This window comes from Neisseria sp. 27098_8_112, from assembly GCF_041433235.1.
Lineage (GTDB): Bacteria > Pseudomonadota > Gammaproteobacteria > Burkholderiales > Neisseriaceae > Neisseria.
This window is the reverse complement of the sequence record NZ_JAPWBB010000011.1, coordinates 1-88,952: the sequence shown is the minus strand read 5'-3', so window position 1 is coordinate 88,952 and position 88,952 is coordinate 1. Positions and strand designations below refer to the sequence as shown.

At 49.6% G+C, this 88,952-nt stretch carries 80 protein-coding genes, 2 tRNA genes and 1 riboswitch; of the genes, 48 read left to right on the top strand and 34 right to left on the bottom strand.

Annotated elements, in window-relative coordinates; genetic code table 11:
* Positions 1-43: 43 nt before the first annotated feature.
* From O3682_RS08515 to tal, 3 genes are all read right to left on the bottom strand, one after another.
* Positions 44-778 carry a LytR/AlgR family response regulator transcription factor gene (locus O3682_RS08515; RefSeq protein WP_003686784.1) on the bottom strand — a complete coding sequence of 245 codons (735 nt, stop codon included), beginning with the start codon at positions 776-778 and terminating at the stop codon, positions 44-46.
* Positions 779-1,016: 238 nt separating this feature from the next.
* Entirely contained in the window at positions 1,017-1,904 is an 888-nt protein-coding gene (gluQRS, locus tag O3682_RS08510; RefSeq protein ID WP_371509580.1) for a tRNA glutamyl-Q(34) synthetase GluQRS, read from the bottom strand.
* A 152-nt stretch (positions 1,905-2,056) separates the two neighbouring features.
* Positions 2,057-3,112: a transaldolase gene (gene tal, locus O3682_RS08505; RefSeq protein ID WP_371509578.1), complete on the bottom strand. Its 1,056-nt coding sequence runs from the start codon at positions 3,110-3,112 to the stop codon at positions 2,057-2,059.
* Positions 3,113-3,246: 134 nt separating this feature from the next.
* Between tal and O3682_RS08500 the strand changes: the two genes are divergently transcribed.
* The 7 genes from O3682_RS08500 to hpf all read left to right on the top strand — a co-directional run bounded on the left by O3682_RS08500 (position 3,247) and on the right by hpf (position 8,621).
* Positions 3,247-4,221 (top strand): KpsF/GutQ family sugar-phosphate isomerase, encoded by a 975-nt coding sequence (locus O3682_RS08500; RefSeq protein WP_107723725.1) that lies wholly within the window; start codon positions 3,247-3,249, stop codon positions 4,219-4,221.
* 66 nt (positions 4,222-4,287) lie between these two features.
* Entirely contained in the window at positions 4,288-4,824 is a 537-nt protein-coding gene (locus tag O3682_RS08495; protein ID WP_049335302.1) for a KdsC family phosphatase, read from the top strand.
* The gene (gene lptC / locus O3682_RS08490) at positions 4,821-5,402 is read left to right on the top strand and encodes an LPS export ABC transporter periplasmic protein LptC (RefSeq protein WP_004518853.1); all 582 of its coding nucleotides are present in this window, start codon (positions 4,821-4,823) and stop codon (positions 5,400-5,402) included. The genes O3682_RS08495 and lptC overlap by 4 nt, the downstream gene beginning before the upstream one ends.
* Positions 5,383-5,913, top strand: coding sequence for a lipopolysaccharide transport periplasmic protein LptA (gene lptA / locus O3682_RS08485; RefSeq protein WP_371509577.1), 531 nt, complete (start codon positions 5,383-5,385; stop codon positions 5,911-5,913). The genes lptC and lptA overlap by 20 nt, the downstream gene beginning before the upstream one ends.
* A 70-nt stretch (positions 5,914-5,983) precedes the next feature.
* Positions 5,984-6,718, top strand: a complete 735-nt coding sequence (gene lptB / locus O3682_RS08480; protein WP_003679854.1) for an LPS export ABC transporter ATP-binding protein — start codon at positions 5,984-5,986, stop codon at positions 6,716-6,718.
* A gap of 183 nt (positions 6,719-6,901) precedes the next feature.
* Complete coding sequence (rpoN, locus tag O3682_RS08475) at positions 6,902-8,257, top strand: RNA polymerase factor sigma-54 (protein ID WP_371509575.1); 1,356 nt, start codon at positions 6,902-6,904, stop codon at positions 8,255-8,257.
* A 49-nt stretch (positions 8,258-8,306) separates the two neighbouring features.
* Entirely contained in the window at positions 8,307-8,621 is a 315-nt protein-coding gene (gene hpf, locus O3682_RS08470) for a ribosome hibernation-promoting factor, HPF/YfiA family (protein ID WP_003679851.1), read from the top strand.
* 61 nt (positions 8,622-8,682) lie between these two features.
* On the opposite strand, the gene O3682_RS08465 is transcribed toward hpf, so the two are convergent.
* Positions 8,683-9,972: an AmpG family muropeptide MFS transporter gene (locus tag O3682_RS08465; protein ID WP_371509573.1), complete on the bottom strand. Its 1,290-nt coding sequence runs from the start codon at positions 9,970-9,972 to the stop codon at positions 8,683-8,685.
* A 261-nt stretch (positions 9,973-10,233) separates the two neighbouring features.
* The gene (locus O3682_RS08460; RefSeq protein ID WP_224783520.1) at positions 10,234-10,407 is read right to left on the bottom strand and encodes a hypothetical protein; all 174 of its coding nucleotides are present in this window, start codon (positions 10,405-10,407) and stop codon (positions 10,234-10,236) included.
* A 911-nt stretch (positions 10,408-11,318) separates the two neighbouring features.
* Between O3682_RS08460 and ftnA (O3682_RS08455) the strand changes: the two genes are divergently transcribed.
* A complete protein-coding gene (gene ftnA / locus O3682_RS08455) occupies positions 11,319-11,804 on the top strand; it encodes a non-heme ferritin (RefSeq protein WP_003686837.1) in 486 nt (161 codons plus the stop codon).
* Between the two features lie 16 nt (positions 11,805-11,820).
* On the top strand, positions 11,821-12,318 hold the full coding sequence (ftnA, locus tag O3682_RS08450; RefSeq protein ID WP_003686798.1) for a non-heme ferritin: 498 nt from the start codon (positions 11,821-11,823) through the stop codon (positions 12,316-12,318).
* Between the two features lie 171 nt (positions 12,319-12,489).
* On the opposite strand, the gene pgi is transcribed toward ftnA (O3682_RS08450), so the two are convergent.
* Positions 12,490-14,130 carry a glucose-6-phosphate isomerase gene (pgi, locus tag O3682_RS08445; RefSeq protein ID WP_371509572.1) on the bottom strand — a complete coding sequence of 547 codons (1,641 nt, stop codon included), beginning with the start codon at positions 14,128-14,130 and terminating at the stop codon, positions 12,490-12,492.
* Between the two features lie 257 nt (positions 14,131-14,387).
* On the opposite strand from pgi, the gene O3682_RS08440 reads away from it, so the two are divergent.
* From O3682_RS08440 to O3682_RS08410, 7 genes are all read left to right on the top strand, one after another.
* Entirely contained in the window at positions 14,388-15,431 is a 1,044-nt protein-coding gene (locus O3682_RS08440) for a LacI family DNA-binding transcriptional regulator (RefSeq protein WP_371509571.1), read from the top strand.
* A gap of 200 nt (positions 15,432-15,631) precedes the next feature.
* Positions 15,632-16,954 (top strand): MFS transporter, encoded by a 1,323-nt coding sequence (locus O3682_RS08435; RefSeq protein ID WP_371509570.1) that lies wholly within the window; start codon positions 15,632-15,634, stop codon positions 16,952-16,954.
* Between the two features lie 208 nt (positions 16,955-17,162).
* Positions 17,163-19,466 carry a DNA topoisomerase IV subunit A gene (gene parC / locus O3682_RS08430; protein WP_371509569.1) on the top strand — a complete coding sequence of 768 codons (2,304 nt, stop codon included), beginning with the start codon at positions 17,163-17,165 and terminating at the stop codon, positions 19,464-19,466.
* A gap of 70 nt (positions 19,467-19,536) precedes the next feature.
* Positions 19,537-21,123 (top strand): two-component system sensor histidine kinase NtrB, encoded by a 1,587-nt coding sequence (locus O3682_RS08425; protein WP_371509568.1) that lies wholly within the window; start codon positions 19,537-19,539, stop codon positions 21,121-21,123.
* Positions 21,116-22,744, top strand: coding sequence for a sigma-54-dependent transcriptional regulator (locus O3682_RS08420; protein WP_371509567.1), 1,629 nt, complete (start codon positions 21,116-21,118; stop codon positions 22,742-22,744). The genes O3682_RS08425 and O3682_RS08420 overlap by 8 nt, the downstream gene beginning before the upstream one ends.
* A gap of 48 nt (positions 22,745-22,792) precedes the next feature.
* Positions 22,793-23,545, top strand: a complete 753-nt coding sequence (locus O3682_RS08415; protein ID WP_371509565.1) for a class I SAM-dependent methyltransferase — start codon at positions 22,793-22,795, stop codon at positions 23,543-23,545.
* 102 nt (positions 23,546-23,647) lie between these two features.
* Positions 23,648-24,331: a 2,3-diphosphoglycerate-dependent phosphoglycerate mutase gene (locus O3682_RS08410; protein WP_049337039.1), complete on the top strand. Its 684-nt coding sequence runs from the start codon at positions 23,648-23,650 to the stop codon at positions 24,329-24,331.
* 140 nt (positions 24,332-24,471) lie between these two features.
* Here O3682_RS08410 and O3682_RS08405 read toward each other — a convergent pair whose 3' ends face one another.
* Positions 24,472-25,263 carry a DsbC family protein gene (locus O3682_RS08405; protein ID WP_070608512.1) on the bottom strand — a complete coding sequence of 264 codons (792 nt, stop codon included), beginning with the start codon at positions 25,261-25,263 and terminating at the stop codon, positions 24,472-24,474.
* A 135-nt stretch (positions 25,264-25,398) separates the two neighbouring features.
* On the opposite strand from O3682_RS08405, the gene O3682_RS08400 reads away from it, so the two are divergent.
* Entirely contained in the window at positions 25,399-27,567 is a 2,169-nt protein-coding gene (locus tag O3682_RS08400; protein ID WP_371509563.1) for a primosomal protein N', read from the top strand.
* Between the two features lie 80 nt (positions 27,568-27,647).
* Here O3682_RS08400 and O3682_RS08395 read toward each other — a convergent pair whose 3' ends face one another.
* From O3682_RS08395 to O3682_RS08385, 3 genes are all read right to left on the bottom strand, one after another.
* Complete coding sequence (locus O3682_RS08395) at positions 27,648-28,322, bottom strand: hypothetical protein (protein WP_004518836.1); 675 nt, start codon at positions 28,320-28,322, stop codon at positions 27,648-27,650.
* A 332-nt stretch (positions 28,323-28,654) separates the two neighbouring features.
* Positions 28,655-28,993: an iron-sulfur cluster insertion protein ErpA gene (erpA, locus tag O3682_RS08390; RefSeq protein WP_003680162.1), complete on the bottom strand. Its 339-nt coding sequence runs from the start codon at positions 28,991-28,993 to the stop codon at positions 28,655-28,657.
* A gap of 132 nt (positions 28,994-29,125) precedes the next feature.
* Positions 29,126-29,812, bottom strand: a complete 687-nt coding sequence (locus O3682_RS08385) for a S24 family peptidase (RefSeq protein ID WP_003680158.1) — start codon at positions 29,810-29,812, stop codon at positions 29,126-29,128.
* 261 nt (positions 29,813-30,073) lie between these two features.
* On the opposite strand from O3682_RS08385, the gene O3682_RS08380 reads away from it, so the two are divergent.
* Complete coding sequence (locus O3682_RS08380; RefSeq protein ID WP_003748371.1) at positions 30,074-30,349, top strand: hypothetical protein; 276 nt, start codon at positions 30,074-30,076, stop codon at positions 30,347-30,349.
* 80 nt (positions 30,350-30,429) lie between these two features.
* Here O3682_RS08380 and argC read toward each other — a convergent pair whose 3' ends face one another.
* The 4 genes from argC to O3682_RS08360 form a co-directional block, all read right to left on the bottom strand.
* Positions 30,430-31,476: an N-acetyl-gamma-glutamyl-phosphate reductase gene (argC, locus tag O3682_RS08375; RefSeq protein WP_371509560.1), complete on the bottom strand. Its 1,047-nt coding sequence runs from the start codon at positions 31,474-31,476 to the stop codon at positions 30,430-30,432.
* Positions 31,477-31,859: 383 nt separating this feature from the next.
* Positions 31,860-33,563, bottom strand: coding sequence for an ABC transporter ATP-binding protein/permease (locus O3682_RS08370; RefSeq protein WP_371509558.1), 1,704 nt, complete (start codon positions 33,561-33,563; stop codon positions 31,860-31,862).
* Between the two features lie 129 nt (positions 33,564-33,692).
* Complete coding sequence (locus tag O3682_RS08365; protein WP_371509583.1) at positions 33,693-35,900, bottom strand: TonB-dependent siderophore receptor; 2,208 nt, start codon at positions 35,898-35,900, stop codon at positions 33,693-33,695.
* A gap of 428 nt (positions 35,901-36,328) precedes the next feature.
* On the bottom strand, positions 36,329-38,542 hold the full coding sequence (locus O3682_RS08360; RefSeq protein WP_371509556.1) for a TonB-dependent siderophore receptor: 2,214 nt from the start codon (positions 38,540-38,542) through the stop codon (positions 36,329-36,331).
* A gap of 301 nt (positions 38,543-38,843) precedes the next feature.
* On the opposite strand from O3682_RS08360, the gene serB reads away from it, so the two are divergent.
* Positions 38,844-39,674: a phosphoserine phosphatase SerB gene (gene serB / locus O3682_RS08355; RefSeq protein WP_371509555.1), complete on the top strand. Its 831-nt coding sequence runs from the start codon at positions 38,844-38,846 to the stop codon at positions 39,672-39,674.
* 71 nt (positions 39,675-39,745) lie between these two features.
* Here the strand turns inward: serB and lpxH are convergent, their stop codons facing one another.
* The 6 genes from lpxH to rpsT all read right to left on the bottom strand — a co-directional run bounded on the left by lpxH (position 39,746) and on the right by rpsT (position 46,530).
* A complete protein-coding gene (lpxH, locus tag O3682_RS08350; protein WP_440360847.1) occupies positions 39,746-40,456 on the bottom strand; it encodes a UDP-2,3-diacylglucosamine diphosphatase in 711 nt (236 codons plus the stop codon).
* A gap of 153 nt (positions 40,457-40,609) precedes the next feature.
* Positions 40,610-41,995, bottom strand: coding sequence for a PIG-L deacetylase family protein (locus O3682_RS08345; protein ID WP_371509554.1), 1,386 nt, complete (start codon positions 41,993-41,995; stop codon positions 40,610-40,612).
* Positions 41,996-42,234: 239 nt separating this feature from the next.
* Positions 42,235-44,043 (bottom strand): aspartate--tRNA ligase, encoded by a 1,809-nt coding sequence (gene aspS / locus O3682_RS08340; RefSeq protein WP_070850753.1) that lies wholly within the window; start codon positions 44,041-44,043, stop codon positions 42,235-42,237.
* A 64-nt stretch (positions 44,044-44,107) separates the two neighbouring features.
* Positions 44,108-44,809, bottom strand: a complete 702-nt coding sequence (locus tag O3682_RS08335) for a DUF502 domain-containing protein (protein WP_371509553.1) — start codon at positions 44,807-44,809, stop codon at positions 44,108-44,110.
* A gap of 150 nt (positions 44,810-44,959) precedes the next feature.
* A complete protein-coding gene (locus O3682_RS08330) occupies positions 44,960-46,099 on the bottom strand; it encodes a phospholipase A (protein WP_371509552.1) in 1,140 nt (379 codons plus the stop codon).
* A 167-nt stretch (positions 46,100-46,266) separates the two neighbouring features.
* Positions 46,267-46,530: a 30S ribosomal protein S20 gene (rpsT, locus tag O3682_RS08325; protein WP_002212556.1), complete on the bottom strand. Its 264-nt coding sequence runs from the start codon at positions 46,528-46,530 to the stop codon at positions 46,267-46,269.
* A 308-nt stretch (positions 46,531-46,838) separates the two neighbouring features.
* Between rpsT and O3682_RS08320 the strand changes: the two genes are divergently transcribed.
* Complete coding sequence (locus O3682_RS08320) at positions 46,839-47,981, top strand: extracellular solute-binding protein (protein WP_371509550.1); 1,143 nt, start codon at positions 46,839-46,841, stop codon at positions 47,979-47,981.
* A 74-nt stretch (positions 47,982-48,055) separates the two neighbouring features.
* On the opposite strand, the gene O3682_RS08315 is transcribed toward O3682_RS08320, so the two are convergent.
* From O3682_RS08315 to O3682_RS08305, 3 genes are all read right to left on the bottom strand, one after another.
* Positions 48,056-48,649 carry a hypothetical protein gene (locus O3682_RS08315; RefSeq protein WP_371509549.1) on the bottom strand — a complete coding sequence of 198 codons (594 nt, stop codon included), beginning with the start codon at positions 48,647-48,649 and terminating at the stop codon, positions 48,056-48,058.
* 34 nt (positions 48,650-48,683) lie between these two features.
* Positions 48,684-49,487 (bottom strand): hypothetical protein, encoded by an 804-nt coding sequence (locus O3682_RS08310; RefSeq protein ID WP_371509547.1) that lies wholly within the window; start codon positions 49,485-49,487, stop codon positions 48,684-48,686.
* 130 nt (positions 49,488-49,617) lie between these two features.
* Positions 49,618-50,049, bottom strand: coding sequence for an EamA family transporter (locus O3682_RS08305; RefSeq protein WP_003680126.1), 432 nt, complete (start codon positions 50,047-50,049; stop codon positions 49,618-49,620).
* Positions 50,050-50,227: 178 nt separating this feature from the next.
* Here O3682_RS08305 and O3682_RS08300 point away from each other — a divergent pair, with 178 nt between their 5' ends.
* Positions 50,228-51,904, top strand: coding sequence for a formate--tetrahydrofolate ligase (locus O3682_RS08300; RefSeq protein WP_371509545.1), 1,677 nt, complete (start codon positions 50,228-50,230; stop codon positions 51,902-51,904).
* A gap of 64 nt (positions 51,905-51,968) precedes the next feature.
* On the opposite strand, the gene O3682_RS08295 is transcribed toward O3682_RS08300, so the two are convergent.
* Both O3682_RS08295 and fba read right to left on the bottom strand, forming a co-directional pair.
* Positions 51,969-52,898, bottom strand: a complete 930-nt coding sequence (locus tag O3682_RS08295) for a glycosyltransferase family 2 protein (protein ID WP_371509543.1) — start codon at positions 52,896-52,898, stop codon at positions 51,969-51,971.
* A 128-nt stretch (positions 52,899-53,026) separates the two neighbouring features.
* Positions 53,027-54,091 carry a class II fructose-bisphosphate aldolase gene (gene fba, locus O3682_RS08290; protein WP_371509541.1) on the bottom strand — a complete coding sequence of 355 codons (1,065 nt, stop codon included), beginning with the start codon at positions 54,089-54,091 and terminating at the stop codon, positions 53,027-53,029.
* Between the two features lie 150 nt (positions 54,092-54,241).
* On the opposite strand from fba, the gene O3682_RS08285 reads away from it, so the two are divergent.
* The 8 genes from O3682_RS08285 (at position 54,242) to O3682_RS08250 (ending at position 60,955) form a co-directional block, all read left to right on the top strand.
* Complete coding sequence (locus O3682_RS08285; RefSeq protein WP_371509539.1) at positions 54,242-54,670, top strand: acyl-CoA thioesterase; 429 nt, start codon at positions 54,242-54,244, stop codon at positions 54,668-54,670.
* A gap of 1 nt (position 54,671) precedes the next feature.
* Entirely contained in the window at positions 54,672-55,568 is an 897-nt protein-coding gene (locus O3682_RS08280) for a tyrosine recombinase XerC (RefSeq protein ID WP_371509538.1), read from the top strand.
* A gap of 352 nt (positions 55,569-55,920) precedes the next feature.
* Positions 55,921-56,853 carry an energy transducer TonB gene (locus tag O3682_RS08275; RefSeq protein ID WP_114926063.1) on the top strand — a complete coding sequence of 311 codons (933 nt, stop codon included), beginning with the start codon at positions 55,921-55,923 and terminating at the stop codon, positions 56,851-56,853.
* Between the two features lie 102 nt (positions 56,854-56,955).
* Positions 56,956-57,615: a MotA/TolQ/ExbB proton channel family protein gene (locus tag O3682_RS08270; protein ID WP_049332314.1), complete on the top strand. Its 660-nt coding sequence runs from the start codon at positions 56,956-56,958 to the stop codon at positions 57,613-57,615.
* A gap of 3 nt (positions 57,616-57,618) precedes the next feature.
* Positions 57,619-58,056 carry an ExbD/TolR family protein gene (locus tag O3682_RS08265; RefSeq protein WP_003686804.1) on the top strand — a complete coding sequence of 146 codons (438 nt, stop codon included), beginning with the start codon at positions 57,619-57,621 and terminating at the stop codon, positions 58,054-58,056.
* Positions 58,057-58,188: 132 nt separating this feature from the next.
* On the top strand, positions 58,189-59,850 hold the full coding sequence (locus O3682_RS08260) for an electron transfer flavoprotein-ubiquinone oxidoreductase (protein ID WP_371509536.1): 1,662 nt from the start codon (positions 58,189-58,191) through the stop codon (positions 59,848-59,850).
* Positions 59,851-59,934: 84 nt separating this feature from the next.
* Positions 59,935-60,786: a dihydropteroate synthase gene (folP, locus tag O3682_RS08255; RefSeq protein WP_371509534.1), complete on the top strand. Its 852-nt coding sequence runs from the start codon at positions 59,935-59,937 to the stop codon at positions 60,784-60,786.
* Between the two features lie 93 nt (positions 60,787-60,879).
* Positions 60,880-60,955, top strand: a tRNA-Ile gene (locus tag O3682_RS08250).
* A gap of 626 nt (positions 60,956-61,581) precedes the next feature.
* On the opposite strand, the gene O3682_RS08245 is transcribed toward O3682_RS08250, so the two are convergent.
* Positions 61,582-62,040, bottom strand: coding sequence for an RrF2 family transcriptional regulator (locus O3682_RS08245; protein WP_070585061.1), 459 nt, complete (start codon positions 62,038-62,040; stop codon positions 61,582-61,584).
* 147 nt (positions 62,041-62,187) lie between these two features.
* Here O3682_RS08245 and O3682_RS08240 point away from each other — a divergent pair, with 147 nt between their 5' ends.
* Positions 62,188-62,568, top strand: a complete 381-nt coding sequence (locus tag O3682_RS08240; protein ID WP_371509532.1) for a hemerythrin domain-containing protein — start codon at positions 62,188-62,190, stop codon at positions 62,566-62,568.
* An 86-nt stretch (positions 62,569-62,654) separates the two neighbouring features.
* On the top strand, positions 62,655-63,812 hold the full coding sequence (locus O3682_RS08235) for an NnrS family protein (RefSeq protein ID WP_371509530.1): 1,158 nt from the start codon (positions 62,655-62,657) through the stop codon (positions 63,810-63,812).
* Positions 63,813-63,915: 103 nt separating this feature from the next.
* Here O3682_RS08235 and O3682_RS08230 read toward each other — a convergent pair.
* The 3 genes from O3682_RS08230 to ispB form a co-directional block, all read right to left on the bottom strand.
* Positions 63,916-63,990: transfer RNA gene (locus O3682_RS08230), tRNA-Arg, on the bottom strand.
* An 18-nt stretch (positions 63,991-64,008) separates the two neighbouring features.
* A complete protein-coding gene (locus O3682_RS08225; protein WP_371509529.1) occupies positions 64,009-64,455 on the bottom strand; it encodes a DUF441 domain-containing protein in 447 nt (148 codons plus the stop codon).
* Positions 64,456-64,459: 4 nt separating this feature from the next.
* The gene (gene ispB, locus O3682_RS08220) at positions 64,460-65,434 is read right to left on the bottom strand and encodes an octaprenyl diphosphate synthase (RefSeq protein WP_070765665.1); all 975 of its coding nucleotides are present in this window, start codon (positions 65,432-65,434) and stop codon (positions 64,460-64,462) included.
* A gap of 263 nt (positions 65,435-65,697) precedes the next feature.
* Here ispB and rplU point away from each other — a divergent pair, with 263 nt between their 5' ends.
* From rplU to ubiM, 3 genes are all read left to right on the top strand, one after another.
* Positions 65,698-66,006, top strand: a complete 309-nt coding sequence (gene rplU / locus O3682_RS08215) for a 50S ribosomal protein L21 (protein WP_002216394.1) — start codon at positions 65,698-65,700, stop codon at positions 66,004-66,006.
* Between the two features lie 27 nt (positions 66,007-66,033).
* A complete protein-coding gene (gene rpmA, locus O3682_RS08210) occupies positions 66,034-66,306 on the top strand; it encodes a 50S ribosomal protein L27 (protein WP_002212328.1) in 273 nt (90 codons plus the stop codon).
* Positions 66,307-66,580: 274 nt separating this feature from the next.
* Positions 66,581-67,765, top strand: coding sequence for a 5-demethoxyubiquinol-8 5-hydroxylase UbiM (gene ubiM, locus O3682_RS08205; protein WP_371509527.1), 1,185 nt, complete (start codon positions 66,581-66,583; stop codon positions 67,763-67,765).
* A 68-nt stretch (positions 67,766-67,833) separates the two neighbouring features.
* Here ubiM and O3682_RS08200 read toward each other — a convergent pair whose 3' ends face one another.
* Positions 67,834-68,511: a 7-cyano-7-deazaguanine/7-aminomethyl-7-deazaguanine transporter gene (locus tag O3682_RS08200; RefSeq protein WP_371509525.1), complete on the bottom strand. Its 678-nt coding sequence runs from the start codon at positions 68,509-68,511 to the stop codon at positions 67,834-67,836.
* A gap of 102 nt (positions 68,512-68,613) precedes the next feature.
* Positions 68,614-69,087 (bottom strand): preQ(1) synthase, encoded by a 474-nt coding sequence (gene queF, locus O3682_RS08195; RefSeq protein ID WP_254322376.1) that lies wholly within the window; start codon positions 69,085-69,087, stop codon positions 68,614-68,616.
* A 3-nt stretch (positions 69,088-69,090) separates the two neighbouring features.
* Positions 69,091-69,135: riboswitch (PreQ1 riboswitch) on the bottom strand.
* A 147-nt stretch (positions 69,136-69,282) separates the two neighbouring features.
* Between queF and rfaQ the strand changes: the two genes are divergently transcribed.
* Positions 69,283-70,365 carry a putative lipopolysaccharide heptosyltransferase III gene (gene rfaQ, locus O3682_RS08190; RefSeq protein ID WP_371509523.1) on the top strand — a complete coding sequence of 361 codons (1,083 nt, stop codon included), beginning with the start codon at positions 69,283-69,285 and terminating at the stop codon, positions 70,363-70,365.
* Positions 70,366-70,371: 6 nt separating this feature from the next.
* Here the strand turns inward: rfaQ and O3682_RS08185 are convergent, their stop codons facing one another.
* Complete coding sequence (locus O3682_RS08185; protein WP_371509521.1) at positions 70,372-71,352, bottom strand: hypothetical protein; 981 nt, start codon at positions 71,350-71,352, stop codon at positions 70,372-70,374.
* Between the two features lie 363 nt (positions 71,353-71,715).
* Here O3682_RS08185 and O3682_RS08180 point away from each other — a divergent pair, with 363 nt between their 5' ends.
* Both O3682_RS08180 and pncB read left to right on the top strand, forming a co-directional pair.
* Positions 71,716-73,011 (top strand): M23 family metallopeptidase, encoded by a 1,296-nt coding sequence (locus O3682_RS08180; RefSeq protein ID WP_371509519.1) that lies wholly within the window; start codon positions 71,716-71,718, stop codon positions 73,009-73,011.
* A 92-nt stretch (positions 73,012-73,103) separates the two neighbouring features.
* A complete protein-coding gene (gene pncB, locus O3682_RS08175; protein WP_371509517.1) occupies positions 73,104-74,324 on the top strand; it encodes a nicotinate phosphoribosyltransferase in 1,221 nt (406 codons plus the stop codon).
* 39 nt (positions 74,325-74,363) lie between these two features.
* Here pncB and mtgA read toward each other — a convergent pair whose 3' ends face one another.
* On the bottom strand, positions 74,364-75,065 hold the full coding sequence (mtgA, locus tag O3682_RS08170) for a monofunctional biosynthetic peptidoglycan transglycosylase (protein ID WP_371509516.1): 702 nt from the start codon (positions 75,063-75,065) through the stop codon (positions 74,364-74,366).
* Between the two features lie 2 nt (positions 75,066-75,067).
* Entirely contained in the window at positions 75,068-75,877 is an 810-nt protein-coding gene (gene aroE / locus O3682_RS08165) for a shikimate dehydrogenase (RefSeq protein ID WP_371509515.1), read from the bottom strand.
* 197 nt (positions 75,878-76,074) lie between these two features.
* On the opposite strand from aroE, the gene glnA reads away from it, so the two are divergent.
* The 11 genes from glnA to O3682_RS08110 form a co-directional block, all read left to right on the top strand.
* Entirely contained in the window at positions 76,075-77,493 is a 1,419-nt protein-coding gene (glnA, locus tag O3682_RS08160; RefSeq protein WP_049328869.1) for a type I glutamate--ammonia ligase, read from the top strand.
* A 376-nt stretch (positions 77,494-77,869) separates the two neighbouring features.
* Positions 77,870-78,520: a site-2 protease family protein gene (locus tag O3682_RS08155; RefSeq protein WP_371509514.1), complete on the top strand. Its 651-nt coding sequence runs from the start codon at positions 77,870-77,872 to the stop codon at positions 78,518-78,520.
* A 131-nt stretch (positions 78,521-78,651) separates the two neighbouring features.
* Positions 78,652-79,656, top strand: a complete 1,005-nt coding sequence (gene dusB / locus O3682_RS08150; RefSeq protein ID WP_371509512.1) for a tRNA dihydrouridine synthase DusB — start codon at positions 78,652-78,654, stop codon at positions 79,654-79,656.
* Between the two features lie 69 nt (positions 79,657-79,725).
* Positions 79,726-79,965, top strand: a complete 240-nt coding sequence (locus tag O3682_RS08145) for a Fis family transcriptional regulator (RefSeq protein WP_003684241.1) — start codon at positions 79,726-79,728, stop codon at positions 79,963-79,965.
* Positions 79,966-80,008: 43 nt separating this feature from the next.
* Complete coding sequence (locus O3682_RS08140; RefSeq protein WP_371509510.1) at positions 80,009-80,743, top strand: glutamine amidotransferase-related protein; 735 nt, start codon at positions 80,009-80,011, stop codon at positions 80,741-80,743.
* A gap of 76 nt (positions 80,744-80,819) precedes the next feature.
* The gene (locus O3682_RS08135) at positions 80,820-81,695 is read left to right on the top strand and encodes a DMT family transporter (protein WP_049344471.1); all 876 of its coding nucleotides are present in this window, start codon (positions 80,820-80,822) and stop codon (positions 81,693-81,695) included.
* 66 nt (positions 81,696-81,761) lie between these two features.
* A complete protein-coding gene (locus O3682_RS08130; RefSeq protein ID WP_371509508.1) occupies positions 81,762-82,580 on the top strand; it encodes a hypothetical protein in 819 nt (272 codons plus the stop codon).
* Between the two features lie 108 nt (positions 82,581-82,688).
* Entirely contained in the window at positions 82,689-83,858 is a 1,170-nt protein-coding gene (locus O3682_RS08125; protein ID WP_371509582.1) for a chloride channel protein, read from the top strand.
* 162 nt (positions 83,859-84,020) lie between these two features.
* The gene (purH, locus tag O3682_RS08120; RefSeq protein WP_250615035.1) at positions 84,021-85,601 is read left to right on the top strand and encodes a bifunctional phosphoribosylaminoimidazolecarboxamide formyltransferase/IMP cyclohydrolase; all 1,581 of its coding nucleotides are present in this window, start codon (positions 84,021-84,023) and stop codon (positions 85,599-85,601) included.
* A 200-nt stretch (positions 85,602-85,801) separates the two neighbouring features.
* Entirely contained in the window at positions 85,802-85,930 is a 129-nt protein-coding gene (locus tag O3682_RS08115; protein WP_371509506.1) for a hypothetical protein, read from the top strand.
* Positions 85,931-86,694: 764 nt separating this feature from the next.
* On the top strand, positions 86,695-88,952 hold a 2,258-nt coding region (locus O3682_RS08110), incomplete at its 3' end, for an ESPR-type extended signal peptide-containing protein (RefSeq protein ID WP_371509504.1).

The following is an 88,952-nucleotide window of genomic DNA, read 5'->3' as shown; positions in this document are numbered from 1 at the left end:
TCTCGGCCTTTGATTTAAGGGGTATGAGCCAAGGAACGCATTGTTAGATGCTGTTTTTAATGATTTTCCGCAGGGTAGACAGTTGTCGGCGGCTGACGGGCAACGGGGTTGGAATATCGAGAATTTTAGCGCCCCATGTGGATGCGTATTCGTCGTTTTCGTCATCGTCCAGTCGAATCAGGCTGTCGAGGGTGTGGCGGAAGACGAGGGCATTGCGGTGGATGCGGATGACTTTGTCGCCCAGCAATTCTTCCCAGTAAACCAAGGTCTTCGGTAATTCGTAGCTGTGGCCGTCGCCGGTAAACAGATAGACGGTTTTGTGTTCCGCCATCAGGTAACGCGCCTGTTGCCATGGGATTTCAACCATGCGTTCTCGGTTGTACACTTTGAAATGGGTGAAACTGTCTGCTTTTTCGCGGTTTTTCTCGATGATGCGGTCAAGCGCGGTTTGCAGGCGGGTCATTTTGATCGGTTTGAGCAGATAATCTGCGGCAGCCAGCTCAAACGCGCGCAGGGCATGTTCTTCGTAGGCTGTGGTGAATACAATTTCCGGCTGGCGCTTGGCGGTACGCTTAATGCGTTCGACAAATTCGAGACCGTCGATTTCCGGCATGCCGATGTCGGCAAAGACGATGTCGACTTCATGGACGCTCAGCCACTCCAATGCTGGCATGGCATGGTGAAAGACGTTGAGCAGTACGACATTGCACTCTTCCAATAATACACGTAAGCGTTCTGCTGCTAATACTTCGTCTTCTACAATAATGGCACTTGGCATAGCGGTATTCTTTTTGTTGTATCGTGGGAGATCTGCCGCGCTTTGTCATCCTCAATAACGCGTCAGCCGTATGTTGTTACAACCTTGAAATTATCAGTTTGTGACAATTTTAGGAAATTTTTGAAATATACATGATTTTTCGCTTCTTGGGCATGGTTTGGAATGGATCGTAAGATTACTTACATAATTTTATGAAATATTGTAATACCTAGAGTAATTTTGTTGTAATCATGCTAATTCAGTCCGTGATAATGGACGATTTTGGGATTTTGTCCATTTGCCAGTGCGCTACCGTCCAATCGAGCAATTCTTGCGGACGGTTCACGGTAGGTGCATCGGGTAGGTTGAGGTAGGTTAGGACTTGGCGGAGAAGTTGTTCTTTTTGATTCAAATCCAAAGCCGGGGCAAGGGTTTGTTTCGACCATTTTTGCCCTTGGCTGTTGGTCAATAGGGGAAGGTGTGCGTAGGCCGGTGTGGGAACGCCGAGGCATTGTTGCAGATAGATTTGGCGTGGTGTGGAAACGAGCAAATCTTGACCGCGGACAATATGCGTTATTCCTTGGTCGGCATCGTCAGCAACCACGGCAAGCTGATATGCCCAATAGCCGTCGGCACGGAGCAGGACGAAATCGCTGATATCGTATGCCAGATTTTGTGCGTAATGTCCGACAATGCCGTCTGAAAAACCGATCACGCGATCGGGAACTTGAATGCGCCATGCCGGAGTTTTGTTTTGCGTATCGGGTCTTTGCTGAGGATTGCGGCAACGACCGTTATACACAAATCCGTCTGCACCATGTGTTGCCGCCGCCTGCCAGTCTTTGCGGCTGCAATAGCAGGGATACACCAGCCCGGCTGCTTTGAGGCGGGCGAGGGTGTCTTGATATAGGTCGTAACGGCGGCTTTGATAGGCAACTTCGCCGTCCCACTCAAAACCGAAAGCTTCAAGCGTGCGCAAAATGTCAGCAGCGGCGCCGGGCATTTCGCGCGGGGGGTCAAGGTCTTCAATGCGGACCAGCCATTTGCCTTGATGAGCGTGCGCGTCGGCATAGGAGGCGACGGCGGTCAGTAGGGAGCCGATATGAAGCAGGCCGGTAGGGCTGGGTGCGAAACGTCCTATATACATGGCAGGGTGGTTTTGTAGGGCAGGGGCAGTATGCCTGCACGGTATTCAAATCGTGATAGAAAAGGGCGTGCCGTACACGCCCGAATTTGGGTTTCAGACGGCCTGAGACTTTTCAAAATGATTTAAGTTTCTCAGCCGTCCTTTCAATCCGCTTAAGCCAATGGAGCAAGCAGTTTGGCGAAAGCGTCTTCAAATTGTTTCAAACCGTCTTCCTGCAAACGAGTTGCCAAAGTTTCGACATCAATGCCGAGTTTCGCGGTTTCGGCAAGCTGCGCTTGGGCTTCGTCCACACCTTCGGTCAAAGAGGCTTTGGCGGTGCCGTGGTCGATAAAGGCTTTGAGTGTGGCATCGGGAACGGTGTTGACGGTATGGGCGCCAATCAGGCTGTCAACGTACAACGTGTCAGGATAGGCAGGGTTTTTCACGCCGGTAGATGCCCACAAAAGTTGTACGCGGTTGGCACCTTTTTCGGCAAGCGCGGTAAATTCGCTGCTGCCGAAGTATTGTGCCCAATCTTGATAGGCGGCTTTGGCCAGCGCAATGGCGATTTTGCCTTTGAGGTGGTCGGGTAGGGTGGCATCCAATGCGGCATCGACACGGGAAATAAAGAAGCTGGTGACAACTTGGATATGGGAAACGTCGTGTCCTGCTTCCAAACGTTTGGCAATGCCGCGCGCGTAGGCCGCATAGGCTTTGAGGGTTTGGGTGCGGGAGAAGAGCAGGGTCAGGTTGATGCTGATGCCGTCTGAAACAAGGGTTTCGAGTGCTTCGATGCCTTCGTCGGTTGCCGGTACTTTAATCATGACATTTTTACGGCTGATGGCGGCGTGCAGGCGGCGCGCTTCTTCAACCGTGCCTTGCGCGTCTTTGGACAAATCAGGCGAAACCTCGAGGCTGACGAAGCCGGTTTTGCCACCAGTGGATTCATGTTCGGCAAGGCACACGTCGCAGGCGGCTTGCACATCGGCAACCGCCATGGTTTCGTAGCGTTGTTTCGGGGTTAGGTCTTGCTGTTTGAGCGCGGTTACTTCATCGGCGTACAGGGCATCTCCGGCAAAGGCTTTTTGGAAAATGGCAGGATTGGAAGTTACGCCACATACACCTTGCTTCAGCATTTCTGCCAATTCGCCGCTTTGTACCAGCGAACGGGAGAGATTGTCCAACCAGATTTGTTGTCCTAATGCTTTAACGTCCGATAAAATAGTCATCTCTGATTCCTTTTACATAATAGGTTTGTTTGTGAAGTGGCGGTAATGCTACGCCGATTCGATGAATTTGAACAGTTTACAGCCGATTAATTTGGGCAAAACAAACCTAAATTCAAGCACGAAAGGTGGCTTTGATGGCGGAAAACACACTTTATCTCGACTGGGCGCGCGATGTATTGGATACGGAAGCCGAAGGTTTGCGTGAAATTGCGGCGGCTTTGGATCATGATTTTGTCCGTGCGGCAGAAGCGTTGTTGCACTGCAAGGGCAGGGTCGTCATTACCGGCATGGGCAAGTCCGGACACATCGGCCGCAAAATGGCGGCGACCATGGCTTCGACAGGCACGCCTGCGTTTTTCGTCCATCCTGCCGAAGCGGCGCACGGCGATTTGGGCATGATTGTGGATCACGATGTCGTGGTTGCCATTTCTAATTCCGGCGAAAGCGATGAAATTGCGGCGATTATTCCGGCGTTGAAACGTAAAAACATCACGCTTATTTGTATCACTGCCCATCCGACTTCGACCATGGCGCGTCATGCCGATATCCATATTACCGCGGCGGTTTCTAAAGAAGCCTGTCCGCTCGGCCTTGCACCGACTTCCAGTACGACCGCCGTGATGGCGTTGGGCGATGCGCTGGCTGTGGTTTTATTGCAGGCGCGTGCGTTTACGCCGGATGATTTTGCTTTAAGCCATCCGGCCGGCAGCCTGGGCAAACGCCTGTTGCTGCGCGTGGCGGATATCATGCACAAAGAAGAAGCCCTGCCAGCCGTTTTGTTGGGTACGCCGTTGAAAGAAGCCATTGTCCGCATGAGTGAAAAAGGCTTGGGTATGTTGGCGGTAACCGATGCCGAAGGCCGTCTGAAAGGCGTATTTACCGATGGCGACTTGCGCCGTCTGTTTCAAGAACGCGACAGCTTTGCGGGTTTGAAAGTGGACGACATCATGCATGCTTCGCCGAAAACCATTTCCGCCGACCGCCTTGCCACTGAAGCTTTGAAAGCCATGCAAAGCGGCCATGTGAACGGTTTGCTGGTGGTCGAAGAAAACGGCGTATTGATTGGTGCGCTGAATATGCACGATTTATTGATGGCACGAATTGTCTGAATCGACGGCAAAAACGTTTTCAGACGGCCTTATGCTAGAATAGGCCGTCTGAAATAAGGAAACCTTATGCAAAACCTCTCTTCCGACCTGCAACAACGCGCTTTAGGTATCAAACTGCTGATACTGGATGTGGACGGCGTTTTGACCGACGGCCACATTTTTATCCGCGACAACGGCGAAGAAATCAAATCGTTCCACACTTTGGACGGACATGGTTTGAAAATGCTTCAGGCCAGCGGCGTGCAAACGGCGATTATTACCGGCCGCGATGCGCCTTCCGTCGGTATCCGCGTGAAGCAGCTCGGCATCAACTATTACTTCAAAGGCATTCACGACAAACGTGCCGCCTACGCCCAATTACGCGAACAGGCCGGTGTGGAGGAGCATGAGTGCGCCTTTGTCGGCGACGATGTTGTCGATTTGCCCGTGATGGTGCGTTGCGGATTGGCGGTCGCCGTCCCTGAAGCGCATTGGTTTACTTTGCAATACGCCCATTATGTAACCCGACGTTCCGGCGGCGCAGGCGCGGTGCGTGAAGTGTGCGATTTGATTATGCAGGCACAAGGTACGCTTGAACCTGCTTTGAAAGAGTATGTACGATGAAAATCAGATGGCGTTACGGAATCGCTTTTCCGCTGGTGTTGGCCGTTTCACTCGGCGCACTGGCGGCATGGCTCGGCCGCATCAGCGAAGTACAAGTCGAAGAAGTCGTCCTCAATCCGAATGAGCCGCAATATTCGATGAAAGGCATCAACGGCAAACGTTTTGACCAAGAAGGCCGTCTGAAAGAAAACCTGAGCGCGGTCGATGCCGTCCAATATCCGAATAGTGCGGACGTGCATTTGGACAAACCGCATCTTTCGTTTTACCGCGACGGCAGCCTGCTGTACGAAGTCGGCAGTGACAAAGCAGCGTACAATATTCAAAACAAGAAAGTCGTTTTTGAACAGAATGTTGTCTTAAACAAAGCGGCAGATGCCAAGCGTTTGGCCGGCATCGTCAAAACCGAACGCTTGAATGTCGATACCGAGGCGCAATACGCCCATACCGACAGCCCCGTTACTTTCCAATACGGACAGTCCAGCGGTCAGGCAAACGGCATGACTTATGATCACAAAACCGGTTTACTGAATTTCCCTTCCAAAGTGAAAGCCACAATTTATGATACAAAAAATTTGTAAAATCTTAGCCCTTGTTGCCGTTTTTGCCGCCAGCCCGGCCTTTGCACTGCAAAGCGACAGCAAGCAGCCGATTCAAATCGAAGCCGACCAAGGCTCGCTTGACCAAAACAACCAAAGCACCACCTTTTCCGGCAACGTCATCATCAAACAAGGCACGCTCAATATCCGTGCCGGCAGCGTAACCGTTTCACGCAACGACAAAAGCGAGCAGTTGATGAAAGCCACCGGCTCGCCCGTCAAATTCAGCCAAGAGTTGGACGGCGGCAAAGGCGTGGTCAACGGCCAAGCCAATACTGTAACGTATTCTTCCGCAGCCAGTCTGGTTACCCTGACCGACAATGCCAAAGTACAGCGCGGCGGCGATGTGGCCGAAGGTGCGGTCATCACTTACAACACCAAAACCGAGGTTTACACCATCAACGGCAGCGCCAAATCCGGTGTGAAATCCGCCGCCAAATCCGGTCGCGTCAGCGTTGTCATCCAGCCGTCCAGCACGCAGAAAAACAAATAAGAAAACACACAAAAAGGCCGTCTGAAAAAGGTTCAGACGGCCTGAGGTCAATATCGAAAGTCAACAGAATATGAGCGCAAACAACAGCCGTCTTGTGGTTCAAAACTTGCAAAAAAGTTTCAAAAAACGCCAAGTCGTCAAAAGCTTTTCCCTGGAAATCGAAAGCGGCGAAGTCATCGGCCTGCTCGGCCCTAACGGCGCGGGTAAGACCACCAGCTTTTACATGATTGTCGGCCTGATTGCCGCCGATGCAGGCAGCGTGATGCTGGACGGCCAAGAGTTGCGCCACCTGCCCATTCACGAACGCGCCCGCCTCGGCGTCGGCTATCTGCCGCAGGAAGCCTCGATTTTCCGCAAAATGACCGTGGAACAAAATATCCGCGCCATTTTGGAAATCAGCATGAAGGATAAAAGCCGCATCGATGCCGAACTTGAAAAACTGTTGGCCGATTTGAACATTGAACGCCTGCGCAACAACCCTGCGCCGTCTTTGTCCGGTGGCGAACGCCGCCGTGTCGAAATCGCGCGCGTGTTGGCCATGCAGCCGCGTTTCATTTTGTTGGATGAACCTTTTGCCGGCGTTGACCCGATTGCCGTCATCGATATTCAGAAAATCATCGAGTTCCTCAAATCACGCGGTATCGGCGTATTGATTACCGACCACAACGTGCGCGAAACCCTCAGCATCTGCGACCGTGCTTACATCATCAGCGACGGTACGGTATTGGCTTCAGGCAAGCCGGACGACTTGGTCAACAATGAACAAGTCCGTTCGGTTTACTTGGGTGAAAATTTCAAATATTGAATGCATATTTGACGGCAATCGTAAAACCGGTTTCACATGAGGCTCTCATTTCAATTGAGGGTATCTGTAAATATTGAAATAATTACTAAGAATACAAATATAATACCTATAACCTAGTTTTTCAGACGGCCCTCCGTATAAAGGCCGTCTGAAAAACTATCCATACATTTCGAATTAAACATTATGTCTTCACTCGTCCTTAAACTCAAACAGACCCAGCAGCTCAATCAGCGGCTGCAGCAGTCTTTGCGTATCTTGCAGATGTCGGGTCTTGAGCTTGAGCGCGAAGTGGAAGACTGGTTGTCAGACAATCCTCTGCTTGAGCGTCCGGAAACCGATGAGTTTGCCGATAGCGGGCTCAACCGTGCGGTAACCATGCCGCGCGCAGGTCAGCAGTTGAGTGGCGACGATGCCGAAGATATTTGGAGCAACATCGCCGAAGAAGAGAATTTCAAACACTATCTGCATGCCCAAGTGTGCGAGCATCCGCTTTCGCAAGTGGAAGCAGCCTATGTTCACGTCTTGATTGATTTTTTGGACGAACAAGGCTATCTCACCGACAGCCTCGAAGAAATCATCAACCACACGCCGTTAGAATGGATGCTGGACGAAGAGGCCCTGCAAAACGCGCTGGATGTATTGCAAACCTTTGATCCGCCCGGCGTGGCTGCGGCTGACTTGACCGAGTCGCTCATGCTGCAATTAATGCGTTTGCCGGCTTCTCCGGCTAGACAAATGGCCGCGCATTTGGTGCAAAGTTCGCTTCAAGAGTTAGGCAAAAACCGCAAACAAAACGTTCTGCGTTTCCGCAAACTCTATCCCCAGGCCGACAGCGAAACCATAGAAGCCGCGCTCGATATGATTGCCGGCTTGAATCCTTATCCGGCTTACGGCTTCGCTTCTGCCACGCCTACGCCTTATGTTCAGCCTGACGTTTGGGTGAGAGAGGGCAAGGACGGCTGGGAAGTCATCAGCAACGAAGCAGTCTGGCCGAAGCTACAGCTCAATCAGGAATATTGCAACCTGATGAAATCGGCGGAAGAGGGCGCGCCGGAGTGGAAGGAAAAAATCAGCGAGGCCAAACAGTGCATTGATTCTTTGGAATTGCGCAAAAGCACAGTCATCCGCCTTGCCGAGTATATCGTCAAAAATCAGGAAGATTTTTTCGTCTTCGGCGAAATCGGCCTGTCGCCCATGCTGATGAAAGATGCCGCCGCCGAATTGGGTTTGGCGGAAAGTACCATCTCGCGCGCCGCCAATCAGAAATATTTGTCTTGCCCGCGCGGCCTGTTTGCGTTACGCTATTTCTTCACACAGGCAGTGAATGCCGACGATGACGGCGAAGGGTTCAGCCAAGGCGCAATCAAAGCTGTATTGAGCCAGCTGATTGAAAGTGAAGACAGTAGCAAACCTTATTCGGACGAGACCCTCGTCAAATTATTAAAACAACGCGGCATTGAAATCGCCAGACGTACAGTTGCAAAATATAGAGAATCATTAGGCATACCACCGGCACACAAACGAAAATTTACCGAGTAGATATATTCCGATCCGTTTTGACGGACTAATCAACCGAAGGAGCTGTATCATGAATCTGAAAATCACCGGTCTGAATTTTGATGTTACCGAAGCCATCAAAAACTATGTTTCCGATAAGTTGGCACGAATCAATCGCCACGCTGACAACATCATCTCCGTGACCATTACGCTCTCGGTGGAAAAAGTCAATCAAAAAGCCGAAGCTGATGCGCATTTGGCAGGCAAAGATTTGCACGTTGAAGCGATTGAACAGGATATGTATGCCGCGATTGATGTTTTGATGGACAAACTCGACCGCGCTGTTTTGAAACATAAAGAAAAAAGCGGCGATGTCCGCAGCACTGTCAAACCTGCTGCCGAATAAAGTTTTTGTATGATAAAGGCCGTCTGAACTATTCAGACGGCCTTTTGTTTGTTAAGGAGATTTAGCCTTGCAAACGGGTATTCACTTTTTCGCCATTCCATGGTGCTACTTTAAACAGCAGCAACATGCCCGGTATGCCCAAAGCAAAACATAGCCAGTAGAAATTAAAGTAACCCATCGCTTCAATCAGATAACCTGCCGAAGCATTGATAAATGTACGTGGAACGGCTGACAGACTGGTAAAGAGGGCTAATTGTGTGGCTGTAAATGCAGGATTGGTTTCACGAGCCATATAGGCAACAAATGCTGCTGTACCCAGACCTACGCCCGCTGCTTCTGCACCAATTACAGCTGCAAGCATCATTTGTTCTGTCAGTGTGATGGTTTCAAACTTGCCAAAATTTGCCAACCAGGCGAAGCCTAGAATAGTAACCCATTGCGCCACGCCGAAAATCCACAAAGCTCTATTGATGCCGAGCTTTATCATCCAAATACCGCCTACAATACCGGCAATGACAGCAGGCCATAAACCGGCATTTTTGGCAATGAGGCCGATGTCGGTTTTGCTGAAGCCCATGTCCAGATAAAACGGTGTAGCCAAAGAAGTGGCCATGCTGTCGCCCAGTTTGTAGAGAAAGATAAACAGCAATACCAATATGGCCTGTTTGATTCCTTTGCGGGAGAAGAACTCACTGAAAGGGTCAGAGACTGTTTGGGCAAATGTACGCGACACAGATGGTGGAATGTCAGGCTCTTTGGCTAAAAACAGGGTCATCAGCAGACCGGGCAGCATAAATAGTGCAGTAATGATGAATACGTTGTGCCAAGGCATCAAGTCGGCCAAGATCAAGCTGAGCGAGCCGGGTACCAAAGCAGCGATACGGTAGGCATTGACGTGGATAGAGTTGCCCAAGCCTAATTCTTCATCTGACAAAATTTCGCGGCGAAATGCATCCAATACAATATCTTGGCTGGCAGAGAAAAAGGCGACCACCAACGATAAGCCCATAATTACATATAAATGCTGAGCAGGATTTAGGAAGGCGTAAATGAGCAAGGTCAGCAGCAAACCAATTTGCGTAACCAGCATCCAACCGCGTCGCCGTCCTAAAAAAGGTAATCTGACCAAATCAATGACGGGAGACCAGATAAATTTCCAAGTGAAAGGCAGACCGATAAGTGCCATCAGGCCGATGGTTTTCAAATCGACATGTTCGCTGCGCAACCATGCCGGAATCAGGTTGATCAGAAAATAAAGCGGCAACCCCGAAGTGAAGCCTGTAAAGATACAAATCAGCATTTTGCGCGAAAAAATCTTGCGCCAAGTGCTGGGTTGGGGTGCGGTTGTCATAGTGGAATCAATAAAAAAGAAAAGGGATATTGTAGCAAAGATGAATGATATGGCGAATGAACTTCTGTTATTTTTATAGAATAATAAAAGGCCGTCTGAAACTTTAACAAATTAAGTTTCAGACGGCCTTTTGTTGGAACAACTGGTTTGGCGGGCAACGGAGACTTCAGGACGGAAGAAGGGTTGCTTGGGTGTATTTATAAAATTGAAGTTAAGAAAGTTTCAGACGACCCCTAGAGATCGTTTGAACGATGAGAAATATCAGTGGTAATTTGTGCCGTCAGTGTAGCCGTTTCCTGATTTGTCCACAGCAAAAGCAGAAATCGGACCGACCGTTACTGTCCCTTTAGGCTGAGTTTCTTGGTAATACTCATATGCTGCAACACCCATACCAGTTGCAGCACCAACAGCAGCACCAATTGTGCCACCGACCATAATAGCTGGTCCGGCAGGAATACTGCCAAAAGCTATACCGACACCCAGACCAATACCTGCACCAATTGATCCTCCTATTTATGCACCATTTGCTCCTCCTTGAAGGATTCTCTCTCCTAAGCCTCCTCCATAAATTAGTTCCAGATCCTCAATGGATAGTTCAATCATGTTATTTTTCCTTTTCAAAAAAATTAGATGTAGAATATTGAGTCAATACACCCAATATGGAAAAAATAATAAAAGCATGAATATAAATCATAAAATCAACATTATCTCCTTGGTAGCTTTCATAAATAAAAACGATTGGTATTGATATACAAATTAAAATGTACAGGTACTTTGAAATTACCAGTAACTTATACACAAATTTTGATTTCATAGCCTAGTCTTTCATTTGAATAAAATCTACCCTAATCAACTTTCCAACCAACTTCCTAACTTCTTCATGCTTTCCCTGATTGAAGTTAACCAGTAGATTTTTCAACAATATGTATATTATGTTAAATAATAAATGGTAATTGTCACATTCAAATATTAAGGATAACCTACTTTGAAACTATATCGCTTTGATGCGTAATTCTATAAAAAACATTGAATTTTCATGTTTTCTATTTATCCAGTATTTTGGAGTTGATAAGTGAGAGCAAAAAACTTTGGAAATCTACGATTCTCCTTCCAACACCTCATCATTTCTCTAGAGAATTTAGGCAAAGACGATATTGATAACTCATTTCATTAAATGGAAATAAATGAGAATGATTTATTTATAAAATCCTTTTAAATTAATTGGTTACAATAAAAATTGATAAAATAAAATTGACTATTCTCAATAAAATGAGTAAAATTCATCCGCAAATACAAATTTTGTATTGTGATACATCTATTAACCGCATTAAGAAAAGGAGTTAGTTATGCTAAGTAAGTCAATTACAGCAAAATTAAACGAACAAATTAATCTCGAGTTGTATTCATCAAATGTCTATTTGCAAATGAGTGCATGGTGCCATAAACATGGTTATGAAGGCGCTGCAGCATTTTTACTTCGTCATGCCGATGAAGAATTGGAACATATGCAAAAGTTGTTTACTTATGTGAGCGAAACCAGTGGAATGCCTTTGTTAGGTAAAATTGACGCCCCTAAACACGATTACGCTTCATTAAAAGAAGTTTTTGAAACAACACTTGAACACGAAAAACTAGTGACATCTAAAATTAATGAGTTAGTTGAGAGTACTTTTGCAGAAAAGGATTACTCTACTTTTAACTTCTTACAATGGTATGTAGCTGAACAGCATGAAGAAGAAAAATTATTTAACAGTATTGTTGATAAATTCAAACTTCTTGGTGAAAGTGGTACAGCGCTCTACTACATTGATCGTGAATTAAAAACTTTATAAGAATAGGAGAAATAAAATGTTATCAAATAGCGTGATTAAACTATTAAATGATCAAATGAATTTAGAGTTTTATTCTTCTAACTTATATTTACAAATGAGCGCCTGGTGCGAACAACAAGGTTTCGAAGGAGCTGCAAAATTTTTATCAGAGCATGCGGCTGAGGAAATGCAGCATATGCGTAAACTCTTCACTTATTTAAATGAGACCGGCGCATTGGCTATCATCACACAAATTGATGAACCACCTCATCAATTTTCATCATTGAAACAAGTACTTGAATTAACTTATGAACATGAAAAGTTAATTACCTCTAAAATCAATGAATTAGTTGGTAGAACTTTTGAAGAGAAAGACTACTCTGCCTTTAACTTCTTACAATGGTATGTGGCTGAACAACATGAAGAAGAAAAATTATTCAGTGGAATTTTGGATAAATTAAATCTTCTTGGTGAAGATGGTAAAGGTTTGTTCTTAGTTGATAAAGATTTAGGCGCATTAACAACAAACAACTAATCAAGTCTGATGAAAAAGGCTAAGTCATTATCGATTTAGCCTTTTTTTATATCAAAATCTAGCTACTTTTGTCTAAAAGTGCGGTGCTTTAACGGTTCATTCTTACCGCCGATTAGGTTTTGAAATGCCCGTAAGACAGGCAGATATGCTTGTTTTACGGACATTTTATTTTCAGACGGTCTTCGATGCTGCGTTGCAGTTGCGGTAGAAGGCGATCAGACCGTTGGTGGAGCTGTCGTGTACTGGCGTGCCGCGTTCGAGCTCGGGTTCGATGGTTTTAGCCAGCTCTTTACCGTATTCCACGCCCCATTGGTCGAAGGGGTTGATACGCCAAATCACACCCTGAACGAAGGTGCGATGTTCGTAGGCCGCCATCAGCATGCCGAGGTTGAAAGGCGTCAGGCTGTCGATGAGCAAGCTGTTGCTCGGGCGGTTGCCTGGGAATTCTTTTTGCGGTGCAAGACGGTCGCGTTCGTCTTGGGGCAGGGTGGCCAATTCGATTTGTACTTCGTCTAAGGTCTTGCCTTTCATCAGCGCTTCGGCTTGGGCGAAGGCATTGGCAACGGTAAAGCGGTGTTGGCGGTGGTTGCCGTAGATTGTGGTCATGGGGACGATGAAATCGACGGGAATCAGACGCGTGCCTTGGTGCAGAAGCTGGAAGTAGGCGTGTTGGCAGTTGACGCCTTCGTCGCCGAAGACAATGCCGCCGGTGGTGCAGGAAACGGGTTGGCCGTCTGAAGTACGCTGTTTTCCGAGGCTTTCCATATCGAGCTGGTTGAGCCATGGTGTGAAGAGGCGCATGTTGTGGCTGTATGGGACAACGGTTTGGCCGTCTGAATGTTGGAAGTTGTTGTACCAAACGTTGATGAGCGCCATCAGGACGGGAATGTTGCGGCGGAATGGGGCCTCGAAGAAATGGGTGTCCATCGCGTGTGCGCCGGCCAGCATTTTGCGGAATGCTTTTTCGCCAACGGCAACCATCAGCGGCAGGCCGATAGGCGACCAGACGGAATAGCGGCCGCCGACCCAGTCGGACATAGCGAAGACTTTGTCGGGGGAGATGCCGAAGTTTTGGGCTGCGGCTACATCGGCGGAAATGGCGCAGAAGTGGCGGTAGATGCCAGAATCAGGCAAACCTGCATCGCGGTACCAAGTACGCGCCGCATAGGCATTGAGCAGGGTTTCCGGTGTGCGGAACGATTTGCTGGCAATGCTGAATACGGTGGTTTCGGGGTTGAGGCCGAGAAGGGTTTGGGTCAGGTCGGCATCATCGGAGTTGCTGACAAAGTGGACGCGGATGTTTTGCCAATAAGGCTGCAGCGCCTGTGTGGCCATGCGCGGGCCTAAATCGGAGCCGCCGATGCCGATGTGAACCAGGTCGGTAATCGGTTTGCCGGTAATGCCTGCGTGGGTGCCGTCTAAAAGTTGGCGTGCGAATTCGAGGGTGCGGTTGAGTTCGTGATGAACTTTGGACACGATGTTTTCGCCGTCGACGTAAACAGGTTTGGCATTGGCAGGCAGCCGCAGGGCGGTGTGGAGAACGGCGCGGTGTTCGCTGGTGTTGATTTTTTCACCGCTGCTCATGGCCTGCATATATTGTGGCAAATCGGCTGCTTCGGCCAGTTGACACAATAAATCAAGGGTATTTTCATCCAGACGGTTTTTGCTGTAATCAAATAACAAACCGTGCAGAATTTCGTGCATATTATTGAAACGTTCGGCATCTGCAGCGAAACGTTCGCGCAGGGTAACGTGTTGCGTATCGGCATGATGGGCTTCCAAGGCCTGCCATGCGTCTGAGTATGCGGTCATCTCGTTTCCTTAGTATGTAACGGTAAAATAAGCAGGATAGATAGGTATTTCCTGCTTTCTTGTAGTGGCTTGTAGTTTAACAAATTTGAACAGATTTTGGGAGATGGCGTGGGCGGTTTTGTTTAAGAAATGTATGCAAAATGCAATAGAAACGGTTGATTATCATCAAGTTTCTGTAAAAAAGGGGGTATGACACCGATGTCTGCTGTGTTATCCTATGTAACATTATTGAAATCTTGTCGGGACGGGTCCGTAAGATGGCTACAATTTATGATGTCGCTGCTTATGCCGGGGTATCTCCCAAGACGGTCAGCCGGGTGATTAACGGCGATGCGCCGGTCAGTGATAAAACCCGTTCCAAAGTAGAAACAGCGATTGCTGCTTTGGGCTATATTCCGTCTTCTGCGGCGCGGATTATGCGGTCACACCGTTCAGGATTGGTCGGTCTGATTACCGGCGCCATTTCGCGGACAGGCGAGAATACGGGCGGACACGGCATACCGGATATGTTCTTGATTAAGGGCATTCAGCAGCAGATTCGCGCACAAGGCAAGATTTTGATGATTGCCGACATCGACAACAAGCCGGGGCAGCCCGGTCAGATGGAGCCGCTGATTCGTACCTTTATGGAGCATCGTGCCGAGGGGATTTTATATGTGGCAGGTTTCCATCAGGAAGTATTGTTGCCGGAAGTGCCCAACCGTTGCCCGATGGTGTTGGTCAACTGTTTTGATTTGGCAGGTACGCCGTCGGTTTTGCCGGATGACGAAGCAGGGCAGTATGGCTTGGTGCGCAGGATTATCCAAAGCGGACACAAACGGATTGCTTATGTGACTTTGCAGCCGGGCGTGGAAGCGACAAGATTGAGATTGGCCGGATACCGCCGTGCTTTGGCTGATGCGGATATTGTCTTCGATCCTGATTTGGTGCAAACTGGCTATCCTGACTTCAGCAATGACAGCGGGTCTTTGATTTCGGCTATTTTGAAGCTGCTGTCTTTGCCGCTTCCGCCGACGGTAATTTGCTGTGGTAACGATGAAATGGCAGTACGCGTGTACGGGATTTTGAGGACGCGCGGCGTGCGGGTTCCCGAGCAAGTCTCTGTTGCCGGATATGATAACCACAGCGCGATTGCGGAGACGCTGTTTCCGCCGTTGACCAGTACCGAACTGCCGTATCTGCGTATGGGCGCGATGGCGGCGGATTTGCTGTTTCAACATATTGAACATCCGACCGGTTCGGTTCGGCCAGTCAAGGTCGTTGGGGAAACCATCTGGCGTCAGTCTGTGATTAATAAATAGTTTCAGACGGCCTGAAAATAATAAGCTTTAAACAACACAAACACACATCAAAATAAGATTCATGTGAACGGTCAAAATAAAGGCCGTCTGAAAACGGAGTTGCCTCAGTAAAAAGGGCAGCCCAAATACAATAAAAGCGTCATACCGCTGAAATTGGAGTTTGTTGTTTCCATAGTTTATTACCCAGGAGTAGCCTTCCTATGAAAATCTCCCCACAAGTGGCGATGACACTTCGCCAGATTATGCTGATGAACTTCGGTTTCTTCGGTATTCAATATAGCTTCGGGTTGCAGCAAACTGCAATTAATCCGATTTTCAGCTTTCTTCATGCCGACCCGAGCCAGTTGCCGATTTTGAATATGGCAGGTCCGATTACCGGTTTGCTGGTGCAGCCGATGATTGGTGCGATGAGTGACCGCACTTGGGTGCCGGGATTGGGCCGCCGCCGTCCGTATTTCTTGATTGGCGCCATCGGTTGCAGCCTCTGTCTCTTTATTTATCCGCACGTTACCGCCTTGTGGGTGGCCGTATTGTTGCTGTGGCTCTTGGATGTCAGTAACAATACCGCGATGGAACCTTTCCGTGCCTTTATTGCTGATACCGTTCCTGAACATCAACAGTATACCGGTTTCTTGATGCAGTCTGTGTTTACCGGTTTGGGTATTACACTGGCCAACGTTTCCCTCTACATCTTCCAGCAAATCGGCTGGTTGCAACAGACTTCTGAAGCGGGTATTCCGTATTGGGTATTTGGTTCCTTCTATATTGGTGCAGTTTGCTCTATCGGTTCGGTCTTGGTTACTGTGTTATCGACACCTGAACATGAGCCTAGTCCTGAGGAAATGGCGGCCATTAAAGCGCAACCAAGCGGTCCTGCTCATGCTGTTAAAGATATTATCGTTGCTGTACGCGAAATGCCGACTGCCCTGTGGCAACTGGCTTTGGTGTATCTCTTCCAATGGTACGCACTCTTTATCTACTGGCAATATATTTCCCACAGTATCGTTCAATCCGTTTGGGATTCGACTGTTGAAAATACCGAAGCGTATAGTCAAGCGGTTGCATGGACCGGTTTGGTAAACGCTTGCTACAACGTCGTAACCTTTATCTCCGCCTTCGGCCTGATGTGGATGGCACGCAAATACGCCGCCAAATATGTTCACGCCTTTGCTGTTACCCTTGCCGCGCTGGCCTTGCTCACCATTCCGCACATCGGCAATAAATACCTGATGTTTGCTCCGATGATTGGTTTCGGTGTCGGCTGGGCAAGTATGATGGGCGTGCCGTTTATGATTGTGGTCGGTTCTATTCCGAAAGAACGTTACGGCGTGTACATGGGTATTGTGAACATGATGATTGTGATTCCAATGCTGATTGAAACCGTATCTTTCGGCTGGGTGTACAGAACTTTCTTGGGTTCAAACCCTGCCAACGCGATGACTTTTGCCGGTGTTTCCCTGGCCATTGCCGCCGCATTGACTTTAACCATTAAAACTGCGGCCAAACCGGCTACTGCAGAATAACGAAGTTTTGATTTAAAACCAAAATGAAAAGGCCGTCTGAAACATGAAATGGTTTCAGACGGCCTTTTTTGTCGAAACGGATTCCATTTGCTGACCTGATCCGGTAAGCCTTATTGTCGCTGCGCTACCGTTCATCACTCAAATTGGCTATGACTACCGATTTTGCTTTACAATATCCTTCTTTAATTTATTTCGTTTTACCATCCTGATGACAGAACACATTTCCGCTCCAAGCCCATCTCCTATCGGCGAAGACTACCTGCTGTTAGGTCAGTACGCCGAACGCGCCTATCTCGAATACGCCATGAGCGTGGTCAAAGGCCGCGCGCTGCCTGAAGTTTCAGACGGCCAAAAGCCTGTACAACGACGTATTTTGTTTGCCATGCGCGATATGGGTTTGACGTCGGGGGCGAAGCCGGTGAAATCGGCGCGCGTGGTCGGCGAGATTTTGGGTAAATACCACCCGCACGGCGACAGTTCCGCCTATGAAGCGATGGTCCGCATGGCGCAGGATTTTACCTTGCGCTATCCCTTAATCGACGGCATCGGCAACTTCGGTTCGCGCGACGGCGACGGGGCGGCAGCGATGCGTTACACCGAAGCGCGGCTGACGCCGATTGCGGAATTGCTGTTGTCCGAAATCAATCAGGGGACGGTGGATTTCGTGCCGAACTACGACGGCGCGTTTGACGAGCCTGTACACCTGCCAGCACGTCTGCCTATGGTCTTGCTCAACGGCGCGTCGGGTATCGCTGTGGGCATGGCGACCGAAATTCCGTCGCACAATTTAAACGAAGTCACACAGGCGGCAGTTGCGCTGTTGAAAAAGCCAACGCTGGAAACCGCCGACCTGATGCAATACATCCCCGCGCCTGATTTTGCCGGCGGCGGTCAAATCATCACGCCGGCGGACGAATTGCGCCGGATTTACGAAACCGGCAAGGGCAGCGTGCGCGTGCGTGCGCGTTACGAAATCGAGAAGCTGGCGCGCGGACAATGGCGCGTGATTGTGACCGAGCTGCCGCCGAACGCCAATTCCGCCAAAATTCTTGCCGAAATCGAAGAGCAAACCAATCCGAAACCGAAAGCAGGCAAGAAACAGCTGAACCAAGACCAGCTCAATACCAAAAAGCTGATGCTGGATTTAATCGACCGCGTGCGCGACGAGTCAGATGGTGAACATCCCGTGCGTCTGGTGTTCGAGCCAAAATCCAGCCGCATCGATACCGATACCTTCATCAACACGCTGATGGCGCAAACTTCGCTGGAAGGCAATGTGTCGATGAACTTGGTGATGATGGGTTTGGACAACCGCCCTGCGCAGAAAAACCTGAAAACAATTTTGCAGGAATGGTTGGATTTCCGCGTCGTGACCGTAACACGCCGTCTGAAATTCCGTTTGAATCAAGTGGAAAAACGGCTGCACATCCTTGAAGGCCGTCTGAAAGTCTTTCTGCACATCGACGAAGTGATTAAAGTCATCCGCGAATCAGACGATCCGAAAGCCTATTTGATGGCGGCGTTCGGGCTGACCGAAATCCAAGCCGAAGACATTTTGGAAATCCGCCTGCGCCAGTTGGCGCGTTTGGAAGGGTTCAAACTCGAAAAAGAATTGAACGAATTGCGCGAAGAACAAGGCCGTCTGAATATCCTTTTGGGCGACGAAAACGAAAAACGCAAGCTGATTATCAAAGAGATGCAGGCGGACATGAAGCAGTTTGGCGACGCGCGCCGCACGCTGGTGGAAGAGGCCGGACGCGCCGTGCTGACGCAGACTACCGCCGACGAACCCATCACGCTGATTTTGTCGGAAAAAGGCTGGATACGCAGCCGTGCCGGGCATAACCTTGATTTGAGCCAAACCGCGTTCAAAGAAGGAGACCACCTCAAACAAACCCTCGAAGGCCGCACTGTTTTACCCGTCGTCATCCTCGATTCATTGGGCAGAACCTACACGCTCGATGCCGCCGAAATTCCCGGCGGACGAGGCGACGGCGTACCGGTTTCATCCTTAATCGAGTTGCAAAACGGCGCAAAACCCGTCGCCATGCTCACCGGCCAGCCCGAACAGCACTACCTGCTCTCAGGCAGTGGCGGCTACGGCTTCATCGCCAAGTTGTCCGATATGGTCGGACGCGTGAAAGCGGGTAAAGTGGTCATGACCGTGGACAGCGGCGAAACCGTCCTGCCGCCGGTTGCCGTCTATGCTTCTTCGCTGATCAATCCCGACTGCAAAGTCGTACTGGCCAGCAGTGACCACCGCCTCTTGGCGTTTTCCATCGGCGAGCTTAAAGTCATGCCTAAAGGCCGCGGTTTGCAGCTGATGTCGTTGGCCGATGGTGCATCTTTGGAACACATTATGGTGACGACCTCTCCTGAGTTTACCGTTGTATCGGTCGGCCGACGCGGTGCAGAACATCAGGAAAAACTGCGTATTGCCGATATTGACGGCAAACGCGGTAAAAAAGGCAAGGTATTGGAAATATCAGGCCGTCTGAAAAGTTTGTCCTGAAACAAGAACAAATATATCTAAATAAATTAAATTTATACGACATTGCATGATAATAAAAAAAGGTTCATTTATGAACAGAGCCAATCTTCAAGAACTGGGTAATCTGAGGGAGCGGATTCCCGGTGTAATCAACATTGCCCGAATAGCCATTGTCTTACCGCTTTTGGTTTTGCACTCTTTCGGCAGCTACACGGGCGGCAACCTGATTGGCATTTCGTTGCCGGACGTTGAGTTTTATATCTGGGTAACGCTGTATTTCCTCCTGATTATGCTCTCCGTGTTCCGCCCGGGCTGGCAGTGGCAGTCTTTGGATTTACCCAATGCCAGTGCCGTGGTCGACATCACCATGATGATGGTTTTGGTGTATATCTCCGGCGGTACGGCTTCCGGTTTCGGGATTTTGGTTTTGCCGTTTGTTGCTACGTCGTGTCTGCTCAGTTATGGCCACTACCCTATGCTGTATGCAGGCTATACGGCCATGCTGTTTATTTTGAACCTGTTTTTAGACGGCAGCATGCGTTTCGATTCGTTTAATTGGGACGCGAAATCAATGGTGAATTCTTCGATGCTGATCGGCGCAGGCTATCTGGTGGCGATGCTGACATCGTTTGCCGCCCGTTATTTGGAGCAGGCCACAGAGTCCGCCAGCCGCCATCAACTGGCCTACCGCCGTATCAGCGGCTTGAACCATTTGGTTTTGAACCGCGTACAGGAAGCGGTTGTGGTGATTGATGCGACCCAACGCGTGTGGCTGTTTAACAAACAGGCAAAAATCTATTTCCCCAGCCTGATTATCGATCAGCAGGAAATCGTGTTTGGCGAACTGGTGGCACGTTGGCAGCGCCAACCCGACAAACCTTTTGAAACCGATATCCATATTTTCCAACACGCCATGCACGTCCGTGCCGTTCCGCTGATTCAGGAGCAGACCGAGCTGCTGATGTTGTATGTCCGCTCATTGCGTGAAGTGGCTGCGGAGGCCATGTCCACCAAGCTGACTTCGCTCGGACAGTTGACTGCCAACCTTGCCCACGAAATCCGCAACCCGATGTCCGCCATCCGTCATGCCAGCGATTTGTTGCAAGAGGGCGATGAGGCAGACCCGCTCAAGGCCAAGCTCTACAACATCATCGACAGCAATATCCAACGCATCGACAAGATGTTGGAAGACGTATCCCTGCTTAACAAACGAGACAACATCAGCCGCCAGCCGATTAATCTGATGAAATTCTGGTTGGAGTTTAAGCAGGAATTTACCTTGAATAATCCCGATGCCATCGGCTGTCTGCGCATGAATATGGACGGCAACAACCTGACCGTATTGGTCGACTCCATGCACTTGCAGCAAGTGATGTGGAACTTGTGCAACAACGCTTGGCGACACAGCCGTCAGGACGAAAACGCCATTACCGTCCTGATCCGCCCTAGCGGCAGAATGCATATTTCCATCGTAGTGGCGGACAACGGCAAAGGCGTGCCACCGGATGTACGAAATCATCTGTTCGAGCCGTTTTACACCACCGAAAAACAAGGTACCGGCTTGGGGCTTTACGTCGCACGCGAGTTGGCACACGCCAATATGGGGCAGCTGCATTATCACCCTGAAATGAACGGGTTTGAATTGATTTTACCGAAGGAGCAAGCGCAGGATGAATAAATTGCAAGAGCCAGTTTTGGTTGTCGATGACGAGGCAGACATCCGCGACCTGATGGAAATGACCCTGATGAAAATGGGTCTGCGCGTCGATACTGCAGCTGGTGTTGAAGAAGCCAAAGACAAGCTGGACAACAACGATTATTCGCTGGTGTTGACTGATATGCGTATGCCCGACGGCTCCGGCCTCGAGGTTGTCCAATACATCGATGAATTAATGCTCGACACGCCCGTCGCCGTGATTACGGCTTTCGGCAATGCCGACCAAGCCGTTGAAGCCTTGAAAGCAGGGGCGTTTGATTATCTGCAAAAACCGATTACGCTGTCGCAGTTGCGTTCATTGGTTAAATCGGCAGTATCGGTCTCAGACAATACTGCCGAACCCACGCCGTCTGAAAAAGTCAAATTGCAGCCTGCGCCAGTTTCTGCCGCACTGTATAAACCCGAACCTCAACCGGCCAAGCCTGTCGTTACGCCTCCTAAGAGCGTACAGAGCGAATTTAACCGGCCTTTGACTGTTCCGGAAGGGCTCAATTCCTTAAAAGAGCGTTTTTCGGCCGGCAGCATCAATCCTGCTCTGCAACAAGAAGCACCTATATTGGAAGGCGAGGACGATATGCCGCGCCTGTTGGGTACCTCGCCGCAAATGGTCGAAGTACGCCACCTGATTCGCAGATTGGCCCACAGCCTTGTTCCTGTTTATATTTCCGGCGAGTCCGGTACGGGTAAAGAGCAGGCGGCGCGCACGATTCACGAGCTGTCCGACCGTGCCGACAAACCGTTTATTGCCGTCAACTGCGGTGCCATTCCTGAAAACCTGATGGAAAGCGAATTTTTCGGTTACAAAAAAGGCAGCTTTACCGGCGCGGATCAAGACCGTTTAGGTTTTTTCCAACACGCTGACGGCGGCACTTTGTTCCTTGACGAAGTTGCCGATTTGCCGCTTGCCATGCAGGTCAAACTCCTGCGCGCCATTCAAGAAAAAGCCGTGCGCCGTATCGGAGATGCGCGGGAAACCTTTGTGGATGTGCGCATTATTTGTGCAACCCATAAAAACCTCGAAGCTTTGGTTGAAAGCGGCGCATTCCGTCAGGACTTGTATTACCGCCTCAACGTAGTCTCCCTGCACATGCCGCCTTTGCGCGAAATGCGCGAAGACTTGGGCGCGTTGATTTTGTATCTGCTGTATAAACACCGTCACGGTAATCAAACCTACAAACTCAACCCGAAAGCCCAAGAAGCCCTGTTGCATTACAGCTATCCCGGCAACTTCCGCGAGTTGGAGAATATCCTCGAACGCGCCGTCGCACTGACGGTCGGCCAAGTGATACAAGTGGACGACTTGCAGATTCAAAATGCTCCGCAGGTTAAGGCTGAACGCAGCGGCTTCTCCTTTGACGATATTGCCGAACCTGACGCGCGCGAAACCACGCTCAATCACAGCCCCATTCCGCCGTTTGATCCGCGCACCATGCAGATACAGGATTACCTCGACCAAGTGGAACGCAGTATCATCGAGCAGGCTTTGCAGCAAACCCGTTACAACCGTACCCAAGCCGCCAAGCTTTTGGGCATCAGCTTCCGCTCTATGCGCTACCGCATGGAACGCTTGGACATCAATTAAAACGTTCAGACGGCCTGAGTTTTTAAGGCCGTTTGAAACATAAGCCTTATGTACAAGATTTATTTTGACGAAACCGCATCTACCGAACTTCGCAGCCTTGCTGCACCTTTCGGGCTGACCGTTATTGATCGGCAGCCTGAAGAAGGCAGTTTCCTTATCGCTGACGAAAGCGGCATCAGTTTGTGCCGCGCCGGTGAAAAAGGCCGTGTTCGCGTTGATTTTGATGGCGGTGCCGCCCATTATCGGCGCACTAAAGGTGGAGGCGAGTTGATTGCTAAAGCAGTCAATCACACTGCGCAACCGACTGTCTGGGACGCTACCGGCGGACTGGGGCGCGACAGTTTTGTGCTTGCCTCGTTGGGCTTGAATGTACAAACTTTTGAACAAAATCCTGCTGTTGCCTGTCTACTTTCAGACGGCCTCAACAGGGCAGGGCAAAGTGAAGAGACACGGGAGATTGCCCAACGCATTACTTTGCATTTCGGCAATGCCGTTGATTTAATGCAGGAATTGTCCACGCAAAACGGCAGACCTGATGTGGTGTATCTTGACCCGATGTATCCGGGGCGTCGCAAAACCGCCGCCGTGAAAAAAGAAATGGCTTACTTTCACGACTTGGTCGGCGCGGCACAAGACGAAGCCGAGCTTCTGGACGCAGCGTTGAATACTGCCAAAAAGCGCATTGTCGTCAAACGTCCGCGCTTGGGCGAATTTCTCGATAGGCGCAAACCTGCTTATCAATACACAGGCAAAAGCACGCGTTTTGACGTTTACCTTCCGACAAGGCCGTCTGAAGACTAGAAGCAAACTTGCAACATATCAAAAGAAACCGCCGGCGTTATCAGCGTGGCGGCAAAGTGTGATATAAATACCCTTTCCCAAACTTCATTGGAGCAAACTATCATGGAATTAGTATTCATCCGTCACGGACAAAGCGAATGGAACGCGAAAAACCTTTTCACCGGCTGGCGCGACGTCAAGCTGAGCGAGCAAGGTTTGGCAGAAGCCGCAGCAGCAGGTAAAAAGCTGAAAGAGAAGGGATACGAGTTCGACATCGCCTTTACCTCCGTTCTGACCCGTGCCATCAAAACCTGTAACATCGTTTTGGAAGAATCTGATCAACTGTTTGTTCCACAAATCAAATCATGGCGTTTGAACGAGCGCCACTACGGCCAGCTGCAAGGTATGGATAAAAAACAAACCGCAGAAAAATACGGCGACGAGCAAGTCCACATTTGGCGCCGCAGCTACGACACCCTGCCTCCGCTGCTCGATCCTAAAGACCCTAACTCCGCCCACAACGACCGCCGCTATGCCAACCTGCCTAGCGATGTCGTACCTGATGGCGAAAACCTCAAAGTTACCCTCGAGCGCGTCCTGCCTTTCTGGGAAGACCAAATCGCTCCGGCCATCTTGAGCGGCAAACGTGTATTGGTGGCGGCACACGGCAACTCCCTGCGCGCTTTGGCAAAACACATCGAAGGCATTTCCGACGAAGACATCATGGGCTTGGAAATCCCAACCGGTCAGCCGCTGGTGTACAAATTGGATGAAAACCTGAAAGTGATTGAAAAATTCTACCTGTAAGGTAAAGGGAAAAAAGGACGTGTTGGACACGTCCTTTTTTATATTTGTCTGTATTGAGGCCGTCTGAAAGCAATTGATGGCGGCGACATGAAAAAAGGACGCGTAAAGCGTCCTTTATGGAGATTAAAACCTGAAAAGTATTACTGGTTTTTCTCGATGATTTCTTTGAGGTGAGGCATAGGGCTGTAACCGCTTTGGCTGCGGCCGTTAGGGAAGACTACGGTCGGTGTGCCGTTGAAGCCGAATTGTTCGCCCAATGAAGTGGTTTCAGCAACAGGGTTTTCGCAGTTTGCTTTGCCGCTTGGGAGTTTGCCTTTGCGCATCCAGTCAATCCATGCCTGGGTCGGATTAGGTTGGCACCACAACAGCTCGGCTTTGCGCGCGGCATCAGGGTGCAGGCTCGGAATCGGCATCATGAATGTATAAATCGTGATGTCGGTCATTTTTTCAAACTCATGCTCCAAGCGTTTGCAGTACGGGCAGTCCGGATCGGAGAAAACAGCGACTTTCAGTTTGCCGTTGCCGCGTACTTCTTTGATGGCTTTGTCCAAAGGCAGCGAAGCGAAGTCGATTTTGTTCAAATCGGCGGCGCGTTCTTCAGTCATGCTTTGGCGCGTGTTGACGTTGATGAGGTCGCCAACAAGCATATAGTCGCCTTTGGCATCGGTATAGATGATTTGTTTGCCGCTGACGACAACTTCATAAATGCCTTTAATTGGTGTTTCACTGACGCTCAAAACTTTCAAATCTTGGGCGGCATAGACTTTTTCCAGACGTGCTTTCAAAGAAGCGGCAACGGATTTGTCGGCAGGCGCTTCCGCTTTGGCAGCCTGAGCAGGCGCCGCGTTGGCGTTGGATACGGCAGGTTGACCGCATGCCAACAAAGGAAGGACGGCAAACGGTGTTAAGATTTTGATTAACTTGGTTTTCATGCGAGAGACTTGCGTGTGTTAAAAGTAAGGCATTGTATCAAACCTCCGTCATGCCTGCATTGTATTGAGGCTCAAATTATCGTCTGAAAATAGCTTTCGGCTGTTAAAATACGAAAAAATGATTTGATTGTTTGTATGTTCTACCACCGTATTGCCGTAAACGTGCCGCTTTCAGACGGCCTTTTGACTTATTTCTATTCCAAGCCGCTTCCTCCGGGAACGCGGGTGCTTGTGCCTTTTCGCAATAAAACCGTTGTCGGGATTGTGTGGGAAACGGATATCGCGCCTAATATGGATACGGCGCGGATTTTGAGCGTTCAGACGGCCTTTGTAGAAGAAAAGCCGTTGCCTCAAAGCTGGCGTGATTTGTTGGCGTTTACGTCGCGTTATTACCACTATCCGACCGGGCAGGCGGTGTTTGCCGCGCTGCCGCAGGGTTTGAAGGAAACGCGCGCGGTGGAAATGCCGCAGCCACCGCTGTTTTACGCGCTGAACGAAGCGGGCAGGGCGCAAACGCCGCCGCCGGCTCGGTTCAACAAAAAAGTGGCTTTGTGGGACGCGCTGCTGTCGGGTGGAATGACGATGGCGGCGTTGAAGCAGGTAAATGCCCAGGCGGCGAAATTAATCGAAGATTGGGCGGAGCAGGGCTGGATTGAAACTGCGGAAGCGGCGAAGCCAGTTTTAAGGTCGTCTGAATTTCAGCTCAACTCCGACCAGCAGAAGGCTTCCGATGAAATTCAGACGGCCTTCGGTAAATTTCAGCCGTTTTTGCTGTACGGCATTACCGGCAGTGGCAAGACCGAGGTGTATTTCGATGCGATGGCGAAAGTGTTGGCGCAGGGGCGGCAGGTGTTGTTTCTGTTGCCTGAAATCAATCTTACTCCGCAGCTTTTGAAGCGAGTGGAAAACCGTTTTGCTGACGTACCGACTGCCGTGTTGCACAGCCAGATGGCGGCAGGCAAGCGCACGCAGGATTATCTGCGCGCCATGTTGGGGCAGGCGAAGCTGGTGATTGGCACGCGGCTGGCAGTGTTCACGCCTCTGCCTGATGTCGGGCTGATTGTGGTCGATGAGGAGCACGACGGCTCGTTCAAGCAGGACAACGAATTGCGCTACCACGCCCGCGATTTGGCGGTGTGGCGGGCGAAGCAGAGCGGCTGCCCCATTGTATTGGGTAGCGCCACGCCCAGCTTGGAGAGCTGGCACAAGGCGCAAAGCGGCGCGTACAGCCTGCTGCAACTGACCGAGCGCGCCCATGCTTCAGCACAACTGCCGCAAGTAGAAATTCTCAACGTAGGCCGTCTGAAACTAGACAATGGCTTCTCGCCGCAAGCCTTACAGCTTTTGAAACAGAATTTTGAAGCAGGCGGCATGTCGCTGGTGTACCTCAACCGGCGCGGCTTTGCACCCGCGCTGTTTTGCGGCGACTGCGGCCATACCTTCGGCTGCCCGAACTGCTCCGCCAAAATGGTACTGCACCAACGCGCCCGCCAACTGCGCTGCCACCACTGCGATCACCGCGAACCCATCCCGTACAAATGCCCTGACTGCGGCAACCAAGACCTGACCGCCGTCGGCCACGGCACGCAGCGCGTCGAAGAAACCCTGCGCGCCTTCCTGCCCAAGGCCGCCGTCGTCCGCGTCGACAGGGACAGCACCGCGCACAAAAATGACTGGGCGGATTTGTACCGCCGCATCGCAGACAACGAAATCGATATTCTGGTCGGTACGCAGATGCTCGCCAAAGGCCATGATTTCGCGCGGCTCAACCTTGTTATCGTGTTGAACGCCGATGGCAGCCTGTACAGCGCGGACTTTCGCGCGCCGGAAAGACTGTTCGCCGAGCTGATGCAGGTGTCCGGCAGAGCGGGGCGTGCCGACAAACCCGGCAAGGTGTTGATACAAACCCAACTGCCCGAACATCCCGTCTTCGCCGCCGTCAAAGCGCAGGACTACGCCGTGTTTGCCGAAAACGAATTGAACGAACGGCAAATGTTCGCCATGCCGCCTTTTGGTTTTCAGGCGGCCGTCCGTGCCGATGCGCCGCATGTTGCCGATGCGATGGAATTTCTCAACGCCGCCAAAGAAACCCTCACCCCGCTGTTGCCTGAAAGTGTCTCCCAGTTTGGCGCTGCTCCGATGCTGATGGTGCGCCTCGCCGAACGCGAACGTGCGCAAATTTTCCTCGAATCGACATCCCGACAAGATTTGCACCGCGCAGTGAGTTTGTGGGTACAGGTGTTGCAGCAAAACCGCGACGGCAAAATCAGATGGTCGGTAGACGTTGATATGCAAGAGGTTTGATTGGAATGATTCAATCCATAAGGAAATAAAAGGCCGTCTGAAAATCTATTTTTCAGACGGCCTTAAGTTTTGAAATCAGTTTAGAAGAATTTTGCAGCGATATAGCCGAGTGCAAGCAGGCTCAAAACGGCGAATACGATAGCCATTGTAAGCAGAAACTGTGTTTTCTTCCTCGCTGCAAGTGCGGCCAGCTCAGGATTTTGGCCTAACTCTTCGCGTAATTGGGATTCCAATTCGGCACGGATTTTTTTGCGCAGTTTTTTCTCTTCCTGCTCACGTTCATATTTGAGCTTGTGGGCAATTTCGGTTTGTTTTTTATGCTCGAAAGAGATTTTTTCCTGCCATTCAATGCGTTTGCGCTGGATGGCCAACTCATTTTTCTCTGTCAAATCAAAGTGGCAGGTTTTACATTCCTGTGCGTCTAATTCGTCAATAATCGTCATGCAGACGGGGCATTGGATAGGGTCGGGAGTGTTGACTGCCAACACGGGTTCTTCTTCAACCGCTTCCAACTCCATAGCCTGACGGACGATCACGTCCAAACCCAAATAGCTGAAGTAATGCTGCGCATTTTCGCGCTCGTCTTGGGTACATTTTTCGGCCACAATGGCTTGCGGACGCTCGGCCAAGGCTTGAATCAGGCTCTCGACTTCGTTTTCAGGCAGGTTGTCATACAGGCAGGCATGGATGCGCTCCCTATCCGTGTTCGGCGGATAGGAAACGTATACGTCGAAAAATTTTTCTTGTTTGCTCATTGATATCCCATGAGTATTTCGACTGCGTCAACCAAATGGGTTTAGCCTAAGGTTTTGTTATTGTGTTTGAGCTGTCTTGGCTTCTGATACGAGCCGGAACAGAGGCTGCAGTCTCAGGCAGACCAAGTACGGTTTGCCTTTGTGTCGTTAATCGGCTGGACAATAATTTTTTATTTATATGGAAATATGCATGTCCAATGTTATGTCTATTGTAGAGTAAATATTCACGCCCGATATTATTATAAGGTAAATCTGATATTGTTTAAAATAAATTCACACAAAAGGCCGTCTGAAGATACAGACGGCCTGTTTTTCATGAAGAAACGGATTGTTTATACGGAGAAGGACGAGCCGCAACCGCAAGTCGTTTCGGCATTCGGATTGCGGATGACGAATTGAGAGCCTTGCAGGCTTTCGGTGTAGTCGATTTCCGCACCAACCAGATATTGGTAGCTCATCGGGTCAACCAAGAACGTCAGGCCGTTTTTCTGGATTTCAAAATCGTCGTCGTTTTTGATTTCATCAAAGGTAAAACCATATTGGAAGCCGGAGCAACCGCCGCCGTTGACGAATACGCGCAATTTCAAATCGGGATTGTTCTCTTCAGCGATCAAGTCGGCAACTTTGGTGCAGCAGCTGTCAGTAAAGATAATAGGGCTTTCGTCTGACATGATGTGATTCCTTTTATATGAATATTTTTACTATTGTCGCGCAAACCGTTAGTCAAGGCAAGCTTGTGCAGACAGGGTCTGCCAGCTTACATGGAGGGCATGGCAGAAATTTCAAGCACCAGTATGTCAGATTTAGATGCTTCTGCCAAACCATTCGACACGGCCGATGATGGCAACGTCGTCGGTCGGGTTTTTCAAGTCGATTTCAAAAGTAGGGTAGGCTTCGTTGGCGGAAATGACGTTGACGATGCCGCCGGGTATCAGTTGCAGGCGTTTGACCAACAGGTTTTCGTTGAGGCGCAAAACATAGAGGCCGTCGCGCGGTGTGGTTTGGCCGTGATTGATGAGTATGGTGTCGCCATCATTCAGCACGCCTTCCATCGAGTCGCCTTTGACTGAGATAACGGAAAGGTTTTTGATGTCGCGCGTTACATAATTTTCAATCCAATAGCGTCGGAACGCCATGGCGAACATGGGCTGTTCGTCACCGACGAGCTGTCCGTGTCCGGCCGCGGCCTGGATGTCGTAACGCGGTACGAAGACAAATTCGTCTATATCGACTGGATTACCCAGTGTGTCGGTTGCCGTGGCTTTTGGGGCTTCGGAATCGGGGAAGGGAGAACCCTCACCTGTCAAAAGCCAGTCTATGCTGCAGCCTTTAAGTTGTTTGATTTTTTTTAGCGTTTCCGATTTCGGCAGGCCGCCTTCGTTCCAGATACGGCTGAATCCGGCGATGGTCATATCGATGTCGGCGGCAATTTTGGCTTGGCGGGCTTCATCTTTCCATAAGAAAGCCAGGCGGTCTTTAAAGGTATCCATGTTTATGCCTTTATGGAGGTATGTTTTTTATATGGTTTGGACGATTTGAGTTTATTTTACCTTAGTTTTTATAAGATTGTAAGAAAAAAATTACTTCATCTAAGAAAAAGTATTGCACATTTTATTTTTTCTTAGTATTATTCGTTTTGTCTTAGATAAATCGATATTTCTAGTTGTATATTTGATTTTTCTTAGTTTAGTTTTATTTGGTTTAGTTTTTCTGACTTAAACCTGCTATATGATTATGATGAGAGGTGTGAAATGACTCGTTCGCGTAAAAATATTTTTTGGGTGCTGCTGGCGTTGGTGCTGGGTTTTTTTGCCCTGCCTTTCGGATCTTCGGAAGCGCATGAAGCGGACGGTAATTTGACGGCTTCGGAATGCGAACGCTTGGGCAGCTTGAGTTTGGATCAGATGGACGGCAGGCTGCTGGCTTTTGCGAAAGAATGCGATATGGTGGAGGCTACCCACGATTGGGAGCAACAGTACGGCAACTTGAATGAAGAAGAAATGCTTGCCGGCGTGGTGTATGAGTGATGTTTGTGAATGAATCGATAAAGGCCGTCTGAACGATCAAAGTTTCAGACGGCCTTGTGTTTTTAATAAGGATGGCTGGCTTAAGGCATTAATGGTGCATTAGTCAGGCCGGTGGTTTCGGGCAGGCCGAACATAATGTTCATATTCTGCACGGCTTGACCGGCTGCGCCTTTAACCAAGTTGTCGATGACGGAAAGAACAATCCACACATCGTCTTGATCGGGCGCTTTTTGAACGCTGATACGGCAAATATTGGCGCCGCGCACGCTGCGAGTTTCGGGTGTCGAGCCTGAAGGCAGGATATCGACAAAAGGACTGTCGCGGTAGTATTCGCGCAGCAAGGCTTCAGGGTCGGTGTGTTCTTGCAGGTGCAGATACAGGGTGGCGTGCATGCCGCGTATCATCGGAACAAGGTGTGGCACGAAAATCAGGCCGTCTGAAACATGGTCTTGAAGTCCGGACAGGGTTTGTCGGATTTCAGGCAGATGGCGGTGGCCGCCGACGCCGTAGGCTTTGAAGTTGTCGCCTGCTTCGCACAATAGGGCATGGGTACTGGCTTTGCGGCCTGCACCGGAAACACCGGATTTACAGTCGGCAATCAGAGGCGCGTTGGCTTTCAGACGGCCAGCCTGAAGCAGTGGCAATAAGGGCAGGGAAACGCAGGTAGGGTAGCAGCCCGGATTGGCCACCAACATGGCTTTGGAGATGTCGTCTTTGTAAAGTTCGCACAAGCCGTACACTGCTTGGGAAACAAGTTGCGGCGCGGCATGGGTCATTTTGTACCATTTTTCCCATGTGGGGATGTCGCGGATGCGGAAGTCGGCAGACAGGTCAATCACGCGTACGCCTTTTTCGACAAGGGACGGTGCTTCTTTCATGGCTACGCCGTTGGGCGTGGCAAAGAACACGAGGTCGCAACGGTCAAGCCCGGCATCTTCAGGCGTTTGGAATGCAATGTCGTAAATGCCGCGAAGGCTGGGAAAGTAGTTGGCAACCGCAATACCGGCTTCGCTTCGGCTGGTGACAGCAGTAACCTCTGCGTTGGGGTGGCTGCTGAGCAGGCGCAACAATTCAACGCCTGTGTAACCGGTTGCACCGACGATACCAATTTTAATTTTTGTGGTCATGGTGTGGCTCCTTTGTAGGGATAACGATGCGTTTGATTATATAGTAATTGATTGCCGTCGGTCAGCGGTGCTTGTGCCAAGCTTTGCAAGGGACGGTTAAACAGGCCGTCTGAAATATGGCATGAATAATATTCGAGAGAGGATTTCAGACGGCCTGAGCGTTTGGAAAACGCAGTTTACGGTTTGATTTGTCTGTTGATTTGTGGTGGGTGTTTCGTCTTTATCCTATCCATACGAATACAAAATAAAAATGTAAAAAAATGCCCCCGGGTTGGAGGACCGGAGGCGAGTATCCAAGGAGTAGTTCTCATCAATAAGAACTAGTTACTTAGTACTATATCCCTTGTTAGGATTGAAAGCAAGCGTTTTGCACATTTTAACATTTAAATAATTTTTTCATTCAAATTCAGGGAACTATCAAACAGGGCTTGAATTTTGGGTTGGTGGCTGATGCCGATGACCAAAGTATCGGGCAAATGTTGCTTGAGGGTCTGCATCAACATCAGGGCGGATTCGTCATCAAGCTGGTTGGTGGCTTCATCTAGGAACAGGATTTGCGGTTTGTGCAGCAGTGCGCGTGCAAGGCTGAGGCGTTGTTGTTCGCCGCCGGAGAGGATGCCGTGCCATTCGTATGAAGTGTCCAAATCGTTCATCAACGTGTGCAGCCTACCCGTGGGGCTGCTTAAGCCGACTTGTTCCAAAACGGTTTGAATCAAATGGTCGTCTTGGCAGGCTGAGTAAGGGTAGCTGACGGTTTGACGCAGGGTATCGGTAGGCAGGTAAGGGCGTTGCGGGAAAAACAGGCGGCTGCCTTCAAGGGAAAAACTGCCGTGATAATACGGCCATAAACCGGCAAGCACGCGAAGCAGCGTGGATTTGCCGATGCCGCTTTTGCCTTCGAGCAATAGCCATTCAGGGGCATGGGCTTCAAGGCTGATGCCGGAGAGCAGGGGGGTGCCGGTTTGGGTGTGGATAGTAAGGTTTTGCAGGACTGCCTTGCCGCTATGATGCGGCAAATCTGTTTGGTGTGACTGAAGGGAGGGGCTTTTTTGTTCTGCTTGTTCCAAGGCCGTCTGAAAACCGGAAAGCCGTTCGATGACTGCCGCCCATTCAATCAAGCGGCGGTATGCATCGGTAAACCAGCCAAAACTGTCTTGGACGCGGGCAAACGATGTGCGCGTCTGCATCATGTCGCCGAAGGTCATGGTTTTGGCGAGGTACATGGGCAGGGTGGCGAGAATGGGGATGAAGATGCTGATGCGCACATAGGTCGCCCAAAAGGTTTCTTGGCGGAATTCGCAGTTGGTCAGCCGTCGCCAGTTGTCGCGGATGCGTAGATAACGCTGTTTCAGACGGCCTGTTTCGGCTTCGCCGCCGTTGTAGAAGGCGATTTGTTCGGCATGGTCGCGTACGCGTAAAAGGGCTGCGCGGTAGTCGGCTTCGCGGTGCTGGCGGTCGATGTTGAGGTTTTTAAGTTTGCGGCCGACAAGATGGGCGATGATGGTGCTGAAGATGGAATAAATCAGTGCAACCCAAACAAGGTAGCCGTAAACGGTAATGCTGTATCCGCCGATGTTGAAAGTCTGTACGCCGGACAGCGTCCACAGTACGGCGACAAACGCGCTGAATTTGGCAATATTATTGATGAAGGAACGAAAGAGGCTGATACTTTTGTCGGCGAGGAGGTAGATGTCTTCGGCAATACGCTGGTCGGGGTTGTCCGGTTCGCCCGTCAGGCGCAGGCGGTAGTGTTTGTGGCCTTCGAGCCAGTTTGTTTGGAATTGATCGGTCAGATGGGTGCGCCAACGGAAGATGAGGCGTTTTTGCAGCCAGTCGGCACAAACGATACAGCCGATAACCATCGCCATATAGCCGAGGTATTCGACAATGAGTGATGGCATGGATGCGCCGTCAAACGCGGCCAGCGCGTCATAGAAGCGTTTGTCCCATGCGGCAATCCAAACGCTGATGGTGATGGAGAATAGGGTAAACCCTATCAAAACGGCGAGCATCAGCCATTGGAGGCGGCCGTGTGCCCCTGACCAAAAAGGGCGGGCGAGGTAAAAGAATTTTTTGAGTGTTTTCATAATGCTTGTGAATGCGTGCGAATGGCCGTCTGAAAGTGAAATTGTACTTTCAGACGGCCTTTTTATCAGCAATAGTTGGTTTATGCTTTTAAAAAATGAGCGGTCAACCCGTGCTTGCTATGCTGCTATTTACATTTTCCATTTTAGGCTGAACACGGCATTGCGCGGTTCGCCGTAGAAGTTGCCGCTGTTTAAGCCGCGGCTGTATTGGTTTTCGTAGTAGCGTTTGTCGGTCAGGTTGTTGACTGCCAGCCCCAGTTGCAGGTTTTTGCTCGGGCGGTATTGGACGTTGGTATTCCAAATGGTGTAGCCGCCTTGCTTGAGTGAGCTGGAAGAATTAGCGGTTTTGCTGCTGCTCTTCAAGCCAAGACCGACTGTCCATTTGCCGTCATCAACCGGCAGGACATAGCTGGTGTAGAGACGGAACATATGTTTCGGCGTATGGCTGCTGAAGTTGTAGCCTTTTTGGCGCGATTCAACATTGCCGGTAACGCTGCTGCGGTTGGTGCTGCGGTTGAAGGTGTAGCCTGCGTAAACTTGCCAACGGTCGGTCAGGCTGCCGGAGATTTCGGCGTCCAAGCCGCGGCTGCTTTGGTTAAGCGGTTCCCAGTAGGCGTGCGGTTTGGCGTTGACGCGTTGGTTGTTGTTGTCTTTGTCGGTGCGGTAGAGGGCGACCGAGGTGTTCAGACGGCCTTCGTTCCATTCGCCTTTCCAACCGATTTCGTAGTTACGCCCCATAATCGGCGGCAGCAGGTTGTCGTTGAAGTCGCGGTTCATCGTTTGCTTAAAGATGGATGTGTAGGCGGCGTAAACGCTTTGCTTAGGGGTGATGTCGTAAGTGATGCCGGCATAAGGAACGAAGCGGTTGCGTTTGAGCGAGTCTGATGAACCTGCTACCCCGTCTTTGAGGTCGCGATCCCAATAGAAGTCGCGTTTCCAGCTGGTATAGCGTCCGCCTGCGATGATGTGTAGTTTGTCGGTAGGATTGATGCGCGCGCCCAAACCGAAGGCATGGGTAGTATAACGGCCGTTGCCGCCACGGGCTTTGGCTGTGGCGGCATCCCAATCGGGTTTGGCTTTTTCGCTGCCGTTGAAGGCATCTGCGTCATAGGTACTGCTGTCATCAAACCAGCGGTTGCTTGAGTTCACGTTCTCTTTGGAATAGCTGTGCATGAAGAAGAGGTCGTGATTTTGGCCGAAAGCGAAGATGCGGCCGGTCAAGTTGTTTTGGAAAGTGAACTGACGGTTGCCTGCATCGTAACGGTCGAAGCTGTATGTACTTCCCAGGCCGTCTGTACCGATGCCGTTACCTGTGCCGCCCAGCGTGTAATATTCTTTTGAACTGGTGTTCTTGCGCCAGTCCAGTTTGCTGCTCAGTTTCCAGTTGTCGTTGAAATAATGTTCTAATTCGGCAAAAAGATTGTATTTTTTCAGGCGGGCTTCGTTCCAATCCGCACCCAGATAGCGGCTGCGTTTCCACTCTTTGCCGTCTGCACGCATCGGCAGGCCGTCGGGGTCGGGTGTTTCGGTTTGGTTGAGATAGCTTGCGCCCCAAGTAAGTTTGCTGTTGTCGCCGATGTCTTTGTCCATCACACCATACAGAAGGAGGTCGCGGCCGCCAGATTGGTCTTTGAAAGTTTTGTTACTGCCAACCGAGCCGACAAAGCGTCCGCGCAGGCCGTGCTCTTGGCTTAAGGTACCGGATGCATCAAAGACACTGTTTACTTTGCCCCATGAGTTTGCCATCAAATCGGCGGAAAGCTGGCGTTTTGCAGTCGGCTTTTTACGGACGGCGTTTACCGTGCCGCCGGGTTCGTTGTTTGCCTGTGTCAAACCTGCCGCACCGCGCACCACTTCAATGTGGTCGTACATTGCCATATCGGTTGCACTGGTCGGGTCGCCGGCCGGGCCGCCTAAGCCGAATCCGCCGGGAGAGCCGAGTTGCGTGGCAATGCCGTCTTCTTCAAACTGTTCGATAAAATAGCCGCGCGACATGAAATGCGTGCGTCCGCCGCTTTTGAAAACATTGATGCCTGTAGCGTTTTGCAAGGCACCTTCTAAGTCGGTAATGCCTTGGTCTTCAATTTGTTTTTTAGTAATGACGCTGACAGATTGGGGGATTTCCCGCGGAGAGAGCACCAGCCCTGTGGTTGAGCGCAGGGCGGATACTGTGTAGCTGTTTTGACTTTCAGTGCGCAGGCTTTTGTTTTTACCCACTACGGTAACTTGTTCCACTTCAGCCTGTTGTACCTCTTCGGCAGCTTGTGCGGCTTGGGGCAATGCGGCAAGGCAGAGGGCAAGTGTGCTTAGTTTGAATAGTTTCTTAGAATGATGTATTTGATGAGGTCCTTGATAAAGAAAGGGCTGTTTGTTTTTAAATATTGGCGGCAATATCTGTTTAAATTGAGCAGTTATTTTTTATAATCCGTTTTGTTTTAAAAATTAAATTTAAATCTCCGAATCATTTTATTTGATTCAATTTTGATTTTGCCAAACCATCGGGTCAAAAAAAGGTTGCCGCCGGAAAGGGAGCCGTTGGCAACGAATGGAGGTGGTAATGCAATGAAAGCTAGATATAAGGGGTAGTACCAAACTAGCTATAAAGAACTATATCGAAACTGTAAGAAAAAGCAACAGGAATTTTTTTCGGTTGAGAAAATTTTTTAGACTGTTTGCTTTATATCAAGATTTAAAAAAGTTTGATTGGAAAAGGCCGTCTGAAAATGGAAAGAATCGGTTTCAGACGGCCTTTGAATCAAGCGGGGTTAGAACTTGTAATCGACTTTGAACATGACGTTGCGCGGTTGGCCATAGTAGTTGTTCGCGCCTTTGCTGCTGACTTTGTTGTTCTCGTAGTAGTAATGGTTGAACAGGTTGGTCGAAATCAGTGCAAGTTTCAGGTTTTTCGATGCCTGATAATCAATGTTGGCATTGAATACCGCATGACCGCCGCGCTTCACGCCGTAGAGGCTGGCGGTTTTGCTTTGTGCGGTTACGCCGCCGCCGATGGTCCATTTTTTGCCGTCAAACGGCAGGTTGTAGCTGGTGTGGAGGCGCAGCATGTGTTTTGGCGTGTGCAGGCTGAAATTAGTGCCTGCGGGGACGGTGCCTTTGCTTTCCGCTTCAAGATATTTGGACCGGTTGAACGTATAACCTGCAAACAGTTTCCAATCTTCGCTCAGGTTGCCGGATATTTCGGCTTCGATGCCGCGGCTGCGGACTTTGCCGACGGGTTCCCAATACCATTTTTGGTCTGCCGTATCCCAAACCTGCACCGCGCGGTTTTTCTGTTCGATGTCAAACAGGGCAAGCGAGGTATTCAGCTTGCGGTCAAACCATTCTCCCTTCCAGCCGATTTCGTAGTTCGCGCCGGTAACGGGTTCAAGATAGGATTTGTCTTTGCGCTGATTGCTGTTCGGTTTGAAGATGGATGTGTAGCTGGCATACAGGCTTTGGTTCGACGTCAAATCGTAGGTAACGGCGAAATAAGGATTGAAACGGACGGTTTTGCGGTCGGTAACCGAATCGGGATCGCTGTCTATCTTGCCGCCCGTGTAGAAATAGTCGGTTATATATTTCGATTTGATGTGGTTCCAACGCGTACCTGCCATGATGTGCAGTTTTTCTTTCAACATATTGAAACGGAAGCCCAAAAGCAGCGCGTGGGTGGTACGTTTGGAATGGGTTTCCCAATACATCTGATAAGGTGTGGCGTGCCAGTCGGCGGGTTCGGCGATTTCGTTGCCGGTAAAGGTCATCGGGTCGAAGGAAACGCCTGGGTTGTATTGACGGCGACTGCCGTTGTTTTTGGTGTGCGTGTAAGTGTATTCGGTAAAGATTTTCTGCGGCACGCCCGCAATTTCAAATTTGCCGTTCAAATTGTTTTTGAAAGTCAGTTGTTTTTCGTCATTGTCGTAACGGCTCAACCAGCCAGAGGCTAATGCACCGCCGGGCGTGTAGCCTGCGTAGGACGTGGACGTATTGTAAATGCCGCTGTTTTTCTTGATATTTTCGTTGTAGTTATAATCCAGCTTGCCGGTATAACGCCAGTTGTCGTTGAAATAGTGTTCTACTTCGGCGAATGCGTTCGCCTTGTCGTAAACGCCTTTGTTCCAGTTGTAGCCCAGATAGGTATCGCGCGGCAGGTTCAATGCCACGCCCCAGTCGTCGGGCTTGGTGTGTTTGCGTTGATAGAGGCCGCCCCAAGTGATTTTGGTGTTGTCGCCGACGGATGCGTCCATCACGCCGTAAAGCGTGGCATTGCCGCCTTTGACGCGGTCTTTGAAATTTTTGTCGCGTTCCAATGCGACGACGGCGCGGCCGCGCAAAGTGCCTTCATCGTTCAGACGACCTGAAAAGTCCCCCGTGGTGCGGACTTTACCGAAGCGGTCGATTTGGGCTTCACCCTGAATAATGCGTTCGCCGGTGGGGCGTTTGCGTACGGCGTTCACCGTACCGCCCGGCTCGCCGTTTGCCTGCGTCAGCCCGGTCGTCCCGCGCACGACTTCGATATGGTCGTAAACGGCGATGTCGTTCATGCTTTGCGCGTCATACATCGGATTGTTGATGGCGCCGGGGACGGTAGATGAGATTCCGTCCTCTTCGATTTGGTCGATATAGAACCCGCGCGATTGGAAGCGCGGAATGCCGGCATCACGGATGACGTTTACGCCGGTGGTGGTTTTCAGGGCATCAACCAAGTTGGTAATCCCCTGCTCATTGATTTGTGTCTTGGTAATCACGCTTACCGACTGCGGCGTTTCTTTCGGAGACAAGGCAAGCCCGGTGGTGGTACGCATGGCTGAAGTTGTGTAGGAGTCGCGGTTTTCGGTGCGGGTGGAACGGTTTTTGCCGGTTACGTTGACGGTTTGCAGCTCGGCAGTTTGTTCGGGCCGGGGTGTTGCCGTGTTTTCTGCTAAGGCTGCATAAGGCAGAGTGGCAATAATGAGTGCTAATGTTTTAAGGGTTGGGGCGTTCATGAACGTCTTTCTATAATTAAAATATAATAATAATAATTATATTTTACGATAATTTTGTTGTTTTGTAATTTAAGAACAAGATTTTGAGGGTTTTTAGCGGATTTATGTTGTTTTTATGGTTTTTTAAGGTGTTTTTGAAATTAAACTAGCTAAGGGAATCAAGCGACAGGCCGTCTGAAAATTTTCGGGGTTGTTCGGCTATAATGCTGTTTTGGTTTTTTTAAGGCCTTTGCAAAAATACGGTTTTGTTGTTTTAAGCTGAATGTGGGTTGTAAGGGTTTTGGGGTATGAGGAGAATGAGATGAAGAAAGTTTTGGTGTTGCAACATGGAGATTTGGGCGCTTGCGACTGGTCGGCGTTTGGCGGTTTGGTGTCTGCGCCATCAGGGAAGTCAGTGTTGCGTGTGCCGGTTGATGATGATTTTGAATTGACGGACGAGATGCGTGCGGCGTTGATTGCGCAGCAGATAGATGGTGCGGTATTGCCGGATGTGGCTTTTGCTGATTTGGGACTGATTGTCAGCGATATGGATTCGACGCTGATTACGATTGAGTGCGTGGATGAGATTGCGGCCGGTGTTGGGCTGAAGGATGAGGTGGCTGCAATTACGGAGCAGTCGATGCGTGGCGAGCTGGACTTTGAGCAGTCTTTGCGTAAGCGTGTGGCTTTGCTGTCCGGTTTGGACGAGCGCGTGTTGGAAGAGGTGTACGAGAATGTGTTGCAGCTCTCGCCGGGCGCGGAATTTTTGTTGGAAGAGTGCAAACGGAATGATGTGAAGTTTATGCTGGTGTCGGGCGGGTTTACGTTCTTTACGGAACGCCTGCAACAGCGTTTAGGCTTGGATTTCCATTTTGCGAATGTGTTGGAAGTGGAAAACGGCAAGCTGACAGGCCGTCTGAAAGGGCGGATTATCGATGCGCAGGCTAAGACGGATTTGCTGCGTGAATACCGTGAGCTTCTGGGTTTGGCTCCGTGGCAGGTAGTGGCGATGGGTGATGGTGCGAACGATATTCCGATGATACGGGAGGCGGGATTCGGCATTGCTTATCGGGCGAAACCGAAAACTGAAGCGAATGCGGATGCGTGCGTGCGCTTTGGTGGTTTGGAACGGATACGTGGTTGGTTTGCGTAAACGGTTTGAGGATGTTTGTCAGTCAGGCCGTCTGAATAATCGGGAAACCGGTTTTCAGACGGCCTGATGTTTTATAAGGCGATAAAACGGTAGCCTTCGGCATTGACTTCGAGAATGGAGGCGTAATTGTCGCGCCAGTCGCCGAGTACGATGCGGGTGTAATCGGCGTTGCGGTGGATATTTTCGCGGTGGGTATGGCCGTGAATGAGCAGGGGCGTGTGGAAGCGTTGGACGGTTTCGTGGGTAAAGGCCGGATTGACGTCCATGATGTCGGCGGTTTTGTGTTGTTTGTCCTGTTTGCTCTGCTTGCGGATTTTGGTGGCGATGTTTAGCCGGAGTGTGAGCGGCAGGAGCAGGAACAGGCGTTGCAGCCATTTTTGATGGACGGTACGGCGGAATTTTTGATAAGAATGGTCGTCGGTGCAGAGAGTGTCGCCGTGACAGAGCAGGGTGGGTGTGCCGAACAGGTCGATAACGGCGTACTCGGGTAGTAAGGTCATGCCGGTGTCGCGGGCAAAGGTTTTGCCGATGAGGAAGTCGCGGTTGCCGTGGATAAAATAGCAGGCAATGCCGCGCTCGGTCAGGCTGCGGATGGTTTGTTTGATGGTTTGAACCAAAGGGCTGTTTTCGTCATCGCCGATCCAAAAATCGAAAAGGTCGCCAAGAATGTATACGGCTTGGGCGTGGACGGCTTTTTCTTGCATAAATTTCTGGAAGAGTGCGGTCAGTTGAGGATGGGATTCGCTCAGGTGTAAATCGGCGATGAAGTAAATTGGCATGATGATGTGGGACGTGTGGGAAGAGTTTTATTATAACTTGGGTTGTCGCGTTTGGATTTGGGCTTGGTGTTTTTCGTTTGTAATGCGGTGATTTTATTGTTTTGATTAGGTGTGATAAAGGCCGTCTGAAACATTTTTTCAGACGGCCTTTCCGGTTTATTGGGCTTTGCCCTGATAGGTGATTTGTTTCAGCGTCTCTTCTTGGTACAAATCGCTGATGGGGACGGTATAGAAGAATTCGTTGCTGCGGACAAAGCGGTTGACCAAGTCTTTGTCGAGATGGAGGACGTGGTGCCGTAGTTTGTTTAAACCTTTGAATATCATGGTGCTCCAACGCATATAGCCGTCTGAATTGGGGCGGATGTCGTTCATGGCATCAAGGGCGAGAAGTTTGCGGTTTTGTTCTTCTTTATCCAAAGGATGGGAATAGATGCTTTGGAAGTAAAACGGTTGCTCGGAGGGCGGCGGCAGACTGAGGGAAGAACCTACTTTGCCGATAGGGAAGTCATCGCTCAGATAATGTATGGTGTGCAAAAACAGATTGCCGCGGCGGTAATTGATTTTGCGCAGGGCTTCGATGGCGGCCAGTGCAGTATGTTGGTGGTCGGGATGCACATCAATATTGGGAGACGGCGTCACGATAATATCCGGCTGGAACGTTTCTATCAGATAGCCAAGGTTGTCCACCAAGCTGTTCCAAGTCGAGCCGGGCTTGAGATGTTTTGCCAATGGGGAGGTATTGGCACTGCGGAAAATATCGACATCGGTCGTATCGATTTTGGTCGATTTAATCTCTTTTTCCGGATTTTGGCGCATGGCGGTCAATGTGTTGTCGAAGTAGCCCAGTTGCAGGATGTTTTCAGACGGCACACCGGCCAAAAGGGGAACGGTCAGGCTGTTCCAAACACGCATCCTACCTTTTTGCAGATATTGTGCCTGGGTGTCGCAGTCGCACGTGCTATAAAGGTTGCCATAGTGGAAGCTGCCACCTTCGCTGGCGGTTAAGGTGCAGATCATTGAATTGGCGGCGTGTTTTTCATACAAACCGTATGCACTTAATTCGGCATCGTCAGCATGAGGTGCGAGGACAAGGATTTTTTTGCCGTCGAGGTTTTCTCGCGGATAAACAGAGAGTTCGATTTCTTGGTCGGGCAAGGTTAGGTATTTGCCTTCCAAACGGATGGTTTTATCGCTGTCGGAGAAGGTGTCGCTCAGATTGATATAGCGCACGCCTTTTGCGCCGTATTCGAAATATTGCTTCCATTTGCCTTTAGATGAAATGGTTTCAACAAAAGGCAATACCAGCAATCCTGCCCAAGTGGATTTGATGCGGATTTTGGCAATGACGGTATCCCGTCCGCTGACAGTGGCGGGCAAGGTTAGGCTGCCGCCTTTGAGGGTTGCATGCGCGGTAGAGGGGAGGGAGGGATAGTTATAGTCTTGGTGTGTGTTATAGGCAAACTGTTTTTTGTGAATAATTGAAGTAATAATAAACAACAAAATAAAAAAAGTCAGTATCAGCCCCGTCAGTAACAGAAACATTGTTTGGTTCCTTTATTGTTGTAACAGTCATGATAGTGCTTGTGGAGCTTATTTGTTTGTTTTTCTTACAAACGGTTGTTTTTTATACTCTAACGTCATTAAAGTGAACGTTTAAAATAAAACAGTTTGCGGGTTGATTATATATAAACGATCAAAATGTAGAAAGGCCGTCTGAAAAGTTTGAAAGAAATTTCAAAAATTTCAGACGGCCTTGATATTTTAAAGGTTAAGCCGATAAATTATGCTTCTTTTGTTTCAACTGCTTTCTGACGCAGACGCAGGCTCAATTCGCGAAGTTGTTTGTCGTCGACCACATTAGGTGCATTGGTCAGCAGACATTGTGCACGTTGTGTTTTCGGGAAGGCAATCACATCGCGGATGGATTCTGCACCGGTCATCAGGGTAACCAGACGGTCGAGGCCGAATGCAAGGCCACCGTGAGGAGGCGCACCGAATTTCAGGTTGTCCAAGAGGAAGCCGAATTTCTCTTGTTGCTCTTCAGGGCTGATTTTCAGCGCGGCAAACACTTTCTCTTGTACGTCTGCACGGTGGATACGGATAGAGCCACCGCCGATTTCCCAGCCGTTCAATACCATATCGTAGGCACGGGCCAGGCAGTTTGCAGGGTCGGAAACCATCAGGTCTTCATGACCTTCTTTAGGCGCGGTGAACGGATGGTGTACGGCAACGTAGCGGTCAGCTTCTTCGTCGTATTCGAACATTGGGAAATCGACAACCCACAAAGGCTTCCATTCGTCTACGAAGTAGCCGTTGTCTTTGCCGTGTTCCAAACCGACTTTAATACGCAGCGCGCCGATGGCTTCGTTCACGACTTTGGCTTTGTCTGCGCCAAAGAAGATGATGTCGCCGTTTTGCGCGCCGGTACGCGCGATGATTTCTTTCAGGGCATTTTCAGACAGGAATTTCACGATTGGAGATTGCAGGCCGCTGTCTTCGCCGTTGGAGAGGTTGCTCACATCGTTTACTTTGATGTATGCCAGACCTTTCGCGCCGTAGATGCCGACAAATTTGGTGTATTCGTCGATTTCTTTGCGGCTGAATTTCGCGCCGTTAGGCACGCGCAGAGCGACTACGCGGCCGCCTTTCATGTCGGCTGCGCCACGGAAAACTTTAAATTCTTCCGTTTTCATCAGGTCGGTCAACTCGGTAAATTTCAAGTTGATGCGCATATCTGGTTTGTCAGAGCCGTAGTAGAACATGGCTTCAGAGTAAGGCATGCGTGGGAAGTCGCCCAAATCCACTCCCAATGCGTCTTTGAAGACTTGTTTGGCCATGCCTTCGGTGATGTCCATGATTTCATCCTCGTTTAAGAACGAGGTTTCCAAGTCGATTTGAGTGAATTCAGGTTGACGATCGGCACGCAAGTCTTCGTCACGGAAACATTTGGTGATTTGGTAGTAACGGTCGAAACCGGCAACCATCAACAGTTGTTTAAACAATTGTGGAGATTGCGGCAGAGCGAAGAATTCGCCCGGATGAACGCGGCTTGGTACGAGGTAGTCGCGTGCGCCTTCCGGAGTGGAGCGGGTCAGCATCGGCGTTTCGATGTCGATGAAGCCTTGTGCATCCAAGTAGCGGCGAACGCCCATGGCCACTTGGTAACGCAGGCGCAGGTTGCGTTGCATGGTAGGACGGCGCAAGTCGATAACGCGGTTGGTCAGGCGAACGTTTTCGCTGATGTTTTCATCGTCGATTTGGAACGGAGGCGTAGCAGCAGCGTTCAAGACTTCGATTTCTTTGGCAAGGATTTCGATTTTGCCGGAAATCATTTTGTCGTTGGTTGTACCTTCAGGACGGTTGCGTACGCGGCCGGTAATGCTCAAGACGTATTCGTTGCGGGAAGAGTCGGCAGCGGCAAATGCTTCCGGAGTGTCAGGGTCGATAACGACTTGAACGATGCCTTCGCGGTCGCGCAGGTCGATAAAAATCACACCGCCGTGGTCGCGTCGGCGGTGTACCCAGCCTTTGACGGTAACGGTTTGGTCTAAGTATTGCTCGCTGATAAGGCCGCAATAGTTGGTACGCATAAAATCACCTTTTTATATTGTTCAATTTGAAAAAGAAGGAAAGGCCGTCTGAAAAAAGAAGACCTTAATTGTTATGTTCGGTATCACCGTCTTCTGACGGTTTTTGGGCGGGTAGGGCTTTAACCGGTAAGTCGTCCGGCATCACCATGCCCAGCGAAATTACATATTTCAATGCCTGATCCACACTCATGTCCAGCTCGCGAACGTCGTTTTTTTTAACCATGATGTAATAGCCGCCGGTCGGGTTGGGCGTGGTTGGGACGTAAACGGAAATATAGTCGTCATCTTGCGGCAGGCTGCCTTTGAGTTTGTCGGGGATATGACCGGAAACAAAGGCTATCGTCCAAATGCCCGGTTGCGGAAAGGGAACCAGTACGGGGGTTTTGAACGAGCGGCTGCTGTCGGAGAGCAGGGATTCGGAAACTTTTTTAACGCTGGAGTAGATGGATTTGACGACGGGAATGCGTCCTAAAAGGCTGTCCCACGCGCCGAGAATCCGTCTGCCTAAAACGTTGGCGGCAAATACGCCGGTAACGAACAAGACGACGGTGGCGGCAACAATGCCCAAACCGGGTATGTTGAATCCCCAGAAATGCTGGGGCTGCCAGCTTTCCGGTAATAGGTTGATCAGTTTGTCGGCGGCGGAGATGATATAGCTCATCGCCCAGATGGTTACGGCAATCGGCAACCAAACCAGTACGCCTGTAATCAAGTATTTCTTTAAAGCCTTGGCGATTTTTCCGCTTTCGGCTGCGGCTTCTGTCATCTTTGTTTCATTCCGGCAAGTTTTGCCCAAACTTTGCATTATACGCGTTTGGGAGCTAGGAAACGAGTATTTTAAACGAATGGCTTGTTTTGTTTTATTGTTTCAGACGGCCACCTTGATTGCACAGGCCGTCTGAAACAATATGGAGAATTAGATTCCGTCCCAGTCGTTGAACATCAGGCCGAAGCCGATGCCGTTTTGTTTGTGGTTGTAGTCAATCAGGCTTTCGCCATAGCCGTGAAAGCCGCGGACAACGCCTTTGAGTTTGCCTTTGATGGGGAAAGTATAGGCCGCTTCAACGGCGCCACGTCCGCTTTTCGGGTTGTAACGCAGGACGGAATAAACATTTTGTTTGTCATTGAAGCGGTATTGGACTTTCAAGTCGCCGTAGCCCATGTATTTGTTGATGTCCGGATTGTCATCGTCATCCCCTTTTTGGTCGAAGGCGCGCATCCAAACTCTAGGAATAATGGTCAGCTTGCCCCATTCCATGCCTGCCATGGCGTAAACCCGGTTCCATGAGCGTGATTCGGGGCGGCTTTGACCGTTGGACTGGTGAACAAAACCTGCGCCGACCATGCGCAGTTTGCCGCCGAAAGGCAGGTCTGCTTTAACGGGTTGGGTAATGAAGATTTCGGGCTCGTAGTCGGTATTGCGGAACGGAGCGGATTTGCGGCCTTGGTTAAAGATTTGCCAGTCGGATTTTTGGGTATAGCCAAACCATACGTCGGCACGGGTTTTGAATAAATCTTCGGCAATCTTGCTTTTGAAGGAAACCTGCATTTTGGTTTCTAGGCGTTTTTGCTCGCTGAATTTTTCCTGCGTAGTTATGCCGCGACTGGGGGATTCCGGGTAATAGTTGGGGCTGCTGTTGTACCAAACGGGCATGAGGTACATAGGGTTGTGCTCGCGTACGCTTAACAGGCCGCGTGTGTCGTTTTTATCCAAATCGTACATCAGGCTTAAAGGCGTATAGCTGTCGGCAGTGTCGCTTAATACGTCGTCTGAAATATTCGGATGGGTAGGGTTGTCGAATACGATGGCTGCTTCTTTTTTCTCAATGCTCTTACGCACGCTTTTTTCGAGGTCAACCGGTGTTTTGGCGGTTTCGGTTTGCGCTTGCGGCAGTGGGGATTGCGGAGGGAGTTGCGCCGAGTAGATGTTGTCGTAACACGCCAAACGGGTGGCGTTGTCTTGAATGGTGGTGCAGTGTAGGGCGGTATCGGCGGCAGCCAGCGGGGCGGCAGCAATGAATCCGATACTTAGGGAATGTTTCAACATCTTGTTCATGAGAGTTTCCGTTGTTTTTCAGACGGCCTGATGAGAGGGTAAAGGTTTTATTTCGTCAGTTTGGGCTGTGAATACGGCAATGCCCCTGAAAGGCAAGACCTCAGGGGCATCGTATCAGCTCGATTATCCTGCTTTGGTTGTCAGGATTTCCGGCATCTGCGTCAGTATTAAGCCAAAGCTTTTACTTTAGCAGACAGACGGCTTTTATGACGGGCTGCTTTGTTTTTGTGGAATACGCCTTTGTCAGCGATACGGTCGATGACTTTAACGGATTCTTGGTAAACTGCTTGAGCAGCAGCTTTGTCGCCGGCTTCAACTGCTTTCAACACTTTTTTCACAGCGGTACGGAATGCAGTACGCAGGCTGGCGTTGTGGGCGCGTTGTTTAACCGACTGGCGGGCACGTTTGCGGGCTTGTGCGCTGTTTGCCATATTGAATATCTCCTGAAAAATAAATTCTGTAAACGCGCAATTTTAAAGACAGATTTCCTTATATGCAAGCTTTTTCTCTATAAACGCGCGCAAATCAGCCGTATTTTGCCCAAAAACGACAGCCGGTGCAACGCTTTTGGTAAAAAGATGGTGTTGCTTTGCCTTATTTCAATAAAAATCAGATGGATATTGCTTTGCGTTTGCTTACGTTTCCATTACAATAGCCTAACTCTGCGCCGGGGTGTTTATGGGGTGCAGGGTTTCTTATTTATTGACATTAACCACTCTTTCATCAGGAATCTGCCCGTATGAAAAAATCTGTATTAGCCGTATTGGCCGCATTGTCTTTGGCCGCGTGCGGCGGTGGCGAGAAAAAAGCCGAGCAACCTCAAGCAGGCAGCGCGCCTGCTGCCAATGCCGAGGTAGCCGCTACCGATACTTTGAATATCTACAACTGGTCAAACTACGTTGACGAAAGTACAGTCGAAGACTTCAAAAAAGCCAACAATTTGAAGCTGACTTACGATTTGTATGAAAACAACGAAACACTGGAAGCCAAAATGCTGACCGGTAAATCCGGCTATGACTTGGTTGTGCCCGGTATTGCCTTCCTGCCGCGCCAAATTGAGGCAGGTGCATACCAAAAAATCAATAAAGATCTGATTCCGAACTACAAAAACATCGACCCTGAATTGCTGAAGATGTTGGAAACTGCCGACCCGGGCAATCAATACGCCGTTCCTTATTTCTCCGGCGTGAACACTTTGGCGATTACCGCGAAAGGCAAGGAGCTTTTGGGCGGTCAACTGCCTGAAAACGGCTGGGATTTGCTGTTCAAACCCGAATACACCAACAAGCTGAAATCTTGCGGCATCGCGTTGTGGGATACCCCGAGCGAAATGTTCCCAATCTTGTTGAATTACTTGGGTAAAGATCCTAAAGGCTCGAATCCTGAAGATTTGAAAGCGGCGGCGGAAGTTTTGAAAACCATCCGTCCTGACGTGAAACGTTTCAGCCCTTCCATCATTGACGAGTTGGCGCGCGGCGACATCTGCTTGGCGGCAGGTAACGGTGGTGACTTGAACTTGGCCAAAGCGCGTTCTGAAGAAGTGAAAAATAATGTCGGTGTCGAAGTGTTGACTCCGAAAGGCATGGGCTTCTGGATTGAATCTTGGCTGATTCCGGCCGATGCGAAAAACATCGCTAATGCCCACAAATACATCAACTACACACTTGATCCCGAAGTGGCTGCGAAAAACGGTATTGCCGTAACCTTCGCACCGGCCAGCAAACCGGCACGCGAAAAAATGCCTGCCGAGCTGGTGAACACACGTTCTATTTTCCCGAACGAGCAAGACATGAAAGACGGTTTCGTCATGCCTCAAATGAGCGCAGATGCGAAAAAACTGTCTGTTAACTTGTGGCAAAAAATCAAAGTCGGTTCAAATTAATTGTGAGCTGATTGTTTGAAGCAAAGCAAAGGCCGTCTGAAATTTTTCAGACGGCCTTTTTTGTTGTTGGCGGGTTATTTATTCCAGTCTTTTACAAAAATCAAGACACTAGGGAAAGTATAATTACTGGAAAGACCTTGTACTTCACCTTCAGAATAAGCTAGTGTGGCAACAACTTTTCCATTTTTGGTGCAACTATAGGCATCGCTAAGTTCGTAATACATTCCTGATGATGGGGTATTTTTACTTACCATTACCTGGTTTATGTAATTTTCTTGGTAGGTGTTCGGTGTGCTAATTTCACCCGAATGATGTGCGCACCATGCCTGAAAGGTGTCTTTTGCTTTTTGAATGATATGTCGGTCATTTCCATAACTATCTGTTGCGGCATAGTTCTCTAGCCTCTCTCCATTTTTTACTCCCTGGGTTTCTCTGCTTGTGGATAGATATGATAAAGCTTTCGAGATTTGCTGTACGGTTTGGTTTACAGCACCAATCGGCAGCCATTTATTGCTAAATTCGCTAAATGGTAAATGCAGATTATCGTGAAGTTCACTGTGTTCAAGCGTTAAAGGTTGGTTTGTTTTAAATAATCCAGGATCCGTAGCCGAGCAAGCACTAAGCATAATGCTAAAAATAGATAGGGAAACAAATTTAATGGTTCTCATTATGTACCTCTAAAAGAATTATAGAAGGTTAGGGCTAGTAGAGATTTTTCTTGCAATCAGCAATTGCTTTTTTGAAAGGTAGGGTTAATTTGTCTATTTCATTTTGTATTTGTCGTGATGGATGTATCTCAGTTCGTTTAAACCAGTAATTTTTACCACTAGAGCGATTTTGTATCTCAACTAAATCCTTACCTTTTGTATTGATGATTAAGTTGATATCGTTGATAGTATCACTAATCTTAAGGTTTTTCCTCCATGATGATATTAACCGGTCTTGAAGTTTTTCAATTTTTAGCTGGGGTTCTCTGATGCACTCTTCCCTGGCTTGATAAATACGCTGCTGTTCTTTTTCTTCTTGTAACTTTAGATTCTTTCTGGCTTCTAGCAAATTATTTCCTTGTTCGGTCATATGGATTTCTTGAGTGTTAAAAGAAATAGTTATAGAGGTATTATCTATGCCTGAGCAAGAAACATTTACGAAAGAGTTATATCCTGTAAAAGTTAAAGATGGGAAAACCACTGCTTCAGAGTTTGGGTAAGTTTCTATATTTGGGAGGTCAGATGACCAAACTCCGTGGTTTTGCTCACACCAATTTCGTAAATGGTAGTGGAGAAGTCGATAACTCTTGTTGTCCCTGTCAAAAAACGCATTTATTTTGTAAGTATATGTATCTACTCTAATGTTGTTTAGATATGTAGATTTTTTAAATTGAATATCAAGTTTATCAAATAGTTCTTGAATATTGAGTCCGTTATGTTTGGCATTGCTTCTATCAGGTAGTGCAGCATGGGTGAAATAAGGAATACACATCAAGACTAATAGTATAATTTTTTTCATATTAATTCTCTCCGAGATGCTGGAAAGTTAGGAACCTGCTTAGTTTTTGTTAGGCTAATGTTGCCGTTGTATCGGATCATCTGTATGCGTTTGGGTAGTTGTTTTCGTTTTCTTATTAAATACCAATATATTACCGCTTCAATGCCAGCGTCAACACACCCGCGGTTACCAAACCTAAGCCTATCCACTCCTGCGTACTTGGGCGTTCGTCTAAGAAAACGACGGCCATCAGGGCGACCAAGACCAGGCTGAATTTGTCGACGGGCGCGACTTGTGAGGCGTTGCCCAGTTGCAGGGCTTTGAAGTAGGCGAGCCAAGATGCGCCGGTAGCGAGGCCGGATAGGATGAGGAATGTCCAGTTGCGGCCGGTAAAGCCGTTTACGCCCTGCCATTTGCCGGTGTAGGTTAAAAACAGTACCAAAGCGGCGAGGATGACCAAGGTGCGGATAAAGGTGGCGAAATCTGAATCTATGCCCTGTAAACCCATTTTGGCGAAAATGGCGGTCAATGAGGCGAAGCCTGCCGATGCCAATGCCCAAAACAGCCATGCGTTGCTGCTCATGTTTTATTCCTTTGTTTCAAATTGTTGACAATATGAATCCGCTTGTTGATGAGATATCGAAATTTTCACTGCGGTTTGTCTTTGGAAAACGCTATAATAGAACTAATATTCTTTTTCTTCCAGCCGTCTTTATTATATTGTTTCAGACGGCCTTTCCCTCTCTCAATAAAGGAAAATCATGAGCTTCAAAACCGATGCTGAAATTGCCCAGTCTTCCACCATGCGCCCGATTGGTGAAATTGCCGCCAAGCTGGGTTTGAACGTTGACAACATCGAGCCCTATGGTCACTACAAAGCCAAAATCAACCCTGCCGAAGCGTTCAAACTGCCGCAAAAACAAGGCCGTCTGATTTTGGTTACCGCCATCAACCCGACTCCGGCGGGCGAAGGTAAAACCACTGTAACCATCGGTTTGGCGGACGCGTTGCGCCATATCGGCAAAGACTCGGTTATCGCTCTGCGCGAGCCTTCTTTGGGTCCGGTGTTTGGTGTTAAAGGCGGCGCGGCGGGCGGCGGCTATGCCCAAGTTTTGCCGATGGAAGACATCAACCTGCACTTTACCGGCGACTTCCACGCCATCGGCGCGGCGAATAACTTGCTCGCCGCCATGCTCGACAACCACATCTACCAAGGCAACGAGTTGAACATCGATCCGAAACGCGTGCTGTGGCGTCGCGTGGTCGATATGAACGACCGTCAGTTGCGCAACATCATCGACGGCATGGGCAAACCTGTTGACGGCGTGATGCGTCCCGATGGTTTCGACATTACCGTTGCGTCCGAAGTGATGGCGGTATTCTGCCTTGCTAAAGACATCAGCGATTTGAAAGAGCGTTTGGGCAACATCCTTGTCGCCTATGCCAAAGACGGCAGCCCTGTTTACGCCAAAGATTTGAAAGCGAATGGCGCGATGGCGGCATTGCTCAAAGATGCGATTAAGCCTAACTTGGTACAAACCATCGAAGGCACGCCTGCCTTTGTACACGGCGGCCCGTTTGCCAACATCGCCCACGGCTGCAACTCCGTTACCGCCACCCGACTGGCGAAACACCTTGCCGATTACGCCGTAACCGAAGCAGGCTTCGGCGCGGATTTGGGTGCGGAAAAATTCTGCGACATCAAATGCCGTCTGGCGGATTTGAAACCTGATGCGGCTGTTGTCGTCGCCACCGTCCGCGCTTTGAAATACAACGGCGGCGTGGAGCGTGCCAATCTTGGCGAAGAAAACCTCGAAGCCTTGGCAAAAGGTCTGCCTAATCTCTTGAAACACATTTCCAACCTGAAAAACGTATTCGGCCTGCCTGTGGTGGTTGCCATCAACCGCTTTGTGTCCGACTCAGATGCTGAGTTGGCCATGATTGAAAAAGCCTGCGCGGAACACGGCGTCGAAGTTTCCCTGACTGAAGTATGGGGCAAAGGCGGCGCGGGTGGTGCAGACTTGGCGCATAAAGTCGTTAACGCCATCGAAAATCAACCGAATAACTTCGGCTTCGCCTACGATGTCGAATCGAGCATTAAAGACAAAATCCGTGCAATTGCCCAAAAAGTGTACGGCGCGGAAGACGTCGATTTCAGCGCGGAAGCGTCTGCCGAAATCGCTTCACTGGAAAAACTGGGCTTGGACAAAATGCCGATCTGCATGGCGAAAACCCAATATTCTTTGAGCGACAACGCCAAACTGTTGGGCTGCCCCGAAGGCTTCCGTATTACCGTGCGCGGCATTACCGTTTCTTCCGGTGCGGGCTTCATCGTTGCGTTATGCGGCAATATGATGAAAATGCCGGGTCTGCCGAAAGTTCCGGCTGCCGAGAAAATTGATGTGGACGCAGAAGGCGTGATTCATGGCTTGTTCTGATTTAGATTGATTTTGAAATAGATAAAGGCCGTCTGAAACGAGGTTTCAGACGGCCTTTTATGATTTAAGTGAATTTCAACCGGCTTTTTAAGAAATTGAAGAAATTGTCTATCATGCCGAACATTGTATTGCGGTCTTCGCCAAACAATGAAATGCTGCGGTCTTTGCTGATTCTGTCATAGGCGGCAAAAATGGTTTTCAGCTCTTCAGTGGTCAAGCGCAGTTGCTTTTCGTACAAGATGCGACTTAAGAGCGTTACTTCCGTCGTATTCAAATCAGGGAAGAGATGACTGATCCACAACTCCATGGTGTATTGGACGGATCTGTTGATTTTGTCTCTTTTTTTGCTTTCTTGAGTTGTGTGTATCCTGTATGACAACAAAGGCTCGGGCAGGTTGGCAAAGGTTTTGCCATGTAGGGCGCATTGCACCCACATATGGAAATCGGGAGCGGTTTCTGTCGCGGTGTAGTTTATCCCGAGGTTTTTAATGCTGTCGTGCCGCCACATGGTGGTGGGGTTGAACATGTTTTGGGCGGCAAAGGAGAGAAAAGCTTTAATGTCTTTGTCGAGCAGGGGGAGGTCGCTTAAAACGGGTTCTCTTCCGGTTTGGTCATCAAAAAAGATGGTGGCTTGGCTGCCGACAATATCGATTTCGGGATGGCTGTCTAAGAATTGAATTTGTTTTTCAAAACGATCCAAGGCGCAAATATCGTCCGCGTCCATTCGTGCCACATATTCGACTTCTACGTCTTTGAGCATATCCATGGCAAATTGGCAGGCAAACGGCTCGCCCCTGTTTTCAGGAAGGTGGAAAACCTGCAAACGTGAATCTTTGGCTGCGTAAGCTTCGAGGATTTCGCCGGTTTTATCTGTTGAAGCATCATTGATGGCGATGACGAAAAAGTCACGGAATGTTTGATTCAATACCGAATCCAAGCATTTGGGCAAATAAGCTTTGGTGCAATAGGCCGGCAAAATAACGGCGAGTTTCATGTTTGCTTTCGATGTGTTTTGATGTGTAGTCGGTGGAAGATTTTACTATAAATTTCCCAAAAGCTAAGGCCGTCTGAAACCTTATTGCCAAGTTTTCAGACGGCCTTAGTGTGAATCTGATATACGGATTATTTAATGATTTGGTTCAATTCGCCTTTGGCGTATTTGGTTGCCATTTTTTCTAAAGAAATCGGTTTGATTTTGTCGGCTTGGCCTTCGCAACCGAATGCGAGGTAGCGGTCAAGACAGATTTGTTTCATGGCTTCGACGGTTTTGCTCAAGTATTTGCGCGGGTCGAATTCGGATGGGTTTTCTGCCATGAAGCGGCGGATAGCGCCGGTAGAGGCGAGGCGCAAGTCGGTATCGATGTTGACTTTGCGCACGCCGTGTTTGATGCCTTCGACGATTTCTTCAACCGGTACGCCGTAGGTTTCACCGATTTTGCCGCCGTGTTCGTTGATGACTTTCAGCCATTCTTGCGGAACGGAGCTGGAGCCGTGCATCACGATGTGGGTGTTCGGCAGGGCTTGGTGGATTTCTTTGATGCGGTCGATACGCAATACATCGCCTGTGGGCGGACGGGTAAATTTGTATGCGCCGTGGCTGGTGCCGACGGCGATAGCCAATGCGTCAACGCCGGTATCTTTAACGAAACGTACGGCATCTTCAACGCTGGTCAGCATTTGGTCGTGGGAAAGTTTGCCCACTGCGCCGACGCCGTCTTCTTCGCCGGCTTCGCCGGTTTCGAGGTTGCCCAATACGCCGATTTCGCCTTCAACGGACACGCCGCAAGCGTGCGAAAAGTTGACCACGGTACGGGTGGCGTTGACGTTGTATTCGTAGGTGGACGGAGTTTTGCCGTCTTCCATCAGCGAGCCGTCCATCATCACAGAGGAGAAGCCCAGTTGGATGGAGCGTTGGCACACATCAGGAGATGCGCCGTGGTCTTGGTGCATCACGACAGGGATGTGTGGGAATTCTTCGACTGCGGCCAAAATCAGATGGCGCAGGAATGGGGCACCTGCGTATTTGCGTGCGCCTGCGGATGCTTGAACGATAACGGGGGCGTTGACTTGGTCGGCCGCCTCCATAATGGCGCGCATTTGTTCGAGGTTGTTAACGTTGAATGCGGGCAGACCGTAGCTGTTTTCGGCAGCATGGTCCAATAATTGGCGCATGGATACGAGTGCCATGAGGAGCTCCTGAGGTAGTGAAGGGTAAATTTATCTGATAAATTATAATGTTTTTTGAAATGAAAGACTACAAGCTGTTACATTGTTTTTATATATTAACGAACAGGGTCTCGGTTTATAATGGGAGAGTATTGAAAACGGGTGTGCAAAATGGATAGGATTTCGGTGGCCGAATGTGGTAAGCCTTTGTTTCAGACGGCCTTGACGGTGCAGGTGGGCGATGTGAACTATGGCGGTCATCTGGCGAACGATGCTGTGTTGCGTTTGTGCCATGAAGTAAGGATGCGTTGGCTGGCGGCGTTGGGTTGGAGCGAAATGGATGCCGGAGGGGCTGGCCTGATTATGGCGGATGCTGCGGTGCAGTATTTGGCGCAAGGTCATCATGGTGATGAGCTGTCGGTAGAAATGGGGGCGGCGGGTGTGGCCGGAGTGGGCTTTTCTTTGTTGTACCGTATCCGCAGGATTTCAGACGGCCTTGTGCTGGCGAAAGTGCAGACAGGCATGGTGTGTTTCGATTATGGTAAGCAGCGTGTCTGCCGTCTGCCTTCGGCCTTGAAAGCAGCATTGGAGGCCGTCTGAAATGGCGGAATCAAACAATTTTGCGCTTCATCTTGAACGCTATCTGAAAACCTTGCTGCAACAAGGCAAGTCGGAGCATACCGTTTCCGCTTATCGGCGCGATTTGAGTGAGTTGATGCGCCTGTTGCCCGATAACCTGGGAAACGGCCTGCCGACGCGCCGTGATTTTGTGGCGGTATTGAAAAAGCTGTCGCAAAAGGGCTTAAGCGAAAGTAGCTTGGCGCGGAAATTGTCGGTGTGGCGGCAGTATTGCAGTTGGCTGGTGCAGATAGAAGTTATGGAAAGCGACCCGACATTTAATATGAAAGCGCCGCGCCTGCCCGAACGCCTGCCCAAAGCGCTGCCGCAAGAGCCTTTAAACCATATCCTTGACCATGCGCCGGTTGATGACGAGTTGGACGTGCGCGATAAGGCCATGTTTGAATTGATGTATGGCAGCGGTTTGCGCCTGAGCGAGATACAAGGGTTGAATCTGGACAGTATCGTCTTGGACGAAGGCTGGGTCAGCGTGAAGGGTAAAGGCGGCAAGCAGCGGCAAGTGCCTTTGGTGGGCAAAAGCATTGCGGCATTGCGCGATTATTTGGCGGTGCGTATTGCCAAAGAGGGCGAGCAGGCCTTGTTCACCAATAAGAACGGCGGTAGGCTGGGGCAACGTCAAATCCAAAAACGCCTGCAGGCGTGGGCGGTGTGCGTGGGCAGCGCCAGCCATATCTCGCCGCACATGATGCGCCACAGCTATGCAACCCATCTTTTGCAGGCATCGGGCGATATCCGCGCCGTACAGGAATTGTTGGGCCACAGCAACCTTTCCGCTACGCAAGTTTATACAAAGCTGGATTTCGACCATTTGGCGCGTGTTTATGATGAGGCGCACCCAAGGGCGAAACGGAAAAAATGATTTTGTTTGAATCAGGCCGTCTGAAAGAATGTTTTCAGACGGCCTGATGTTTTATGGATAAGAAATACAGATGGTTTGAAACCATTTGAATTTTTATCGGTCTGATGAGGTTTAAATATTGGCCTGATGTGCGGATGGCATAAAGATTGTAAGAGTCGATGGCTTTTTTAATACCGTTTATCTTTTCAGATGGCCGTTTGTTTGATAATATTAGTAATGAGAGCTAATATCATATTATGATATACAGCCTTTAAAACAGCAGGTCTATAAACTTTCTCTATAAGCATTAATGCTTATTTTGACTGTAAAACGACTTGCAAACGGGAATTGTTGCTATTAACATAACGGAATTATGGATAAAAAACGAATTTTAACTCCAGCCGTCGTGACTTCCGTTGCGTTGATTCACGTCGGTTTGGTTGCACTTTTATGGCACGCGCACAAACCGCCTCCTGTCGAAATGGCGAATATTGAATTTGTCGATTTAGGCGATTTCGGCGGTGGCGACGGTAGTCCTGAGGGCGAAGGCGCACCTGCCGCCCCCGAGCCTACCCCCGAACAACCGAAACCCAAGCCGAAACCCAAACCTAAGCCTGTCGAGCCGCCCAAACCTGTTATCAAACCTGTGGTAACGAAAAAAGAAAAAGCGGATATTGTACAGCAAAAGGAAAAACCGAAACCTATCGAGAAACCTAAGCCCGAGCCTAAGCCGGAACCCAAACCTGAGCCAAAGCCCGAGCCAAAACCTGAACCAAAACCAGAGCCGAAGGCAGAACCTAAACCGTCTCCCAAAGCATCTGAATATTCAGGCAGCAAAACCGGGCCGAATACTGCTGAAAACGGTAAAGGCAACGGAGAAGGCAAAGCCTTGGGAGGAGAAGGAAAAGGCAACGGCGGCGGTACGAAAGGTACAGGCAGCGGCCGTGGCGAAGGCAGCGGATCCGGCAGCGGTGGTGCGAAAGGCGAACATGGTTCCGGCACCGGCGGTGGCGGAGGTGGTGGCAGCGGTACAGGTGCCGGCAGCAGTAAAGGCAATCCGGCAAAAGGAACCTGCCATATTCCAAGACCTCCGTATCCTTCACTGTCCACTGAAAATGGTGAAGAGGGCTTGGTCGTTTTGAAAGTCTTGGTTGGTCCCGGCGGTAAAGTGGATTCAATTAGTGTGAATAAATCAAGTGGTTATAGTCGTCTGGATAATGCAGCGCGTAAAGCCGTTAAAGATGGTAGCTGTCATGCAAGTGTTTGGACTGAATTTAAAGTACCTGTCAAATTCACGCTCGAATAAGTATCTAGGCCTAAGCTGATTGATTAGAAAATATATGCTGTTGGGGAATGATTTTAAATGACCCGATAGAAATTTTAATTTTATTTTTAACTTGGAAAAATTATGGATTTAAGTTTAGTTTTCAAATCAGGTGATGTGGTACTGATTGGTGTATTTGTCCTGATGTTGTTGATGAGCGTGGTAACATGGAGCGTTATCGTGATCCGCTGCATCAAATACCGTAAAGCGAAAAAAGGCAATGCTCAGGTAAAAGAGTTGATGTTGAATGCGTTTACGCTGGCCGATGCTGTACAGAAAGCCAAAGCGGTAGAAGCACCGATGAGCAATGTTGCCGATGAGTCTCTGCGCGCATACCAAAACTACCGTCAAACGACAAGCAAATCGCTGATTGACGAATTGCCTTTGAACGAATACTTGGTTGTTCACATCCGCAACAGCATGTCCCAAACCATGCGCCAGTTCGACTACGGTATGACCGCTTTGGCCTCTATCGGCGCAACTGCTCCTTTTATCGGTTTGTTGGGTACTGTTTGGGGTATTTACCATGCCCTGATCGGCATCAGCGAAAGCGGTCAAATGAGCATTGCTGCGGTAGCCGGTCCGATTGGTGAGGCTTTGGTATCGACTGCTGTCGGTCTGTTTGTGGCGATTCCGGCCGTATTGGCGTACAACTTCCTCAATCGCGGTACAAAAACCATCGCGCAAGATATGGACGCATTTGCACATGACCTGCATGTCCGCCTTCTGAACCAAAAGGATTAAACCATGGCTTTCGGATCAATGAATTCCGGCGATGATGCGCCGATGTCGGATATCAACGTTACACCTTTGGTGGACGTGATGCTGGTGTTGCTAATTGTATTTATGATTACCATGCCGGTGCTGACCCACTCGATTCCTTTGGAGTTGCCGACTGCTTCGGAAAAAGCGGCGAAAGAGGATAAGCAGCAGCCTAAAGATCCTTTGCGTTTGAGCATTGATGCCAGTGGTGCTTATGTCGTTGGCGGCGATTCAGATACCAAAGTGGATTTGGCAACGGTAACTGCCAAGCTGAAAGAAGCCAAAGCGAAAAACGAAGATGTGATTGTGGCGATTGCGGCGGATAAAGCGGTTGAATACGATTATGTCAACCAAGCCCTGCAAGCGGCGCGCGAAGCCGGTATCAGCAAAATCGGTTTTGTAACGGAAACCAAAGCGCAGTAATCTTTTGAACACAGTAAAGGCCGTCTGAAATTTGAGTAAAGTTTCAGACGGCCTTTTGTTGTATTTGGTAACTATATGTCCAGGCTGTATAATTAGCGGATTAAATTGAATAATGACAATACAGGAACCACTATGACAGAAACCATCGAACGCGACAGTATGCAATACGATGTCGTGATTGTCGGCGCAGGCCCGTCGGGTTTGTCTGCCGCCATCAAACTCAAGCAGCTTGCCGAAAAGAATGGGCGCGAAATCAGCGTTTGCGTGGTGGAGAAGGGTTCGGAGGCCGGTGCGCACTCGCTGGCCGGTGCCATCATCGATCCGATTTCTTTGAATGAGCTGATTCCTGATTGGAAAGAAAAAGGCGCACCGCTGACGCGTACAGTGACGAAGGACAGGGTTTTGTTCCTGACCGAGAAAAAAGCCTTCAACCTGCCGGTTACCCCGAATTTTGACAACCATGCGAACTATATTGCCAGCTTGGGCGAAGTCGTGCGCTGGTTGGCGGAGCAGGCGGAAAATTTGGGCGTGGAAATCTATCCGGGCTTTGCCGCCGCCGAGGTGCTGTATCACGAAGACGGTTCGGTCAAAGGCATTGCGACCGGCAATATGGGCGTGGGCAAAGACGGCGAACCGACCGATTCATTTCAGCCCGGCATGGAGCTTTGGGCGCAGCAAACCATATTTGCCGAAGGCTGCCGCGGTTCGCTTTCCAAACAAGTCATAGAACGCTTCAAACTCGACCAAAACAGTCAGCCGCAAACTTACGGCTTGGGCATCAAAGAGATTTGGGAAGTGCCGTCTGAAAAACATCAGCCAGGTTTGGTGATGCACAGCGCAGGCTGGCCGCTCGACAGCAAAACCTACGGCGGCTCGTTTATTTATCATTTTGACGACAACAAAGTCGCTGTCGGCTTTGTGGTCGGTTTGGATTATCAAAACCCGTATCTGTCGCCGTTTGAAGAGTTCCAACGTTTCAAAACCCATCCTGAAATCCGCAAAACCTTTGAAGGTGGCCGCCGTATCGCGTATGGCGCGCGTTCGCTGATTGAAGGCGGTTTGCAAAGCCTGCCGAAACTCTCGTTCAAAGGCGGCGTTTTAATCGGCGATGCCGCAGGTTTCCTGAATATGCCGCGCATCAAAGGTATCCATACGGCCATGAAATCCGCCATGCTTGCCGCAGAAGCCGTGTTCCCTATGTTGGAAAACCTTGAAGAAATGGAAAGCTTCGACAGTGGCAAAGAGGCCACCGATTATCAGCAACGCTTTGAACAAAGCTGGCTGTATCAAGAGCTTTACGCCGCGCGCAATGTCCGTCCGTCATTTAAATGGGGCGTTTACCTCGGCTCAATCTATACCGGCATCGACCAAATGATTTTCAGAGGCAAAGCCCCTTGGACCTTGAAACATCACGGCAAAGACAACGAGCAGCTCAAAAAAGCCGCCGCGTGCAAGCCGATTGATTATCCGAAGCCTGACGGCGTTTTGACCTTCGACCGTTTGAGCAGCGTTTTCCTTGCCAACCTTGCGCACGAAGAAAACCAGCCCGACCATTTGGTGCTGAAAAATCCGCAGGTTATGATAGATGTAAACTACAAAGAATACGCCTCGCCCGAAACCCGCTATTGTCCGGCCGGCGTATATGAAATCGTCGAAGAAAACGGCAGCCCGCGTCTGCAAATCAACGCCGCCAACTGTGTTCACTGTAAAACGTGCGACATCAAAGACCCAACGCAAAACATCACTTGGATTTGCCCTGAAGGCGCAAGCGGACCGAATTACGGCGGAATGTAATTTACTGTTTTGAAGTCAAAAACTAAAGGCCGTCTGAAAAGTTTCAGACGGCCTCTATCCTATTATTTCATCAATGGAAGCATTATGAACACGCACATTTGGCAGGCAGGCCGATTTGAAATCGCCTTAGACAAACCGAAAATCATGGGCATCGTCAATCTGACCCCCGATTCATTTTCCGATGGTGGAACCTATTCGCAAAATGTCCAAATAGCATTGGCACATGCCGAGCAGCTGCTGAAAGACGGCGCGGATATTCTCGATATCGGCGGCGAATCTACCCGTCCGGGTTCGGATGATGTTTCTCTTGAAGAAGAATGGGCCAGGGTGCAGCCGGTTTTGGCGGAAGTGGCTAAGTGGAATGTTCCCGTCAGCTTGGATACGCGCCGCACGGCGATTATGGAAAAAGCCTTGGCGCAAGGCGGCGTCGATATTATCAACGATGTTGCCGCATTGAGTGATGAAGGCGCAGTTGCATTGCTGGCGCAACAGCCGAAGACAGGCGTGTGTCTTATGCACATGCAGGGTTTGCCCAAAACCATGCAGCTTAATCCGCAATATCAAGATGTCGTCGAAGAAGTCGCGCGCTATTTAAAAGCACGCGCGGCAGAATGCGTTCAAGCAGGCATTGCCCCTGGACGTATCACGCTAGACCCCGGCTTCGGTTTCGGCAAAAACCTGCAACACAACATCACCCTGATAAAACATTTGCCTGAATTGATGGACGCAACCGGATTCCCCCTTCTGATCGGCGTATCGCGCAAACGTATGATTGGCGAGCTGACAGGCGAACAAGATGCCGCCAAACGCGTACACGGCAGCGTCGCAGCCGCTTTGGCTACAGTCGCCCGAGGCGCGCAAATCATACGTGTTCACGATGTCAAAGCAACATCGGACGCTTTGAAAGTTTGGGAAGCATTGGGCATATCGGCATAATGCCCGAATAGAAAACCAACAGGCCGTCTGAAACATTTGCCCGGCATCTTGAACAAGCAACAAGTTATGCTATAATCCGCATCTACTCTTGACGGGTCTGTAGCTCAGGGGTTAGAGCAGGGGACTCATAATCCCTTGGTCGTGGGTTCGAAACCCACCGGACCCACCAAATATTAAAAATGCCCGAGGCTTTTGGCTTCGGGCATTTTTGTATTTATTGGTTTGTGAAGGGGTGGAATATAATGTCGAGTATAGCAATTCGGTTATTTCGTCCAATCTATTTTTTAGGGAAAATTCTTTTAAAAAAGGAGTAGTTTGGTGGAGTTATTGCCTTATTTTCTGTTTTGTTTAGTATTTTTGTATTTTATTGTAATTATAATTAATCTAGTAATGCTATATAAAATATCAAAATTAGAAGGGATGAATGCGGTTTTTTTTGAATATCTGTTTATTGCTAGAAGAATGCAATTTAATTTTTTCAAGGTGCTGTTTGGAATGCAAAAAATCTCCAATAAATTTTATTTGAAAGTATTAAGAATAAATTTTATGGTTGCTATGATTATTCTTATTTTGGGTTTTTCTGTTGTCTTATATTTGACGTATTCAGTATAAAAATTAACCTATCGAATGAAAGTCAGCTATTTAAGTTGTAGAGTGTTTTGTAAACCAATGCCGTCTGAAAATCTTAATTTCAGACGGCATTTTTTATTTTTCCGAGTAATACCACATGCGCTATATTAAGAGGCTGATGATTATTTCGATATAGCTGGACTGTTTTTCAGACGGCCTGAAAGTTTAATCAACCATTCTGCGTATTTCGTTGATGGGGATACGTGGGGTATAGAGTATGTCGTAGGTTGGTTTGTCTAAAAGATCTTGCAGGGAGTATTGATCTAAATGGTTGAAGAAGGCTTTGATGGCGCCGGTAATGATGCCGGTCAGTCGGCAGGATGGGGTGATGAGGCATTCGTTGTTATCGCCCATGCATTCGACAACCTGCATCGGCTCCAGATGGCGGACGACTGCGCCGATGTTGATTTTTTCAGGATCATCTGCCAAGCGTAAACCACCGCCTTTGCCGCGCACGCTGACCAGAAATCCGCCTTTGACTAATGAGGTAACCACTTTCATCAAATGGCTTTTGGAAATATTGTAAGTCTCGGCAATGGTGCTGATATTGACGAGGGTGTCATCATTAATGGCGGTATAAACCAATACGCGCAATCCGTAATCGGTATGTTGGGTCAGATACATAGCTGGCTCTTTGAATATTTTTTCTTATATGTCAAAAGGGTAGTGTTTGGTAAGGGGTTGTTTGACTTTATGTGGGATTGGGTTTCATAATATCTGAAACATTTGAATTAATCCAGTTTGACAAACTGTTGCCATTATAACGAACTTATGAAACCCTTGAAACGCCACCCTGCCTTAATAGAACTTTCCCGCGAGCATCATGGCTCGCTGTCGTTGTGCGTCCGTCTCTTGCGCACGCCGGAGCAAAGCCATCAAGCGGAGCTGGATCCTCATTTTGTGGAGCTTGAGCCACATTTTTTGGAAGAGGAAACCATGTTTGCGCCGTATTGGGATAAAATTGACCCTGCGTTGCGGCAGCGTTTTGAAGGCGATCATGCCAAATTGCGCGCGATGATGGCGCATCCTGAATATATGAATGAATCATGGAATAAGGAGTTTGCTGTCACTTTGCGCGATCATGCGCGCTTTGAGGAGCGCGAGCTTTTCCCTGCGATTGAACCTTTTTTGCCTTTGCCTGAAAATGTGTAACAGGGAAAGGAGTCGATGGCCGTCTGAAAAGTTTCAGACGGCCTCTGTTGCTGTTTTATGATGATATAAAAATTGAAGGAACCACCATGACCGATTTGTTCAAACACCCGGTTTGGGCAATGGCCTTCCGCCCGTTTTATTCGTTGGCGGCTTTGTATGGCGCATTGTCTATACTGCTTTGGGGCTTCGGCTTTCAGGGTACACCTGAGTTGCCGGGTTTTTATTGGCATGCCCATGAAATGATTTGGGGCTACGCCGGATTGGTTGTCATTGCATTCTTATTGACGGCCGTGGCGACTTGGACAGGCCAGCCGCCGACACGCGGTAAGGCGTTGGCCGGTTTGACCGCATTTTGGCTGTTGGCCCGCATTTGTATGTTTATTCCTGGTTGGGGGGTAACGGCAAGCGGCATATTCGGTACGATCTTTTTCTGGTATGGCACGGTATGCATGGCTTTGCCGGTAATTCGTTCTCAAAACAAGCGCAACTATGTTGCCGTGTTCGCTATTTTTGTTTTGGGCGGCACCCATTTCGCCTTCCATCTGAAAGTGCAGCCGTTTGATGCCATTGCGCTGATGACTGGTTTGCAATCCGGTTTAATTATGGTGGCCGGATTTATCGGTTTGATCGGTATGCGGATTATCTCGTTCTTTACGTCCAAGCGCCTGAATGTGCCGCAAATTCCCAGCCCTCAATGGGTAGCGCACGCTTCACTTTGGCTGCCTATGCTGACCGCCATGCTGATGGCGCATAACATTTTGCAGGGACTGGCCGCGTTGTTTGCTCTGGCTGCCGGTGTGATTTTTACCGTGCAGGTGTACCGCTGGTGGTATAAAGCCGTGCTGAAAGAGCCTATGCTTTGGATTTTGTTTGCCGGCTATCTGTTTACCGGCTTGGGTTTGATTGCGGTCGGTCTTTCCTATTGGATTTCAAGTTTCCTGAATTTGGGCGTACACCTTATCGGCGTTGGCGGTATCGGCGTGCTGACTTTGGGCATGATGGCGCGAACCGCGCTTGGCCATACCGGCAACTCCATTTATCCGCCGCCTAAAGTGGTTCCTGTTGCCTTTTGGTTGATGATAGCCGCAACGGTTGTCCGTGTTTTGGCTACCTTTGTGAGCGGTACAGCATACACGCACAGTATCCGTTGCTCCGCCGCTTTGTTTGCCGCTTCTTTGCTTTTGTATGCATGGAAATATATTCCTTGGTTGATCCGTCCGCGTTCGGATGGTCGTCCGGGTTAACGGTTTGGCGAAATGAGAAGGCCGTCTGAAAAGTTTCAGACGGCCTTTATTATTGATAATAAAAAAAAGCCTTTCAGAATATGAAAGGCTTTTATTGAAACTGTGGCCTCGCCAACAGGAATCGAACCTGTATTTTACGCTTAGGAGGCATACGTTCTATCCGTTGAACTATGGCGAGGCGGTAAAGGAGGGGATTTTAAACCTTTCCGGCAAAAAAAGACAATAAGCCGGCGGCAATCAAAGGGCCGACCGGAATGCCGCCGACAAAGGCAACGCCGATGACCGTGCCGATTAATAATCCGGTTACCAGAACAGGCTGTTCGCTCATCAATGGAACGCCGCGTCCGGCAAGCCAGGCAACCAAAATGCCGATAAGGATGGCGGCAATCATTTTGAAATTGATAAACTCGGAAACCGGCGGAATCTGGATTTTACCGGAAACCAGCGGGCTCAATACACCGATGGTCAGCAGGATGATGCCTAGATGCAAACCGTGTTTTTCCACCAAGGGAAGATATTGCGACAAGGCCGTCTGCTGCATGAGCAGCAATACCGCTGCCGAAATCGTAATCGAGTTGTTGTTGCTGACGACGCCCAAAAAAATCAGCGTAACCAGAAACAAAGGGACAAAGCTGAAATTCATCGGATTAAGATACTCGGGCCAAAGATTCTTTTGCCAGTTGGATCATGGCTTCTTTGACTTCGCTGTCAGGCAACACGTTCAATGAAGCGATGGCTTTGTCGACGGCTTTTTTCGCCTCGGAAATCGAATATGGCAAAGCGTCGGAGTTGACGACATAGTCGTGGATTTTTTCAAAATAGCTGCGGTCGGCATTTTCCAAAGCATGGCGCACATCGTTTGCTGCTTGCTCGGAGCCGTTTCGCATCAGGTAAATCAATGGCAGGGTAGGTTTGCCTTCTGCCAAATCGTCGCCGACGTTTTTGCCGATTTCTTCGGTTTCGCCTGAATAGTCCAATACATCGTCAATGATTTGGAAAGCCGTACCGACGTACATACCGTAGTCTTTCAAGGCCTGTTCGTGTTCGGGGGAAGCCTTGCCCAAAATTGCGCCGACTTGTGCGGCTGCTTCAAACAGTTTTGCTGTTTTGTATTGGATAACTTGGACGTATTGCTCTTCGGTAATATCCGTATTGCCGATGTTCATCAGCTGCATGACTTCGCCTTCGGCGATGATGTTGGTCGCATCTGCCATCACTTCCAAAATACGCATACTGCCCGAACCGACCATCAGTTGGAAGGCACGTGTATAGAGGAAGTCGCCGACCAAAACAGCCGCCGCGTTGCCGAAGAGGTTGTTTGCCGTTTTACGGCCACGGCGCAAATCGCTTTCATCGACGACATCGTCGTGCAGGAGGGTGGAGGTGTGGATGAATTCCACCATCGCTGCCAGCGAGTACAGTTTTTCATCGTCATGCCCGACTGCTTTGCCTGCCAAAATGGTAATAATCGGACGCAGGCGCTTACCGCCCGCGCTGATGATGTATGTGCCGATTTGCGAAATCAGCGCGACATCGGATTGAACAGCTTGGTTGATGACCGCATTAACTTTGGCAAGGTCATCGGGCAGGTGGCGTTGGAAGTAAGGCAGGTTTTCGAGCATAAAACATTCTCTGTTGATAAAACGGAGCGGAGGCTCCAATGAATCTGTTTAAACCCGTACATTCGGTCGGGGTAATAACGTTGCATAAAGATATCAGCAATCCAGCGCGTGATTATATCAGTTAAAAAGCATGCAACATATCTTTCAGACGGCCTTTTCACTTGTAAATAAAATAAATTTTGACAAAACAGGTAAATAGAAATAGAATAGCTCGTTTCGCACATGGTGTGCGGAATGTTAACCTAATTCTCATGGAGTTGAGTATGTACGCGGTCGTAAAAACCGGCGGTAAACAATACAAAGTTTCCGTTGGCGAAAAATTGAAAGTAGAACAGATACCAGCCGAACTCGACAGCCAAATCGAACTGACTGAAGTTTTGATGATTGCTGACGGCGAATCTGTAAAAGTAGGCGCACCTTTTATCGAAGGCGCAAAAGTAACAGCTAAAGTCGTTGCTCATGGTCGTGGCGAGAAAGTACGCATTTTCAAAATGCGTCGTCGCAAACACTACCAAAAACGCCAAGGCCATCGCCAAAATTTCACCCAAATCGAAATCGTGGCAATCGCCTAATTTCAAGTAAGTTCAGGAGTATTACAAATGGCAAGTAAAAAAGCAGGCGGTAGCACCCGCAACGGTCGCGATTCAGAAGCCAAACGCTTGGGCGTTAAAGCCTACGGCAACGAGCTGATTCCGGCAGGCTCTATCATCGTTCGTCAACGTGGTACTAAATTCCACGCAGGTGACAACGTAGGTATGGGCAAAGACCACACTTTGTTTGCTAAAGTCGACGGTTACGTTGAATTCAAAACCAAAGGCGCGCTGAACCGTAAAACTGTCAGCATCCGTCCTTACACCGGTTCTGAAGAATAATCGTTTTACGATTGAAAACCGCATTCCTTTTCGGAATGCGGTTTTTGTTTATTTGACTGTTTGTCCGTTTGATAAAATCCGTATGTCTTGAAGCTTGATTTATATTAAGGCCAAAGTAAAAACGCGCTTACAATCGATGGCCTTTGTTTTATTCTATCGACTCTTTCTATATAATCTATCAAATGCCTTTGATTTACCCTCATGTAGCTAAACACAGTAAACTTAAGGCCGTCTGAAAAAATCCGTATCAGTTGAATTACAAGGAATTCCTCCCATGAGCTTACACAGTGATATTCTCGTCGTCGGCGCAGGCCCTGCCGGATTAAGTTTTGCCGCAGAGTTGGCCGGAAGCGGTTTGAACATAACCCTGATTGAAAGAAGTCCTTTAGAAGTGTTGCAAAATCCGCCGTATGACGGCCGTGAAATCGCATTGACGCACTTGTCGCGCGAAATCATGCAGCGATTGGGTATGTGGGATTTGATTCCAAAAGACGAAATTTATCCTTTGCGCGATGCCAAAGTATTGAACGGTCATTCCGATTACCAGCTCCACTTCCCGCAACCGACTGAGGCGCGCGGCGAGCCTGCCGATTGCTTGGGCTATTTGATTTCCAATCACAATATCCGTAAAGCTGCTTATGAAGTCGTTTCCAAATTGGACAACGTGAAAATTCTGACCGGCACCAATGTTAAAGAAGTCAAAACTTCTGACGATGAGGCGCAAGTTATTTTGGAAAGCGGCGAAGTATTGACCGGCCGTCTGTTGTTGGCCGCCGATAGCCGCTTCTCGCAAACTCGCCGTCAATTAGGCATTTCTTCCGATATGCACGATTACAGCCGCACCATGTTTGTGTGCCGCATGAAGCATACCTTGTCCAACCTGCATACCGCATATGAATGTTTCCACTACGGCCGTACCATTGCGTTGCTGCCTTTGGAAGAACACTTGACCAATACAGTGATTACGGTGGACAGCGATAAAGCCGAAACGATTAAAAATATGTCGCCGGAAGAGTTGGCAGCCAGTGTGAAAGAACAACTCAAAGGCCGTTTGGGCGATATGGAATTGGTCAGCACCATTCACAATTATCCTTTGGTCGGCATGATTGCCCAACGTTTCTACGGCAAACGCAGCGCGTTGATCGGCGATGCCGCAGTCGGTATGCATCCGGTGACTGCACACGGCTTCAACTTGGGTCTGGCAAGTGCCGATCTTTTGGCTAAATTGGTTCTCGAAGCCGAGCAACGCGGTCAGGATATTGGTGCGAAGAGCCTGCTGGAAAAATACAGCACCAAGCATATGCTCCACGCCCATCCGATTTACCACGGCACCAATATGCTGCTGAAACTCTTCACCAATGAAACTGCTCCGGCGAAACTGCTGCGCGGTTTGGTATTGCGTGCAAGCAATAACTTCCCACCGCTGAAAAAACTGATTACCAAACAATTGACCGGTTAATCATTTGAAAACATAAAAGGCCGTCTGAACGATTAAAGTTTCAGACGGCCTTGTTTTTTATCTGCTGCTTATTTGGCTAAAACCGATTCGGGCATTTCTTGACAGACGTTTAAAGAAGTCAATTTTTTGGTCAAGATGCTCAGTACGATGCCGTAGGTGGGCAGGAAGAAGAGGGTGCAGATGGCGAGTTTGAACAGATAATCGACAAATGCGATGCCCTGCCAGTTTGCGGCCATAAATTCATCGTTGCTCGCATAAAAGGCAACGGCGAAAAACACCAGCGTGTCCAAAGCGTTGCCGACAACGGTAGAAGCTGTGGGGGCAATCCACCATGATTTCAGACGGCGTAATCTGTTGAACACGAAAATATCGAGGATTTGCCCGAGCGCATAGGCGGAAAAGCTGGCCAATGCGATACGGCCGACGAAGGTGTTAAATTCGGCCAAAGATGCCCAGCCTGTCCAGTTGCCGTCATGAAAGAGGACGGAGAAGACGTAAGAGAGCAGCAGGGCGGGGAACATTACCCAAAAAATAATCCGTCTCGCCAACGGCGCGCCGAAAATACGCACGGTCAGGTCGGTAGCGAGGAAGATAAAGGGGAAGGAAAATGCGCCCCAAGTGGTAAAGATACCGAAAATTTGAAAGGGGAACTGCACCAGATAGTTGCTGGCGGCAATAATAAAAATATGGAAAAGCACCAGCCAGAAGAGCGCTTTCTTCTGCTGTGCGGCAGTAAATTCGTACATGGGAATCTTTCGGAAGTTTTTTCAGGCGGCATGAAGCCTTGCGAGACCGTGCAATAAATAAAGTCGCGCAATAAAAAGGGCGGTTAGGCCGTCTGAACAGGATTATTGTGCATCGTGTTTAAACAGGCGTTTGCGTGCCAAAGCTTCAAACTCTGTGCCTGCTTTGCCGTAGTTGGCAAACGGATGAATGGCGATGCCACCGCGCGGTGTGAATTCGCCGAATACTTCGATGTATTTCGGATCCATCAGGGCGATAAGGTCTTTCATGATGATGTTGACGCAGTCTTCATGGAAGTCACCGTGGTTGCGGAAGCTGAAGAGATAGAGTTTCAGGGATTTGCTTTCCACCATTTTGATATGGGGAATATAGCGGATGTAGATGGTGGCAAAGTCGGGCTGGCCGGTCATCGGGCAGAGGCTGGTGAACTCGGGGCAGACGAATTTGACGAAATAGTCGTTGTCGGGGTGTTTGTTGTCGAACGCTTCCAAAATTTCAGGAGCGTATTCGCTCGGGTATTGGGTTTTCTGGTTGCCCAAAAGGGAGATGCCTTGCAGCTCTTCATTGTTGCGGGACATGAGGTTTCCTTAGTTTTTTAATGTGGGAGGTTTTCGAACCACGGGGTGCGGATTGTAATATAAATTGCATGGCTTGTGCGGATTTTATAGCGATGAATCAGCAGGATAGGTTTCAGACGGCCTGTTTTGTATTTTATGAAACCTGTTTTCCGTTTTACAATAGCAACCAATCAACAGGCCGTCTGAAAGTTTTGTATGTCTTTAGCCCAACCCAAACGTATTCTGATCATCAAATTGCGCCATCATGGCGATGTGCTTTTGAGCACGCCGGTGGTCGATGCGCTGAAAACCCGTTTCCCCAATTGCGAAATCGATATGCTGGTGTATGCCGGTACGGGGCAGCTGATTGCTGATAATCCGCAGATTGCGCAGATTTTTACCATTGATCGAAATTGGAAGAAGCTGGGCGTATTCAAACAGTTGGCGTGTGAGAAAAACCTTTTTTCAAAGCTGAAGGCGCGCGATTACGACTGGGCTTTCAACCTGTCCGACCAATGGCGCGCGGCAATAATCGCCAAACTGTGCGCCCGTTGCAGCGTGGGTTTGGACTGCATCAAGCGCGACGGTTTCTGGTGGCGTTTCTGTCATGATTTTATCAACCATGAGCTTGATACCAGCCATCATATCGTTGAAAACCAATTGAATATCCTTGCGCCGCTTATCCAGCCGGAAGACGTGGCCGATGCGAAGGTACGCCTTTGGGTGGCACAAGATGCAAGGGAAAGCATGTGGCAGAAATTGCGTGAACAGGGTTGGAACGGCGAAGATTATGTGTTACTGCACCCGGGTGCGCGTTGGCATTTCAAATGTTGGGAAGACGGCAAAAACGCCGCCATCGTACAGCTTCTGCTCAACAGCGGACAGAATGTCGTATTGACTGCTTCTCCCGACACTGTCGAACAATACATGCTTCAGGAAATTATAGGCCGTCTGAATATTCCGGAAGGCAGGAAAGTATATGTATTGTCCGGATGCTTGAGCCTGCGTGAATTGGCGGCAGCCATTGAGGGAGCGAAGCTGTTTGTCGGTGTCGATTCCGCACCGATGCACATCGCCGCTGCTTTGGATAAACCGCAAATCGCTTTGTTTGGCGCGTCATGGGTGGATAAATGGCGTCCGTATTCCGAACAGGCTGAAGTCATTTATGCCGGCGATTATGCCGAACTGCCTCCCCCCGACAGTATCGACACCAACGATCCGACACGTTTATTGAAAGCGATTCCGTTGCAGGATGTGTGGGACAAAATTTCGGCTAAATTGGAGGCGTTGGAGGCTTAAAACCGCTTACCACGATCCGTTAAACGTTTTAACTTTGCGCCAAAATGCCCATTTGGAACGGCGGCTGATTTCCAGCGTGCCGCCGTTTTCGCCGTCTGTGGCAATGCACACGGTTTTCAGACGGCCTGAAGCGAGTGCGGCCCATAAAGGTGCAAACCAACGGGTTTCCCAGCTTTCCAAAATATCTTTGTATGCCCAAACATCGCCTGTCTGTAAGGTGGAAACCAAGTCGTCCAAAAAGATAAGGCCGTCTGAAACCGTGTTGCCTGTTTCTTGAACCATCTCAAACCAAGCCTTCAAATTATACGGCGCATCGAGTTTGGGCGTATCCGAAAAACGCGCCCATGCGCTGTCTGAGGCGACGATATCCGCAGACTGTGTACCGTCCGCATCATTCCACAGCCACAAACCGTTGATTTCCGGCAGCCCTTGTTGTTCGTGCGCTTGGTTAATCGGATGCGTGTGGAGAAACATTTGGATTTCCGTCTGCATGGCCAACCAAGACACCGCATCTTTGCCGTGTGCCTGACCGTCCATTTCCGGCTGCCCGCACACATCCAAAACACATTCCGCGCCCCAATCTTCAACCTTCGGCATACTGAGCAGCCACATGCTTTCGCAAAGCGGCTCGAATTGCCAATCTTTATCTTGATAAAACGCCGACAAATCCGCACATAACCGTTGCGCCTCCTCTTTTTGGATGCCGATAAACTCGCCGCTGATAATGTTGACATGGTGCATGCCCATCTGTTGCCAAACCGGAGAGGCAAAAGCGGCCGCGCGTTTTTGGCTTGTGTGGCGTAAACGTTGCACTTGGGCAATGAGGCTGCCGCTCCACAAATGGCGTCCGTAAAATTCAGACGGCCTGAGTGTTTCTTTGCGTAATGTGCCGTAACGCAAAAGACGGTTAAAAGCAGGTAAGGCAAGCGCAGGGACGGATTCGTCGGCAAAGCGGTTGAGCGAGGGGAGGGCGAGGGTCAGCTTCATAAGCGCAAATAGATAGGAAAACCGTTATTTTACGCGACAAATGATGCGTTTCGGAACCTTGCCCTCACGCCCTGAAAAAGAGCCGTTCGGACGGCCGGTTTGGAAAAAACGGGCTGTCATGCTAAAATGCGTGGCGTAAATTTCAGAAAAACAGGGTGTAAATCAACACAATAGCCCTGATAATAACGTCAATCTTAAACACGACCTCATTCATTCCGAGTGAAAACCTGATTTTCAGATCGGAAAAAAGACTCCAAGTCCTTTATCCCCAAAACTGTTTAAACCAGCAGGCGGTCGCGGCAGGCCGGATGTGCCGGCATTCTGCAAACCTCAAAAAACAGACCGCCCCATTAAGGATAACGCGTGATTAAAAACAAATATTCCACTCGATTTAAAGCAACCCTCTTAGCGTTTCTGCTGCCGGCTTCAGGCATCATGACCGCATACGCCATTACCGACCCTCAACCAGCACAGACCGATTTCAAAGTTGAGCGTATTTCCGAAGAGCTGCCTGCCGTTTATGTGGAAACCAATACCTATCAATCCAGCTATTGGGCACAAGAAGCCGTCCAAGCCGGCGATTCTTTGGCAGACGTTTTGACGCGCATGGGTGTCAACCAAGAAGACATCAAGCAAATCATGGCGAAAAACAATGCCAACCTCGACATGAAAAACCTGCGGACCAACCAATCCGTCAACATCCGCATCGATTCTTCAGGCCAAGTGACCGACGTTCAATTCTTTACCGATGAAGAATTGGAACGCAACTTGGTGGCTTTGGAAAAAGTCAAAGGTAAATGGCGCATCTCCAATGCCGAAATCGACATGAAAACCATGCCGACCCTGCGCTCCGTGCAAATCCGCACTTCCGCCATCGGCGATATGCTCCGTGCCGAAATCCCTTCCGAAGTGTATATCCAGCTCAAAGAAATCTTTGCCGACTCATTCAATATGAGCGATTTGAAAGAAGGCGATATCGTGCGTCTTTTGTACAACAGCATGTATTTCCGCGGCCAGCAAATGGCGGTTGGCGATATTTTGGCGGCTGAAGTGGTTAAAGACGGTAAAACCTACCAAGCTTATTATTACAGCCAAGGCAAAGGCGACGAAGAAAGCGGCAGCTACTACGACCAAAACGGTAAGTCCCTGCAACAAAAAGAAGGCTTTAATACCGAGCCTGTTGCATACACGCGCATTTCTTCCCCGTTCGGCTACCGTGTCCACCCGGTCCTGCATACCGTCCGTATGCACACCGGTATCGACTATGCCGCGCCGACCGGTACGCCGATTAAGGCCGCTGCCGACGGCGAAGTGATTTTCAAAGGTTGGAAAGGCGGTTATGGCAATACCGTGATGATTCGCCATGCCAACGGTGTGGAAACCCTGTACGGCCACATGAGCGCGTTCAGCCCTGCCGACGGCAGAGTCCGTGCCGGCGAAGTGATTGGTTTTGTCGGTACAACCGGCCGTTCGACCGGCCCGCACCTGCACTACGAAGCACGCGTCAACGGCCAGCCGGTCAACCCGACTACCGTCGCCCTGCCGACGCCGAAATTGACCCCGACCAATATGGCCGCGTTCCGCAAACAGCAAAAAGATGCCAGCACGATGTTGTCTACCATCCGCTCTTTGCCGGTTTCCGTAGCGCAGCTGGATTAATAAGATAAAGGCCGTCTGAATAAGGTTTCTTTCAGACGGCCTTTTCCATTAAAATTGATACCTCAACGCCCACGTTTACTCAGAGAAAACTTATGTCTGCTTATCAGCCCATTATCCAATCCTTGCTTGATACCGACCTGTACAAATTCACCATGCTGCAAGTCGTGTTGCACCAATTCCCGCAAACCCACAGCCTTTACGAATTCCGCTGCCGTAACAAAGAGATGGTGTATCCGCTGGCCGATATTCAAGAAGACTTGGAACGCGAACTCGACTCCCTGTGCCAGCTGCGCTTTACCCATGACGAACTTGACTATCTGCGCAGCCTGCGCTTTATCAAAAGCGATTTTGTCGATTATCTCGAACTTTTCCAACTCCAACGCCGCTTCGTCCAAGTCAGCCCCGATGACCAAGGCCGTCTGAACATCCGCATCGAAGGCCCGATGATACAGGCGATGTTCTTCGAGATTTTCATTCTTGCCATCGTCAACGAACTCTATTTCCGCCGCTTGGAAACGCCTGCCGTCATCGAAGAAGGCGAGCGCCGTTTGCAGGCCAAAGCGCAACAGCTGAAAGAAATTGCAGCTACTCAAAATCCGAATGATCTGCCGTTCCTTATTTCCGATTTCGGCACGCGCCGCCGCTACACCCTCTCATGGCAGGAACACGTTATCCGCACCTTGCTGAAAGCTGCTCCCGACATCGTGCGCGGTACCAGCAACGTTTATCTGGCCAAAAAACTCGGTATCACACCCATCGGCACCATGGCGCACGAGTTCCTCCAAGCCTTCCAGGCCTTGGACGTACGTTTGCGCAATTTCCAAAAAGCCGCGCTGGAAAGCTGGGTACACGAATACCGCGGCGACCTCGGCATCGCCCTGACCGACGTGGTCGGCATGGATGCCTTCTTGCGCGATTTTGACCTTTATTTTGCCAAACTCTTCGACGGCCTACGCCACGATAGCGGCGATCCTTATGTTTGGGGCGACAAAGCCTACGAGCATTACAAAAAACTCAAAATCGACAGCCGTACCAAAATGCTGACCTTTTCAGACGGCCTCGATATTGAGCGTTCATGGGCGTTGCACCAATACTTCAAAGACCGTTTCAAAACCAGTTTCGGTATCGGTACCAATCTGACCAACGACTTGGGACACACGCCTTTGAACATTGTCTTGAAGCTCGTCGAGTGTAACGGCCAATCCGTTGCCAAACTCTCCGACTCCCCGGGCAAAACCATGACCACCAACAACACCTTCCTCGCTTACCTGCGCCAAGTGTTTGACGTACCGGAGCCGGAAGAGAAAGCCTAAAAACAAAGGCCGTCTGAAATGTTCAGACGGCCTTTTTAATTAATCCATATCGCTTTCAGGTAATTCTGCCGAACCCATGCGGCGTAAGATGATATTGGTTTTGTTGTGCATCCGTTTGCTCTTAGGATGGTCTGCGTAAAACAGCGGAGCCGGAACGCGCGCCGTGAGTTTGGCGGCTTGTTGGCGGGTGAGGGCGGAGGCAGGTTTCTTGTAGAAGTACTGGGACGCCGCTTCCGCGCCGAATATGCCGTAGTGCCATTCGATTGAGTTTAAATACAGCTCAAAAATGCGGTCTTTGTCGGTAACGGCTTCCATCATCGCGGTAATCGCCGCTTCTTCGCCTTTGCGGATGTAGCTGCGGCTTTCGTTGAGAAACAGGTTTTTTGCCAGCTGCTGGCTGATGGTCGAACCGCCGGCTTTGACTTCGCCGCTTTGTTTATTGCGTTTCATGGCGTATTTGATGCCGTTCCAGTCAAAGCCGCTGTGTTCGGCAAAGTTGGCGTCTTCGGAAGCAATCAGGGCTTTTTTGAGGTTGACGGAGATTTGGTCGTAAGGCACCCAGCGGTAATCCAGCTCGACATCGCGGCCTTCTTTTGCAAACTGGCTCATGCGCATGGACATGAAGGCGGTTTTGCTGGGCGCGACGGCGCGGTAGGTAATGATGTTGCCGTACACATAAGCGTTGAAGAAAATGAAGATGCCGATGGGCAGGGCAATCAGCCATTTGATGATGCGGAACATGGTTACAGGGCTTTCATGTATTCGATAACGGGGCGGATATCGGGCGTAAATCCGCGCCAAATATGGTAGGAGGCAGCAGCCTGACCGACCAGCATGCCCAGGCCGTCTGAAACTTCGGCCGCGCCGTTGCTTTGGGCAAAGTTCAAAAACGCCTGCGCCGCTTCGCCGTAAACCATATCGTAGGCAAGGCGGCAGTTGCGGAAAATTTCAGGGCTGACGGCAGGAAGCTGACCGCTCAAGCCGCCGGACGTGCCGTTGATGATGATATCAAAACCGCCGTTCAAATCCGACATCGGGACGGCTTCAATGCCGAAAAGCCGCGCCAATTCCTCGGCCTTGGCGTGGGTGCGGTTGGCAATGACGATACGGGCAGGGCGGTGTTCTTTCAAAACAGGAATCACGCCGCGCACAGCACCGCCTGCGCCCAAAAGCAAAATGGTTTTGTCTTCGATGGCAATATTTTTGACCTGCGTGATGTCGTTGGCCAAACCGATACCGTCGGTATTGTCGCCGCGTATCCTGCCGTCTTCCAACCACACTAGCGTATTGACCGCGCCGGCAGCCAAAGCGCGGTCAGAATGCTCGTCCGCCAGCGCAAAAGCTTCCTGCTTGAATGGGACAGTTACATTCGCACCTTGCCCGCCCTCGGCACGAAACGCCGCAACAGCCTCGGCAAAACCGCCGATTTCGGCACAAATGCGCTCATATTCGATGTCGATGCCTTCATGAAGGGCAAACTGCCGATGGATTTGCGGCGACTTGCTGTGGGCGACGGGGTTGCCGAAAACGGCGTAACGCGGAGTGTTGTTCATAAAATGGGTCTGAGAAAACAAAAGAAAAGAGTGCTTATTATAGCGGTCTTTATGTTAAGAAAGCGTAATGTAAAATTGTTGACAATTAAACAGTCTGAAACTATATTTCATTGCGTAAAAACGGGTGCCCTGATGTATTTCAGACGGCCTTACCGTGGTAGAATAACAACTTAAACCCATTCCCTCAGGAGCTGAAGATGTCCATCAAAGACGCTGTAAAACTGATTGAAGAAAGCGAAGCCCGCTTCGTAGATTTGCGCTTTACCGATACCAAAGGCAAGCAGCACCACTTTACCATCCCCGCCCGCATCGTTCTCGACGATCCCGAAGAATGGTTCGAAAACGGTCAGGCGTTTGACGGTTCGTCCATCGGCGGTTGGAAAGGTATTCAGGCTTCCGATATGCAGTTGCGTCCCGATGCGTCTACGGCCTTCGTCGATCCTTTCTACGACGATACCACCGTTGTCTTTACCTGCGACGTTATCGATCCGGCCGACGGCCAAGGCTATGACCGCGACCCCCGCTCTATCGCACGCCGCGCCGAAGCTTACTTGAAATCTTCCGGTATCGGCGATACCGCCTATTTCGGCCCCGAGCCTGAATTCTTCGTTTTTGACGGCGTAGAATTTGAAACCGATATGCACAAAACCCGTTACGAAATCACTTCCGAAAGTGGCGCATGGTCAAGCGGCCTGCACATGGACGGTCAAAATACCGGCCACCGTCCGACCGTCAAAGGCGGTTACGCACCTGTTGCGCCGATTGACTGCGGTCAAGACCTTCGTTCTGCCATGGTCAATGTTTTGGAAGAACTCGGCATCGAAGTGGAAGTGCATCACGCCGAAGTCGGTACCGGCAGCCAAATGGAAATCGGCACCCGTTTCGCCACTTTGGTTAAACGCGCCGACCAAACCCAAGACATGAAATATGTGATTCAAAATGTCGCCCACAACTTCGGCAAAACCGCCACCTTCATGCCTAAACCGATTATGGGCGACAATGGCAGCGGTATGCACGTTCACCAATCCATTTGGAAAGACGGTCAAAACCTGTTCTCAGGCGACGGCTATGCCGGTTTGTCCGATACCGCCCTTTATTACATCGGCGGCATCATCAAACACGCCAAAGCCCTGAACGCGATTACCAATCCGTCCACCAATTCTTACAAACGCCTCGTGCCGCACTTTGAAGCGCCGACCAAATTGGCATACTCTGCCAAAAACCGTTCCGCTTCCATCCGCATCCCGTCTGTGAACAGCAGCAAAGCACGCCGTATTGAAGCGCGTTTCCCTGATCCGACCGCCAACCCATACTTGGCGTTTGCTGCCCTGCTGATGGCCGGTTTGGACGGTATTCAAAACAAAATCCATCCGGGCGACCCTGCCGATAAAAACCTGTACGACCTGCCTCCGGAAGAAGATGCATTGGTGCCAACCGTTTGCGCTTCTTTGGAAGAAGCACTGGCCGCCCTCAAAGCCGACCACGAATTCCTCCTGCGCGGCGGCGTATTCAGCAAAGACTGGATCGACAGCTACATCGCCTTTAAAGAGGAAGATGTCCGCCGTATCCGCATGGCACCTCATCCGCTGGAATTTGAAATGTATTACAGCCTGTAAAACAGCTGAGGCATTTTAAATAGGAAATCTAAAGGCCGTCTGAAACTGGATTTGAAGTTTCAGACGGCCTTTAGATTTGAATTGGCTAGGGTATTCTGATTTGCCATAATAGCGAGAAGCAATGAATCATGCTGTTTGAAAACCTTTATGGAATCGGTACTGCGTGTTAAATTTCAGCATGACAGGCCTTTTATTAAAGATATTCGCCATTACTTTATAGTGAAGCAGTCTTCAAGCTGAATCCGCAAGGTAAAGGCATTACTTGGGAAGAGCTGAAAGAGTCTTTCGATTCGGATAAGACAGAAGAAGATTAAAGCCTCGGGCCGTCTGAAAGGATATTTTCTGTTTTCAGACGGCATGTTTGATAAGGAAAACCATGTTTGCAAATTTTGATTTAGGCGTATTTCTGCTGGCAGTATTGCCCGTGTTGTTGGCCATTACCGTGCGCGAAGTGGCACGCGGTTATACGGCGCGGTATTGGGGCGACCATACCGGCGAGCAGTTTGGGCGTTTGACCCTCAATCCGCTGCCGCACATTGACCCTGTCGGTACGATTGTCGTGCCGCTGGTGTGTCTGATGATAGGCAGTTTTCTGTTTGGTTGGGCGCGTCCTATGCCCATCGATTCGCGCAATTTCCGTGATCCACGCCGTGCGTGGCGTTGGGTGTCGATTTCAGGTCCGATAGCCAATCTGATTTTGGCGTTTTTCTGGGGTTTTGTCGTCGTACTTGCCGCGTATGTACCTGAATCTTATCAAGCACCGTTGGTGCAGATGGCCGGTTACGGCGTGATGGTGAACTCGATTTGGGTCGCATTCAGCCTGATTCCGATTTTGCCTTGGGACGGTGGTATTTTTATCGATACCTTTCTCAACGCCAAACAGTCCATGCAGTTCCGTAAAATCGAGCCATACGGCACATGGATTATCCTGATCCTGTTGTTTACCGGCCTGTTGGCCAAACTGATTTGGCCGATTATCGCCATGATTCAGGCCGCAGTGCAGATGGTGGTCATGCTGTTTATTTAAATGTTGTGGCTTTAAAGGCCGTCTGAAGCTCAGTTTCAGACGGCCTTTTTCATTGTGCAACATGTAAATACGATTGGAAAAGTTGCTTAAAAATTGTACAATTTCAGCCCTTTCAATTTGGCGCAAACATCATGCACATCGGCGGCTATTTCATTGACAATCCTATCGCACTTGCCCCCATGGCAGGCATTACGGACAAACCGTTCCGCCGGATTTGCCGCGAGTTTGGCGCAGGGTGGGCGGTATGCGAAATGCTGACCAGCGATCCGAGCTTGCGCCATACCAAAAAAACCTTGCGCCGCAGCGATTTTGAAGGCGAGGGCGGAGTGGTGGCCGTGCAGATTGCCGGCAGTGATCCGCAGCAGATGGCGGAAGCAGCGCGGTATAACGTCGGCTTGGGCGCTCAGGTGATTGATATAAACATGGGCTGTCCGGCCAAAAAAGTCTGTAATGTGCAGGCGGGCAGCGCATTGATGCAAAACGAGCCTTTGGTTGCCAAAATCTTGGAAGCCGTTGTCAACGCGGTAGACGTACCCGTTACCCTCAAAACCCGTTTGGGCTGGCATGACGAACATCAAAACTTGCCGACCATCGCCAAAATTGCCGAAGAATCAGGCATCGCAGCCCTTGCCATCCACGGCCGCACCCGTACGCAGATGTACAAAGGCGAAGCGCGTTACGAACTGATTGCCGAAACCAAAGGCCGTCTGAACATTCCCGTTTGGGTCAACGGCGATATTACTTCGCCGCAAAAAGCCGCCGCCGTCCTCAAGCAAACTGCTGCCGACGGCATCATGATAGGGCGCGGCGCACAAGGCAGGCCGTGGCTCTTCCGCGATTTGAAACATTACGCCGAACACGGCGTTTTGCCGCCGGCCTTAAGCTTGGCAGAATGCAACGCCACCATTTTGAACCACATCCGCGCTATGCATGAATTTTATGGCGAAGTGGCCGGCGTACGCATCGCCCGCAAACACATCGGCTGGTACATCGACGAAATGCCCGACGGCGAACAGATACGCCGAGACATCAACCGCTTGGACAGCGCCTCAGCACAATACGACACCCTTGCCGCCTATCTTGAGACGCTTTTAGAAAAAATCGACCGTTGGGTATGCCACTATCGGGAAGGCTAAAGGGTTTCAGACGGCCTCATCATTTAAAAATAAATCCATTTAAAAACAAATCCAAAGAAAGACATGACGATGAATCAAACGACGACTGACATTGCGCAATGTATTGAACAAAACTTACGACAATACTTCAAAGACTTGGATGGTACGGAACCTTGCGGCGTGTATGATATGGTATTGCATCAAGTGGAAAAGCCGATGCTTGCCTGCGTGATGGAGCAATGCGGCGGCAATCAGTCTAAAGCGGCCGTTATTTTGGGTTTGAACCGCAATACCCTGCGTAAAAAATTACAACAGCACGGTATGCTGTAATACGGCAGGGCAATCCGTCCTGACGGTCGAAGGAGAAATAACAGTGCAAAATCCGAATAAATTAAATATCCATTTCATCTTGCACGAGGCATTTGAAGTGCCGGGAGCATATTTGAAATGGGCGCAATGGCGCGGACATAACATCAGTACAACCAAAGTGTACGAAAGGGAAACCCTGCCTGACAATGTGGACGATATAGATTTTTTGATTGTGATGGGCGGGCCGCAATCGCCTGATGAAGACAGGCAGGCATTCCCGTATTACGACCCCGAATCCGAGCTGCGCCTGATGCGTCAGGGGATGGCGGCGGATAAATATATTGTCGGCGTGTGTTTGGGTGCGCAGCTTTTATCCGTTGCCTACGGCGCGCGCCACACACGCAGCCCTGAGCGTGAAATCGGCATTTATCCGATTGAGCTGACGGCGGAAGGTTTGGCGGATGCCCATGTTTCCCTGTTGGGCAAAACCCTGAATACCGGCCATTGGCACGGCGATATGCCCGGTTTGACGGATGAGGCGGTTGTGTTGGCAACCAGCAAAGGTTGTCCGCGCCAGATTATCCGTTTTGCGCCCAAACATTATGCCTTCCAGGCCCATTTGGAGTTTGACCGTGAAGCCGTCGGGCTGCTGATTGCAGCGGACGGACGCGAAAATGTGGCCGAACAAAGCCAAGCCCAAACTTATGTCCAGCATCCGGATAAAATCGAAGCGGCGGATTTCAGTGAAATGAATGCCAAACTCTTCGACTTTTTGGATTCGCTGACGCAGACAAAATAAAAAAGGCCAACCCTCCAGGCCGTCTGAATAATAAATATAGAGAAGAAACGATTAACCCTTTTTAAAAGGTCGGACCATGTTCTATCAAATACTTGCCCTGCTGATTTGGGGCAGCTCTTTTATCGCTGCCAAGTATTCTTACGAGATGATCGACCCTGCGCTGATGGTTGAGGCACGGTTGTTGATTGCCGCGTTGATGGTGCTGCCGTCGTGCCGCCGTCATTTGGGAAGGATTCCGCGGAGCGAGTGGAAGCCGTTGTTGTGGATTTCCTTTGTCAACTACGTTGTCGTTTTGATGCTCCAGTTTATCGGTTTGAAATACACGTCTGCCGCCAGCGCGGTTACCATGGTCGGGCTGGAACCCTTGCTGGTGGTTTTTGTCGGTCATTTCTTTTTCAACGACAAAGCGAAAATTTACCACTGGATTTGCGGTGCGGCGGCGTTTGCCGGCGTGGGCATGATGGTAATGGGCGGTGCAGAAGAAGGCGGCACGATTGATTGGTTCGGCTGTTTGCTGATTTTGCTTGCGGGATTGGGTTTTGCAGGCGTGATACGACCAAGCCAGCAGATGATTGCCCGCATCGGTGCGCCCGCATTTACCGCGGCTTCCATGGCGGTGGCGGCGGTGTTGTGCCTGCCGTTTTCGCTGGTGTTGGCAGACAGCTATCAAATCAATTGGTCATGGGGCGGTACGCTGTCGATTTTGTATATGGGGATCGGTTGCAGTTGGCTTGCCTATCTGTTGTGGAACAAAGGCATGAACAAAGTTCCTGCCAACGTCTCCGGTCTGCTAATTTCGCTTGAGCCTGTTATCGGCGTTATCATGGCGGTGTTAATTTTGGGCGAACATTTAAGTGCTATGTCTGCGATGGGCATTACCGTCGTTATTGCGTCCACTTTTGTCGCCGGTATGTTGGCGCGTGTCAGCAACAAACACAAAAAGGCCGTCTGAAAACAGTTTCAGACGGCCTGAAGTAAGCAGTATCTTTTTTCAATAAAACATTTTGGGAAAATTTCTATGAAACGCATTATCTCCATGCTTTTGCTTGCCTGCCCTATCTTAGCGTCGGCTGCATCCGATAACGACAAAGCCGCCGTACAGGCCGTCATTGCCAAGCATTACAGCCGACCGCTTGCCGCGCACAAATGTCAGCTCTCCAAGCCGCCGAAAGACAGTGAGACAGCATCTGACAATATTATGTATTGCATGAAACCTGTCGCCGACCATACCGTAACACGCAACGGCAAAGCCACGCGCTATGTGTTGTACACAGGTTTTGCCTACGATATGCAACAAAAAGTAAAACAGGACGCGCATGCTTCTTCGGGTCTGGCGGAATTGTTTGTTTTGGAAAAAACAGACGGAAAGTGGGTAATCAAACAGCACGGAAAAGATGAAGTCGGCGCATGGGGGGATGTGCCGGAGAATAAGGATTGGCGGTTTGTCCAGATGGGTGAGCAAAACTGGGGCTACACTGTCGAATCAGGTTATACAGGTCAGGGTGAAACGACAACCGGAGAAAATTTCCTGTTTACCGATAATAGCAACCGTATCCGTAAAAGCTTAATTATCAACGGTAGCGATAACGGCGCATATTTTGGCGATTGCGATGAATTGAAAGGGCGTGAAAAACGAGACTGCAAAAACAGATATACCAGCCTGGAAGCCAAAATTGCTTTTGACAAAAGCCGTCCTGCCGTATCCGGCGTATGGGCGTTGACTGCAAAACTCAGCGGCGTATCAGGAAAGAAAAATTATAAAAATCAGAAATATATTTTCCCTTATAACGGCCAAACCCACGTCGCCCCCAAAAACTATCCCTTAGGCGGACAATAGTTCCCTTAAAAAACGCTTTGATCAAACCACTACTACCTCAAGTCAAATCCCGTGAAAGAAACGCATAAACTCTGGGCCGCACTCATCATTACCGGCATTATCGGCGGCATGGTCGGCATTGTATTAACCGAAATCATGCATACAATTCAACATCTTGCCTACGGTTACGGTTCAGACGGCCTATACGTTTCATTCCGAGAGGGCGTAGCGCAGGCAAGTCCTGTGCGGCGTATCGGCGTGATGGCCTTTTGCGGCGTGGTGGTCGGCTTGGGGTGGTGGTTGCTCAAACGCTACGGTAGGCCGCAACCGAGCATTAAAGCCGTGGTTAAAAATCCGCTCGCCGGTTTTCCGTTTTTTGAAACCGTCAGCCATGCCCTGTTGCAAATTATTACCGTCGGGCTTGGCTCGCCGCTCGGCCGCGAAGTTGCGCCGCGCGAAATGACCGCCGCCTTTGCTTCAGTAGGCGTCAACCGTTTCGGGTTGAGCGAAGACGACACAAGGCTGGTCATCGCTTGCGCCTCGGGTGCAGGTTTGGCGGCTGTGTATAACGTGCCGCTCGCCTCCACACTTTTCATCCTCGAAGCCATGCTTGGCTTATGGACGCAGCAAGCAGTCGCCGCCGCATTGCTGACTTCAGTCATCGCCACCGCCGTCGCACGCATCGGTTTGAGCGACGTGCAGCAATATCATCCGGCCAACCTTTCCATCAACACATCATTACTTTGGTTTTCCGCCATCATCGGCCCGATACTGGGCGCAACTGCCGTCTTTTTCCAGCGTACAGCCCAAAAGTTTCCCTTCATCAAGCGCGACAATATCAAAATCATTCCCTTGGCCGTCTGTATGTTTGCACTCATTGGCGCGATTGCCGTTTGGTTTCCCGAAATTTTGGGCAACGGCAAAGCAGGCAACCAACTGACCTTTGGCGGCATAACCGACTGGCAACACAGCCTTGAGCTGACTGCCGTCAAATGGCTGGTCGTCTTGATGGCGCTGGCGGCAGGCGCATACGGCGGCCTGATTACCCCATCCATGATGCTCGGCAGTACCATCGCCTTTGCCGCTGCCGCCGCGTGGAATGTTTTCTTTCCCACCATGTCCTCCGAAAGCGCGGCCGTTGTCGGCGCCGCCGTTTTCCTTGGCGTTTCCCTCAAAATGCCCCTGACAGCCATAGCCTTTATTTTGGAGCTAACCTACGCCCCCGTTGCCTTACTCATGCCATTATGTACAGGCATGGCAGGCGCAGTATGGGTAGCAAAGAAAATGGGATTTAAATAGACAAAAGCAAAAGGCCGTCTGAAACCAAGTTTCAGACGGCCTTTTACAATAAAATTGTCAACAATATCTATAAAAACCTACTGCCAAAAAGGCGAAAATAGCGGATAATACCGCCCTGAAAATTCATCCCATACTGATTAAACCTTCAACAAAGGAAATCCCATGTCTTCCATCAAACGCGCCCTGATTAGCTTGTCCGACAAGACAGGCGCAGTCGAATTTGCCCAAACCCTGACCAAGCTCGGTGTAGAAATCCTCTCTACCGGCGGTACAGCAAAACTCTTGGCTGATGCAGGCGTTCCCGTTATCGAAGTTGCCGACTATACCGGTTTTCCCGAAATGCTCGACGGCCGCGTGAAAACCCTGCATCCGAAAATCCACGGCGGCATCCTCGGCCGTCGCGATTTGGACGAACACGTCGCCAAGATGGAAGAACACGGCATCGGCAATATCGATTTAGTGTGCGTCAATCTTTATCCCTTCGCCGCCACCATCGCCAAACCAAACTGCACGCTGGAAGACGCGATTGAAAACATCGACATCGGCGGCCCAACCATGGTGCGCTCTGCCGCGAAAAACTGGAAACACGTCGCCATCGTTACCGACACAGCCGATTTCCCTGCCATCGCCGCCGAACTCGAAGCCAACAACGGCGCATTGAGCGACAAAACCCGTTTCAACCTCTCACGCAAAGCATTCAGCCATACCGCCCAATACGACGGCATGATTTCCAACTACCTGACCTCGCTTTCAGACGACGTCTTGAGCGGCCAGCCCCAAATCGGCGAATTCCCAAGCCAGTTCAACCAAAGCTGGATTAAAGTGCAAGACATGCGCTACGGCGAAAATCCGCACCAACGTGCCGCGTTCTACCGCGATATTTACCCCGCCGCAGGCAGCCTTTCCGCCTACAAACAACTGCAAGGCAAAGAATTATCGTACAACAACATCGCCGATGCCGATGCCGCATGGGAAGCCGTCAAATCCTTTGATGCGCCGGCCTGCGTGATCGTGAAACACGCCAATCCGTGCGGCGTAGCCATTGCCTCCAATACCTTGGATGCCTACAAACTCGCCTACGCTACCGACACCACCAGCGCATTCGGCGGCATCATCGCCTTCAACCGCGAAGTGGACGGCGAAACTGTCAAACAAATTACCGACAACCAATTTATGGAAGTCCTCATGGCGCCGAAGTTCACCGCCGAAGCCCTCGAAATCGCCGCCGCCAAGAAAAACGTGCGCGTATTGGAAGTGCCGCTCGAAGCAGGTGCCAACCGCTTCGAACTCAAACGCGTCGGCGGCGGACTGTTGGTACAAACCCCCGACATCCACCGCCTCAACCGCGCCGATTTGAAAGTTGTCTCCAAACGCCAACCGACCGAGCAAGAATGGAACGACCTGATGTTTGTATGGAACGTCGCAAAATACGTCAAATCCAACGCCATCGTCTTCGGCAAAGGCGGTCAAACCTACGGCATCGGCGCAGGCCAAATGAGCCGCGTGGACAGCACCCGCATCGCCGCCCGCAAAGCGCAAGATGCCAATCTCGACCTCAACGGCGCATGTGCCGCTTCCGATGCCTTCTTCCCATTCCGCGACGGCGTAGATGTCATTGCCGAGCAGGGCATCAAAGCCATCATCCATCCGGCAGGCTCCATGCGCGACCAAGAAGTCTTTGACGCAGCGGACGAACACGGCATCGCCATGGTCGTAACCGGCATCCGCCATTTCCGCCACTGATAAGCTGATATAAAATAAAGGCCGTCTGAAAACAAAGTTTCAATATCATGAAACCCGTTTTCAGACGGCCTTCTTTAATCATCAAACAATTTAGCGGACTAACTGTAAATCAGACAAAGCAACCAAGCCCCAGCCCGTCCGATTCATGTAGCAACACAACGCCACACAAGCCTAAAACCAACCCACTCAGAGAAAGAAACATGAAAAACATCCTCCTCATCCTTGCCCTCGCCACACTTACCGCCTGCGCTTCCAGTCATACCGGCGGCTACGGCTATGCCGGCAACAATGGCGCTTCCGCAGGTGTAACCCAAACGTTCCGTTGGTAAGGCCGTCTGAAAAACAACACAGTTTTCTACAATAGAGAACAAATAAATCCCAAACGTAAAGGCAAGTTTTACACTTGCCTTTTTAACGCTGTCCATCGGCTCAATAGTGCATAAATTCGTATTATTTGTTCACTATTTATATGTTAGGAAACGTCAAAGGCCGTCTGAAAACAGGCGATATAAACCCATCACACGGTTTAAACTGATCCTCGATACAAATCTCATTAATTCTCTAAATAAAAGCTGACATCTAAATCTATCACTAAAATAACTATCCTATCTACATATTATTTAATAATCATTATTATTTAAAAATTTCAATAAAAATCATATAGCTAGAAAAAGCGTTTAAAAAAAGCAACAAGTAAATCTAACGGGTATGACCGTTGAGGCCGAAAAAATAACACTTTATCGGAAGAATTGATTTGTAAAACCAAACGCATATAAAATTTGAGTCAGGATTCCGAAAGCATTGAAAGAAGCTGACAAAAAGTGACTTGTTAAGAAACAAGCTGACAAAAAACGGCACATCGTTTCCCAAACTTCACAAGCTTCTAGAAATGTATCAGCATAAAATCCCATAAAACAGAATTTTAGCTGCTATTCGGCCGAATGGAGACTTTTGGCACGGTAATTGCATACAGGAGATTACGGCATGAAACCGCATAAAGAGGAAACTCTGAAATGCGGCAAATGTATGGACAGGCGGTTTACAGCCGAGCAAACGTCCCGAAAGAAATCAAACCCCTTACAGGAAAATCGATATGAATAAAGTCTTTAAAGTCATTTGGAACCACGCGACCCAGACATGGACCGCGGTTTCCGAAATCAGCCATGCACACGGCAAAAAATCCGCTTCTGACAAGCGCAAAGCCGTAGCTGCTGCAGTTGCGGCGGCAGGTGCCTTGATGGCTTCCGGTGCTGCTCAAGCAGGTACGGATTTGGGTAATAGTGCAGTAAACATTTCTCCTAATGGCACTTACAACGGTTCTAACAGCGTTGGGAAAAATTCTGTTGTGGTAGGTTATCAAAATACCACCAACGACCAACATGGTACTATCGCTTACGGTGCTAACAATACCGCAAATGCAGAAGCTGCTTTGGCAGTAGGTAATAATAACCAAGCAACCAATCTAAATACTATTGCAATCGGTACCAGTACTGTGGCTAGTGGTGATAGTTCTGTTGCAGTTGGTAAGTTGACTGAAGCAACTGCAATTCGTGCGACTGCAGTAGGTAACCGTGCAACTGCAACTGTGGATTCTGCAAGTGCATTCGGTAACCGTGCAACTGCAAACGGTCAATTTGCTACTGCGATTGGTGATAATACCACTGCTAGCGCTGGTGCCGTTGCAGTAGGTACGCATTCAAATGCAACCCATCAAGATTCTATTGCGATTGGTAATAATGCTTCGGGTGCTTGGACCAATACTATTGCTGTTGGTAAAGACACTGTAGCAAGCCAAGACCACGCACTTGCTATGGCTACATCAGCAAAAGCCATTGGTGTTCAATCTGTTGCCATTGGTTCATACTCTAACGCTAGTGCAGACTCGGTTGTTGCTCTTGGTCAAAATGCAAAAGCTGGTGGTGAAGTACAAGCTGGTGCTACTAAAGGCCCTGGTACCGCAGCAGTAGCTGTAGGTTTTGAGTCAAATGCGTCTGCAGCGAATACTGTTGCGGTAGGTAAGTCGTCTAAGGCAAGTAGTAATAATGCAATTGCGGTAGGGGTTCAATCTGAAACTAAAGGACGAAATGGCGTAGGCGTTGGTGCATATTCTGAAGCTACGGCAGGTCGTTCTACGGCAGTTGGTACATTAGCTCAAGCTAATGGCGAGGGCGCATTTGCTGCTGGTGCATCTGCAAGAGCAACAGGTGCGAACTCCATTGCTATTGGTGGAGCAATGGATGGAGATATCCCTAGCGGTAAAACAGGTGAGGAGTTGGCTCAGGCTAAAGCAGGTTCTGCTGCTAAAGCAACCGGTAACAACTCTATCGCTTTGGGTACTCAATCTAAAGCTATCGGCGATAACTCTGTTGCTCAAGGTAACGGCGCTACTGCAAACCAAACTGCTGACGTTGCAGTAGGTTATAACGCTAAAGCTAATGGTACTTCTGCTGGTACTAATGCGGAAGGCTCAGTAAACAATGCCGGTTCTGCAATGGCAATCGGTACAGAAGCTCAAGCAACCGGTATCGTAGCAACTGCTATCGGTGAGCGCGCTCAAGCTCTGGCAAACGGCGCGGTAGCATTGGGTGGCGACGCTCAAGCCAAACAAGGTTCTGACGTAGCAATCGGTCGTGGTTCCGTAGCCAACGGTACTTCTGCTTCTGCATTCGGTCCTGCTGCTCAAGCAACTGGCAAATACGCAGTAGCTTTGGGCGTACAAAGCCAAGCCACTTCAGAACAAGCCATCGCATTGGGTCGCCTCTCTCAAGCTAACGGCAAGTTTGCAACTGCTCTGGGTAACAACGCTCAGGCAACAGCCCAAAACACTCTGGCTTTGGGTACAGAAGCTAAATCTACTATCGAAAACAGCGTAGCCCTGGGTAACGGTTCTACAACCAGCGCATTCGTACCTACCAACACTGCTACTGTTGGCAGCTACACTTACAGCGGCTTCGCAGGTGCAACCAGCGGCTTGGGTAACGGCGCAGTATTGTCTGTAGGTTCTGCAGGTAAAGAACGTCAAATCCAAAACGTTGCCGCAGGTCGTATCAATGCAACTTCTACCGATGCAATCAACGGCTCTCAATTGTTTGCTGTAGCAAACCGTATCGAAAACCTGAATCCGTTTGTATTCCAAGGCCACAATGGCAGCGGTAGCTCACCAGCTGAAGGTACATTCAAATACAATCCGAATTCAGCAAGCAATCCTCTGAAACTGATCGCTGGTGAAGGTCTGAAAATGACTTCAAACGGCACTAACGAATACACCCTGAGCGTAGTAGGTGGTGGTGCTACTGGTCCTAAAGGCGATACCGGTGCTACTGGTGCTAAAGGTGACACTGGTGCAACTGG

Coding starts and splice junctions, on each gene's coding strand:
- rpoN (WP_371509575.1), top strand. CDS start 6,902: ATGTCTTCACTCGTCCTTAAACTCAAACAGACCCAGCAGCTCAATCAG.
- queF (WP_254322376.1), bottom strand. CDS start 69,087: ATGTCCCGCAACAATGAAGAGCTGCAAGGCATCTCCCTTTTGGGCAAC.
- O3682_RS08185 (WP_371509521.1), bottom strand. CDS start 71,352: ATGAAGCTGACCCTCGCCCTCCCCTCGCTCAACCGCTTTGCCGACGAA.
- O3682_RS08305 (WP_003680126.1), bottom strand. CDS start 50,049: ATGAGCAGCAACGCATGGCTGTTTTGGGCATTGGCATCGGCAGGCTTC.
- O3682_RS08335 (WP_371509553.1), bottom strand. CDS start 44,809: ATGACAGAAGCCGCAGCCGAAAGCGGAAAAATCGCCAAGGCTTTAAAG.
- fba (WP_371509541.1), bottom strand. CDS start 54,091: ATGGCACTCGTATCCATGCGCCAATTATTGGACCATGCTGCCGAAAAC.
- O3682_RS08425 (WP_371509568.1), top strand. CDS start 19,537: ATGAACAGAGCCAATCTTCAAGAACTGGGTAATCTGAGGGAGCGGATT.
- O3682_RS08270 (WP_049332314.1), top strand. CDS start 56,956: ATGGATTTAAGTTTAGTTTTCAAATCAGGTGATGTGGTACTGATTGGT.
- O3682_RS08310 (WP_371509547.1), bottom strand. CDS start 49,487: ATGAAAAAAATTATACTATTAGTCTTGATGTGTATTCCTTATTTCACC.
- O3682_RS08225 (WP_371509529.1), bottom strand. CDS start 64,455: ATGAATTTCAGCTTTGTCCCTTTGTTTCTGGTTACGCTGATTTTTTTG.
- aroE (WP_371509515.1), bottom strand. CDS start 75,877: ATGAACAACACTCCGCGTTACGCCGTTTTCGGCAACCCCGTCGCCCAC.
- lptC (WP_004518853.1), top strand. CDS start 4,821: ATGAAAATCAGATGGCGTTACGGAATCGCTTTTCCGCTGGTGTTGGCC.
- argC (WP_371509560.1), bottom strand. CDS start 31,476: ATGACCACAAAAATTAAAATTGGTATCGTCGGTGCAACCGGTTACACA.
- O3682_RS08235 (WP_371509530.1), top strand. CDS start 62,655: ATGACCGATTTGTTCAAACACCCGGTTTGGGCAATGGCCTTCCGCCCG.
- O3682_RS08420 (WP_371509567.1), top strand. CDS start 21,116: ATGAATAAATTGCAAGAGCCAGTTTTGGTTGTCGATGACGAGGCAGAC.
- O3682_RS08125 (WP_371509582.1), top strand. CDS start 82,689: ATGGTCGGCATTGTATTAACCGAAATCATGCATACAATTCAACATCTT.
- ftnA (WP_003686837.1), top strand. CDS start 11,319: ATGCTAAGTAAGTCAATTACAGCAAAATTAAACGAACAAATTAATCTC.
- O3682_RS08200 (WP_371509525.1), bottom strand. CDS start 68,511: ATGTACGAATTTACTGCCGCACAGCAGAAGAAAGCGCTCTTCTGGCTG.
- O3682_RS08440 (WP_371509571.1), top strand. CDS start 14,388: ATGGCTACAATTTATGATGTCGCTGCTTATGCCGGGGTATCTCCCAAG.
- O3682_RS08395 (WP_004518836.1), bottom strand. CDS start 28,322: ATGAGCAAACAAGAAAAATTTTTCGACGTATACGTTTCCTATCCGCCG.
- O3682_RS08315 (WP_371509549.1), bottom strand. CDS start 48,649: ATGAGAACCATTAAATTTGTTTCCCTATCTATTTTTAGCATTATGCTT.
- O3682_RS08515 (WP_003686784.1), bottom strand. CDS start 778: ATGCCAAGTGCCATTATTGTAGAAGACGAAGTATTAGCAGCAGAACGC.
- O3682_RS08415 (WP_371509565.1), top strand. CDS start 22,793: ATGTACAAGATTTATTTTGACGAAACCGCATCTACCGAACTTCGCAGC.
- dusB (WP_371509512.1), top strand. CDS start 78,652: ATGCACATCGGCGGCTATTTCATTGACAATCCTATCGCACTTGCCCCC.
- erpA (WP_003680162.1), bottom strand. CDS start 28,993: ATGTCAGACGAAAGCCCTATTATCTTTACTGACAGCTGCTGCACCAAA.
- parC (WP_371509569.1), top strand. CDS start 17,163: ATGACAGAACACATTTCCGCTCCAAGCCCATCTCCTATCGGCGAAGAC.
- O3682_RS08300 (WP_371509545.1), top strand. CDS start 50,228: ATGAGCTTCAAAACCGATGCTGAAATTGCCCAGTCTTCCACCATGCGC.
- O3682_RS08345 (WP_371509554.1), bottom strand. CDS start 41,995: ATGTTTCTGTTACTGACGGGGCTGATACTGACTTTTTTTATTTTGTTG.
- ubiM (WP_371509527.1), top strand. CDS start 66,581: ATGAGCTTACACAGTGATATTCTCGTCGTCGGCGCAGGCCCTGCCGGA.
- purH (WP_250615035.1), top strand. CDS start 84,021: ATGTCTTCCATCAAACGCGCCCTGATTAGCTTGTCCGACAAGACAGGC.
- O3682_RS08275 (WP_114926063.1), top strand. CDS start 55,921: ATGGATAAAAAACGAATTTTAACTCCAGCCGTCGTGACTTCCGTTGCG.
- rpsT (WP_002212556.1), bottom strand. CDS start 46,530: ATGGCAAACAGCGCACAAGCCCGCAAACGTGCCCGCCAGTCGGTTAAA.
- O3682_RS08245 (WP_070585061.1), bottom strand. CDS start 62,040: ATGTATCTGACCCAACATACCGATTACGGATTGCGCGTATTGGTTTAT.
- gluQRS (WP_371509580.1), bottom strand. CDS start 1,904: ATGTATATAGGACGTTTCGCACCCAGCCCTACCGGCCTGCTTCATATC.
- O3682_RS08380 (WP_003748371.1), top strand. CDS start 30,074: ATGACTCGTTCGCGTAAAAATATTTTTTGGGTGCTGCTGGCGTTGGTG.
- pncB (WP_371509517.1), top strand. CDS start 73,104: ATGTCTGCTTATCAGCCCATTATCCAATCCTTGCTTGATACCGACCTG.
- O3682_RS08155 (WP_371509514.1), top strand. CDS start 77,870: ATGTTTGCAAATTTTGATTTAGGCGTATTTCTGCTGGCAGTATTGCCC.
- O3682_RS08260 (WP_371509536.1), top strand. CDS start 58,189: ATGACAGAAACCATCGAACGCGACAGTATGCAATACGATGTCGTGATT.
- O3682_RS08360 (WP_371509556.1), bottom strand. CDS start 38,542: ATGAACGCCCCAACCCTTAAAACATTAGCACTCATTATTGCCACTCTG.
- ftnA (WP_003686798.1), top strand. CDS start 11,821: ATGTTATCAAATAGCGTGATTAAACTATTAAATGATCAAATGAATTTA.
- O3682_RS08500 (WP_107723725.1), top strand. CDS start 3,247: ATGGCGGAAAACACACTTTATCTCGACTGGGCGCGCGATGTATTGGAT.
- lptB (WP_003679854.1), top strand. CDS start 5,984: ATGAGCGCAAACAACAGCCGTCTTGTGGTTCAAAACTTGCAAAAAAGT.
- O3682_RS08265 (WP_003686804.1), top strand. CDS start 57,619: ATGGCTTTCGGATCAATGAATTCCGGCGATGATGCGCCGATGTCGGAT.
- serB (WP_371509555.1), top strand. CDS start 38,844: ATGAAGAAAGTTTTGGTGTTGCAACATGGAGATTTGGGCGCTTGCGAC.
- folP (WP_371509534.1), top strand. CDS start 59,935: ATGAACACGCACATTTGGCAGGCAGGCCGATTTGAAATCGCCTTAGAC.
- O3682_RS08280 (WP_371509538.1), top strand. CDS start 54,672: ATGGCGGAATCAAACAATTTTGCGCTTCATCTTGAACGCTATCTGAAA.
- mtgA (WP_371509516.1), bottom strand. CDS start 75,065: ATGTTCCGCATCATCAAATGGCTGATTGCCCTGCCCATCGGCATCTTC.
- O3682_RS08460 (WP_224783520.1), bottom strand. CDS start 10,407: ATGGTCGGTGGCACAATTGGTGCTGCTGTTGGTGCTGCAACTGGTATG.
- hpf (WP_003679851.1), top strand. CDS start 8,307: ATGAATCTGAAAATCACCGGTCTGAATTTTGATGTTACCGAAGCCATC.
- O3682_RS08410 (WP_049337039.1), top strand. CDS start 23,648: ATGGAATTAGTATTCATCCGTCACGGACAAAGCGAATGGAACGCGAAA.
- O3682_RS08405 (WP_070608512.1), bottom strand. CDS start 25,263: ATGAAAACCAAGTTAATCAAAATCTTAACACCGTTTGCCGTCCTTCCT.
- aspS (WP_070850753.1), bottom strand. CDS start 44,043: ATGCGTACCAACTATTGCGGCCTTATCAGCGAGCAATACTTAGACCAA.
- O3682_RS08130 (WP_371509508.1), top strand. CDS start 81,762: ATGAAACGCATTATCTCCATGCTTTTGCTTGCCTGCCCTATCTTAGCG.
- O3682_RS08115 (WP_371509506.1), top strand. CDS start 85,802: ATGAAAAACATCCTCCTCATCCTTGCCCTCGCCACACTTACCGCCTGC.
- ispB (WP_070765665.1), bottom strand. CDS start 65,434: ATGCTCGAAAACCTGCCTTACTTCCAACGCCACCTGCCCGATGACCTT.
- lptA (WP_371509577.1), top strand. CDS start 5,383: ATGATACAAAAAATTTGTAAAATCTTAGCCCTTGTTGCCGTTTTTGCC.
- O3682_RS08285 (WP_371509539.1), top strand. CDS start 54,242: ATGGATAGGATTTCGGTGGCCGAATGTGGTAAGCCTTTGTTTCAGACG.
- O3682_RS08135 (WP_049344471.1), top strand. CDS start 80,820: ATGTTCTATCAAATACTTGCCCTGCTGATTTGGGGCAGCTCTTTTATC.
- O3682_RS08435 (WP_371509570.1), top strand. CDS start 15,632: ATGAAAATCTCCCCACAAGTGGCGATGACACTTCGCCAGATTATGCTG.
- O3682_RS08320 (WP_371509550.1), top strand. CDS start 46,839: ATGAAAAAATCTGTATTAGCCGTATTGGCCGCATTGTCTTTGGCCGCG.
- rfaQ (WP_371509523.1), top strand. CDS start 69,283: ATGTCTTTAGCCCAACCCAAACGTATTCTGATCATCAAATTGCGCCAT.
- O3682_RS08240 (WP_371509532.1), top strand. CDS start 62,188: ATGAAACCCTTGAAACGCCACCCTGCCTTAATAGAACTTTCCCGCGAG.
- glnA (WP_049328869.1), top strand. CDS start 76,075: ATGTCCATCAAAGACGCTGTAAAACTGATTGAAGAAAGCGAAGCCCGC.
- O3682_RS08295 (WP_371509543.1), bottom strand. CDS start 52,898: ATGAAACTCGCCGTTATTTTGCCGGCCTATTGCACCAAAGCTTATTTG.
- O3682_RS08400 (WP_371509563.1), top strand. CDS start 25,399: ATGTTCTACCACCGTATTGCCGTAAACGTGCCGCTTTCAGACGGCCTT.
- O3682_RS08145 (WP_003684241.1), top strand. CDS start 79,726: ATGAATCAAACGACGACTGACATTGCGCAATGTATTGAACAAAACTTA.
- rpmA (WP_002212328.1), top strand. CDS start 66,034: ATGGCAAGTAAAAAAGCAGGCGGTAGCACCCGCAACGGTCGCGATTCA.
- O3682_RS08330 (WP_371509552.1), bottom strand. CDS start 46,099: ATGAACAAGATGTTGAAACATTCCCTAAGTATCGGATTCATTGCTGCC.
- pgi (WP_371509572.1), bottom strand. CDS start 14,130: ATGACCGCATACTCAGACGCATGGCAGGCCTTGGAAGCCCATCATGCC.
- rplU (WP_002216394.1), top strand. CDS start 65,698: ATGTACGCGGTCGTAAAAACCGGCGGTAAACAATACAAAGTTTCCGTT.
- O3682_RS08465 (WP_371509573.1), bottom strand. CDS start 9,972: ATGACAACCGCACCCCAACCCAGCACTTGGCGCAAGATTTTTTCGCGC.
- tal (WP_371509578.1), bottom strand. CDS start 3,112: ATGACTATTTTATCGGACGTTAAAGCATTAGGACAACAAATCTGGTTG.
- O3682_RS08495 (WP_049335302.1), top strand. CDS start 4,288: ATGCAAAACCTCTCTTCCGACCTGCAACAACGCGCTTTAGGTATCAAA.
- O3682_RS08370 (WP_371509558.1), bottom strand. CDS start 33,563: ATGAAAACACTCAAAAAATTCTTTTACCTCGCCCGCCCTTTTTGGTCA.
- O3682_RS08385 (WP_003680158.1), bottom strand. CDS start 29,812: ATGGATACCTTTAAAGACCGCCTGGCTTTCTTATGGAAAGATGAAGCC.